The sequence below is a fragment of the Nocardia sp. NPDC127526 genome (assembly GCF_042672265.1).
GTDB lineage: Bacteria > Actinomycetota > Actinomycetes > Mycobacteriales > Mycobacteriaceae > Nocardia.
In genome coordinates, this window is sequence record NZ_JBHXVO010000009.1 from 112,293 (window position 1) to 225,543 (window position 113,251).

Consider the following 113,251-nt stretch of genomic DNA (forward strand, 5'->3'; position numbering starts at 1 on the left):
CCGCGCTGGCGGGTCTGGTCGGCGGGGTATGCGGCAGTTGTGGACGTCCCAGCCTCGGATCGGGGCAGCTGGATGGTCTGATCCAGATCATGGAGAAGCTCGACGCCTGGCTGGATCAGATTCACGAGGACGAGTTTGCCTATAGTGCAATCTATTCCGCGTATCTTGACGCATCCGGCGGATCTCCGTCGGAGAGTGTCGAGTCGTCGTGTCGGCGACGGACCGACGGCGGCTTCGGGATTCGTGCGGGCGGGGAGTCGATCACGCTGGCTGATGACGCTGAGCGGGAGGCATTGGCTGCGCATATGGCGAACCGCTACCGCGGAGCATGCGTGAGTGGGAAGAACAGCAACACCGCTGCGGGCGTGTCGACCGCGCTGCTCACCCGAACCCGCCCCCGCGATCACGGCATAGACTGCGCCGTCCCCTCACCTTGACGGCGGTGACCTCCCGGATTTCGAAGACGAAAGTATCTGGTTCGCAAGGCCATCCACCGTCCTCAGGCTGACCCTCGCCGCCGACTTCCGCTACCCGGCCACCTACCCCGACCCAGTGGAGGACCGCTGTGGGTGAGCACAGGGGATCGGCGGGACCGGGTTCCGGACAATTCTGGCAAGGAATGGCCTGTGCCCGTGCCATCTGAACACACGGCTCACTGTGGTCGGCGTGTCAGGCCCAGTTCGGCATCGAGGTAAGTCAGGGTCGGGTCGTCCGTGAGAGCCTCCGCAGTGAAGGTCAGTTCCCTCGGATCGGCCAAGCCGAAGACATCATGCAAGGTGTCGACCGTGCGCGGGACAAGTCCACGCAACGTGGAGTCCCGCAGAGTGCGTACCGGTGAGGCCCTCCAGATCGGGTATTCGATGCCGTCGCCCTCCAGCGGGTCCCATTCCCATCCGAGTCGGCCCATTTGCTCCCGCAACTGCGTGCGATCGCGGGGTGTGGTGGGTCCCACGAGACACACGCTGTGGATGCTGAACTGGTTGGTGAACTCGACGATGGTGTAGTCGGGATCTTTGCTGGGTGCGAACAGGCGCAGGATTGCGCCGTAGGGCAAGGTATTGATCGCCCATTCCAGTCGTTCAGCGAAATCCTCCCAGCTCGTGCAGGTTTCGGCCACATCGCGGTGGGCTGGGCGATCTGGAGCCAACGCGGTCAGTTTCCGGGTGATCCCGTACAGGGCGTCCTCGGGGCCCTCGTTATTGGCCACCGTGTAGCGAAGTCGCTGCGGCGAGGCGCTCCAGCCATCCCGGAAGATCTCCACGAGTGCGGCAGCCACTTCCTTGCGAAATCTGTCGATGTCGGTCCAAGCTGTCGAGACTTCGCGCACCGTTGCGTCGGCAGGGTTCTCGAACACCGAGAAGGGGCCCCACATCGGTCTGTCCTCGGCGCGTATCACCTCCCCGGTGGTCAGAATCAGCCTCCCGACATTGGTCGTCCGATGCGTCCGGAGGATCTCCACCAAACGTCGCCTCTCCTGAGGTTCCTCGGGGAGTGGAACCTTGACTTCGATCCCGCCATTGTCGCGGAACAGGACTCGATACCCGGTCTCGACATCTCGGATCTGGATCAGTGCACCCTCGTGCTCACCAGGAGGGTATGGATACAGATACTGCGGCAGGTCCTCGAACAGTTGCTCCCAGTGGTGGTCGACCACGTTTCTCCTCAACTCGTCGATCACCCACAACGTAACGACGCACACTGACACAACCGTTCTCCGGCCATCGGCATTTCAGTGCGGTCAGTCGAACTGGGATACCCACTGCTGGTTGATCTTCTGCCGTCCCAGGCTGGGCCAGCCCGGTCGCGCGGCATGCATTTACGGACGTACGAAGCTTAGTGGTGGTCGCCGGTAAGGCTGGATATGGTTCTCGGGATTTGCAGATGAGGGAGAGCGGATGACCGAGGATCGTTGGGCCGAGCTTTGCTCTGCCCTTCCGAAGCTGGTGTTCGTTGAGTTCGATGATGACGCCAACCCCATACAACGGTGGTCGTTCGTTCGGCTACGTGACGCGGATACAGGCCGCGATGTCGTCTTCTACGAGAACGGCAAGAGCGTCGAGATCGCGGTGACCGTCCCCCAGGACCCGAGCGCGGCCGAACGAGCCCTCAATGTGCTGTCGTCCCAGCCGGTTTGGCACCGGAACCAATATCGCCAGGATCTGTGGACGACGGGGTGGAATGCGATGCGCGCCGGGGACAGCTACCTCAGGGAGGTCTCGGCTGCTGTCACCTCGGTTATGCGTGATGGTCTCGGGATGAACTTGCAGCGACTTCGATGCACTGCGGGCGATGAAACCGGATGCGACAGCGAGCCATGGGCGCTGCGTGATCTGCTGACGCCTGAGCGGCCTACCAAGCGCAACGCACCTGAATTCTGCACCGAGTGGACCGATTTCGTAGAGCGACTCGATTGGGTGCTTGCGACTTTGCCGAGCTATGACATCGTGACCCTTGTCGCACCGTCAGTGCAGGATTTCAGCGCGGTCCAGCTCATGCAGGAAGCAGGCAAGCTGGAGGTGATCACGATCGTCGACAACGCCGTCACCGGACCGGAGTTGGTGGATCTGGATTTGCAGTTGCGAGCTATCGGGTGGCAGGAGCAGGACGACATGGGGACCGGCTTTCCGACCTGGCGGTACGGCCCATTCGCCTCAGCCGCGGGATTCGCCGATCGTCGCCTCGCCAGTATCCCGACCCTCATAGCAGCGACATTCCGAGCCGTGTTCGGTGTCGCCTGCCCACAGGAGCTTGCAGTGTACGGTCACCGGGACAGCGTTGTCTCCGGTCGCCAGGCGTACATCAGCCGGGAACTCGGAATCCCGATCAAGATAGGCCAAGGGTAAGCGGTGTAGCCGCAGATTCGTGTTCGGCGCCTACCGTCCTGCGAGCTTTGCGACGAGTGGGGCGAATTGGTCGGCGTGGGCGGCGCCGAAGACGAAGTAGGAGAAGCCGATTTCCTCGCGGCGGCGTTGGATTTCCTCGGCGGCGGCTGCGGGGTCGTCGGGGAGGACGGTCAGGGCGTCGGCGGCGCGGAGGGCTGCCGGGTTGGTGCTCGGGTGCGCCATGTGTGGTGCGACGGTGTCGCCGATAACGGGGACGGCGAGGGCGAGTTCGACATTTCCCTTGATGCGGAAGTCGTGTGTCAGCTGCTCGACTTCGCCTCGGGGCTGATCTCCCAGGGCGAAGGTGACCGTGTCGGCGAGTTCGGCGGCCAAGGCTCGCGCCTTCGGGCCGAAGACGGCCATCGCCACGGGCGTGTGACGGTCGGGGCCGTCGAGTTCGCGCAGCCTCTCGACGGTTTCACGTACCTGCGCCAGCCGCTCGTTCGGCGGTGGTACGCCGGGCACTCCCTTGTCGTGCAACTCGTCTTCGATCCCCGGCCTGCCGACGCCGATGCCCATTTCGAAGCGGCCCTCGGTCACGAGCGACAAGGAGTGGGCTTCCCATGCTGTCAGCCAGGCCGGACGTAGGGGCGAGGCGTATACCCAGGTGCCCACCCGTAGGTCGGTCAGGGCCGCGACGGTGGCCAGCATGGGGCCGGGCGCCGGTTGCGTCTGCGGGAAGTCGGGCATCAACAGTGTCGAATATCCGCTGTCGGCAATGCGGCGCGCACGATCCCGCCATGTCGGCAGGTCGGATCGGAGGGGAGCGACAACCCCGAATCGAAACGGCCTCGTCATACCTGGACTCCTGTCTTTCGGTCTATCCAGAGGTGTCGACGGCCGACTGCCCCGAAATTCATCGGTGCGGCTATCTCATGTGGCTCAGGAGGCCCAGATCCGGAGTGACCGCGCCGTCTTGGGCGAGGGACAGGAAGTCTGCTTCGACCGCGGCGAGGGGGAGTTTTCCGGCGCGGACCGCGCGGTAGCGGACGAAGGACCAGAGGAAGACGTCGAGGTTGTCGAAGCGGGTGCCGCCCTCGAGCACCTCTTCCTCGTGGAACCAGACGGCCACTTGGCCGTTGGTGAGGACCGCGTACAGGTTGCCGCCGCCGTCGGCGCCGATGGTGTAGACATCGTCGTCGGTGAGTTCGGTCGTGTAGTCCGAATCCAGGATGCTGCAATCATTTTCGGCGAAGTCGAAGCCGTAGGACCAATCGAACATGTCCAGGAATTGCGGGAACCGGCCCGAGCGCACACGGCGGTCGAGGGCGCTCAGGGCAGCGGCGTCCGACGGGGTCAGCCGGTCGAGAAACGGTGCTACCGGGCGGGTTTCGGCCGGTAGGTCGACCGGCTCGGCGTCGGGGAACCAGCGGGTGAGATCGGCGTCGAGATCACGATCGATGTAGCCGGCCAAGTCGGCGGTGGTGAGAGGCACGGCCGAATTCTAAGAGTTCGGGATCGCGGTGTCAGCGCGGTGAATTCGGCCGTCGCCGGGGGACCGTCACGCGCTGGTGCGGCCGGGCAGGGCGCCGATGGCCGCCAGGATGCCCTTGCGGTCGTAGCTGCTGGTGGGCAGGGTGGCGCCGTGGGCGTGGCGGATGACTCCGTTCGGGTCGACGAGCACCGTGCCGGACTGCTGCATCGAGCCGAAGACCTTGCGGGTCAGGCCGATCGAGTCGTGCGGGGTTCCGGAGGTGCCGACCAGGACGGGGAAGGGGATGTCGTGGCGGGACTTCCAGGCCGATCCGGTGGCGCGGTCCTCGGGGATCGCGACGAATACTCGGATGTTCTTGTCCTCGAATTCGTTTCGGTGCGCGGCGAGGTCGCGGACGTGGCGGTTGCACATGGGACAGGACGTCGACCGCATGAAATACAGCAGGACGCTGTCCGTGCCGCGATGGTCGGACAGGCGCCACGGGCGGCCGCTGGTGTCTTCGAGTTCCATTTTCGGCGCGCGGGATCCGGATGTGAGCATGACGAAGCTTCCCTTCGGTGGGGGAGTGGGAGTGGATCAGTTGGTCGGGACGAGGCTGTGACGAACCGCGGTGCGGGCACGGTGCAGCTGGGATTTCATTGCCGCGGTGCTCAATCCGAGTGCGTCGGCGGTGGCGCGGCCGGAATAGCCGAGCACATCACGCATGATCAGCACCCGGCGCTGGATGACGGGCAACTCGGCGATGGCCCGGGTGAGCTGGTCCGTATCCAGCCGCCGCAGCACCTCGTCCTCGGCGGAGACGGCGATATCGAAGTCGGCCGGTTCCAGCCGGGGCGCGCTGTCGAGCATGGCCCGCGCGCGCCGCAGGCATTCATTGCGAACGATGCGGAACATCCACGAAGCGATGGCGGAGGTGGCGCGCAGAGTTCCGATCTTCCGATACAGGATGATCAGCGCTTCCTGCGCGGCATCCTCGGCATCGTCGGCGGACGCGCACAGATGGTGCGCGAATCGCCGCACATGCGGGTGCGCGTTGTGCACCACCGCGGCGATCGCCTCCCGGTCACCCCGCTGAGCCGCTTCGACGAGCCGCTCACCGGCCCACCCGCGTTCCATTCCGCCCACCTCCTCGGCGGTCGGATGCCGTGGTCGATTGTCTCGATTGGACTGTCACCACCATAAGAGGCCGCGCGCCCGAGAAAGGATTCGAACTTCGTGAATTGTCCGGGTTCGGCGACGCGGGGGGCGGGTGCGGCGACACGCTGTGGTAGCGCGGGAAATTTGCGCGCAGCCTGCATTGCTGTGCGCTGGTGTTCCGCTATCGTTCATCCCACTATCGGATGCTCCTACTGGCGCGCCAGGGCTGGTTCGTCGATTCCGGAGTGGGTGACCGGGGCGGATCTGCCTGATGCGGGCCACGACCGTTTCGTGAAAGTTCGAGGGAACGTGCCCGTACCCATTACTCTGACCGGCCGCCTGGTGCGGCTGGAACCCCTTGCGCCGCAGCATGCTTCGGGGCTGGCGGAGGCTGCCGAGGGGAATCGGGACGATTACGCGTACACACCCGTCCCGCACGGGGTGGACGAGGCGCTGCAGTATGTGGCGCAGGCGCTGGCGGGACATGCGGCGGGGACCTCGCTGGCCTTCGCGATCGTGGCCGTGGCCAGCGGGCGGGTGCTCGGATCGACGCGGTTCACGCGGTTCGACTACTGGCAGGGGCCGCTGGTGTGGCCGCTCGTGCACGGGCTCCCACCGGGGGATCCGCTGCTCGCCACGCCGGACGCCGCCGAGATCGGCAATACCTGGCTGTCGCCGCAGGCGCGCGGCGCGGGCATCAATCTGGAGTCCAAGCTGCTGCTGTTGCAGCACGCCTTCGACAACTGGCGGGTGCGGCGCATCGCCATGCGGGCCGATGTCCGGAACCTGCGCTCCCGCATGGCAATCGAGCGACTGGGCGCCACCAGCGACGGGGTGCGGCGGGCGCATTCGCGCGGGCTGGACGGCGAGGTGCGCAGCACCGCCTTCTACTCCATCCTGGACGAGGAATGGCCCTCGGTGCGGGCCACCATCGCGGGGCAGCTCGCCCCGCGAGCCACACCGGCGCCGTTCGTCGACGCCATGGGCGCCGGCGGGCTGGTCGACGCCTAGGGCGACGGCCCGGCCGGACGCCCGGGGCGGCATCCGGCAGTGAGTGCCGGATGGTTGCCCGAGCATGTGCCGGGTGGTTGCCGCGCGCGTCGGCCACCCGGAATCTCCTCGGTCCGATTCATGTTCGCGGACTATAATTCCCGATGTCGAACAGGTCGGGCGTCGAGGAGATTGTCCGAGTCGGGTGACTCGGCGGCCGGCATTCCTCGGATCAGAAGCCAGCAACCGGGCGCGGGGCCGCAATCGCGGCCCCACATTCTCGAAGGAGACGGCGTATGCCCGATCCCATGAGCACGAAGGTCTACCTCTCGGACAGAGTGTCCGGATCCCCCGCTCTCAGCCTGTTCCTCGTCCCCGAACCCCGCGTTCCCGGCGGCTGCATGCTGCATCTGCTGGAACAGACGCCCCTCACCGGCCGGTCGGTGCCCCGCCCCAATCCCGTCCTGGTCGATTGGCTGCAGGTGCACACCTCACCCGCCGTGCGCACCCGATTCCGGGCCTTCCGCCCCGGCCTGCCCGATCCGCCCCGGGTGCGCGCCGTCCTGCACGATCACTTCATCGCCGATCCGGCCCCGATGGGCCTGGACGTCGGCGATCCCGAGGAGATCACGCGGCTCGAGCTGCTACCCGAACACCGGCTCGGCGCGCGGCGCATCGACGACTTCCACGATCGGGCCGTGCGCGACGCCATGCTCGCCGTCTACCGGCACTTCGGCGTGGACCGGTGCATACCGCTCATGTACCACGGCTACGCCGAACCCGAGGACGGCTGGTTCGAGGTGCCCGCCGCGGAGGCTTGATGGCGGCCCGCCGCCGGAGCGTGACCCGCGGGATCAGTCGAACGGCACCAGTGTCATGAGCCACCACGGCCGGTCCGGATAGGCGAACCGGAAAGTCTGCACGTACAGCTTCCGTTCCGAATGCGTCTGCGGCGACAGCACCACCGCCGTGCGCTGCCGCGGAATCTCGGCGGTATCGGCCTTGCGCCACAACTGATCCCACTCCGGCGCGCGCCGGCACAGGTTCAGCACCTCCTCGATCCGGCTCGCGGGCACCGACTCCGGGGCGAAGCGCCGGAAGGCGGTCGCCATCAGCTGCGCCTCCGCCTCCCAGTCCCGCAGCACATAGCGGGCCATCGGCTCGAGCATGTGCGAGGTCAGCAGATTCACCCCCGGCGCGGTGCCGGGAAACAGCTCGCGGAACGCGGTATTGGCCTCGAGCACGTCGAACGCGCCGTCGTGCAGGCAGGCCGGATGCGGAAAGCTGTGCAGCACGGCGAGATCGGCGGCAGGCGTTCCGGAGGGGGCGGACATTCTTGGCAGTGTGCGGCACAACTCTTCGTATCCACTTCGTATCGGGTTAAGCCCGATCACAAGACTGGGTACTGCCGCAGAATTTCTGCCATATTGAAGCTCAAAGTTTGGTCTGGTCCGGAATGGGTAACGGGGTTGTTCGGTGCGACAGCGGTGACGCGAATCGGGGTCCTCGGCCCACTGCACATCAGCATCGACGGGCAACGGGTGCCGCCGGGAGCGCCCATGCAGTGCGCTGTACTGGGCCGATTGGTCGCGGCGGGCGGGCGCGTGGTGCCCACCGACCGGCTCATCGACGACCTGTGGAACGGGGACCCGCCCACCAAGGCCGTTGCCGCCCTGCAGGTCTACATCCACAATCTGCGCCGGGTCTTCGAACCCGACCGGCCGCGGCGGGCGCGCTCGCGCGTCATCGTCTCCGAATCGCACGGCTACGCCCTCAACCTGGAACCCGCCCAGGTGGATTCGTGGCATTTCGAACAACTCCTGCACGGGCACGAATCCGCCATGCGCGATCCCGCCGGCCGGCCCGACCCCCTCGAGCAATGCCGGGTACTGGACGAAGCCCTGGCCTGCTGGCACGGCACCGCCTTCGAATCCTTCGCCGGAATGCCCTGGGCCGCACAGGAAACCGCGCGCCTCGCGGCGCTCCGGCTCACCGCGGCCGAATTGCGCGCCCAGGCCGCCCTGGAGATGAACCGCCCCGCCGAGGTGGTGCTGGCCCTGCGCCCCATCCTCGAGGAGCACCCGGGCCGGGAGGAATGCGCCCGCCTGCTCGCCCTCGCCCAATACCGGCTGGGGCAATCCCTGGACGCGCTGGCCACGGTCCGGCGCAGCCGCGAGTTCCTCACCCTGGAGTTCGGGGTCGATCCCGGCCCGGGACTGCGGGACCTGGAGACCGCCATCCTGACGCATTCGGTGAATACCGACCCGCCGACAGCGCCACTGGTGGTGCGCCCGCCCGAACCGGAGCCCGCGCCGGCACCGGATCCCCTGCCGGACAGTGGATATGCCGAACAGCGGGCGGCCGTCCTGGCAGCCGCGGAGCTCGCCGCCGCCGGACACGTACGCCTGGTGTGGCTGTTCGGTGAAGCCGGAGCCGGGAAAACCACACTGGCCAAGGCCATTACGGCCCAGCTGGCCGAACAGTCCTGGACCACGGTGTTCGGTCGGTGTCCCGAGGTCGAGGGCGCACCGCCGGCCTGGGCCTGGGCCGAGGTTCTCACCGGCCTCGACGACGCCGATCCGGAAACCTACACGGCCGCCGATGCTTTCACCCTGGCCCGCCGCGTGGTCCGCTCCTGCCGGGAACGCGCGGCCCGCACGCCCGTCGCCATCGTCCTCGAGGACGTGCACGGTGCGGACACCGCCACCCTGCAAGTGCTGCGCCAGGTCGTGAACTGGCTGCGCGACCGCCCCATCCTCATTGTCGCCACCCTGCGCGGCACCGAAGCCGGTCCCGGCGTCCGCGACACCGCCGCCGCGCTGGCGCTGTTCACCGGCGACCGCATCGAGCTGGACGGCCTCGACCTGGCGGGCACCCGCCAGGCTGCCGTCGCCGCCGGTCTCACCGCCCTCGACGACCGCACGGTGGCGCTGCTCCGCGGCCGCACCGGCGGCAACCCGCTGTTCATCCGCGAACTGGCCAAACTGGTTGCCACCCAGGGCACCACCATCGGCCTCCCCGACACCGTGCGCGCCCTGCTCGGCCGCCGCGTCGCCCAACTGCCCGCCGATGTCACCGAACTCCTCCAGCACATGTCCATCTGGGGCGAGGACTGCGATATCGCCACTCTCTCCGCGGCGGCCGACCGGCCCAGCGACGCCGTGATCGACCTCCTCGCCACGGCTGAATCCGCCCGCCTCCTGCGCACCGACCGCACCGGCCGCCTCGCCTTCGACCACGCCCTCATCCGCGAAACCGTCTACTACGGCATCCCCCTGCTGCGCCGCTCCCGAATGCACTGGGCCGCTTTCGAACTGCTCCGCGCCCAGAGCCTGGCCGACGGTAGCGCGACTCCGCCCGCTGCCGGTACGGCGCCGGGGCAGTCCGCGAGCGGCGCCGCTCTGGCCCTCTCCGCGAGCAGCGCCGCCCTGGGGCTGCCGCAGGGTCGTGACACCCCCGTGTCATCCGCAAGCGCTGCGGCACTGGCCTTCTCGGCGAGCGAGGAGGCATCGGGTTTCGCGGGAGGCCCGTCAGAGCCAGGGGCTGCCGCAGAGGGCAGTCGCACCGTGGATATGCCGCCACCCGCCCGGAATGATGACACCTCGGCGCGGCCCGACGCCGAGGACGTTGTCCACGAGGCGATTTCGCCGCGCGACGCCGGAAGAAGCCGAGATGGGGTGGTGACGCGGCGCGACACCGGGATCGCTCCGCAGGAGATCCGCGTGGCCAGGTGGGGCGGCGAGCTGGAGCTGCGGGTGTTGTCCGCGGGTGTCGAGGCTTCGGCGCGGGGTGAGAAGGGAGCCGGTGCGTGGGAGGCGTCGATTGGCGGGCGGGGACGGGATATCGATGCGCTGGCGCATCATGCCGCGCTCGGGGCGAGTCCGGAAACCGCGGTGCAGGCGCTGGAATTCGTGCGGGCGGCGGCGAGGCGGTGCGTGGAGCGGCGGATGCGGGCCGATGCGGTGCGGCGGTGGCGGTCGGTGCTGGCGCTGCACGAGCTGGCCGGGCATATGGAAGCCGGTGCGGCGCGCGCGGATCGGGAGGCGCTGCTCGAGGCCCGGTGCGAGCTGGTGACGGCGCTGGCCTACGACGGGCAGCACATGGCGGCCCGGGCGGTGCGGGAACAGGCCATCGAACTGGCCGAATCGCTCGGGGGGACAGCGCTGCTCGCGCGGGCGGCCACCTGCTGGCCGACGCCGCTCATCTGGTCGGTGCACGATTGGCACACACCCGACCCGCGGATCAGGGAGCCCTTGCGGATCGCGCTGGCGGATCCGGAGCTGCCGGTGCGCACTCGGATTCGAGCTCAGGTCACCACCGTGTTCGACTGGGCGCTCGACGATCCGGAGGCCGCGCGGGAGACGGCGGAGGCGGCGCTCGCCCTCGCCGCGGAACTCGGTGATCCGGATCTGTTGTGCACCGTGGTGAACGCGCAGGCGTTCGCGGCCTTCGCGGAAAGCGGGTTTCTCCGCGCCCACGAGGTGAAAAACCATGCCGCACAGCTGCTCCGGATCGCGACAGAGGCGCGGCTCACCGAATTCCGGGCGCTGGCGCACTATCTGCTCTTCCGGGCCGACCTCGCCGACGCCGATCTGGTGGCGGCCGACGCGCATGCGCGCAGCGCGGCGGCCTACTCCACCGACGGGCAGCTGCGCCATCTGCTCGACGCCATCACGCCCTTCGACATGGTGCTGGAACTGTTGCGCGGCAATGTCGACGAGGCCCTGCGGATGCTCGAGGACGGCACGTCGGCGGCGGAGGAGATCGTCGCCCATTCCGAGGAGGGGGCGGGCGAGTACACCCGCGATCCCAATGCCCTGCACATCGGCATCGCCATTTCCATCGGATGGCTGACCAACGACCTGTCCGGGCTGGCGGAGGACCTCGGCCGGCGCACGGCCATCAAACCCGAACTGTTCGCCTACGGCCATGCCCTCGCCCTGGTGCACGCCGGTCGCGAGGAGGCCGCCCGCCGGGTGCTCGCCGCCGACCCGCCCATGGCCCGGCAATTCTGGTCCAGTTTCACCGCGACCCGCGCCCGCGTCTGCCTCGCCCTGGGCGATCTGTCCGCGGCCCGGGAGATCTACGACCGATTGCTGCCCTATGCCGGCTCGGTGGGCGGCCTGGAAACCGGCGCCACGGTACTGGGCCCCATGGACCATGTCCTCGCCGATCTCGCCGCCGCCCTCGGCCATCCGGATCGCGCCGCCGCCCACCGGGCCGACGGAGACCGGTTGCAGCAGCGGCTGCGCGCCGACCTGGCCGCGCTGGCGGAGAAGGCCGCCCAGCGCCGGGTGCTGGCCGATCCGGCTCGCCCTCGCCCCGCCCGGTAGCTTCGACGGACACCGGCCGGTTGCGTTTCGCCGCGCCGCGGAGATGAAGATCAAGACGCGGCCGGCGGGCGGCCGCATGCGGGAGGGACGCATGACCATCGAGCGGGAGACGCGGCGGCGGGGCAGAGCGCTCGGCTGGATCGCGGCGGCGCTGGGTATCGCGCTGATCGCGACCGCCGGAATCGCCGGCGTGCGCTGGTGGTCCGATCGCGATTGGCCGGTGCTCGCGGGGGAACGGTTGCGGGAGTTCCCGGCGGTGGATCGGACCGGGCTGGATGAAACCCAGGCGCGGATCGTGGATGTGCTGCGGCAGGAATTCCAGGCGCAGAACTCGGGCACGAAGTATTCCGAAGGCGTGGACGAGCCGTGGTGCGCGGACTTCGTGAGCTGGGTGATGCGGGAGGCCGGGCGGTCGCTGGCCAATCCGAATTCCGGCGCGTGGCGGATTCCGGGCGTGTACACGCTCGAGGAGTACTACCGCGCGGAAGGCCGATTCGAGGCGTGGGACTCGGGATACCGGCCCAGGGTCGGCGATGTGGTGATGTATACCGATGCCAGCCCGTTCAATCAGCACACGAATATCGTGATCGGCTCGGATGCGGGAACGATCATTACCGTGGGCGGCAATGAATTCGGGAAAATCACCATCCACGAGTACCGCCCGGACACGGTTTCCGGCCTGGTCGGCTACGGCAAGATATGAACGCTCGGGTTCCACATTCTGGAAACACCGGAACCGGAGGGTAGGACTCGGCGGGACTTCCGCCTACGATGGTTGGCGGCGGTGCCCGGCAGCATCGCCGATCGATCCCTGTCCTGCTGCCCCCTCATCGGCAGGACAGGGGTCTCCGCCCGACGAAAGTAGCTGGATGACGCCGTCCCCGGAACCTGCTTGGATCGATTACGCCGAATTCGGCGAACGTTTCGTGGCGGCGGCGGTAACGGAATCCCGGATCGAGGCGGCGGTGTCCGGTATGGCCGGACGCGGAATGACCATCGGCCCCTTCTCCATCGGACCGGCCGGATTGGCGCGATTCGTCGCCAAAGGCAGTGTCGGCAAACCTACTGTCATTCGACGCGGCCCGCATGTGCACTTCGATGTCGGGCTGCCGGTCAAACTCCGCGTCGACGTGACATTGGGCGGGCAGCGACTACGCCTGGAAGCGGTCGTGGAAATCGACCTGCAGATGCACGCGCGCACCGCCGATCCACTGCTCGTCGTCATCGATATTCCACCGGTCACCGGGCGTGATGTCAGTTTCGTCATGCGGGCCGCGGCCGTCGGCACGGCATTCGAGCTGCTGCTGGATCCCATTGCCAAGCTGGTGCAGAACGAAGTCGCCAACCGCATCAATGCGATTCTCGCCGATCCGGATGCCCGGCGCGGCCGCATCTTCGATGTGGAAGCCATCCTGAACGGCAGCAAATCGCCGTATCGCGGACCGCTCGACCATGAATGGATCGGCTACGACGAATTCGGCCACCGCTTCTTCGAGCGCATCGTGACCGCCGAACGGGTGCAGGAGGTCGTCGAATCGATGGCCGGCAAGCCCATCGAGGTCGGCCCCATGCGCGTCGGCCCCGGCAACAAGGCGCAGGTCGCGGTGCAGGGCACCGTGCGACTACCCCGGGTAGCCGAATCCGGCAGGGCCGCACGGACATCGGGGGACGGGCCGATGGCGGCGCAGCCCGCCACGGCCCCGCGCATCGCCGAGATCCGGCCCGCCGACCCCGCCGCACCTGCGCCTGCCGCCGCACCGGCAGCGGACAGCGCAGCGGCAGCGGACAGCGCAGCGGCGGCTGCCGCCGCGTCCGCCGGAGACACCGCACCGGCCGCTGCGACCGGGCTCGCCGTCGGTTCGCCCGCGGCCAATGGCGGCTGGCACACCGATGCCCGCACCAAGCTGGTGACCTTCGACCTGACCATTCCGGTGAGCCTGGACATCACCGTGGACGTCTTGCAATCCAACAGGTATCGCGCCGAGGTCCAGGTGCCGGTGGCGCTCACCGCGCGCGCCGCCGATCCGCTGCTCATCGTGATCGAGGCCGCCGCGCCCCGGGCGGAGGACATCGATCTGGAACTCACCGCCGAGGGCTGGCGCGCCGCCGCGCTGGGCAAGGTGGCGGGCATCCGCAAACAGATCGCCGCCCAGGTGGCGCGGGTCGTCCGCGCCGAGGTGGCGGATGTCTCGCGCCGCACCATCGATGTGGCGGCCCGCCTCGAGGGCACGCGGGTCTGAGCCCGGTTCCCCAGAGGTGTCCGTTTGCGCACCTGTGGGACATGTGATGCGTGTGGGTCCCGTGAGCCTGGCGATTCCCAAGTGAATGTGGTGGAATGAAGCCACGTTCAGGGCTCCCGGCGCACAGATGACCTGCTAGTCGTCATCGGGGAAGGTGCGCCGGGCACGCCGCTTCTTGTTCCACCGATCGTCGGCGGATCTCCCTTTCTTCTTCGCCGCGGTCGGCAAGTTCGACCAGCGAGTGTGCGAAGGAGTTCCGCAATGCGTATCAGCCGTGTCAGCCGCCGGTCCTTTCTCACCGGCGCGGCCGCCCTCACCACCGGCCTGGCGGCAGGACTTACTCTTCCCGCCCCCGCCGCGAACGCGCGGCAACAGCTGGGCACCCTCCTCGACTACGCGGGCGGCGTGCCCGCGGCCGAGGTGATCAGCGCCGAAGGGCATATGGGCGTCATCCGCTACGTCTCTGATCGCCGGCCCGGGGCCGAGTGGATGGAGGGAAAGCCCTTGCTGGCGCGTGAAGTCGACGCGCTCGCCGCCGCCGGGCTCACCGTCGTGTCCTGCTACCAGTTCGGCAAGGGCCCCACCGCCGACTGGCGCGGCGGCTACGAGGCCGGGCTGAAGCACGCGGCCCGCGGCCTCATGCTGCACAAGTCGGCCGGCGGCCCGGACCACGCGCCCATCTACGCCTCCATCGACGACAATCCCGGTGCGGCGGAATGGGAGTCGCAGATCGCGCCGTACCTGCGCGGCTGGGAGACCGTGCTCGGCCGCGATCGCGTGGGCGTCTACGCCAACACCCCCACCATCGACTTCATTCGCGACGCGGGCCTGTGTTCCTTCTTCTGGCAACACAATTGGGGCACCCCCAAGGGCTACGTGCACCCCGAAGCCCACCTGCACCAGTTCGAGATCGACAAGCGCGCGGTCGACGGCATCGGCGTGGACGTCAACTCGGTCCTCGCCGCGCAATATGGGCAGTGGTGGTAGTTCCCTAGGTCTGGCAGTGACAGGTCGGGTCCGCGCGTAGGTCCGGTTCGTCGGCGACGACGCGCAGCAGCGGCCGGGGTTCGTGCTCGTCGCCGCCCTCGCTGAAGGCCTGCCGGTCGCCCTTCCACGAGAACATGGACCAGCGCGACAGTCCGGAGAAGGCGGAGCCGAGGCTGCCGAACGAGGCCGAGGAGATGATCGACCCGAAGGAGCCGGCCGAGCCGATGGACAGCACCGAGCCGACGCTGCCGATGGACAGGACCGAATAGGCCGAGCCGATCGACAGGATCGACCCTTCCGAACGGATCGACAGGATCGATCGGCGCGAATGCAGTCCCCGGGCGGAGTTCTTCATTTAGCATCAACCCTGTTCGACAGGGCTGGTTTCAACCCTGCTGGTGCCGATTGCGTAAGACCCGAACACTCGCCGAGTGATCGGGCGGCATGAGCCAGGAATCCCTCATCTTCGGGTGCGGGAGGATTCAAAGCGGCCATATCTAGCGGTCTACCACAGGTATCCGGGTTTGAACATGATTTCGCCCCCGTTCCCTCTCATGGGAACGGGGGCGAAATCGTTGGCTATGCGTGCTTTCGCTAAGCGACGGTGAAGAATCCGACCGTCGGCAGGAACGAGCAGGTGATCGGCTGCGCGGACTCATCGGCCTGGGTGGTCAGCGAGCCCGAGACCAGGGCGACCACGCGGCCGGAGCCGGTGGGGGCGATGGCCGACAGGGTGGCCGGGCCGTCCGGGTTGATCTTGGCCTCATCGGTCAGGTTCATGACGCCGGTGGCGCGGGTGTCCAGGTTCAGCCACTGCACGGTCATCGGCGGGTTCTGCACCTCGGTGGGCCGCTTGGTGCCCAGCGCGGTGAAGACGAAACCGGTCTGGCCGGCGCCCGGTCCGGGCGGGGGCAGGGTGGCCGGGCCGCCCACGGCGAGCGCGGTGCCCACCGAGTCGGCGCTGGCGCTGATGCAGCCCTTGCCGATGGTCGGCCACAGGAACTGGGAGATGACCGGGCCGTCCTGCGGGATGTCCGGACCGCCGCCACCGCTGCCATCGAGGAACTTGATGATGCGGTTCAGCGTGTCCTTGATCGACTGCGGCAGCGGGGCGGACTCCAGGATCCGCTTCGCCTGGTCGAGGATGGCCTGCTGCGGGCCGGGGGAGGCGATATCGGCGGGACCCGCCGCCGCGCCGATGATGGCGGGTACCAGCGAGGCGAGCGCGTCCACCGGGACACCCTCCGGAATTGCCGGAATGCTGACGGTGGCCTGCGTGGGTTCGGGCGCCGCGTGCGCGGCGGTCGGCACGACAACGGTGGCGCAGGCCGCCAGGGCCACTGCGGTCAATGCGAACCGCGATCCTCGGGTGCGAAGCACTGGTGTAGCCGTCCTTACCTCGGGTACATCTGCGGCGATGGAGACATCGCTCCGCGCCACTCTAGGGACCGGGCCGCCGTCTTGTACAGCCACGGTGTGATCTTGCTGTCCTCGATCGACTCAGGCTATCGAACAACCGACCAATATGGGGTGTTACCAGTGTGGTCGTTGATGCATATGTTACTGCCTGGGTTGCGCGTTTCGTTGCATATTTCGGGCTATGACTACTCTTGTTCGTGGTCCGAGCCTGGGCCGGATTGCCCGCAGCCCCATGTCGCCCGAGCTGAAAGTGCCGCGCCGTGAATCGACACTTCCGACTGGCCGTCGCGGCGCTCGGTCTGGCGGTGCTGGCCCGCCTCACCTGGGTGCTGCTGCTACCCAACGGCATGAACTTCGTCGACCTGCACGTCTATGTGGACGGCGCGGCGAATCTGGGCACCGGCCACCTCTACGACTACACCGATGCGAGCAAGACGCCGGACTTCCCGCTGCCGTTCACCTATCCGCCCTTCGCGGCGCTGGTCTTCTATCCACTGCACTTCCTGCCCTTCTCCTTGGTGGCGATCGCCTGGCTGTTGCTGACGGTGGCCGCGCTGTTCGGCGTGGTGTGGCTGAGCCTGGAGCTGATGCTCGGGAAAGACGCACTGCGCGAACCGAAGTGGCGCACGGTGGCGGTCTGGTGGACGGCCGTGGGCACCTGGCTGGAGCCGATGCGGACCACTCTGGACTATGGCCAGGTCAATGTGTTCCTGGTGCTGATCGCCATGCTCGCGGTGCGCAGCGCCAAGTGGTGGATCTCCGGGACGCTGGTGGGCGCGGCCGCCGGGGTGAAGCTGACGCCCGCCATTACCGGCCTGTATTTCGTGGCGCGGCGGCGCTGGGTCACCGCGGCGTGGTCAGCCGTGGTCTTCGCGGCGACCATCGGGCTGACCTATCTGATCACGCCGGACGAGACCCGCAAGTACTTCGGCGAACTCCTGGGTGACGCCACCCGGATCGGGCCGGTGGGCTCGGCGACCAATCAGTCGCTCCGCGGCGCGCTGAGCCGATTACTGGGCCACGATGTCGGAACCGGCGCGCTGTGGGTCGTGGCCGTGCTGGTGACGGCCGTGCTCGCGGTGCTGGCCTGGCGGGCGCTGGCGGCCGATGACCGGCTCGGCACGCTGCTCATCGTGCAGCTGTTCGGCCTGCTGGCCTCGCCGATTTCCTGGTCGCACCATTGGATCTGGCTCATCCCGGTCATGCTGTGGCTGCTCTACGGCCCGCTGCGCGCGGCCGCGGGCGCGCGCCTGCTGGCCGGGTACTGGCTGGTGACCACGGCCGTCGGGGTGCCATGGGTGCTGTTGTACGTGCAGCCCGACATCTGGACCATCTCCCGGCCGGGCATCCTGTCCTGGCTGGGCACGGTCGACGTGCTCGGCGTGCTCATCTTCTATGTGTGGGTGGCCCGGGCCGGTCGCCGGGTCTCAGCTCTGGATGACCAGCCGGTCGATCTCGTGCGCCAGGGCGAAGTCCAGGGCGGTCAGTCCGCCCGCTGAATGCGTCGATAGCGTGAAAGTTACTCGCCGCCAGCGGATGTCGATATCCGGATGATGATTGGCGGCCTCGGCCGCGACGGCCGTGCGGCGCACCAGTTCGATGCCGGCCAAGAACGAGGGCGCCTCCACGGTGCGGGCGATGCTGTCGCCGGTGTGGATCCACTCGGGCAGGTCGAGCAGGGCCTTGCCGATGTCGTCGGCGGAGAGCAGCGCGGGTGTCATGTCTCCGGTGTACTCCGGGATCAGGCGGCGCGGGCGGCTTTGAGGCCCTTCTTCAGTTCCTTCTTGCTGCAGCAGCCGGAAGCCTCCAGCTTCTTCATGCGCATGATCACGACAGGGCACTTGTAGCACCGCGTCTTCTTGCGGCAGCACTTCTTCTTCGGCTTCAGACTGGAAACGTCCTTCGCCTTCACCTTGCCCATGTTGGTTAGCTTAACCTAACTCGTACGCGCTAAACGTGTGAGTTACCTCGAACGGTAGTGTGTAGCTCGCCGCATGCCCGTGGAGTTTCGCATTTTGCTCGAGCATGACCCGGGTCGGCACCAAAACTTTGCACCAGGAGGAATCAATCGTGTCGTCTGTCGAGTTCCGTAACGTCGCCATCGTGGCGCACGTCGACCACGGCAAGACAACACTGGTCGACGCCATGCTGCGTCAGTCCGGGGCGTTCGCCGAACGTGCCGAGCTCGTCGACCGAGTGATGGACTCCGGTGACCTGGAGCGCGAGAAGGGCATCACCATTCTCGCGAAGAATACGGCAGTGCACCGCCACAATGCGGACGGTTCGGTGACAGTCATCAATGTCATCGACACCCCCGGCCACGCCGACTTCGGCGGTGAGGTCGAGCGCGGCCTGTCCATGGTCGACGGCGTCGTGCTGCTGGTCGACGCCTCCGAGGGCCCGCTGCCGCAGACCCGCTTCGTGCTGCGCAAGGCCCTCGCGGCCTCGCTGCCGGTGATCCTGGTGGTCAACAAGACCGACCGCCCCGACGCGCGCATCGAAGAGGTCGTCGAGGAGAGCCACGACCTGCTGCTGGACCTCGCCTCCGATCTGGACGACGAGGCCTCCGAGGCCGCCGAGCTGGCCCTGGACCTGCCGGTGCTCTACGCCTCCGGCCGTGAGGGCAAGGCCTCCACCACCCGCCCCGAGAACGGCAGCGCGCCCGCCGCGGAGAACCTCGACGAGCTGTTCGAGGTGCTCATGAAGTACGTGCCCGGCCCCAAGGGCGATGCCACCAAGCCGCTGCAGGCCCATGTCACCAACCTCGACGCCTCGCCGTTCCTCGGCCGCATCGGCCTGGTGCGCATTCACAACGGCACGCTGAAGAAGGGCCAGAACGTGGCCTGGATGAGCGCCGAGGGCACCAAGACCGTCAAGATCACCGAGCTGCTCAAGACCGTCGGCGTCGAGCGCTCGCCCGGTGAGGAGGCCGTGGCCGGTGACATCGTCGCCGTCGCGGGCATCCCGGAGATCATGATCGGCGACACCCTCGCCGACGTCGAGAACCCGGTCGCCCTGCCGCGCATCACCGTCGACGAGCCGGCCATCTCGGTGACCATCGGCACCAATACCTCGCCGCTGGTCGGCCGGGTGCAGGGCCACAAGCTCACCGCCCGCATGGTGAAGTCGCGGCTGGATCAGGAACTGGTCGGCAATGTGTCGCTGCGCGTGCTCGACATCGGCCGCCCGGACGCCTGGGAGGTCCAGGGCCGCGGTGAGCTCGCCCTCGCCATCCTGGTCGAGCAGATGCGCCGCGAGGGCTTCGAGCTGACCGTGGGCAAGCCGCAGGTGGTCACCCGGACCGTCGACGGCAAGGTGCACGAGCCCTTCGAAGAGCTGACCATCGACTGCCCCGACGAGTACCTGGGCGCGGTCACCCAGCTGCTGGCGGCCCGCAAGGGCAAGATGGTGCAGATGAGCAACCACTCCGCCGGGTGGGTGCGCATGGAGTTCATCGTCCCCTCGCGCGGCCTGATCGGCTTCCGCACCGACTTCCTCACCGAGACCCGCGGCACCGGTATCGCCAACGCCGTGTTCAACGGCTACGCCCCGTGGGCCGGTGAGATCCGCGCCCGCCACACCGGTTCGCTGGTCTCCGACCGCGCGGGTTCGGTCACCCCGTTCGCCATGATCCAGCTGGCCGACCGCGGCCAGTTCTTCGTGGAGCCGGGCGCCGACACCTACGAGGGCCATGTGGTGGGCATCAACCCGCGCGCCGAGGACCTCGACATCAACGTCACCCGCGAGAAGAAGCTGACCAATATGCGGTCCGCCACCGGTGACGTGCTCGAGACCCTGGCCAAGCCGCTGCAGCTGGATCTCGAAGGCGCCATGGAGTTCTGCGCCGCCGACGAGTGCGTCGAGGTCACCCCGGAGATCGTGCGCGTGCGCAAGGTCATCCTGAACGCCAACGAGCGCCAGCGCGAGATCTCCCGCCGCAAGGCCCGCGACAAGGCCGCGCAGTAGAGAATTCGCCCTCCGATCCGCCCACCCAGCGTCCGCGCTGCGGTGGGCGGACGGCTGAATGCCGCCGTCCACCCTCGCGCCACGACGTGCGCGGGCGGACTGCCCAGTAGGATCGGATTTCGGTTCGCTCCACGTGCCGCCGACCAGGTTCGAGAGTCCGCTCCGGAGATCGCTGTTACCGAGGTCAACCTGCTAGTTCGCGGCCCGGCTCGGTCTGGACTGACGGAGCGGGGGAGCGAAGCGGAGGAGCGGAGGAGGGAAGACCGAGCTTGCAGGGCCGCGAACCCGCCGGAGCGAAGCGGAGGCAAATTGGACACGGAACGGGGGTTCGGGTGCGCGCATCGTGGCGTGCGGTGATGGTGATGGTGGCGACGGTCGTAGCGGTCGCCGCCACCGGATGCACCGCGAATCCGCCGCCGCCGATCGAGAGCACCGACAGCCCCAAGACGACGCCCGCCAAGCCGACCAAGAGCTCGGTGGTGGTGGCGGTGGACGATATCGGGATCGGGTTCAATCCGCATCTGCGGTCGCAGCTCTCGCCCGCGACCGCGGCGGTGGCCTCCATGGTGCTGCCCAGCCCGTTCCGGCCGGTGCCGAGTCCGGCGGTGCCGGGCGGGACCGACTGGGTGCTGGATCCGGCGCTCATGGTGTCCGCGGATGTGACCGCGCAGGAGCCGTTCACCATTACCTATCAGCTCAAGAACGAGGCGTCCTGGTCGGATGGCGCGCCCATCGCGGCCGAGGACTTCCGCTACCTGTGGCAGCAGATGATCTCGCAGCCGGGCGCGGTGGATCCCGCCGGGTACCGGCTCATTTCGGATGTGAACTCCTCGGCGGGCGGTAAGACCGTGACCGTCACCATGGCCGCGGAGTACCCGGCGTGGCGGCAGCTGTTCGCCGATCTGCTGCCCTCGCATCTGGTGAAGGACTCCGGATTCGAGCAGGGCCTGGTGGACACCATCCGCATCTCCGGCGGGCAGTTCCGCATCAAGCAGACCGATCGCGGCCGCGAGGAGATCCTGCTCGAGCGCAATGACCGGTACTGGGGCAAACCCGCTGTGCCGGACCAGATTCTGATGCGGCGCGGCGGTACCGCCGCGCAGGTGGCCGAATCGCTGCGGGTCGGCGACGCGCAGATGGCGCTGGTGCGCGGCGGGGTCGCCCTGCAGGCGCAGCTGGCCGCCATCCCGTCGGTGCGCACCGCCGTGCAGGCGCAGTCGCGGGAAATGCAGCTGGTGCTCAATGGCCGCGGCGGCGATCTGGCCGATGTGCGGGTGCGCCGCGCGGTGCTCGGGCTGCTGGATCCGGTGCTGCTGGCCACCGTGGGCGCGCAGACCGGCAGCTGGATGGAGCCGGTGCGCGCGCAGGTGCTCGCGCCCTCGGATCCGGGCTATGTGCCGACCGCGCCGCCGCGGCTGAGCCTGGAGGAGTCCTTCGCGCTGCTGGCCGAGGCCGGATTCGGGCGCGCGCCAGAACAACCGGTCAGCGATTCCCCGACATCGCCCGCGCCGCAACCGCGTCCGATCGCCAAGAACGGCAAGTCGCTGACCGTGCGGATCGGCGCGGTCGACGGCGACGACTCGACGCTGGCGGTGGCCAATTCGGCCGCCGACCAATTGCGCAGCGCCGGAATCGATGTCATCGTCAGCAGCGTCGGCGCCGAACAGCTCTACGGCAAGGATCTGACCGACGCCGGGATCGACGCCATTGTCGGCTGGGAGCGCGCCGGGGACGATCCGGCCACCGTGCTGGCCTCGCGCTACGGCTGCCCGCCGGTGGAACCTCCCGGGGGCAACGGTGATTCGACCGCGGTGGACGATGCCAAGAAGGCGCCCTCGAACCTGTCCGGCGTCTGCGATCCGACGCTGCAGCCGGCCATCGACGCCGCGCTGCGCGGCATCGACGTGCCCAAGGTGATCGCGGAGGCCGAGCCGAAACTGTGGGAGCTGGCCACCGTGCTGCCCATCGTGCAGGACACCCAGGTCGCCGCCGCCGGGCCGAATGTGGACGGGGCGTCGCTGCAGGGCGCCATTCAGGCCGGCATCTACGCCGATGCCTCGAACTGGCGGCGGCTGCCGTGACCGCTGTGACCGCGACGGGCGGGCTGCTGCTGGTGCACGCGCATCCCGACGACGAATCCATCACCACCGGCGGCACCATCGCGCACTATCGCAGGCTGGGCGTCCCGGTGACCGTGGTGACCTGCACCCTCGGCGAGGAGGGCGAGGTCATCGGCGAGGAGTTCGCGCACCTCGTCGCCGATCGGGCCGATCAGCTCGGCGGCTACCGCATTCACGAATTGACCGGGGCCCTGGCCGCATTGGACGCGGCGCCGCCGCGCTTCCTGGGCGGCGCGGGCCGCTGGCGCGACTCCGGGATGGCGGGCACGCCCTCGGCCCGGAATCCGCGCGCCTTCGTCAATTCCGGCGAGGCGGCGGTGGACGCGCTGGTCCAGGTGATCCTGGACCTGCGCCCGCGCGTGGTGGTCGGCTACGACCCGCGCGGCGGCTACGGGCATCCGGATCACATTCGCGCCCACGAGATCACCATGGCGGCGGTGGACGCGGCGGCCGACTGGGGCTGGGCGACGCCGAAGGTCTACTGGACCGTCACCGACGGCGCGGTGCTGGCCATGCACACCGATGCGCTCAAGCGCCGCACCGTCGATCAGCTGCCGGGCGCGCTGCCGCGCGGCTGGCGGCTGCCGCACGACGGCGAATTGGCCTGTGTGCCCACCGAATCCGTCACCACCACGGTGGACGTCTCGGATGCGCTCTCGGCCAAGCGCGCCGCCCTGCGCGCCCACGCCACCCAGGTGACGGTGGCGCCGTCCGGCCGCGAGTTCGCGCTGTCCAATGACATCGCCCAGCCGGTGCTGCCGGAGGAGCACTACATCCTGGTGCGCGGCGAGCGCGGCCCGGTGGGCCCGGACGGCCGTGAGCACGATCTCTTCGCCGGATTGCCCGACACGCTCGGGTCCCGCGCGGCCGACGTGACACACTGACCGGCATGTACAACTGGGATCTGCAGAATGCCATCGCGGCGTTCGTCGAGAGCCAGCGCCCGCACTTCCAGGCGCAGCACGACCTGTACCTGCACGTGCTGTACGGGTTCGTCGACATGCAGAGCCACCTGCTGACCCTCCTCGGCTTCCCGCCGGTGCCGTGATCGCCGCCGTGGGCGCCCGGCCGGGCGATTCCGGGGCAGCCGCCGCGCCGCGGCGCAATTGGCTCAATGGCGTGATCGCCGGACTGCTGGTGCTCGACGCCCTCGTCACGCTCGTGCTCGAGGTGCTGTTCCTGCCCATCTACGCCGGGCACGCGAATGTGCCGCAGGCGCAACCGCTCCTGGCGGAGGCGGCCCCGCTGGCCGCGAACCTCACCGCGGGGGCGATCCCGGTGCCGCTCACCGCCCTGGCCGCGGCCGTGGTGAATGTGCTGCTGGTGGCTGGGATGGCCAGTGTCAGCAATAATCTCGGCCTCATCGTCACGCCGCTGACGGTGTGGACGCTGGGCTATCTCTACCTGGCGATGTTCGCCGGTCCCGGCAATGACGTGGTCCTCATCCAGGACTGGCCCAGCATGCTGCTGCTCGTGTGCGGCCTGTTCCCGGCCGGGTTCTACCTCTATTGGAAGGTCAATTCGAGCTTCCGCGCACCTGTTCGCTGAACCACGGTCACACTTTCGATCCCTGCTTCGTCAACGTAGCGACGAACTGATCACGCTATCGACGAACGAGGGAAAGACAATGGCTTTCGAAGAGCTCCGCAAGACCGTCCAGGGTCGCGTGCTGGTGTCCGGCGACGCCGACTACGAGGCGGCGGCCGCGGCCTGGAACACCGCCGTCACGCAGCGCCCGGCCGCTGTGGTGGAGGCGGCGCACGCCGAGGACGTGGCCGCGGTGGTGCGGTTCGCGCGGGCGAGCGGGCGAGCGGTGGTGACCCAGCCGACCGGGCACGGCGCGACCGGGGCGATCGAGTCCGCGATCCTGCTGCGCACGGGCGCGCTGAACACCGTCGAGGTGGACGCGCCGGCGCGGCTGGCGCGGGTGGGTTCCGGTGCGAACTGGGGTCAGGTGCAGGCGGCGGCCGCCGCGCACGGGCTGACCGGGCTCGCGGGCAGCAATCCGGTGGTCGGCGTGACCGGCTACACCCTCGGCGGCGGTCAGGGCTGGTTCGGGCGCAAGCACGGCTGGGCCTCGGATGCGGTGCGCGCCTTCGAGATCGTGGACGCCGAGGGCCGTGCGGGCCGGGTGACCGCCGAGAGCGATGCCGAGCTGTTCTGGGCGCTGTGCGGCGGCGGCGGTGATTTCGCCGTGGTGACCGCGATCGAATTCGAGCTGTTCCCCGCGCCCGGGCTGTACGGCGGCCGGGTGCTGTGGCCGGCGGTGCAGTCGCAGCGGGTGTGGGAGGCGTTCCGGGAGCTGACCGCGTCCGCGCCCGATGAGCTCTCGGTGTGGTTCCACCGGCTGCAGCCGCCGCAGGCGCCGGAAATGGTGGCCCTGGACGTGGCCTACCTGGGTGATCCGGAGCAGGGGCGGGCGCTGACCGCCGCCATCGACGGGATCGGCGGGGCCATGGCCGATAAGCGCGGCGCGCTGTCGGTGGCCGATCTGGGTGACATCTGCGCCGAGCCGACGACGCCGAGCCCGTCCCTGTCGCGCGCCGAGCTGCTCACCGATCTGGACGACGAGACGGTGAAAGTCCTGCTGGGTGAGCCGATCGCGCCGCTGATCAATATGCAGGTGCGGCATCTCGGCGGCGCGCTGGCGCGCGCCAACTCGGGTGCGGGCGCGCGCGGACCGGTGGCCGAGCCGTACCTGCTGTACCTGCTCGGCCTCGGCCTGCCCCAGTTGCGGGAGGCTGTGTCGCACAAGCGGCGCGAGATCGTAGACGCGCTGGGCTCGCACATCTCCGGTGCGAAGCCCTACACCTTCCTGATTCCGGGCGAGTCCGCCGCGGCGGCCTTCGATGCGGAGACGATCGCGCGACTGCGCGCCGTCAAGCGAGCTCGCGACCCGCAGAACGTGATTCGCGCGAACTACCCGGTCCTCGACTGAGTTGCCGCGAGAACCTCTCGGCTGGAAGATGTGAATCCGTAGTCACTTCGGGATCTTTCCGTTACTCTCACCGCGAGGAAGCGTGACGAATCGCTCAATTCGAGCGGTTCGACGCGCAGGTGGGACGCATCATGCGTTCGGGAGCGGAAGATTTCAGTGGGCAGCTGGCAGAACCTGCGCAAATCGGTTGGCAGGATATCCGATTCGAGTGGGCGCGGAGTCCGCGGCTGGGTGAGCGTCCGGGTGCGCCTGCTGGCCATCGTGCTCATTTCCAGTGTGACATTGCTGGCCATCGGCGGTGGCGCGGCGGTGTACCTGGTGCAGGACGCGCGCGAGGCCAGACAGTGGGCCGAATTGGCCAGCAGCACAACGACGCCCGCGATTCTCATGGTGTCGGCCTTCGAGGAGGAGCGTCGGCTGTCGGTGCTGCGGCTGGCCGGTGACCTCACCGCGGTGAGCGAGCTGACCGGGGCGCGGCAGCGCTCGGACGCGGCGCTGGCGGCGGTCATGGCCAAGGGCGATGCGGCCCGGGAGCTGAATCCGGACGGGTCGGCCGCCGATATCGAGGGCTACAACAAGCTTTTCGCCATGGTGCCGACACTGCGCGCCGGGGTGGATTCGGGGCAGATGCCCGCGGATCAGGTGTTCGGCTTCTTCACCGCGGTGATCGGGACCATCATCTCCGCGTCCATGCTGGCGGCGCGGGTCGCGCCCGATGCCGCGATCGGCATCGAACTGGGGTACGGCGTCGAGCCGCTGCGGGCGGCCGAGGCGCTCTCGCAGGCCGACACCATGGGCGCGGTGGCGCTGACCACGGGGGAGATGTCCACCGCGACCCTGCTCGAATTCGGCCGCCGGGTGGGCGAATTCCGCGGTGAGGTCGCCTATTCGGCCGCGGTGCTGAAGGGCGTGCGGCTCGACCAGCTGAACGCCATTACCGGCAGCACGGCCTGGCAGCAGGTCACCGCCATGCAGGACGCGCTGCTGCTGCGCGGGCCGGTGACGCCCGAGGACGACGAGACGACCGGCGGCGCAACGGGATCCGAGGACGCCGAGGACGCGGCCGCGGAGCTGCCGACCAGCCTGGAAGCCTGGCAGCACGCCTCCCGACAGGTCAATGTCGCCCTGCAGACGCTGTGGGAGGACCAGAGCCGCGACGCGCACGTCATCGCCCGCGAGCAGGGCGAGGCCGCCACCCGCAATTCGCTGCTCGGCGGCGCGGCCGTGCTGCTGGTGGCCACCGTGGCCTTCGTGCTGGCGCTGGTGCTGGCCAACCGGTTCATCGGGCGCATGCGCCGATTGCGGCGCGACACCCTGCAATTGGCCGATGAGCGCATGCCCGAGCTGATCCGGAAGCTGGGCGCGGGCGAGGAGGTCGACGCCTCGGCGGAGGTGTCGCGCCTGGACTTCGGCACCGATGAGCTGGGGCATGTGGCCGATGCCTTCAACCGCGCCCATGTGGTGGCGGTGTCGGCGGCGGCCGGCGAGGCCCGCACGCGCGCCGGCATCAATGCCGTATTCCTCAATATCGCCCATCGCAGCCAGGTCGTGGTGCATCGGCAGCTGTCGCTGCTGGACCGGGCCGAGCGCGAGGAGAAGAACGCCGATCAGCTCGAATTGCTGTTCCAGCTGGACCATCTCGCGACCCGGGCGCGCCGCAATGCCGAGAATCTCATCATTCTGGGCGGCGAGCAGCCGGGCCGGCGCTGGCGGAATCCGGTGGCGCTGCTGGACCTGGTGCGCGGTGCGGTGGCGGAAAGCCTGGACTACACCAGGATTCAGACCGGCCGCATGCCGGAGGTGTGGATCGCCAGCCGGGCCGTCGCCGACGTGATCCACCTGCTGGCCGAGCTGCTGGACAATGCCACCGCCTGTTCGCCGCCGGAGTCGGAGGTGACGGTGTCGGCCGTGGTGGTCGGCCGGGGCGTGGCGGTGGAGATCACCGATCAGGGACTCGGCATGACCGAGACCGAATTCGCCGAACGCAATGCGGTGCTGGCCGATCCGCCGGACTTCAGCGTGGCGACGCTGTCCGGCAATACCCGGCTCGGCCTGTTCGTGGTCGCGAAGCTGGCCGCGCGCCACGGTATTTCGGTGCGCCTGGGCGAGTCCGTGTACAGCGGGGTGCGGGCGGTGGTGCTGATTCCGTCGGCGCTGCTGGAGGATGTCGGCGCGCACGCGCAGTTGCGGGGCGGCCGTGGCGCCGAAACGCTCAGCGGCGGCCCGGATACCCTGCAGAATCTCGCGCCCGCGTGGCCGAGCGCGCTGCGCTCGGATCGGTTCCCGGCCGTGCCGGTGGCGGATGAGCCGGTGCGGCAGTCCTATCCGGCGCCGGTGTCGACCCTGGTGAGCGATGTCCCGGCCGTGGTCGAGCGGGCCGATCCGGTTCCCCGGGTCGCGCCCGCGCTGCCTGCGGCCCCGCAGGCACTGGCTCCCCGTTCGGCGCCGGTGAACGGCGCGCGGCCGGAACTGCCCCGGCGCAGCCGGAAGACGGCCGAACAGCCGGTCGCCGATGCGCCGGTCGCCGCCCCGCCCTCGTCGTCCACCTCGCCGCGGCCGCGCACCGCCGAGGAGGCGCGCAATCTCATGAGCGCGATCTCGAAGGGCACCCGCCAGGGCAGGCAAGTGCGGCCCGAGTCCGACTAGACCAGATCCACCGAATAACTCCATCGACGAGAAGGCGATCATGACCACTTCCCAGCGCATCGACCTCGGCTGGCTGCTCGACGAACTGGTCAACGGCCTGACCGACGCGCAGTCGGCGGTGCTGCTCTCCACCGACGGCCTGCTGCTCGGCGCCTCCGCGGGACAGGACCGTTCGGAGGCCGAGCGCTTCGGCGCCATGGCCTCGGCCCTGCACAGCCTGGCGCGCAGCGCCGGTCACCACTTCAAGGCCGGCGGGGTGGTGCAGACGGTCGTCGAACTGGATCAGGCGGTGCTGTTCATCACCGCGGCGGGGGAGAACGCCTGCCTGGCGCTGCTGGCCGCGGAGACCGCCGATATGGGCCTGGTGGCCTTCGAGATGAATCAGACGGTGCAGCGCGTGGGCACCCATCTGTCGGTCGACCCGCGCAGCAGTGCGGGCGGTTCGCCAGCCGGGTCCTGAACGGCGCGGCCATGAGCGATCCGCGCGAGCACTGGTACGAGGACGAGGCGGGCCCGTTGGTCCGCCTCTACGCCGTGACCCGTGGTCGCGGCCGCACCGAGCGGCCGGAGCTGACCATGTCCACGCTGGTGGTGGTCGCCGACCGCGGGCCCCGGCTGCGGCGGACCGAACCGGAGTACGCCGCCATCGAGAAGCTGTGCCGCGCACCGCTGTCGGTGGCGGAGGTGTCGGCGCACCTGCATCTGCCGCTGACCATGACCAAGGTGCTCATCGGCGATCTCATCGACGACGGCGTGGTCATCTTCCGGGCCCCGCCCACCCCGACGGGCAGCAGCGCCGATATGGGGCTGCTGCACGCCGTGCTGGAAGGCATCCGATCGCTCTGAGGCATTTCCTGTCGGCTCAGCGGGGCGTGTCAGCTCAGTTGGGCCGCAAGACGTTTGGCGTTCATATAGGCGATGGCCTCGATGGACACCATGGGGTTGACACCGGGGGCGGTGGGGAAGCTGGAGCCGTCGGCGACGACGATATTGGCGACATCCCAGGTGACGCCGTCGGGATTGGTGGCCGAGAGTTCCGGGGTGCCACCCATGCGGGCCGAGCCCATGATGTGCAGTGCGCCCATGGCGCATTGGCCCGGGCCGTAACCCGCCGCCTTGCACGCGGCGTCGAACTCGGCGAGCGAGCCGCGGGTACCGGGTTCGAAGGACACCCCGGCCTGATGCCCGGAGAAGATGCGCCGCGCGCCAGCGGCCTCCAGAATCTCTGCCGCGCCGACGATTCCGCGATGCAGGTGGGCGGCGTCGTAGTCCGACAGCTTGTACTTCACGATCGCCTCGCCGGTCTTGTCCACCTCGACGGTGCCCGAATCGCGATCGCGGGTGATGACGCCGACGGCATTCGAGCGCGCGAAATCGAGCATGGTGGAACGGAATGCGGCCGCGCCGCGCCAGCTCATGAAGCCGGTGCCGAGACCCGGATGGGTGGGGCCGGTTTCGTAGATGACGCCGTAGCCGTTGCCGTCCAGATCGGCGTGCTGACGGCTGATGCGGGTCTGCAATCCGCCCTCCCACGGCCGGATCTCCTCGTCGAAGACGCCGAAGACCGCGGCGGCGGGATGCAGGCGCAGGTGCCGGCCGATGTTCTTGTTGCGCAACCCGGAACGCCGCAGCAGGGCGGGCGTCTGGATCGCGCCCGCGGCGACGACCACCGCGCGCGCCGTGACAGTGATCTCGGCCCCGCCGGACGAGCGCCCCGAAACTGCCTCGGCGCGACCGTTCTTCACTTCGATGCGCCGGACATCGGCGTCGACGACCAGTCGCGCGCCGTGCGCGGCGGCATCGGAGAGCCACGTCTTGGCCACCGACTGCTTGGCCCCGAGGCGGCAGCCGTAACCGCAGCGACCGCATTCGACACCGGCGTCACAGGCGTCGGAGACATTGCGGGGCAGGGTGTTCACGTCCCAGCCGAGTTCGCGGGCGCCCCGCTCCAGGACGGCGTCGCGCGCCGACAGCGGCGAGCGCCGCTCGTTCACGCCGATCCGCTTCGACACCACCTCCAGAGCATCGCCGAACTCGGCCTCGGCGAACTGCGGAACGCCCAGCTCGGCCCATTCCTGGCGAACCCGGTCAGGGGTGGGCAGCGAGGTGCTCCAGTTGACGACGGTGCCGCCGCCCAGGCAGCTGCCCGCGACCAGGTTGATCTGACCCTCCGCCGACGCGGCCGGACCCGCCGCGTACATGGTGGTCAGCGCGGCGAGCTCGCCCTTGCCGAAATCCCGGTCGTCGTAATAATTTCCGCGCTCGAGCACGACCACATCCAGCCCGGACTCGGCCAGCACCGCCGCGGCCGCGCCGCCGCCCGCACCGGAGCCGATGACCACGACATCGCAAGTGAGCGTGGTGGATTCGGTGAACCGCAGCGGTTCCAGCGTGGGCTGTGGCGCGCTCACCAGCGCCCCGGCCGGCGCGGGATACCCGATCTGCTCCCACAGCGGATTCACCCCGGTCGGCCCCGGCGTCACGTTGTAGGCGAGCAGCGCCGCGCCCTTGAGCGCCTGGAAGATCGCCCGTACCGGCGCGAGCCCCGAATCGCCCAGCCGCAGCAGCGCCGCCTCCCGCCGCTCCTGCGGCAGCGCCGAGAACCGGCGCGGGCCATTGCCGGTGAGCAGCCCCACGAGCCGCGAATCCCACAGGCCCAGCAACATGGCCAGCTGCTTCTTCTCGGCCTCCCGCGGATTGCGCCCCAGGATGGAGAAGATGGTGTCGACGGTCCCGAGCTCGCTCGCCGCCGGCAGCGTCAGCCCGTCACCCGGCAGGAACGTATCGCAGATCATGCCCAGTGCGGCCCGCTGTTCGGCCGTAGGTTCCATGACGAATCCACCCTTCGTAAAGCTCGGGTGATTTCTACCACACTGTCATGAATGCATGCTCACTTTTAAGCGGGTTCAACTGGTGAAAGTGACTGAATCAGGAGTGAATTCGCAATTACATGGTGATGGCGTCGGGCAGTTCCCGCACCCCGCCGCGGTCGGCGGACTGCGCGAGCAGCGCATAGGCCCGCAGCGCCTTCGACACCGGCCGGTTCCGGTCCTTCGGACGGAACCCGGCGTCGGCTCGGCGGGCGCGGCGCTCGGCGAGCTCGGCGTCGGCCACCTCCAGCCGGAGGGTCCGGGCCGGGATATCGATGCCGATGCGATCGCCGTCCTCGACCAGGGCGATCACCCCGCCCGCCGCCGCCTCCGGGGACACGTGCCCGATGGACAGGCCCGAACTGCCGCCGGAGAAGCGGCCGTCGGTGACCACCGCGACGGAATCGGCCAGACCCCGGCCCTTCAAATACGCGGTGGGATACAGCATTTCCTGCATGCCCGGCCCGCCGCGCGGACCCTCGTAGCGGATTACCAGGACATCCCCGGCCCGCACGCGCCCGGTCAGGATGGCCTCGACCGCGGCCTCCTGCGAGTCGGCCACGACCGCCCGCCCGGCGAAGCGGTGCATGCCCGCGGCCACGCCCGCGGACTTCACCACGGCGCCGTCGATCGCCAGATTGCCGCGCAATACCGCGAGCCCGCCATCGGCCGAGAACGCGTGCGCCACATCGCGAATGACCCCGCCCTCGGCATCGGTGTCGAGGGACTCCCAGCGCTCCGACTGCGAGAACGCGGTCGCCGAGCGCCTGCCGCCGGGGGCGGCGTGGAACAGCTCGATCGCCTCGGGCGCGGGATTCGGTCCGCGCACATCCCAGTCGGCCAGCCACTGCTCCAGCGAATCGGTGTGCACCGAACGGACTTCCGTATTCAGCAGTCCGCCCCGGTGCAGTTCGCCGAGGATGGCCGGTATGCCGCCCGCGCGATGCACGTCCTCCATCAGGGCGCTGCCGTTCGGCGCGACCTTGCACAGGCACGCCACGGTGTGCGAGCGCGCCTCGATCTCGCGCAGCGTGTAGTCGAGCTCGGCCTCGCGCGCGGCGGCCAGCAGATGCAGGACCGTATTGGTGGACCCGCCCATGGCCAGATCCAGCGCCATCGCATTGTCGAACGCCGCCCGCGAGGCGATGGCCCGCGGCAGCACCGCGTCGTCGTCCTTCTCGTAGTAGCGGCGGGTGATGTCCATGACCGTGCGCCCGGCCCGCTCGTACAGGTCGCGGCGCGCGGTGTGGGTGGCCAGCGTCGAGCCATTGCCCGGCAGCGCCAGGCCCAGCGCCTCCACCAGGCAGTTCATCGAGTTGGCGGTGAACATGCCCGCACAGGATCCGCAGGTCGGGCAGGCATTCTCCTCGATGCGGGTCATGTCCTCGTCCGACACGGCGTCATTGACCGCCTCGCTCATGGTGGTGATGAGATCCAGTCGCCGCACCGTGCCGTCGGTGAGCACGGTCCGCCCGCCCTCCATGGGTCCGCCGGAGACGAACACCGTGGGGATGTTCAGCCGCATGGCCGCCATGAGCATGCCCGGAGTGATCTTGTCGCAGTTGGAGATGCACACCAGCGCGTCCGCGCAGTGTGCTTCCACCATGTACTCGATGGAATCGGCGATCAGGTCCCGCGAGGGCAGCGAGTAGAGCATGCCGCCGTGACCCATGGCGATGCCGTCGTCGATGGCGATGGTGTTGAACTCGCGCGGAATGCCGCCCGCCTCCCGGATCGCCTCGCTCACAATGCGCCCCACCGGCTGCAGATGGGTGTGCCCGGGCACGAACTCGGTGAAGCTGTTGGCCACCGCCACAACGGGTTTCACGCCGATATCGGCGCTGGGGACGCCGGAGGCGCGCATGAGCGCGCGGGCTCCCGCCATATTCCGTCCGTGGGTGACCGTCCGCGATCTCAGTTGAGGCATGGTCGAATCCTGCGCCCGCGCCGCGCGCCCGCGAAGGCGCCCTTTGTGCTGGTAGTAGAACTACCAGTAGTTACCCTCGAACCCGTGGACACCACCGCCCAGCGCCGCGCGGAACTCGCGGGCTTCCTGCGGGCCCGCCGCGCCCAGCTGGACCCGACCGCCGTCGGGCTGCCGCCGGCCGGCCCGCGCCGCCGCGGCGGCCTGCGCCGCGAGGAGGTCGCCACCCTCTCCGGCGTGAGCGCCACCTGGTACACCTGGCTCGAACAGGGCCGCGATATTCAGCCCTCCCGCCAGGTGCTCGACGCCCTGGCCCGCACCCTGCGGCTCACCCCCACCGAGCACGGCTACATCCTGTCCCTCGCCGGATACACGCCGCTGCCGGAATCCGCCGACGGCACAACCGATTCCGCGCCCGCGCACGTCCAGCACCTGCTCGACGCCCTCGACTTCCCCGCCTACGCCATCGCCCCGGATTGGCAGATCACCGGCTGGAACCGCGCCTACGCCGACCTGTACCCCAATGTCGCCACCGTCGCCCCCGCCGACCGCAACCTGTTGTGGCTGGTCTTCACCGACCCCTACGTCCGTGACCTCCTCCCGGACTGGGAGGTCACCAGCCGCCGTTTCCTGGCCGAATTCCGTGCCGAAGCCGGGCCGCGCCTGGGCGACCTCGCCCACACCCCGGCCATCCAGCGCCTCCTGGAAACCAGCGAACCCTTCCGCGCGGGCTGGCGCAGCCACGATATCGAGGGCTTCGCCTCCCGCGAGCGGGTGTTCCACCACCCGGTGCGCGGCGAACTCCACTATGAACACCACCGCCTGTCTCCCGCCGACCACCCGGACCTCCACCTCGTCATCTACACCCCGATCGCGGAGTAGCCGGAATCCGGCGCGGCGCCGGAAATGCGGGTGGACAGCCGGCGCGATTGCCGCAATGATCGCCCGGTATCGCTGTTCGAGCTCGGGGTGGATTCATATGTCGTTATTGGGAAAGTGCGCGCTGGCCATGGTGATTCCGGCGGCCGGTGCACTATTGGCCGTCGGGGCCGGGACCGCGCAGGCGGCCGGAAATCTGTACGGCGCCATCGCTGTCGCGCCGGGAACGTTCCAGGTCGGTACGGCCACCGACCATCCGACGCAGGCCGCCGCGGACGCGGCGGCCCTCGCGGCCTGCGGCAACAGTGTGTGCAAGGTCGAACTGCAGATCAAGAACAGCTGCGGGGCCGCGGTCCAGTCCGATACGCGCGGATTGTGGTTCTCCTTCCCGACTTTCAAATACGGAACCGGTGCGACGGCCGCCGAAGCCGAGGAGATGGCGTTTCGGCAGGTTCCCGCCATTACGCCGTGGGCCCAGGCATTGAGCCTGTCCTACGGCAGCTCCATGCGGATGGAGCCCTTCGTCCGCGCCACGGTCTGCACCTCGAACGCCGGATGAGGATCGAAAACATGTCACTGCTCAGCAGATTCGCGCCGGCCATGGTGATTCCGGCGGCCGCGGCCCTCCTGACCGCCGGATCCGGCACCGCCCACGCGGCGGGAGATCTCTACGGCTCGATCGCCGTCTCGACCTTCCGAGTCGGCGCGGCGGCGGACTATCCCACCCAGCACGAAGCCGACCAGGCCGCCCTCGCCGCATGCGGCGAGAGCACCTGCTACATCCCGGTCCGCATCCACAACGAATGCGGCTCGGTGGTCGAGCGCGACGCCCGCAGCCTGGGCAGCCCCATGCCGTTCTACTTCACCGGAACCGGCGCCACCGCAGCCGAAGCGGAGGCAAACGCCATGCGCATCGCCGGCCCGGAGCCCACCGGCATGCTGTTCGTCGAAATCACCAAACCGGCCTTCGTACTGGACACCATCTGCACCGCCAACGCCGGCTGACGCCGGAGCGGGTTCACCCGGGGAACTGGTGGACCCGCGTCTGCGGCACCACCGCCGGCGCCTGGACCGGCGGCGGGGTGTAAGGCTGCGTGTAGACCGGCTGCTGCGGTTGTCCGGCGGGCGTGGTGTACTCCTCCGCCGGTGGGGTGTCGTTTGCGGGCGGGTTGTCCGCCGGCGGCGGCGCCGAGGTCACCGGCGCGATACTCGGACCCGGTGCGGTGGTCGACGTAACCGGTTGTGACACACCCGCGGACGATGCCGTCGTTGTCGATGACACCGTCGTCGGCGAGGTGGTGGCGGGTGATTCGGAGTTGCCGCGCACCGCGAACGTCGCGCCGACCACCACGCCGATTCCGGTCAGGAGCAGACCCGACACCACCGCGACCCGCCGACGGCGGGCCGGAACACCGGCGGCCGCCTTCGATTCCGCGGGTGCGGGCGGGTGGGGGAGTCGCCCGTCGATCCGTTCCGCGACGTCGACCGGCAGGGGCGGTGGGTCGCGCTTCACCAGTGTCGGGTCGCGCTTCACCAGCAGCGGCGGCTCGCGGGGCGGCTCCGGATCTCGAACGACGGTCGGTATCGCGGCCTCATCCCGCGCCGGGGTGCTCGGTACCAATTCTCTCGAATTCGGCACTGGCTCGTTCGAATTCGGCACCGGTTCGCTCGAATCCGGTATCGGCCCACTTGAAACCGGTATCGGCCGTGCTGGTTCCGCGCGCACCGTTACCGCGGCGGCGTGCAGGGTTCGTGCGGCCGCCTCGGCGAGGGCGGTGCAGGTCGGGAAGCGATCCTGCGGCGACTTGGCCAGCGCGGTGGCGATCACGGCGTCCAGTTCGGCGGGTAGGTCCGGTCGCAGGGTGCGGGGTGAGGGCGGGGGCGCGGTCAGGTGGGCGGCGATGACGGCGGCCTGATCCTTGCGGGCGAACGGCTGTTGTCCGGTGAGCAGTTGAAACAGGGTGCAGCCCAAGGAGTAGATGTCGGCGCGGTGGTCGGCGGGGGCGTCGGCGAAGCGTTCCGGGGCGGCGTAGGCGAAGGTGGCGGCGATGCCGGAGAGGGTGACGGTGTCGTCGAGGGTGCGGGCGATGCCGAAATCGGTGAGGACCGCGCGTTCGCCGTCGCGATGGTCATTGGCGATGAGGAGATTCGCCGGTTTCACGTCGCGGTGCAGTACGCCCCGGCCGTGCGCGTAGTCGAGGGCGTGGGCGGCGTCGGCGAGTAGTCGCATGGCGCGCGCCGGTTCCAGACCGGCCGGATTCGCGTGCAGCAAACCGGCCGCGTCACCGCCGTCGATGTAGCGCATGGCCAGCCACAATGCCGGATCGTCGACCGCGCTGCGGTCGTATACCGGAACGATATTCGGGTGATCCAGCCCGGCGGCGAGCGTGGCCTCCCGTTCGAAGGCGGTGCGCGCTTTCGCATCCACGGTGAAGGTATCGGCGAGCACTTTCAGCGCCACCCGGCGCTGTAGTCGCGGGTGTGCGGCCAGGTAGACCGTGCCCATTCCGCCCGCGCCGAGCAGCCGCTCGATGCCGAATCCGGCGAACTCCGTCCCCGGCTGCAAACTCACTCGAATTCCTCCCCGACGCACACAGCGGGCCGCGCACCCGAATCATGCTGTGACCCTGAGAGAATCTAACGCAATCGCCGACCGCGCGGTCGCACTGTTTTTTCCACAGAATCCGCTGTCGCGCCCCCATATCGGTCAGCGGTCATGAAATGGTGGTGGTATGGTCTTTTCGCCGAGGCGGTGCACCGATGACGTCTGATGCTGAATTGGACCCCGCCGCAGTCGAGATCGGCAGCTTCTTCCCCCAGGCGCCGCGCAAGGTCTGGCAAGCCCTGACGAATCCGCCGCTGGTCGAACGCTGGCTGATGCGCTCGGTCGGCTTCACTCCCACGGTCGGAACCCATTTCATCTTCGCCGTCCCCACTCAGCCCACGGGCCCCGCCCAGCCCATCGGCGAGATCGCCTGCGAAGTCCTGGCCGCGCGGCCGGCCGAGCAGTTGACCCTCGCCTGGGTGGACCTGCGCGCCCGGTACCCCGCCCGGTGGATTGTCGACTGGACCCTCGAACCCCAAGGGCGCGGCACCCGGCTCCTCCTAACCCAGACCGGCTTCGATATCGAGGACCGCCGCCAGAAAATGGCCCGCAATGCCATGGAGCGAGCCTGGAAGTCCGCCCTGACCCGCCTGCGCGAGGTCCTGGAGAACTGAAAATCCATCGACCGGGAACTGGTGGCGGTCGCTATTCGCGATTCGCCGCCACCAATTCCCGGTGATCATTCGTCCAGCGGTTCGGCGGGGCGGCCCAGGATGCCGGGGGTTACCGAATCGATCAGGGGCCAGGCTCGGTCGAGGGGGAGGTCGATGAGGTGGTAGCGCTTCTTGCCGGCGGCGGAGGCGGCGATGACGGTGGCCACGCCTGCCCGGCGCTGCCAGAAGGTCTGGCGCACGGTCCAGCCGATAATGCCGGGGGCCTCCAGGCAGTCGCGATCGCGGTCCAGGGAACCGCTGCGGGTGATGAGCCAGGTGGGGTTGCCGTCGGCGGCGGGGATCACGGCGTGGCCCAAGCCGCGGTAGCGATCCCAGGCGAGCGCGATGGCGACGGGCACCGCGATGCACATGAGCGACCAGATCCAAGCCGGAATATGAACTCCCGCAAGGGATAGCGCCAGCAGGATCGCGGCGGCCACGGCGACCGGACCGAGGGCTCGGGTGTAGCGGCGGCGTCTCGCCGCCGGACCGTGGGCGATCAGCCCGGCGGTGACCGGCGGGGGAGCCGACAGCCCGGCGTCGTCGATGCCGGACTGCTCGTCGAGCAGATGCGCGAGCGTGTGATCCACGGCGGCGCGCGGCGCCTGGGGCAGGATCTTCTGCCGTGGATCGGTGCCGGTCATGATGGCTTCCAATTCGGCCGCGCCGGCCAAGCGCAGCAGCAGCGGCTCGTTCACGGTCGCGCCGCGCAGCCGCGCCAGGTCGAGGGTGACCTGGCGGGTGGTGAACAGGCCGTGGCGGATGTGCAGCGTCTTGCCGTCGTCCACCACCTGGAGCCGGTGGTAGGTGGCCAGATAGCGGGCGCAGGCCGCCAGGCTGACGAAGACCACCAGGGCCACGACGAGCCCGGCCACGAACGCGGCGATGGCGACCGCCCCGCGATGGCCCACGGCCTGAACGGCATTGGAGTCGAATACGACCTGGGCGATGCCGTACTGGAAGGCCAGACCGACGATGGGCGCGATAATGGCGAAGCCGGTCAACGAGAGCGGGGCGTAGCGAACCCAATTCGGTTGCCAGTGACCGATTTCCACCGGCGGCCGGGGGGCGGGCTCGGGCAGGCCGTCGGACTTCACCAGGCTCGGACCGCCCTCGCCCGGAGCTCTCTCCTCGCTTCCTGGCTCCGTAAGCCCTTGCACACCAAGTGATTCCGCCTCGCGAGTGTGCGCGAGCAGTGCGGTGCGCAGATCCGGGACAAGCCCGGCGTCGAGCGAATCGAGTTTGAACTGATCGCCGCGGTCGGCCTGCTGCCCGGTGCCGATGGACAGCACCGCCAGCCCCAGCGCCCGATGCAGCAGATCCGCCTCGACATCCACCGAGCGCACCCGGTTGCGGGGGATGGACAGCTTCTTCCGCTGGATCAGGCCGGTCCGGAGCTCGACATTGTCGCCGGTGATGCGGTACGTGGTGGTGAACCAGCGGGTCAGCGCCAGCGCGACGATGACGGCCACCGCTGCGAGGCTCCACAGGTGATTACCGCTCTGGGTGCCGGCGATCACCGAGGCGAGCAGTACCGGAATGAAGCGGATCAGCTCGTTGACGGGGTGCACCAACAGCATTCGGCGATCCAGGCGCTGCCAGGTGCTCGACTCCTCGGCCGGCGGCGGGCCCGCGGCCGGCCGCGGCGGTGCCGGATCGGTGGGATTCGGGTGTAGCGGTTCGGTCACGTCGCGTCACCCCGATGCCGGGCGGCGATCTCGGTGAGCCGGGTGACCGTGCTGCGCGCATCCTTGAGCTCGAGTGCGCTGATGTGCACGGCCCCGGCCGAGGACGCCGTCGTCACGGTGACCGTCGCCAGCCCGAGCAGCCGCTCCAGCGGACCGCGATAGGTGTCGACGGTCTGCACCCGGGTAATGGGAGCCACCCGGGACTCCTGCGTCAACCACCCGGTACGGGTGTACACCGCCTCGTCGGTGATCTCCCACCGATGCACCGCGTACCGCCACAGCGGCACCACCGCAATGCTGAAAACGGCCAGCACCAGCGCGATTCCGAACACCCACGCCTGCACCGCGCGCCGATTCGAGTCCAGCACCGCCCACACCGCCAGCCCCACGAGGGGAAACGCCCAGGACAGCGCGGCGCTGATCGCCCACAGCAGCTTCGCGCGCGGGCTGGGCCGCAGGGCCGGATCCACCATGATGCCGCCGGGTGCGGTTGGCTGGGACATGCCTGCCATGCTTGCACGATTCCGGGCCGGTGCGCGGCACATACGGAGCGCAGCGTACGGACCGGCCGGTGGGACCGGCCACATCTCGCGTCCCGCGCGCATGACCCGGCGTCGGCGCCCGCGCCCGGGCGGCGTCCGGCCGCGCATCTCCGCCCCGTGTGCGGGACCATTATTCGGGCGGCCGTGGCGGAATACTCCTCCGGTGTGCCCGGTTGCCTGCTCTTATGGCACCCGAGTCGGATCAGTCGGATGGATGGCGCATGATCGAGGACGTGACGGATCTACCGAACCCGAAGCTGCCCCCGGCCGCACGCGGTGCGTCTGCGGGAACAGAGCACGCACCCAGCCCCGCCGGTATGCGCCGGGCGCTGCGCCGGGCGCGCGACGGGGCCACGCTCAATCTCGACGAGGCGGTGGCGCTGCTGCAGGCGCGCGGCGCCGATCTGGAGGATCTGAGCGCGTCGGCGGCGCGGGTGCGCGACGCCGGGCTGCGGGAGGCCGGCTACGCGGGGGAGACGCTGCCGATCACCTACTCGCGCAAGGTTTTCATTCCGCTCACGCATCTGTGCCGGGACAAGTGTCACTACTGCACGTTCGTGACGGTGCCGGGCAAGCTGCGCGCCCAGGGCAAGGGCATGTACCTGGAGCCCGACGAGGTGCTCGACATTGCCCGCAAGGGCGCCGAACTGGGTTGCAAGGAAGCGCTTTTCACCCTCGGAGACCGGCCCGAGGAACGCTGGCCCGAGGCTCGGCAGTGGCTGGACGAGCGCGGCTACGACTCCACCCTCGACTACGTGCGCGCCATGTCCATCCGGGTGCTGGAGGAGACGGGCCTGCTGCCGCACCTGAATCCGGGCGTGATGACCTGGGAGGAGCTGTCCCGGCTCAAGCCGGTGGCCCCGTCCATGGGCATGATGCTGGAGACCACCTCCACCCGCCTGTTCACCGAACCGGGCCAGGCGCACTACGGCAGCCCGGACAAGGATCCGGCGGTGCGGCTGCGCGCGCTCACCGACGCGGGCCGGCTCTCGGTCCCGTTCACCACCGGCATTCTGGTCGGCATCGGCGAGAACCTCACCGAGCGCGCCGAATCCATTATGGCGATCCGCAAGGCGCACAAGGCCTTCGGTCACGTGCAGGAGGTGATCGTGCAGAACTTCCTGGCCAAGCACGACACCGCCATGCGCCATACCCCCGACGCCGATCTCGAGGAGTTCCGCGCCACCATCGCCGTGGCCCGGCTGCTGCTCGGCCCGAAGATGCGCATCCAGGCCCCGCCCAATCTGGTCTCGCTCGAGGAATGCCGCGCGCTCATCGCCGCCGGAATCGACGACTGGGGCGGGGTTTCGCCGCTCACCCCCGATCATGTGAATCCGGAGCGCCCCTGGCCGAATCTGGAGGTGCTGGCGCAGGTCACCGCCGACGCCGGCTACGTGCTCACCGAGCGCCTCACCGCGCATCCGAAATACGTTCTGGCGGGCCATCCTTGGATCGACCCGCGGGTCTCCAAACATGTGGCCGCGCTGGCCGATCCGCAGACCGGCCTGGCCCGCGAGGTGAACCCGACCGGCCTGCCCTGGCAGGAGCCCGACCACGACTGGGAGTCGGTCGGCCGCATCGACCTCAATACCGCCATCGACAGCGAGGGCCGGAACACCGAGTCCCGCAGCGATTCCGCGCTCGAGACCGATGGCCTGGGCGCCTTCGGCGACTGGGAGAGCATTCGCGAGCAGGTGCACGAACTGGCCGCCGCCGCCCCCGAACGCTTCGACGCCGATGTCATGTCCGCGCTGCGCGCCGCCGAGCGCGATCCGGCCGGGCTCACCGATGACCAGTACCTGGCCCTGGCCACCGCCGACGGCCCGGCCCTGGAGGCCGTGGCCGCGCTGGCCGATCAACTGCGCCGCGACACCGTCGGCGACGACGTCACCTACATCGTCAACCGGAATATCAACTTCACCAATATCTGCTACACCGGCTGCCGCTTCTGCGCCTTCGCTCAGCGCAAGGGCGATGCCGACGCCTTCAGCCTGAGCGCGCAGGAGGTCGCCGACCGCGCCTGGGAGGCGCACGTCGAGGGCGCGACCGAGATCTGCATGCAGGGCGGCATCGATCCGGAGCTGCCGGTCACCGGCTATGCCGACCTGGTGCGCGCCATCAAGGCGCGCGTCCCGGACATGCACGTGCACGCCTTCAGCCCGATGGAGGTCGTCAATGGCGCTTCCCGCGGCGGCCAATCCGTGCACGACTGGCTCGCGGCGCTGAAAGAGGCCGGGCTCGACACCATTCCGGGCACCGCCGCCGAGATCCTCGACGACGAGGTCCGCTGGGTGCTGACCAAGGGCAAACTGCCCACCTCGGCCTGGATCGATGTCATCACCACCGCGCACAAGCTGGGCATTCGCTCCAGCTCGACCATGATGTACGGCCACGTGGACAATCCCAAGCACTGGGTCGGGCACCTGCGGGTGCTGCGCGGAATCCAAGACGAGACAGGTGGTTTCACCGAGTTCGTGCTGCTGCCCTTCGTGCACCAGAGCGCACCGCTGTATCTGGCGGGAGCCTCGCGCCCGGGGCCCACCATCCGTGATAATCGAGCGGCGCACGCGCTCGCGCGGATCATGCTGCACGGGCGCATCGAGAACATTCAGACCAGCTGGGTGAAACTCGGAATCAAGGGAACCCAGTTGATGCTCAATGGCGGCGCCAACGATCTGGGCGGCACCTTGATGGAGGAAACCATCTCCCGCATGGCCGGCTCCGAACACGGATCAGCGAAGACCGTCGAGGAACTGACCGAGATCGCCACCGGAATCGGCCGTCCGGTCCGGCAGCGCACCACCACCTATGGTGTGCCGCCGCATCGCCCGCCGGTTTCGCTGGTGGTTGGATAGACCGAATCCACCCAAGTTAGGGCAGGCTGACCAGTAGTAATGTTGGGGCGTCGGGATACTGTTTCGCCGGGCCGGGAGACTTGTTCCGCCACGCGGAGCGACCCCACATGTGAGGACAGACTAGGAGAGCGGCAGTGCCGTACATCATCGCTGAACCGTGCGTTGACGTGAAGGACAAGGCGTGCATCGAGGAATGCCCCGTGGACTGCATCTACGAGGGCGGCCGCATGCTGTACATCCAACCGGACGAGTGCGTGGACTGTGGTGCATGTGAACCGGTCTGCCCGGTGGAGGCGATCTTCTACGAGGACGACACCCCGGATCAGTGGAGCGGTTACGTCAACGCCAATGTCGAGTTCTTCGACGACCTCGGCTCGCCCGGCGGCGCCACCAAGGTCGGCAAGGTCGACTACGACCCGCCGTTCATCGCCGCGCTACCGCCGATGGCCTCGGAGTAAGCGGACTTGAGCGCGCGTGGCCGGGTCAGTTCGCTGCTGCCCGATTTCCCCTGGGACACCATTGCTTCGGTGAAGGCGAAGGCCGCTTCGCATCCCGGCGGCCTGGTGGATCTGTCCGTCGGTACCCCGGTCGATCCGGTGGACCCGCTGATCCGCGCGGCCCTGGCCTCGGTGGCGGAGGTGCCCGGCTACCCGACCACGCACGGTACGCCCGAATTGCGTGCCGCCGTGGTGGAATCGCTGAAGCGGCGCTTCGGCATCACCGGCATCGACCCGGCCGCCGTGCTGCCGGCCATCGGCACCAAGGAACTCATCGCCGGACTGCCGCGGCTGCTCGGCCTGGGCCCGGACGATCTGGTCGTGATCCCGGAAGTGGCGTACCCCACCTACGAGGTGGGCGCCCTGCTGTCCGGCTCCCGCTATGTGCGCGCCGACGGCGTGACCCAGCTCGGCCCGGAGAAGCCGGCGCTCATCTTCCTGAACTCGCCGTCCAATCCCACCGGCAAGGTGCTGGGCGTCGAACATCTGCGCAAGGTGGTGGAATTCGCCCGCGAGCGCGGCGCGGTCCTGGCCTCCGACGAGTGCTACCTGGGCCTGCCCTGGGAGGGCCGCGCGGTGTCCATCCTCGATCCCGAGGTCTCCGACGGCGACCACACCGGCCTGCTGGCCATTCACTCGCTGTCCAAGACCTCGAATCTGGCCAGCTACCGCGCGGGCTTCGTGACCGGCGACCCGGCGCTCATCGCCGAACTGCTCGAGGTGCGCAAGCACTCCGGCATGATGCTGCCCTTCCCCATCCAGGCCGCCATGACCGCGGCCCTGGGCGACGACACCCACGAGGCCCAGCAGCGCGAGCGCTACCGCGCCCGCCGCGAGGTGCTGCGGAAGGCCTTGCTGGCGGCGGGTTTCCGCATCGACGACTCCGAGGCCGGCCTGTACCTGTGGTCCACCCGCGGCGAGCCCTGCCGCACCACGCTGGACTGGCTGGCCGAGCGCGGCATTCTCGCGGCCCCCGGCGAGTTCTACGGGCCCCGGGGCGCGGAGCACGTGCGCATTGCGCTGACAGCCACCGATGAGCGCATCGCGACCGCTGCTGAGCGTCTGACCAGCTGATTTTCAGTAGCCATCGGGTCCGTGCTACTGTCTTCGACGTTGCAAGGCCCGGTGGCCTGAATACTTCAAGGCCCTGTGGCGCAGTTGGTTAGCGCGCCGCCCTGTCACGGCGGAGGTCGCGGGTTCGAGTCCCGTCAGGGTCGCACATCAGAAGAAAACGAAGTCCGGTCGCTGCTGCGGCCGGACTTTTTTCATTGTTCCGCAAAACTGACGCACGCGCGCTTCACAACATCTATAACAGGTTCTCATTGCACACTCGATGAGGAGCCTTTCAGTGCGTGGATTCGTTTACGAAAACTCTGGTAAGAGCCATTATGGCCATAGCGTCAGCCGCCGGGGGTTCCTAGCTGCAACGAGTGTCATTTTTGGGGCTGCCGTGCTGGGTCGCGGGACGCCCGCGCGGGCGCTGCCGACCAAACAGCTCGCCGACGGCGATCGGGTGCCCGCCCTCGTCATCGGCAGTGGCTACGGCGGCGCGGTGGCCGCGCTGCGGCTGGCCCAGGCCGGAGTCGACGTCGCCGTCGTCGAGATGGGCATGTCGTGGACCGCGCCCGGCTCCGACGGAAAGATCTTCTGCGGCATGCTCAAACCGGATGGCCGCTCCTTCTGGCTGCGCAACCGGACCGACCAGCCCATCTCCAATTTCGCGGGCGGCGACTACAACAAGGACATCCAGAAGTACACGGGCGTACTGGATTCCGAGAAGTTCAGCGGCATCCGCGTCTACCAGGGCCGCGGCGTGGGCGGCGGATCGCTGGTGAACGGCGGTATGGCCGTCACGCCGAAGCAGGAGTACTTCGCGGGCATCCTGCCCTCGGTCGACGCCGGCGAGATGTACTCCACCTACTATCCGCGCGCCAATGCCGCCCTCGGGGTCAATAACCTCGACCAGAGCTGGTTCGAGACCGCCGAGTGCTACAACTACGCGCGCGTCGGCCGCAAACATGCCGAGCGCTCCGGCTTCGCCTGGACCTTCGTGCCGAATGTGTACGACTTCGGGTACATGAAGCTGGAGCAGGCGAATCAGGCCACCCGATCGGCGCTGGCCTCAGAGGTCATCTACGGCAACAACTACGGCAAGAACTCCGTCGACAAGACCTACCTCGCCGACGCGGCGGCCACCGGCAAGGTGGGCATCACGCCCATGCACCAGGTCACGGCCGTCTCGCCGACCGAGGGTGGGTACAAGGTCGAGATGAAGCAGCTCGACACCAGCGGCGCGACCGTGGCCACCAAAGCGGTTGTGGCGCAGCGCGTCTTCTTCGCCGCGGGCAGCGTGGGCACCAGCAAGCTGCTGGTGTCGATGAAGGCGCAGGGCAAACTGCCCGACCTGCCGGACACGGTCGGGTCCAACTGGGGCAACAACGGCAATGTGATGGTCGCGCGCGCCAATCACATGTGGGACGACACCGGCAGCCTGCAATCCTGCATCCCCTGCCTGGGCATCGACAACTGGGCCGATACCGCTGGTCCGGTTTTCGCGGAGGTCTCGCCGATTCCGGCCGGGCTGGAGACCTTCATCAGCCTGTACCTGGCCATTACCAAGAATCCCAACCGCGGCAAGTTCACCTTCAACTCCGGGACCGGCGGCGTGGACCTGAACTGGCAGACCGGCTGGGCGCAGCCCAGTATCGATGCCGCCAAACGCGTCTTCGACAAGATCAACAAGAAGGAGGGGACCATCTACCGGACCGATCTCTTCGGTCTCTACAAGACCTGGGGCGACGACTTCACCTATCACCCGCTCGGCGGTTGCGTGCTCAACCAATCCACCGACAATTACGGGCGGCTGACCTCCTATCCGGGGCTGTACGTCATCGACGGGTCCCTGATCCCGGGCAGCACCACGGTGAACCCGTTTGTCACCATCACCGCGCTGGCCGAACGCAATATCGAGCACATCGTCGCTACGGATTTACGGTAGCCGCCCGGAAGCGCCGGAAGGAGCTGGCGCGTTCGTCCCTCCTGGGCGGCAAAGTTCGCGATAGCCTGGGTTATGGACGCTGTCACGGTTGTCCCCGCCCCGACCAATGAACCGGTGCACACCTACGCGCTCGACAGCCGGGAACGAGAGCTGCTGTCGGCCAAGCTCGCTGAACTCTCCGCCGCCTCGGTGGACGTGCCGCTGGTGATCGGCGGCAAACATCAGCCCGGCACCGGCGAGCGGTTCGACATCACCATGCCGCACCGGCATCGGCAGGTGCTGGGGACGTATACGAACACCACACACGACGAGGGCCGGGCGGCCATCGAGGCCGCCACGGCCGCCGCGCCCGGCTGGCGCGCGCTGCCCTTCGAGGAGCGCGCCGCCGTCCTGCTCCGGGCGGCGGATCTGCTGGCCGGGCCGTGGCGGGAAACCATTGCCGCCGCAACCATGCTCGGCCAGTCCAAGACCGCGCAGCAGGCCGAGATCGACGCACCCTGCGAACTGGTGGACTTCTGGCGCTTCAATGTGGCCTTCGCCCGGGAGATCCTGGCGCAGCAGCCGGAATCCACGGCGGGCGTGTGGAATCGGATGGACTACCGGCCCCTGGAGGGGTTCGTGTACGCCATTACGCCGTTCAACTTCACCGCCATCGCCGGGAACCTGCCCACCGCACCGGCCCTGATGGGCAATACGGTGGTGTGGAAACCCTCACCTACGCAGACGCTTTCGGCGTACTACACCATGCGGCTGCTGGAGGCGGCGGGCCTGCCGCCCGGCGTGATCAATATGGTGACCGGTGACGGGGCCCAGTTGTCGGAGATCGCGCTGACCGATCCGCGGCTGGCGGGCATCCACTTCACCGGATCCACCCGCACCTTCCAGTTCCTCTGGCAGACGGTCGGCGCGAATATCGGCCGCTACCACGGCTATCCGCGGCTGGTCGGCGAGACCGGCGGCAAGGATTTCATTGTCGCCCACCCCTCGGCCGACCCGGATGCCCTGCGCACGGCCCTGATTCGCGGAGCCTACGAGTATCAGGGCCAGAAGTGCTCGGCCGCCTCCCGCGCGTATATCGCCAAGTCCGTGTGGCGCAGTATGGGGGAGGAGTTCCTGGCGCAGGTCGAGGAGCTCACCTACGGCGATATCGCCGATCTGTCGAACTTCGGCGGGGCGGTGATCGACAAGCGCGCCTACGACAAGAATGTGGCGGCCATCGCCAATGCCCGCAGCCGCGGCCTGACCATTCCGGCGGGCGGCGTCTACGACGATGCGGAGGGCTGGTTCATCCGGCCCACCGTGCTGCTCAGCGACGATCCCGGCGACGAATCCTTCGCCACCGAGTACTTCGGCCCGGTGCTGTCGGTGCACGTCTACGACGACAGCAGTCCCGACAGCTTCGCCGCCATGCTCGCCACCGTGGAGGCCACCTCCCCGTACGGGCTCACCGGCGCGATCTTCGCCCGCGACCGGCACGCCGTCGAACACGCAACCACCGCACTGCGTTTCGCGGCCGGCAACTTCTACATCAATGACAAGCCCACGGGCGCGGTGGTCGGGCAGCAGCCCTTCGGCGGGGCGCGCGCCTCCGGCACCGACGACAAGGCGGGCTCGCCGCTCAACCTGCTGCGTTGGGTGGCCCCGCGCACCCTCAAGGAAACCTTCGTCCCGCCAACCGATTACCGCTATCCGCACATGGAGACGCGATGAATCCGCTGCGGCCGGTCATTCTGGCCGCGGCGAACTCGCCGCGACTGAAGCGGGCGGTCACGCGCACTCCGCTCACCGCCGCGGTGGTGCGCCGTTTCGTGGCGGGGGAGACGCGCGCCGACCTGGCGCCGGTGGCGCGGGAACTGCTGGCGAGCGGCCGCATGATCAGCGTGGACTTCCTCGGCGAGTACACCACCGAGCGGTCCATGGCCGATGCCGCTGTGGCGGAATACGTTTCGCTCATCGACGAGCTGGCCGCCCTGGAAGCGCCCGATACCGCGGTGCCGTGCGTCGAGGTCTCGGTGAAGCTCTCCGCGCTGGGGCAATCCCTCGGCCAGGACGGCCCGGCCATTGCCGTGGAGAACCTGCACAAGCTGTGCTCCAAGGCCGACGAGTCGCGCGTCTGGGTGACCGTCGACGCCGAGGACCACACCACCACCGAGGAAACCCTCGAGGCGGTGCGTCAGCTGCGCACCGAATTCCCCTGGCTGGCCGTGGCCGTGCAGACCTATCTGCGCGCCGCCGAGGATCGCCTGCGCGAGCTCGCGGCGGCGGGCACCCGAATCCGCTTGTGCAAGGGCGCGTATCAGGAACCGGAGACCGTCGCCTTCCAGCGCGCCGCCGAGGTCGACGCCTCCTACCTGCGCTGCCTGGACGTCCTCATGCGCGGCAAGGGCTATCCGATGATCGCCTCGCACGATCCGGCCATGATCGACGCCGCGCTCACCCTCGCGGCCGAACAGCACCGCACCCCGGCTGATTTCGAGTTCCAGATGCTGTACGGCATCCGCGACGCCGAACAGCGCCGCCTGGTGAGCGAGGGCCACGGCCTGCGCGTCTACGTCCCCTACGGCGGCCAGTGGTACGGCTACCTCATGCGCCGCCTCGCCGAACGCCCGGCCAACCTGGGCTTTTTCCTGCGCGCCCTGGCCGACCGGAGCTGACGGCTCAGACCAGCGGGCGGCCCAGGCGGCGGCGCAGTCGCATATCGGCCAGATAGAAGTTGAAGGGGAACAGGCGGATTGTCGTGGGCATGCGGGTCCAGACCGCGGAGATCAGGCGCAGCAGGAAAGTGAAGGCGCGTTCGTCGCGGGCGGACCAGGACATGTTCATCTGATCCCGGAGATGCTGGGGCAGTAGCGCGGTGACGATGAAACGGTGCAGGCCGCCGAGTAGGAGTTGCAGCGGCAGCGGCAGCATCTTCAGATCCGCCAGATCGTTGAAGTACTGACGGGTCGCGGCGTCGATCTCGCGGGTGGCAAGGTGCTCCTCCCAGTACGCGTAGAACGCGTCGCGGCTGACCGGCCACATCTCCTCGCGCATCTGCAAGGTGGTGCCGAGCCGGGAGCTGTACTGGTAGAAGGCTTCCGCCGCCTCCGGATCCATGGGTCCGCGCATGCGCAGCAGCAGGTCGTCCACGCCCCAGTACAGGCAGGCCGCCACCCACAGCTGCAGGTTGGGGTCGAAGGCGTTGTACTTGACCGGGCTGCCGGGCTTGGTCCGGATGCTCCGATGCGAGGTGTTGACGGCCTCGCGGTAGTCCTTGCGGTCGTTCTCGTCGCCGAGCCAGGCGACGGCCAGATAGGTGAGGGTGGTGCGCAGCCGCTTGATCGGGTGCAGCGTGACCTTGCCGCTGTCGACATCGCTCTCCATGACACCGTAGCCGACCGGCTTGTGCGAGAGCTGCATGATCACATTGGCGGCGCCGCCCAGGAAGGCGGCAATGCCGTCGAGGTATTCGCGGGCGCTCTCCGGGGTAATGGGCTCATAAGTGCCAACCGGACGGTATTCATCAGAGTTACGCAGGGCGGCGGTCATCGTTGACTCGACTCCTCGTCGTCACTCCTCGCCAGTGAGGAGAGTGTGAGAATATTCGCCTCTCACCCTCTCATCGCGGTGGGTGCGTGTCAATGTGCGATGATTGGTGCCTCATCGTATCTTCGCGACCGGAAAGGGCTCGGACCATGGCCAAACTGGCCAAACTGCTCCCGCTCGTGCGCGGATCCGGCCCCGAGGACCGCAATCAGGCGAAGGTGCTCGATGCCGCGCTCATGGCCTTTCTCGACTTCGGCATCAAGCGCACCAGCATGGTCGAGGTGGCCCGGCGCGGCGGACTCTCGCTGGCCACGCTGTACCGGCGCTACGCCGGCAAGAACGATCTGATCCAGGCCGTCGGGCTGCGCCAGGCGCGGCAGTTCATCGCCGAGGCCGATGCCGCCATCCGGGCCGAGGTCGAGCGCGATGCCAGCGCCGAGGACCAGATCGTCGCCCTGTTCATCGCCTTCGCCGAGGGCTTGCGCGGCAATGCGCTGCTGGATCGCCTGCTGAAGACCGAACCGGAGATCGTGCTGCCCTACCTCACGGTGCAGGGCGCGCCCGTCATCGAACTGGGGCGCGACTACCTCGCCGAGTTCATCGCCCGCTTGCAGGCGGAAGACAAACTGCCCGAATACGATCCGCTGCCGCTGGCCGAGATGATCGCCCGCGCGGCGCTGTCGCTGGCGCTCACGCCGCAGACCGTGATCCCGCTCGACGATCCGGCGGCATTGCGCCGGTTCGCCCGCGACCACGTGGTGCCCGGTTTCCGGATCGGCTGAGCCGGAACCGGTTTCGCTTCAGACCAGGCGCAGGCCGAGACGGCGGCGCACGCGCATGTCCAGCAGATAGAAGTTGAGCGGGAAGCTGCGCACCGGTGTGGGCAGGACCGATTCGGCCGCCCCGAGGGCTTTCAGAGTCGTCGCGAGCAGCCGATCCTGCCGCGGCGACCAGGTCGCGCCCATCTCATCGCGCAGATGCGGTGGCAGCAGCCCGATCACGAAGAAGCGGTGCACGCCGCCGAAGGCCAGCTGGAAGGGCCGGGGCAGCATCTTCAGGTCGATGAGATCGTCGAAGTAGGCGCGGATCTTGGGATCGATGACGGTCTTGGCGAGGTTTTCCTCCCAATACCGGTCGAAGGCAACGCGATTCGCGGGCCACATCTCCGGGCGCATCTGCAGGGTGGTGCCCAGCCGGGCGGCGTAGTGGTAGAAGGCGTCGGCATCGGAGTCGGTCATGGGCCCGTGCATGCGCTCGTACAGATCGCGCGCGCCCCAGTACAGGCAGGCCGCCACCCACAACTGAAGGTTCGGGTCGAAAGCGTTGTACTTCACCGTACTTCCGGCGCGGGAGCGCACCTGCTTGTGTGAGGTGTCGACGGCCTCGCGGTAGGCCTCGCGCTCCTCGTCGCTGCCGAGCATGGCGACCGCCAGATAGGTGACGGTGGTGCGCAGCCGCTTGATCGGATGGATCATCACATTGCCGCTCTCCACCGGCGATTCCACCACGCCATAGCCGACCGGCCGATTGGAGAGCTGCATGATGACATTCGCGGCGCCGCCGAGCAGGCCGACCGCGCCATCGAGGAACTGCCGGATATCGATGGGCGGCGTATTGCCTGCTGCGTATTCGGGTGTTGCGCGAAGCGGCCTGGTCATCGTTGACCACATCCTCGAGTGAGAAGGTTATATACAAACTTTCTTACCCACTCGGCTCGCCTGTCAACCGACTTGGCCGCTTCGTGCTCGCTTCGTGCCTTACTCGCCGGTACCGGCTAGTGCGCGGGCTGCAAGGCGGGCTGCTCGGCCGAGGTGGCGGCGCTCCCGCGCTGCCAGGCCATGGACCAGACAATGGTGCCCAGGGCGAGCACGCCCAGCACCGCGCCGATCCACGCCACCGACGGATAGCCGAACCCGGCGCCGATCGCGATCCCGCCCAGCCACGGGCCGACGGTGATGCCGATATTGAACGAGGAGAAGTTCACCGCCGTGGCCAGGGTCGGCGCCGCGCCCGCCAGCGCGAACACTCGTGTGTTGAGGGCCGGATTGGTGGCGAATCCGAAGGCCCCCAGCAGGAATGCCAGCACAACGACCGAGACGGCGGAGGTCGCGGTGAGCGCCAGCGCCGCGGCGATGAGCGCGATGCCGAGCACGCCGGCGATCAACGTCCGATAGGGATGCGCGTCCGAGGTGCGCCCGCCGATCGTGATGCCGATCAGCGCGCCGATGCCGTAGATGGCCAGCACGATCGGAATCCAGCCCTCGGCCAGCCCCGTCGTCTCGATGAGCAGGGTGCCCAGGTAGGCGAAGATGACCAGTTGCGCGCCCGTGCTGAGCGCGGTCGTGCCGTAGGACAACCACAGTCGCGGGTTGCGCATGGTGCGCATCTCGCTGCGCAGGTCGGGCACCGTCGCGGGCCGCCCGCCCGGAATATTGGCCGCCACGCCCACCATGGACAGCGCCGAGAGGATGGCCACCGCCCAGAACGCGGCCCGCCAGCCCAGGTGCTGGCCGATCGCGGTGCCCGCGGGCAGGCCGATGATATTGGCGATGGTGAGCCCGCCCGCGACGATGCTCATGGCCTTGCCGCGCGCGTTCTCCGCCACCAGACTCAGCGCCGTGGTCGCGGCGACCGCCCAGAATCCGGCGTAGACGAAGGCGCCGATCACCCTGGTGCCGAACAGCACCCAGTAGCCGGGCGTCAGTGCGGCCACCACCTGCGCGGCGATGAACACGGCGAGGAAGGCCAGCAGCGCGGTGCGGCGCGGCCAGCGCAGCGTGATCACCGCCAGCACCGGCGCGCCGATCAGCATGCCGACCGCGAAGGCCGAAATCAGCAGTCCCGCTTGCGGAATGGAGACGCCCAGGTCGGCGGACAGCTCGGGAAGCAGGCCGGAAAGCATGATTTCCGACGTGCCCTGGGCGAAGATCGATAAGCCCAGGATGTAGACGGCGAACGGCATCGGTACCTCTCAGGTTTTGGACTGATCTGTTCAAAATAAGGGCGGCGGAAACGGCCCCGGGTCGGAAAGTCGTTGGGTTACAGGGCGTTCAGTGCCGTCTTCGCGATCGCGGCCAAGGTGTCGCGGGTGGCTCCACCGCGCGCCGACACCCGCATGCCGCCGATAATGGCGGTGACGAACTGCGCGAGTTCCCGTGCGTCCCTGGTCTTGTCGAAATCGCCGTCGCGCTGGCCGCTGCGAATGACCTCGGCGATGGCGTCCAAGCGGCGATCCTCGTCCGCGCTCAGTATCGCGGCGACCTCCGGATCGCGCGGCGCGAGCTCGACGAGGGAATTGACCACCAGGCAGCCCAGTGGATCGTCCTCGGGCGCGTCCACCGGCTGCCGGAGCAGGGCGCGAATCCGCTCGCGGGCCGGTGCGTCACCGTCCAGCAGCGCGAAGATGCTGTCGTTCTTGGTCGTCATGTAGTGCCGCAGTGCCCGCTCGAACAGCTCGTGCTTGCCGGCGAAGGTGTTGTAGATGCTGCTGCGGCCCAAACCGGTGGCCTCGCACAGCGCCTGGGTCGAGGTGCCCTCGTAACCGGTGGCCCAGAACGCGCGCATGGCGGCGTCCACCGCCCGGTCCTCGTCGAATCGCCTCGGTCGTGCCATGGGCTCACGCTAACACATTTTGGATAGATCAGTGCAAAACTGGTCTCGGCGGGCGAGCCGGTAGCGTGAACGCGTGTCGTACGGGTCGCCGCTGTTGTTGAGTTCGCTGAATCCGGCCGCTGTCGCCGCCGGGCTCGATATTCCGGACGCCGTCACCATCGAGGGCGTCACGCTGTCGCGCAGCGATCTGCTGGGCGCCGCCACCTCGGTCGCCGAGCGCGTGGCGCGGGCGCAGCGGGTGGCGGTGCTGGCCGAGCCGACCGTCACCACCGTGCTGGCGGTGGTCGGCTGCCTCATCGCGGGCGTCACCGTGGTGCCGGTGCCGCCGGACGCCGGGAGCGCGGAACTCGCGCACATCCTGAACGATTCGGGCGCGCAGGCCTGGCTGGGCAAGGCCCCGGAGGGCTCGACGCTGCCGGTGGTGCCGGTGCGCAAGCACGCGCGCTCCTGGCACGTCTATGCCGAACCCGATCCGGGCGCAACGGCTTTCATCCTCTACACCTCCGGCACCACGGGTGCGCCCAAGGGCGTGATGCTCAGCCGCCGCGCCATCGCCGCGGGGCTGGACGCCCTCGCCGGCGCCTGGCACTGGACGGCGAAAGACACGCTGGTGCACGGGCTTCCGCTGTTCCACGTCCACGGCCTCATCCTCGGCGTGCTGGGCCCGCTGCGCGTCGGCAGCCCGCTCGTCCACACCGGCAAGCCCACTCCGCAGGCGTATGCCGAGGCCCACGGCACCATGTACTTCGGCGTGCCCACCGTCTGGTCCCGCGTGGCCGAAGAACCGGATGCGGCACGGGAATTGGCCAAGGCGCGCATCCTCGTCTCCGGAAGCGCGCCGCTGCCGGTGCCGGTCTTCGAGCGGCTGCGCGAACTCACCGGCCAGGCCCCGCTCGAGCGCTACGGCATGAGCGAAACCATGATCACCATCTCGACCCGGCCCGATGGCGAACGCCGCCCCGGCTGGGTCGGCACCCCGGTCGCCGGTGTCGAGACCCGGCTGCGCGACGAGGCGGGCAATCCCGTTGCGCACGACGGGGAAAGCGTCGGCGGACTGCAGGTGCGCGGCCCCATGCTGTTCGACGGCTACCTGAACAAGCCCGAGGTCACCGCCGAGAACTTCACCGATGACGGCTGGTTCAAGACCGGCGACGTGGCGGTCATCGATGCCGAGGGCTTCCATCGCATCGTGGGCCGGGAATCGGTGGACCTCATCAAGTCCGGCGGCTACCGCATCGGCGCGGGCGAGATCGAGACCTCGCTGCTGGGTCATCCCGAGGTGGCCGAGACCGCGGTCATCGGTGTGCCCGACGCGGATCTGGGCCAGCGCATCGTCGCCTTCGTCGTATTGCGCGACGGCGCGGGCGATTCCATCGAACAGCGCCTGATCGATCATGTGGCGGGCGAGCTCTCGGTGCACAAGCGCCCGCGCGAGGTGCGCGTGGTGGCTGCCCTGCCGCGTAATGCCATGGGCAAGGTGCAGAAGAAACTGCTGCTCTGACCGGTGCGACTTGACCTCGAGTGCACTCGAGGTCCTACCGTCGCAGGCATGATCGCACGACTGACGCCCGCCCAGATCGACTACCTCGAGAGCCAGCTGCTCGGCCGCCTGGCCACCGTCCGCCCGGACGGCTCGCCGCAGAACAACCCGGTCGGCTTCCGGTACAACGCCCCGCTCGGCACCATCGACATCGGCGGCTACCGCATGGGCACCACCCAGAAGTTCCGCAATCTGGCCAAGGAGGAGCGGGTCTCCCTCGTCGTCGACGATGTGGTCTCGACCAGCCCGTGGACCGTGCGCTGCCTCGAAATCCGCGGCACCGCACAGGCCTTGAAGGACGTGGACCCCTACGCCGAGGGCATGTCCCGCGAACTCATCCGCCTCACCCCCGAGCGCGTCCTCGCCTTCGGCATTGAATAGCAAACCGCCCTCACCGAAGGGCGAGGGCGGTTTCCAGTGGGTCTCGATCAGTCGTTGGCGTGCAGGTCGGCGTTGAGCTCGATGCCGGTGCCCTTGTGCGCCACCACTTCCACCGCACCCGAGACCGAGTTGCGGCGGAACAGCAGGTTGGACTTGCCGCTCAGCTCGCCCGCCTTGATCACCGCGCCGTCCGGCAGGGTGACCTTGGTGCCCGCGGTGACATACAGGCCCGCCTCCACCACGCAGTCGTCGCCGAGCGAGATGCCGATGCCGGCATTGGCGCCCAGCAGGCAGCGCTCACCGAGCGAGATGACCTGCTTGCCGCCGCCGGACAGGGTGCCCATGATGGACGCGCCGCCGCCGATATCGGAGCCGTCGCCGACCACCACACCGGCCGAGATGCGGCCCTCCACCATGGAGTTGCCGAGCGTGCCGGCATTGAAGTTCACGAAGCCCTCGTGCATGACCGTGGTGCCCGAGGCCAGGTGCGCGCCCAGGCGCACGCGATCGGCGTCGGCGATGCGCACACCGGAGGGGACCACGTAGTCGACCATGCGCGGGAACTTGTCCACGCCGTACACGGTGACCGGGCCGCGGGCGCGCAGCCGCAGGCGGGTCAGCTCGAACTCCTCCAGCGAGCACGGGCCGAAGTTGGTCCACGCCACATTGGCCAGCAGCCCGAACACGCCGTCCAGGTTGGCGCCGTGCGGGCGGACCAGGCGGTGTGAGAGCAGCTGCAGGCGCAGATAGGCGTCATGGGTGTCGACCGGCGCGGCCGACAGATCCGCGATGGTGGTGCGCACCACGACCAGTTCGACGCGGCGCTCCTTGTCGGTGCCGGCCAGCTCGGCGAACTTGGCGTACTCGACATCCGAGGCATCCAGCCGCTGCGTGCCGGTCTCGGCGAAATCGCCCAGCTCCGGATACGGGTACCAGGTGTCGAGCACCGTCCCGTTCTCGGTGATGGTGGCGAGACCGACTGCTACTGCTCCCTGAGTGCTCACGTTCTCAGAGGTTACCGGGCGGCGGAATCCGAGTGGGTTCCTCCCTCGGCCGTCCACCCGATGCGCCCGCGAGGGGACTGACACCCTGCGCAAACGGCCACAGTTTTGTGCCATCGCAGGTGGGACGCTGAGAACGGAGATGGTTCCTCAATTAGGGTGGAATAGGTGACCATCGATCTGAGCGCCGATCCCATCGACCTTGCCGCCGCTCTGGTGGACATTCCCAGCGTGTCCAAGGACGAGGCGCTCATCGCCGACGTCGTGGAGCTGGCACTGCGCGAGCAGACCAGCGGGTTCGAGATCGCGCGGCACGGCAATACCGTGCTGGCCCGCACCAACCGCGGGCTGCCGACCCGGGTCATCCTGGCCGGGCATCTGGACACCGTGCCCATTGCCGACAACGTCCCCAGCCGCTTCGAGGTCGGGGCCGACGGCGAGCGCGAGCTGTGGGGCTGCGGCACCGTGGACATGAAATCCGGTGACGCGGTCTTCCTGCACCTGGCCGCCACGGTCGCCGATCCGGTGCACGATCTGACGCTCATCTTCTACGACTGCGAGGAGATCGCCTCGGAGTTCAACGGCCTCGGGCGCATCGAACGCGAACTGCCCGAATGGCTGGACGGCGATCTGGCCGTGCTCGGCGAGCCCTCCGGTGGTTGGGTCGAGGCCGGCTGCCAGGGCACCCTGCGGGTGCGCCTCACCACGTCCGGCGTGCGCGCGCACAGTGCGCGAGCCTGGCTGGGCGACAATGCCATTCACCGGCTCGCGCCCATTCTGGAGCGGCTCGCCAATTACCGGGTGCGCGAGGTGGACATCGACGGCTGCGTGTACCGCGAGGGCCTGTCCGCGGTCCGCGTCTCCGGCGGCGTGGCGGGCAATGTGGTCCCGGATGCCGCCGAGGTGGACGTGAACTTCCGCTTCGCCCCCGACCGCACCCTCGAGCAGGCCACCGAGCATGTCCGCGAGGTCTTCGCCGGGCTGGAGCTGGGCTTCGAGCGCACCGACGGCGCACCGGGCGCGCTGCCCGGCCTGTCGGCTCCGGCCGCCAAGGATCTGATCGAGATCGTGCACGCGCACGGCAGCGGCGGCGTGCGCGCCAAGTACGGCTGGACCGATGTCTCCCGGTTCGCCGCGCGCGGCATTCCGGCCATCAACTTCGGCCCGGGCGACCCCAATCTCGCCCACAAGCGCGACGAGCACCTGCCGGTCCGGCAGATCACCCAGGTCACGTCCATGCTGCGCAGCTATCTGACGGGCGACAAGAACTGATCGATTCGGCACGTTCTCCTGGACGCAACCGGGCACGGGTAGGTTGTCTGCATGTCTGCTGAGGCTGAATTTCCCAGCGCGGGTACCTCGAAATCGCCACGCTTCCGCGGCCCGATAATGCTGCGGCGGGATCGGAAGAAGAACATCGGGACCACCGATCAGCATCTGCTCGATTCGCGGGACACCGCCGACTGGGTGCACACCGATCCGTGGCGGGTGCTGCGCATTCAGGCCGAATTCGTCGAGGGCTTCGGCGCTTTGGCGGAGGTGCCGCGCGCGGTGGCGGTCTTCGGCTCGGCGCGCACCACGCCGGAGCATCCGGAGTACCAGGCGGGCATGGCCATCGGCGGCGCACTGGCGCGCGCCGGATTCGCTGTCATCACCGGCGGCGGCCCGGGCGCCATGGAGGCCGCCAATCGCGGCGCCTCGGAGGCGGGCGGCTATTCGATCGGCCTGGGCATCGAGCTGCCGTTCGAACAGCACCTCAACGAATGGGTCGACCTGGGCATCAACTTCCGGTACTTCTTCGCCCGCAAGACCATGTTCGTCAAGTACTCCGAGGCATTCATCTGCCTCCCGGGCGGATTCGGCACCCTCGACGAGCTGTTCGAGGCGCTGACGCTGGTGCAGACGCGCAAGATCACCCGCTTCCCGATCATCCTGTTCGGCACCAAATACTGGGCGGGCCTGGTGGATTGGCTGCGCGATTCGCTGCTCGGCTCCGCCAAGATCGCACCCGGTGACATGAGCCTGCTGCATGTCACCGACAGCGTGGACGAAGTCGTGCAGATCGTGCTGCAGGCCGCGCAGGCGCGCGCCGAGATGCAGGACGCCCAAGCGGTGGAGGACGAGTGGTGAGCGATCCCTATTCGGTGTGCGTGTACTGCTCGGCCAGCACCGCCGATCCGGCGGCGCTGGCGCTGGCCGAGCAGGTCGGTACCGAAATCGGCCGTCGCGGTTGGCAATTGGTCTCCGGCGGCGGCTGCGTGTCCATGATGGGCGCGGTGGCCACGGCGGCGCGGGCGGCGGGCGCGGCCACCGTCGGCGTCATCCCGAAGAAGCTGGTGCATCTGGAGGTCGCCGACACCGACGCCGACGAGCTGATCGTCACCGACACCATGCGCGAGCGCAAGCAGGTCATGGACGATCGCGCCGATGCCTTCCTCACCCTGCCCGGCGGGGTCGGCACCCTCGAGGAATTCTTCGAAACCTGGACCGGGGCCTATCTGGGCGTGCACGACAAGCCGGTGGTGGTGCTCGATCCCGAGGGGCACTATCGCGGCCTGTTCGACTGGATCGACGGCTTGCGCACCACCGGCTATCTGGGGCGCGAGGCGCGCGCCAAGGTCATCGTGACCGCCGAGTTCGACGAGGCGTTCGCCGCGCTCTATCCGGAGCCCTGAACCGCGCCGCTTGACCGATCGCGCCATCCCGTGACGGCGCGTGCCGATTTCAAGCGAAACTAACTAGTTTCACTCGACAATCCGGACATCATCGACAAGTGTGGCGAACAAGCACGACCCGGTGAGGAGCACGACGCAGTGAATACCGAAGCCCATACGACAGTGAGCCTGGCGCATCTGGCCCGCAGCCTGCCCGGCATGGCCGCAGAGCTGCCGGGCATGCTCCGCAATGCGGTGCACATGCTGGTGAAATCCGGCGACAAGGCTTCCATCGGGCTGTACTTCCAGCGTGCCGCCGCCAAGCATCCGGACCGGCCCTTCCTGCGCTTCGAAGGCCGCGAATACTCCTGGGGCGAAGCCAATTCCATGGTCAACCGGTACGCGAACGTGCTCGCCGAGCACGGGGTGAAACGCGGCGACGTGGTCGGCATCCTCATGGTCAACCGGCCCGAGGCGCTGCTGACCGTGCTGGCCGCGGTGAAACTCGGCGCCACCGCCGGGCTGCTCAACCACAATCAGCGGGATACCGTGCTGCAGCACAGTTTCGGGCTGCTGGACTCGGTGGTCGACGTGATCGGCGAAGAATGCGCCGACGCCCTGGAAACCCTCACCGAACCCCGCCCCAACCTGCTGTGGTCGGCCGATATGGAAGCGGCGGCCCGGACCGCCGATGCGGGCAATCCCGCTGTGACCGAACAGATCACCGCCGGCGAGCGCGCGTATCTGATCTTCACCTCCGGCACCACCGGCCTGCCGAAGGCCAGCGTCATGACCCACCTGCGCTGGATCAAGGCCATGGCCGGTCTGGGCGGCCTCGGCGTGCGGTTGCGCGGCGACGACACCCTCTACTGCTGCCTGCCGCTCTATCACAACAACGCGCTCACCATCGCGCTGGCCTCGGTGGTCGCCGGCGGCTCGACTTTCGCACTGGGAGCCAAGTTCTCGGCCTCCCGCTTCTGGGACGACGCCATCGCCAACCGCGCCACCGCCTTCGTCTACATCGGCGAACTGTGCCGCTATCTGATCAACCAGCCGCCCAAGCGCACCGACCGGCTGCACACCGTGCGCCTGGCGGTCGGCAACGGCCTGCGCCCGGAACTGTGGGATGAATTCCGGAAGCGCTTCGGAATCAAGCGGATTGTCGAGTTCTACGGCGCCAGTGAGGGAAACGTGGCCTTCATCAATGCCTTCAGCATCGACAAGACCGCCGGCTTCACCGTGCTGCCGTACGCCGTCGTCGAATACGACGACGCCACCGGCAAGGCCCAGCGCGGCCCCGACGGCAAACTCCACCGGGTCCGCCCCGGCGGCGTCGGCCTGCTGCTGTCCAAGGTCACCACCCGCTCGCCCTTCGACGGCTACACCGACAAGTCCGCCACCGAGGCCAAACTCGTCCGCGACGGCTTCGAACAGGGCGACTGCTGGTTCGACACCGGCGATCTGGTCCGCAATCAGGGCTGGGGCCACATCGCCTTCGTGGACCGCCTCGGCGACACCTTCCGCTGGAAGGGCGAGAACGTCGCCACCACCGAGGTGGAAGGCGCCTTCGACGGCGTCGACGCCATCACCCAGGCCGTCGTCTACGGCGTGGACATCCCCGGCGCCGACGGCAAGGCCGGCATGGCGGCCGTAACCCTGCGCGAGGACACCACTTTCGACGGCCAAGCCACCGCGAAGGCCCTCTACGACCGCCTCCCCGCCTACGCCGTCCCCCTCTTCATCCGCGTCGTCGCCGAACTCGAGCAGACCTCGACCTTCAAGAGCCGCAAGGTGGAACTCCGCAAACAAGGCTTCGCTCCTGACAGCGAGAGCGCCCTCTACGCCTTGTCCGGCCGCGCCGAAGGCTACGTCCCGTTCTATGACGACTTTCCGGCCGAGGTAGCGGCGGGCCGAGCACCTCGCCCCTGAGCGCACACCCCCTTTGTCATTCCGGCATGCTTTTGGCCGGAATCCAGCTGCGCCGTCGGGGCGGATCCCGGCCAAGAGCACGCCGGGATGACGAGGGGCTTGACTCTCCCGTGAGGGGAGAGCCGAGGCTCTTCCCATGACGACCATCCGCAAGGAATTCACCCTCGACGCCGATCCGGACAAGGTCTGGGAGGTGGTGCGCGATATCGGCGAGGTCCATCGCCGCCTCGTCCCGGGTGTGCTGACCGATGCCTACCTGGACGGTGATGGCCGGGTGGTGACCTTCGCCAATGGCATGGTCGCCCGGGAACGGGTGGTCAGCCTGGACGAGGAGACCCGGCGCTTCGCCTACTCGGTCTACGACGGCTTGCCCGGAGCCATCCACCACAACGCGTCCATGGAGGTTCTGCCCGACGGCGCGGGCGGCACCCGGTTCGTCTGGATCACCGATGTTCTCCCTGATGAGCTGGGCCCGCGCGTGGCCGAGCTGATGGAATTGGGCGCGCAGACCATGCGCCGGACGCTCGGCCCGGCCACTGCGGACCAGTGAGTCGGATATGAGAAGGTGACGACTGGTTTCGTGAGGGCCGGGTAACTCACCGGGTACGTCCAAAATCGGGTCGGCTCTCAACCGCCGGCACGCGTACTGGACGGTCGGTGGTTCTCAGCTGGGCGCTAGAGTCCCGGGGAGGCGGGGGAGCTACAGTCGAGATCATGTGTGCGCCGTTGCCGACATTGTGCGGGAAGCCGGTGGCGACGGATCGGGCGCTGGTGATGGCGATCGTGAACCGGACGCCGGACTCGTTCTATGACAAAGGTGCGACCTTCACCGATGCGGCCGCCATGGCCGCCGTCGCCCGGGCCGTGGCCGAGGGTGCGGATCTGGTCGATATCGGCGGGGTGAAGGCGGGGCCGGGCAGTGATGTGGACGCCGCCGAGGAGGCGCGGCGGGTGGTGCCGTTCGTGGCGGCCATCCGGGAGCGGTTTCCCGAGCTACTGATCAGCATCGACACCTGGCGGGCCGGGGTGGCCCGCGCGGCGGTGGCCGAGGGCGCGGATCTGATCAATGACACCTGGGCGGGCGCGGACCCGGAGCTGGTCGGGGTGGCGGCCGAATTGGGCGTGGGCATCGTGTGCAGCCACACCGGCGGCGCGGTTCCGCGCACCCGTCCGCATCGGGTGCGCTATGTCGATGTGGTCGCCGAGGTGACCGAGACGGTGGTGGCGGCGGCGGAGAGCGCGGCGGCGGCCGGGGTGGCAAAAGATTCGATCCTGATCGATCCGACGCACGATTTTGGCAAGAACACCTACCACGGGCTCGAATTGTTGCGTGCGATAGACGTTCTTGTGAAAACCGGATGGCCCGTCTTGATGGCGCTGAGCAATAAGGATTTCATCGGAGAGACTCTTGGTGTCGAGCTGTCCGAGCGATTGGAGGGCACATTGGCAGCGACCGCTTGGTCTGCCGCTGCGGGCGCCCGCGTTTTCCGAGTGCACGAGGTAGCCGCCACGCGTCGGGTGGTCGACATGATCGCCGCCATCCAGGGCTTGCGCCCTCCCGCACGAACATTGCGAGGTCTGGCATGACCGATTGGGTGAATTCCAATAGCTGGGACCGTCCGGACTGGACGGTCGAAGAACTCGTTTCCGCCAAGGGCGACCGCACGGTCTCCGTCGTCCTGCCCGCCCTGAACGAAGAGGCCACCGTGGCCGCCGTGGTGGCGAGCATCCGCCCGCTGCTCGGCACCCTGGTCGACGAACTGGTGGTGCTGGATTCCGGCTCCACCGACGCCACCGCCGAGCGCGCCCACGCCGCCGGAGCCCGCGTGGTGACCCGCGAACAGGCCGTGCCCGAACTCGAGCCCGTCCCGGGCAAGGGCGAGGTGCTGTGGCGGTCGCTGGCCGTCACCAGCGGCGATCTGGTGGCCTTCGTCGATTCCGATCTCATCGATCCCGATCCGATGTTCGTCCCCAAACTGCTCGGCCCGCTGCTCACGGTCGACGGCATGCACCTGGTGAAGGCGTACTACCGCCGCCCGCTGCGCCAGGGCGCGACCATCGACGACAATGGCGGCGGCCGCGTCACCGAACTGGTGGCCCGCCCGCTGCTGGCGGCGCTGCGCCCGGAACTGTCGAAGGTGTTGCAGCCCTTGGGCGGCGAGTACGCGGGCACCCGCGAACTGCTCACCTCGGTGCCCTTCGCACCGGGTTACGGCGTCGAGATCGGCCTGCTCCTGGACACCCACGACATGCTGGGCCTGTCCGCCATCGGCCAGGTGAATCTCGGTGTGCGCCAGCACCGCAACCGCCCGCTGTCCGAACTGGGCGTCATGAGCCGCCAGATCCTGGGCACCGTGCTGGGCCGCGCGGGCGTCGCCGACTCCGGCGCCGCCCTGACCCAGTTCCCGCTCGTCGGGGGCGAATTCACCGCCCAGGCCACCGAGGTCTCGCTGGCCGACCGCCCGCCCATGAACACGTTGCGCCCCGAAGAGGCGGCCGCCTGACCCCTACCGGTCGTGCCGGTAGATGGGGGTGAGCAGATCGGCCTCGATGGGCTCACCGGTGGACCGGTCGTAGCGCACGCCCACCACCGCCGAGAACGGATGCGTGCTCGCCCGCTCGTGCAGGGTCGCCAGACGGGTGGCCAGCAGCCGGATGGCGCCCAGGGAGGCCGGCGGGTGCAGCCCGTCGATGACGAGCACCGTGCCCTTGCCGTCCGGCCGGGGCAGGCGCGCCAGATACGCGATGTCATAGGGTTCGGTGCCGCCGGGCCGGTAGACCCGGCGCGCGGCCCGGTCCTCGATACCGCGGCGCACCCGCCCGGCGCGGGCCACCGTGCGGCGCAGCCGGGGATCGGCGGCCACCAGATAGCGCAGGCTGGGGGACAGCTCCGGGCCGCCGAGCACGATGAGACCGTCGCGGTCCAGATCCAGCGGCCGCCCCGGCAGGAAGCGCTGCACGGTCGCGGTAAAGCCCAGTTCCCGTAGCAGTTCGACCAGCCGGTGCGGCGCCGCGGCATCCGGGGCGCCCACCAGCGCGATGGAGCGCGTGGTGCTGCGCACGTCCGGGGTGAGGATGGTCAGCGGGCCGTGCCCGAAGAACAAGCCCTCCGGCACCGGCCCCTGGGTGCTCACCTGATGGATCCGGGCCCGCGAAAGTCCAGCCGCCGCACCGATTCTGGCAAATGTCCAGCCCTCGGCGTGCAGTTCGCGAATGACGGCGCGGCGGATGCGCGTGAGTTCGTTGATGGTCTGCTGCGCTGCCGCCACGCCTTCGGTGGCGGCTTTCAGGCGTTCGACCTTGTCCTCGATCGCGAATACCCGGGCCACCTCATCGGCCGACATGTCCGCAGTCTAGATACCTGAACAGCCCGGGGTGTCTAGTCCGCTTGACGAAATACGGCTCAGGTGGCGTCCGGATCGACCGGCGGACGTTCGTTGCGTTCCAGCGGTTTCTGCTGTTTGGGCCTGCCATAGTCCTCGAAAGCGCTGCTCCCGGCGGTAATCGGTTTGTCGAAATTACCAGTCAGAAGTGAATCGTCGCCGTCCAGAAGATGTTTGGTCAGCATGGATTTTGGATTCATACTGCGCAGTTCGTTCAGCTGCTCGAGCGGTTTGCGGATCTCGTCGAATTCCGGACCCAGCTCCTGCTTCAGCTGCGAGGTGGCCCCCGTCGCGTAATCGCGGACCTGCTTGAGCGATTGCGTGGTCCAGCGCACGGCGCCGGGCAGCCGCTCCGGACCGAGAATGACGAGGGCGGCGACCAACAGGATCAACAGCTCGCCCCAGCTGATATTGCTGAACACGGAACCAGGCTACCTGTGCCCGGTTCCGGAGGTTTGCCCACCGTGCGTGCGCTGAACCACTTCTCGGGGACCTACTCTTCGTCGGATTGCAGCGTTACCGGCACGTCGACCTCACGGCCGTCGCGAATCAACCGGACGTTCACCGTCTGGCCGATCTCGTGCGCCTGCACGGCCACCGTCAGCTCCTCCGGGCCGGAGACATCGCGATCGCCGACCTTCACGATCACATCGCCCTCCACGATGCCCGCCCGGGCGGCCGCGGATTCGGGCTGCACATCGGCGACGGCCGCACCGCTCATCACATCATTGGCGACGATCTTGGTCTTGGCGCTCACGCCCAGCTTCGGATGCGCCACCTTGCCGTCGCGAATGAGCGCCTGCGAAATCTTCTTCACGTGATCGACCGGAATGGCGAAGCCCAGGCCCACCGAACCGCCGCTCTCGGTCTTGATGGCGGTATTGATGCCGACCAGCCGGCCTTCCATATCCACCAGTGCGCCACCGGAGTTGCCGTGATTGATGGCGGCATCGGTCTGCACGGCGTCGAGCACCGCATTGGTGTCGGTGCCCTCGCCGCCCACCTTCACCGGCCGGTGCAGCGCCGACACGATGCCGGAGGTGACGGTCTTCTCCAGGCCCAGCGGCGAGCCGATGGCCAGCACGTCATCGCCGACCTGCACGTCCTGTGAGCTGCCCAGCTGGATGACCGACAGGTTCTTCACGTCCACCTTGAGCACGGCCAGATCGGATTTGGTGTCGCGGCCGACGATCCGGGTCGGCACCCGGGTGCCGTCGGAGAACACCACCTGCAGCTGCGCCTTGCCGCTCTTGTCATTGGCGGCCAGCGAGATCACGTGATTATTGGTGACGATGTAGCCCGCCCCGTCGATCACCACGCCCGAGCCCGAGGAGCCGGTATCGCCGACCCAGGCCCGCACGGTCACCATGGCCGGCATGACCGCGTCGACCACCTTGGTGATCTGGCCGTGCGGCTCATCCGACCCGCCCGCGGTCTGCAACTCCACCTTGCGGGAGGTGAGCGCGGAGGCGTTCTCCCCGGTGAACGTGCCCACCAGGCCGCCCACCAGGCCGATGACCAAGGCGATGGCGGCCAGGATGGCGAGCGCCTTCGGCGACACCTTGCCGCCGAAGAGCACCTCGCGTGCGGTCAGCTGCCGGCCCGGGGCCAGCGGCTCCGGCCGCGGCGCCGCGACGGCGGGGGAGCCCAGCCGGGCGGCGGAATCGGGATCGCGCCACGGATCGGCGGGCGCGGCGGGCGCGGCGTCCTCGGACTTGGCATCCGGATCGCGCTGCAGAATCTCGGTGGAACCCGCGGGCCGCCCGAACGCCTCGGCCAAAACCGCGTCGGGAGGCCGATTCTGGACCTCGGGGGCGTCCTCGGGCTTGCTGAGTGTGGCGCCGGCGGCGCGTGGCGCGAATGAGCCGTTCTGGCCATTCGGGCGGCGGAAGGCGCGCGCGGTATGCGTGTCGACATGCGGCCGATAAACCGGCCGCGGCCCCAGTACCGGTGCGTCCGACGGCCGCAGGTTCCCCCGATCGGCCGCCGAATCGGAGGCCTGCGCGGTGCGCGGCAGGTTGTTGTCCGCGGGCCCCTCACCCGGAACCGGGCCCGTGTGCTGCGATTCGGTGGTCACGCGTTGAACTCTACTTGCGCCACCACGAGGTCCACCGCCTGCTGTCGAACGAATCTTGGCGCAGCCCGAAGGAACTCGCGCCGCGCGCGGGCATGCCCTCGCGCTCGGCGGGCAGCGAATGCCCGGCGCCCGGCAGCTCGGACAGCGGGATCCGGCTCAGGGTGTCGTGCAGCCGCAGCGGCGCGGTGATCTGATCATTGGACTGCCGCAGCGCGATGCGGGCCTGCTGCTGGGCTTCGACCTCCGCCGCGCATTCCAGGCAGACGGAGAGATGATCGGCGGCGCGCAGATACGCGTTCATCCGCAATTCGCCGTCCACATAGGCGGCGATGGCCTCGCTGGCCAGATGCTCGGTCGGGGCGAAACGAGGTGGACGACGCGGCGTTCTGTCCTCGCCACTCATACGGTGCACACCCTTCCGGACGATTCGAGCTGCATCGGGTGGGACCGATGCGCGGGCTCACGCCCGCGCCGTCACCCGACCTTTTCGGCGGCGGCAGAGCGCCGCTCCACCCCATTATGCTCGAGGTGCTCGCGCAGTGCCTGACGTCCACGGTGGATGCGGCTGCGCACGGTGCCCAGTTTCACGCCGAGGGTGGCGCCGATCTCCTCGTAGGACAGACCCTCGATGTCACAGAGCACCACCGCGGCGCGGAATTCCGGCGCCAGCGAATCCAGGGCAGCCTGCAGATCGGGGTCCAGATTGGCGTCGTGGTAGGCCTGCTCCGGATTCGGGCCCTCCGAGGGCACCCGGTCGTAGTCCTCCGGCAGCGCCTCCATGCGAATGCGGTTGCGGCGGCGCACCATATCCAGGAACAGATTCGTGGTGATGCGGTGCAGCCAGCCCTCGAAGGTGCCGGGCTGATAGTTCGACAGCGACCGGAACACCCGGATGAAGGTCTCCTGCGTCAGATCCTCGGCGTCCTGCGGATCGCCGGTCAGACGGTAGGCCAGCCGGTACACGCGGTCGGCGTGCTCCCGGACCAGTTCGTCCCAGGTGGGCATGACCGTACGGTCACCGGTGGCATCGAAAGCCGCGGTCCCGGTCAGGGGACCAGCGTCGAGATCGCCGTCCAGCGTGGTGTCGCTGTCGAGCGAAAGATCCTGCGTGGGCAGGATGGCGGGTTCACGCGCCGCGTCGACCATGTGGATGGTGTTACCTCCTACTCGGGACCGTGGTCCCAGTTGCCCGATACAACCGACCTGGTGGGTCTCGTTGTTCCCGGTAACCGGACCGCCGGTCGCTGGCCTGGCGTAGCGCTTACTCTTCCCGGTCCTGATGTGGCCGCCGTATGTGGAGGCTGAGCGACACCTGAGAAAAATCGCCACACCGGCCGGTCGCCGCCGCCCCTTACCGCCTTATCGCCATTAGCCTCTAATCCGTGAGTCAAACCCCTGCGGCATCGAACCTGCAGCGCAACCTCGCTTATGTGGAGGAATCCGTCGCCGAGGACGAGATCCTCGTCGCCGCGCGTGAGCGCGCTCTCGAACTCGGCGCCGCGCCCGTCCCGCCCGCGGTCGGGGCCCTGCTGAGCATGTACGCGCAGCTGCTGGGCGCGCGGGCGGTGGTGGAGGTGGGCACCGGGGCCGGCGTGAGCGGGCTGTGGCTGCTGGACGGCATGCGCGAGGACGGCACCCTCACCACCATCGACTCCGAACCCGAGCACCAGCGGGCGGCGCGGGAGGCGTTCCGGTCCGCGGAGATCGCGCCGGCGCGGACCCGGCTCATCAATGGGCGGGCCCTGGATGTGTTGCCGCGCTTGGCCGATGGGGCCTACGACCTGGTCTTCATCGATGCCGCGCCGCTGGAGCATCCGCAGTATGTCGCACAGGCCGTGCGGCTGCTGCGCGAGGGCGGGGCCATCCTGCTGCACAATGCCCTGCTCGGCGGGCGGGTGCCCGATCCGGCGCAGCGCGATCCGCAGACCCAGGCGGTGCGGGCGGCGACCCGGGCCATTGCGGAGGACCCGCAATTGACCAGCGTGCTGATTCCGGTGGGTGACGGGCTGCTCTGCGCGTCGCGCGGCTGAGTCCCGTTCTGTTCGGCTGACCTGGGCTAACGCCCGGTTTCGCGCATTTACGGAACATTTACGCCCCGAGGTCTTGCCCGTCGATTGAACGAGTGTTTAATGTACTGAACATGCGTTCAGCCGACGATCTGACGACCCGGGCACGCATCCGCGACGCGGCCATCACCGTCTTCGGGGAGCAGGGCTTCGGGGTGGGCGTCCGCGCCATCGCCGCCGCGGCGGGAGTCTCGCCCGGGCTGGTCATCCATCACTTCGGATCCAAGGACGGGCTGCGCGAGGCTTGTGACGACCACGTCCGGGAGGTGGTGCGGACCGCGAAGATGCAGGCGATGGAGAAGTCGTCATCGACCAGTTCGATCATGCAGCAACTGGCCGAGATCGAGGACTTCGCGCCGTATATCGCCTATCTGGTGCGCAGCTTTCAGCACGGCGGCGGTCTGATGCTGAGCTTTTTCGAGCACATGGTCGAAGACGCCGAGTCCTATCTCAGCGCCGGGATCGCCGCCGGAACCGTGCGCAGACCCAAGGACCTGCAGGCCACGGTGCGCTACCTGGCCACCCAGAACGGCGGCGGCATGATGCTGTTCCTGCAGCTCTACCAGGCCCGGCACGAAGGGCCGGTGGATTTCCGGAAAGCATTGCGCGAGTACGCCGATCAGATGATGCTGCCGGCGCTCGAGCTTTTCACGCACGGTCTGTGGACCGATGCGTCCCTACTCGAAGCCCTCGAACGACAACAGCGGCAATAGCGCGCTGTTTCCACAAAATATCGTTTCCCACAAGGAGATTCGATGAACGTTCCTGCCAACCCCGCGATCACCGTCCGTGATCTGCACAAGCATTTCGGGCAGGTGCGAGCTCTGGACGGCCTGGATCTCCAGGTCGCCGAGGGCGAGGTGCACGGCTTTCTGGGCCCCAACGGGGCCGGGAAGTCCACCACCATCCGCATCCTGCTCGGCATTCTCGCCCGCACTTCCGGGGAAGCCGAGGTGTTCGGGCGGGATCCGTGGACCGATGCGGTCGCGCTCCATCACGACATCGCTTATGTCCCGGGCGATGTCACCCTGTGGCCCTCGCTGTCCGGCGGCGAGACCATCGACCTGCTCGGGCGCATGCGCGGCGGCATCGACTCCGGGCGCCGGGCCGAGCTGATCGAGCGCTTCGAACTCGATCCGAAGAAGAAGGCCCGCACCTACTCCAAGGGCAACCGGCAGAAAGTCGCTCTGGTTTCGGCCTTCTCGTCCAATGCCCGGCTGCTCATGCTGGACGAGCCCACCTCCGGGCTGGATCCGCTCATGGAGCAGGTGTTCAACGAATGCGTGGCCGAGGCGGCGGCGCGCGGCTGCACCGTGCTGCTGTCCAGCCACATCCTCTCCGAGGTCGAGAAGCTGTGCCAGCGGGTGACCATCATCCGGGCCGGCAAGACCGTGGAATCGGGCACGCTGAAGCAGCTGCGGCATCTGAGCCGCACCTCCATTACCGCCGAATTGACCGGGGACCCGGGCGATCTCACCCGAATTCCCGGCGTGGCGGACCTCAGCATCGAAGACCACACGCTGCACTGCCAGGTGGACAGCGAGCACCTCGGGGAGCTCATCCGGGTACTCGGCGATGCCGGCGTGCGCAGCCTGATCAGCCAGCCGCCGACGCTGGAAGAGCTGTTCCTGCGGCACTACTCGCTCAATGGCGACGATGACGTGCGGTCCGAGCCCGCGCCGGAGCGGGCGGCGGCCGAAACGCGGAAGGTCGCGAAATGACCACCATCGCCGCACCCCGTCCACTCGAAACATCGTTACGCTCAACCGATTTCACCGGCACCGGGCAGCTGCTGCGGCTGTATCTGCGGCGGGACCGGATCGTCATGCCGCTGTGGGTGCTGCTGCTGTCGCTGCCGCTGGGCAGCGTGTACGTCGGCAGCATCGAATCGGTCTACCCGAACGAGGCCGACCGGGCGAGCTTCGCGGAATCCATTCTCGCCAGCCCGGCCCAGCTGGCCATGTACGGCCCGCTCTACAACACCAGTATCGGCGCGACCGGTATCTGGAAGGCGGGCATGTTCTACACGCTCATCGCCGTCGCCACCATCCTGACGGTCATCCGGCACACCCGGGCCGAAGAGGAGACCGGGCGCGGGGAACTGGTGGCGGCCACCCGGATCGGGCGCTTCGCCGGGCTCACCGCGGCGCTCGTCATGGGCCTGGGCGGGGCGCTGGCCACCGGGCTGCTCGGCACCCTGAGCCTGTTCGCCACCGATGTGCCCAAGTCCGGCTCGCTGGCCTTCGGGCTGGCGCTGGCCGGATCCGGCGCGGTCTTCGCCGCCGTGGCGGCCGTCGCCGCGCAGGTGTCGACCAGCGCCCGCACGGCGCGCGGCATTGCCTTCGCGGTGCTGGCCGCCACCTACACGCTGCGGGCCATCGGCGACGCCAAATCCGGCGCCGGACCGACCAGCGCGCTCACCTGGCTGTCGCCGCAGGGCTGGTCGCTGCAGGTAAGGCCCTATGCCGGTGATCATTTCGCGGTACTGCTGCTGCACCTGATCGCCGTGCTGGTGCTGATCGCCGTCGCCTACGCGCTGCTGGCCAATCGCGATCTGGGCGGCGGGCTGATCGCCGAGCGCCCCGGCGCGCCCACCGCCGGACCCGCGCTGTCGGGCCCGTTCGGGCTGGCGTGGCGATTGCAGCGCGGCACGCTGGCGGCGTGGACCGTCGGACTCGGGCTCTACGGCCTGGTCTTCGGCAGTGTCGTGCACGGCATCAGCGACGAACTCGGCAACAGCGACACCATGCGCGATCTCATCACCCGCATGGGCGGCTCGCAGTCGCTGGAGAATTCGATGATCACCTACGGCTTCACCATGCTGGGCGTGGCCGCCACCGCCTACGCCGTCTCGGCGGCGCTGCGCCTGTTCGGCGAGGAGAGCACCCAGCACGCCGAATCGGTGCTCACCGTCGCGGTATCCAGAATCCGCTGGGCCGCATCGCATCTGGTGTTCGCGCTGCTGGGCCCGGTGGTGGCGCTGACCGTCGCCGCGACCATCGGCGGGCTGGTGTACGGCCGGGCCGCCGGGGACGTGGGCGGCAAGCTCGGCGACGTGCTGGGCGCGGCCCTGGTGCAGGTGCCGGCCATCTGGTTCTTCGTGGGCATCACGGTGCTGCTGTTCGGCCTCCTCCCGCGCTGGACGCCGGTCGCCTGGGGCGTGTACGTGACGGCCATCGCGATCTTCCTGCTCGGAGCCATCTCCGGAGCGCCGCAGTGGTTCCGCGATCTGGATCCGTTCGAGCACGCACCGAAGCTGCCGGGCGCCGAGTTCACCGCCACGCCGCTGGTGATCCTGCTGCTCATCGACGCGGCGCTGATCATGGTGGGCCTCATCGGCTTCCGCCGCCGCGACCTGCGTTGATTCATTCGGCACGCAGGCTGGGCCGTGATCCGGGCAACCGAGTCACGGCCCCTTCACTTTTCGGGTGACGACTGTGGCGGGGGAACGGTCGTGGGGCGGCTGATGACCAAGGGGCGCAATTGGTTTCGATCCGGCGCCAGGGCAGCGCAAAGGCAGGGCCGAGGGCTGGATTCGGATGGGGGAGGGGTGGTAGACGAATGAGAGAGGTTCGATTCGGAGGAGGTGGGGGATGCATTACGAGGGTCTGGTACTGGGCGCGCATCTGCCGGCGGGATGGCTGTGGCCGGCGTTGATCTTGATGGGCCTCATACTCTTCGGGGCGCTCGCGGTCCTGCTGCTGGTCAGCGGTGCGCGGTTCGACGATATGTCGCACGTCGTACCGGCCACGCCCGGTCCGTGTGCGCCGTTCTGCTACACCGACACCACGCCCGCGCCCGGCTATCGCTGAACGACCCTCCGGTGCGGGAGGTTTCCACCCCGGCGGGACGGATACTCCAAGGGAACGGTTCGGCGATCGAGGTTTTCATGAGTCAGCGTGTTCCCGCCGTGGTGGGTCTGTACTTCCACGAATCCGGGCAGTGGCGGCGGATCGCCGAATTCCGGCTGGCCGCAGACGGTCACGTCACCTTCCGGGCGGTGGATCCGGTGGAAGGCTTGGTCGCGCGGGTCTGGTATCACCAGGGCGTCGGCATAATCGGCGAGGAGCGCACGGTTCTGCCCGCCGACGGCGCGGAATTCCTGCGGGCGCTGTTGCAGCCGTTCGGATTCCGCGACTACCGCTTCCGGGACGACAGCACACCCGGCGGCGCCGGACGGCGATTCGCGCACGGCAGCGCCGGGCATGCGGGAAATACGCTGACGCACAACGGTCACGAGCGGTCACATCACGACCGGGTGCACCGCGACCACGACGGGGCGCACCGCGACGGTGACAACGCCCGGCCCGCCGCCTGGCGGTATCTGGACGGCGACACCGTCCACTTCTGATCTGTAGGCGTCTGACCTACAGGCTGTTGGCCAGCAGGGCGTACTGCGCCGCCGCCATGGTGCGGACCTCCGATTCGGTCTCGGCGTTCACCACGCCCACATAGCGCTTGTAGACGACGTAGCAGCGATAGTCCCCGGACTTGCGCTTCACACATTTGGCGCCCGGCACCTTGTCGGGAGCGGCGCCATTGTCGGTGGTCTCGCCCAGGCTGGCGATGAGCCCCGACGCCAGCTCCGCGCTCGCTGCGGCATCCCGGGCGCGGAACAGGAAGTTGTCGTCCACGCTCGCCATGGCGTCCATGCCGGTGTCCTGCACCAGCCGGGTGCGCAGATTCTGATCACCGGCGGGATGGATGAGCATGTTCGCGCCGAACACCGCGAACACATCCGGATCGGGCGTGTGCTTGTCGCGATCGGAGGTCAGCACCCGGGCCAGCATGCCGCCCGGATCCACCGGCAGCGCGTCGATGGCGTTCTCGGGCGTGGCCTGGAAGGCGTCCACGGCGGCCACCTCGGCATCGAGGGTCTTCTTCACCCACGCCAGCAGATCGGCCTCCTGCGCCTGCGGGCGCATGAGGAATACCGAGATCACGAATTCCTTGCGCGCCATGGACACTCCGATATTGGCCACGCCCGGCCGCCAGTGGATGAAGGCGTCCGGATACTCCGGCAGCGTCAGCTTGCGGTTCTGCTCGAGCGCCACATTGAAGTCGGCGTCGGCGATCTCGCGGGCGGCCAGCTTGGCATTGTCCGTGGACGGGAAGCGCAGCAGCCGCAGCGTGACCGCGGTGCTGGTCGGGTCCACGGTGTCGTCGGCCTTGTCCGGCTTGTCCGAGCCACTGGCGGCGAAACCGGCGAGGAATCCGCGGTTCTCCAGAATCGGCCGGGCCGAGGAGGACAGATTGCTGACGCCGATCACATCCTGCACGTCCTTCAGCACCAGGCCGCCGCGGCCGTGGCTCAGGCTCTGATCGATGCGCGCCGTCGGCACCACGGCCTCGGCCATGCGCATGCCCTCCAGCAGCGCGGCCTTGTCGCCGGCGGGCTGGTCGTAGCTGTAGCGGTTGACCGGATAACTGCCCGCATCCAGTGTGCGGACATCGATCTCACCGGCGACCGGCGTGCCCTCGGTCCCGCAACCGGCCAGTACGGCGGTCAGGGCGAGGCAGGTCGCGGTGGTGATCAGGCGTACGGCGCGGTTCATGGTGTTCCCTCCCGCACTGCTCAGCAGCGGCGCTCCATCCCGATTTTCGCCAGCGGGACGGGGAACTGTCCACCGTTCAGACCCAGATGCCCTTGCCGACGGTGACCACGCCGCCATTGCTGACCGCGAAACGATCCCGGTCGCGGTCCAGATCGACGCCGATGATCTCGCCCTCGGTGATCACCACGTTCTTGTCCAGGATCGCGTGCCGCACCACCGCGCCGCGGCCGATGCGCACCCCGGGCATGAGCACACTGCCCTCGACGGTCGCGCCATCGTCGACCAGCACATTCGAGAACAGCACCGAATTGCGCACGGTCGCCGCCGACAGAATGCTGCCCGCGCCCACGATCGATTCCTGCGCCAGGCCGCCGCGGCCGAACTTGGCGGGCGGGAGGTTCTCCGCCGCACCGCGAATCGGCCAGTGCTTGTTGTACAGATCGAAGACCGGGTCCACCGACACCAGATCCATGTGCGCCTCGTAGAAGGCGTCCAGGGTGCCGACATCGCGCCAGTAGCCGCGGCTGCGGTCGGTGGTGCCGGGCACCTCGTTGGCGCCGAAGTCGTAGACGGCCGCCTTGCCCTCGCGCACCAGGCTCGGAATGATGTCCCCGCCCATATCGTGGTCGGAGTCATTGTCCTCGGCATCGGCGCGAATGGCGTCCACCAGCACCTTGGTGGTGAACACGTAATTGCCCATGGAGGCGAAGGTGACATTCGGATCGTCGGGGGTGCCGGGCGGATGCACCGGCTTCTCCAGAAAGCTGACGATGCGGCCGGATTCATCGGAATCGATACAGCCGAAGGCGCTGGCCTCGCTGCGCGGCACCCGGATGCCCGCCACCGTCACGCCCGCACCGGAATCGATGTGCGCGGTGACCATCTGCTCCGGATCCATCCGGTACACGTGGTCCGCGCCGAAGACCACGATGTACTCCGGGTCCTCGTCGTAGATCAGGTTCAGCGACTGCATGATGGCGTCCGCGCTGCCGGTGTACCAGCGCGGGCCCAGCCGCTGCTGCGCCGGCACCGGGGTGATGTACTCGCCGCCGAACCCGGACAGCCGCCAGGTCTGGGAGATGTGCCGGTCCAGGGAATGCGACTTGTACTGGGTCAGCACGCAGATCTTGAGATAGCCGGCGTTCACGAGATTCGAGAGCACGAAATCGATGAGCCGGTACGCACCGCCGAACGGAACCGCCGGCTTGGCGCGATCCTTCGTGAGCGGAAAGAGTCGCTTGCCCTCGCCGCCGGCGAGCACGATCCCGAGTACGTGCGGCTGGCTCCTCACAGTGCCAAACTACCGGGTGAGTTCGAACACGGAATGGCGACCGTGTTCCGTGTTGATCGCGGGTTGACGTCCGGTATGCCGGGAACCGCCCCGAGATTGTCCCCACCTCGCATATTTCGCAGCCGGGGCGATTGGTTAGGTCCCGCTCGAGCGTCTACTTTGGACCGGTGAGTTACGGCGCGGAGGGCGCCCGCGAACTGCGGGTCGCGATGATGACCCGCGAGTACCCGCCCGAGGTGTACGGCGGGGCGGGAGTGCATGTCACCGAATTGGTTCCGCGATTGCGAAGCCTGTGTGACGTGACGGTGCACTGCATGGGCGTGCAGCGCGCCGATGCCGTGGTGCACCAACCGGATCCGATGCTCTACGCCGCCAACTCCGCGCTGCAGATGATGTCCGCGCAGCTGCGCATGGCCGATGCCGCGGGCGGCGCCGATGTGGTGCACTCGCACACCTGGTACACCGGGCTGGCCGGGCACCTGGCCGCCACGCTGTACGGGATTCCGCATGTGCTGACCGCGCATTCGCTGGAACCGCGGCGGCCGTGGAAGGCCGAACAACTGGGCGGCGGCTACCGGCTGTCCTCGTGGTCGGAGCACAATGCCATGATCTGCGCCGACGCGGTCATCGCGGTCAGCGACGCCATGCGCGCCGATGTGCTGGCCGCCTACCCGGATATCGATCCCGCGAAAGTGCATGTGGTGCACAACGGAATCGACGCCGAGGTGTGGCATCCGGGCGGGCCCGCCGTGGGCAGCCGCGACATTCTGGGCGAGCTAGGGGTGTCGCGGGAACGGCCGATTGCGGCCTTCGTCGGGCGCATCACCCGGCAGAAGGGGGTCGCGCATCTGCTGGCCGCCGCGCGGCATCTGGACCCGGATATCCAGCTGGTGCTGTGCGCCGGGGCCGCCGACACACCGGCCATGGAGGCCGAGGTCGCGGCGGCGGTGCGGGAACTCACCGCCACACGCGACGGCGTGTACTGGATCAAGCAGATGCTGCCCACCGAGCTGGTGCGCCAAATCCTCGCGGCCGCCACCGTTTTCGTCTGTCCCTCGGTGTACGAACCGCTCGGCATCGTGAATCTGGAGGCCATGGCCTGCGGGACCGCCGTGGTCGCCTCGGATGTGGGCGGGATTCCGGAGGTCGTCACGGACGGGGAGACCGGCCGCCTGGTGCGCTACGACGAGGCCGCGCCCGCCGACTACGAGCGGGCGCTGGCGCACGCGGTGAATCTGGTGGCGGCAGACCCGGACTCGGCCGCGGCCATGGGCGCGGCCGGACGCGCCCGGGCCGTCGGCGAATTCGACTGGAACAACATCGCCGCGCACACCGCGCGGATCTACGACCTCGCGCGCAAGAGCTAAGCCCACCCGTCGCCCGGCCACCACCCCTCATGGAGTCGCTACGCGACGCTGTCGTTCAATCGGTATTTCATGAAGACGTTCGCCCGGTCGTAAGGGCTGGGCGGCAGTTCCGAGGGCGGCACGTGCACGAAACCCTCGGACTCGTACAGGTGCACGGCATTGGCCAGCACGCTGTTGCTGGCCAGGATCACCTCGGTCGCGCCCTGGGCGCGAGCCCAGTCGACCGCCGCGCGCAGCACGATGCGGCCGATGCCGCGGCCCCGATGCTGCGGCGGCACGGCCATTTTCGACAGCTCGTATACGCCGTGGCCCTCGGCCACCATGGCGCCGCAGCCGATGATCTCCGCGCCGTCGCGGGCGATGAACACCTGGCCGCCATCGGCGACGATCTTGCCGGGATGGTCGAGGGTGGCGAGATCGGCGGCCTCGACGCTGAAGAACTTCTCGATCCACTCCAGATTGAGATCGCGGAAGGCGCGGGCATCGGCCGCGGAGGACATGGGCTCGACCACGATCGAGCCGATTTCTTGGGTGCGGGCATCGGTCTGAGTCACCGCCTCAGCATGGCGTGCCAGCAACCATAACGTCCAATACTTGATAGCTCGCATCGATATGATCAGCTTATGGATGGGGTCGAGCTGCGGCATCTGCGCTACTTCCTGGCAGTCGCCGAGGAATTGCACTTCGGGCGGGCCGCCGCGCGGCTGCACATCGCCCAGCCCGCCCTCACCCAGCAGATCCAGCGCCTGGAAACCCTGCTCGGGACGAAGCTCTTCGACCGCACCTCCCGGACCGTGGCGCTCACCCCCGCCGGTGTCGTGCTGAAGGATCGGGCCATCGCCCTGCTCGGCCACGCCGAACGCGATCTGGCCGAGATCACCCGCATCGGCCAGGGCAGCCAGGGCACGCTCTACCTCGGCTTCGTGCCCTCGGTGCTGCCCCTGGACCCGCTGCGCGGCGTGCGCGAATTCCGCGAACTGTTCCCGCTCGTGGAAGTCGAACTGGTGGAAGGCTTCACCAGCCACCTCATGGAGCGCCTCGCCACCGGTGCCCTGGACCTCGCGATCGTTCGCGACCCGGACCCGCAGCCCGGCACCGTCACCGTGCCCCTGATCACCGAGCCCTACGTCGCCATCCTGCCCGCCGACCACCCCCTCGCCGACCGCTCCGCGATCACCGGTGCCGACCTCGCGGACAACCCCCTGGTCTTCTTCCCCCGCGCCGCCGGCGGCCTGGCCCACGAGAAGAACCTCGCACCCCTGCGCACCTCCGGCCGCCACCCCCGCATCGTCCAGGAGGCCACCAACTGGACCATCATCCTCTACCTGGTAGCCGCCGGCTTCGGCGTCACCGTGGCGCCCCGCAGCGCCGCCTTCACCGCCCCCGCCTCCGCCCGCATCATCCCCCTGGCCGAAACCGACGCCACCACAACCATCTACATCGCCCACCGCGAAGACGACCCCCGGCCCCTGGTCCGCAACCTCCTCGACCTGCTCCCGAACCATCCCCGCGGTACCGGCTGAGTGCGGCGGCGCGACCGTCGCGCGGACGCCTCAGCTCGCGCGCCGGACGCGGTAGGTCGCGATAGTGACGGAAGCCGTGACCGCCAGCGGATCCGGCAGCGCGGCAATGCGCCCGGCGCGCTCGACCGCCGCATGATGAGCCGACGGGCCCATGCCCGCCACATTGGCGATATCCGCATGCGTGAGCGCCATCGTGTACTCGACCGCCTGCCGATCGAGCAGTTCGAAACGCTCGCCCAGCGAGTCGGCCAGCCGTTCGTCCTTGCCCGAGTCGACGCGCACCATCCCGAGCGGCTCGATGAGTTCACCGAGATGCCGCGAGGTCGGCGTGACCACGATGAACCGGCCGTCCGCATTCAGTACGCGCGCCACCTCGTCGGCGTTTCGCGGTGCGAAGACGCACAGCGCCGCACTCATCACGCCATCGCGGATCGGCAGCCCGCGCCAAGCGTCAGCGAGTACCGCACCCGCCCGCGGATGCGCCCGGGCACTGCGCTTCGCAGCGGGTTTCGAGACATCCAGCGCGATACCGCGCGCAGCGGGCAGGGCATCCAGCACCGCCGCCAGGTAGTAGCCGGTCCCGGCCCCGATCTCGAGTACGGCTGCCCCGGCATTCGGCAGCATTGCCTTACCGCCCGGCCCGGGCGCACCGCCGTCAGCCTCGTTGTGCGCAATCTCCGCCGCCGGTCCGGGATCGTCCTCCGTCATTCCGGCGTGCTTGTGGCCGGAATCCACCGCACGCGTGGGCGGCCTCTGTGGATCCCGGCCAAGAAGCGCGCCGGGATGACGGGGAGATTCTCTCGCGGAATGCGAAGTTCGGCCGGGGCCTGCGAGCAGTGTCGCTGAGAGTCGTGCGGCCGCCGCGGCCGCCGCCGTCGAGCCCGGACGCGTGATCCGGCTGCCACTGGGGGAAGGCACGGCAGTATTCGCCGGCCGCGAGGTCGGTTCTGGCGCGGCGGTGCGGAGTGCCGGTGCGGGAAGGGCTGCCACTGTCTGTGAGAGGGCTGTGGCGATGGGGGTGAAGTGGCCGGCGGCCTGGAAGGCGGCGCGGGCGTCGAGCATGGCCGGGGTGTCACCGGTCATTTTGGTGGAGGCGCCCGTGAGGAGGCTGACGTAGCCCTGTTTGGCGATATCGAAACTGTGGCCGCGGGGGCAGCGCAGGGTGCGGTCGGTGACCGAAATGTCGTTTCCGCATTCCGGGCAGGACAGTAGATCGGCGCAAGCGATCAGGCGCTCGGCCGGGGGTGATTCGGTTTTCACCGTGGTGCCGGTGAGCCGGTCAAACGGTGGGGTGTGGCTCACCGGCACTGGCAAGTCTGGCTATTAGCTGGTGACACTCTTGAGTTCGTCACCGAGCGCCGCGGCTTCCTCCGGCGTGAGCTCGACGACCAGTCGCCCGCCACCCTCGAGTGGAACCCGCATGACGATTCCACGCCCTTCCTTGGTTGCCTCGAGGGGACCGTCCCCGGTGCGGGGCTTCATGGCCGCCATCCTCTGCTCCCTCCAGATCTGCGCGGTCTGCTGCGCACTTTCATGGAACTCCAGTTGTCACCAACCAGGCAGCCCGCCGGTATGTGGCGGGCCGCACCAAGCCCATTCTTCCCTATCGCGGATCGGGGCGGGTACCTGAGTTCCAAAAACCGACCGTCGTGGCGTCTAGCGAGTACTCACATTCACCCAGCAATCGGCGATGTGATCGTCTACCATTCCGGTCGCTTGCATGAGCGCATAGGCGGTCGTGGGTCCCACGAACTTGAATCCGAGCCGCTTCAGTTCTTTTGCGAGAGCTGTTGATTCGGGCGTGACGGCGGGCACATCCGCGAGCGTGCGCGGGCGCGGTTTCGCGGCCGGTGCGAAGGACCAGAGCAGCTCGTCCAGGCTTTTCCCGAGGTCCCGGGCAACCCGCGCATTATGGATGCTCGCGTCGATTTTGGCGCGGTTGCGAACAATGCCGGCATCCGCCATGAGCCGCGCCACATCCTCGTCCCCGAACGCCGCGACTCGCTCGATGGAGAACCCCGCGAACGCCGCCCGGAAGGCCGGCCGCTTCCGCAAAATCGTGATCCACGCCAGCCCCGACTGAAACGCCTCGAGACATACCCGCTCGAACAACGCGTCGTCCCCGTGCAGCGGCCGCCCCCACTCCTGATCGTGGTAATCCCGATACAGCTGCGACCCCTCCGACCATCCGCACCGCACATATCCGTCGGCGCTGATATCCACCTCGCTCACCGCGCGCCCGGCTCCCCGCTCCGGGGCGCGGGCCCCGCACCGGGCGCACCCGGCTCGGGACGCCGGGTGATCGGCTCGGTACCGCGCTCACCGGACTCCTCGCCCGGCCCCGCCACCGTGGCGTCCGGCGTCGAACTCCGCCCACCCGGGGCGCCCCCGGCCGCGACCGCGCTCGGCGCGCCCTCGCCCGAGTTCACGCCCGGCAAAACCTGAGGGACAGGTGCAGCCTCGCCGCCCGCCGATGGTGCGGGCGGTTCGCCCGGTGTAACCCGGCGTGGCGCAGGTACGTCCACGGCTGCCTGCGGCGCGCCGTTCGATGCAGGCTGCTTGCTCAGCGCGACGGCGGAGCGATCGCCGCGGGCGGCCGCCAGCTGGTGCTCGAGTTCGTCGATGCGGGCGGCCAGCCGGGTGAGCGCCCAGTCGACCTCGCCGGCCTTGTAGCCGCGGAACACCTGCTGGAACCGCAGCGCCCGCACATCGCTGCCGCTGATGCCCCCGGCGGGAAGCACGGTGACCGTCGTGCCCTCCGGCAGCGGCCCCAGCTCCTCCGACCGCCCGAAGATCGCGCTGGCAACGAGGAACAGCAGCGCGGCGACGAGGCCGACGATCAGCACGTACAGCAGCAGCGTGAGCATGCTCCCGAGCTTAGGTGCCCACCGCGCCCCGGACACACCTCGGCCCGGCGGAAATCAGCCGCCGAGTTGTGAACAGCGCCGATCGTTTTCGCGCTGAGCTAGAGGTGCCGCGTCGTGTCGATGCTCAGCGACATGCCCGCCAGGCCGCGGCGGCGGACGGCGAGTTTGTCGGCGATGGACAGCAGGGCCTTGGCGGAGGGGCTCTCGGGATCGCGCAGGACGATGGGCTCGCCTTCGTCGCCGGCCTCGCGCAGCGCCTGCTCGATCGGAATCTGGCCCAGCAGCGGCACATTCGCGCCGACCGCGCGGGTCAGGTTCTCGGCCACGGACTGGCCGCCGCCGGAGCCGTAGAGCTCCATGCGGGTGCCGTCGGGCAGATCCAGCCAGGACATGTTCTCGACCACGCCCGCGATGCGCTGCCGCGTCTGCAGGGCGATGGATCCGGCGCGCTCGGCCACCTCGGCGGCGGCCAGTTGCGGGGTGGTGACGACCAGGATCTCGGCATTGGGGATGAGCTGCGCCAGCGAGATGGCCACATCGCCGGTCCCGGGCGGCAGGTCCAGCAGCAGGATGTCCAGATCGCCCCAGAACACGTCGGCCAGGAACTGCTGCAGCGCCCGGTGCAGCATCGGCCCGCGCCACACCACGGGCGTATTGCCCTGGGTGAACATGGAGATGGAGATGACCTTCACATCGTGCGCCTGCGGCGGCATGATCATCCGCTCCACCTGGGTGGGCCGCTGATCGGTGCCGAGCATGCGGGGCACGGAGTGGCCGTAGATGTCCGCGTCCAGCACGCCCACCGAGAGCCCGCGCGCGGCCAGCGCGGCAGCGAGATTCACGGTGACACTGGACTTTCCGACGCCGCCCTTACCGGAGGCGACGGCGTACACGCGGGTGAGCGAGCCGGGCTGGGCGAACGGGATGACCGGTTCGGCCGCATCGCCGCGCAGCTTGCGGCGCAGTTCGGTGCGCTGCTCGTCGTTCATGACGTCCAGGCCGACGGTGATGCCGCCGACTCCGGGCACGTCGGCCACGGCTTTGGTGACCCGCTCGGAGAGCTGGGTTTTCATCGGGCAGGCCGCTGTCGTCAGGTAGATCACGACGTGGACACTGCTGTCGGCGCCGATCTCGACGCTTTTCACCATGCCCAGTTCGGTGATCGGCTTCCGGATCTCCGGGTCGTCCACCTTCGCGAGCGCGCCCCGCACATCCGATTCCGTTACCACTGGCATACCCCGAGTCTAGGAGCGCCGATGCGGACCGCCGCTACGGGGATGGGCGCGGAGTCTAGATGCGCGGGAGCTGGGCGGCCACCGGCTGGATGCCGGTGGTGTAGGCGGCCTCCCAGGCCATCACATTGGCGACGTAGGCCATGGAGTTGTTGTAGCGCAGGATGGCGCGGGTCTGCTGGCCCGCATCACGCATATCGAGGCCGCCGGAGCACAGGTACTTGCCCGCGGTGAGGGCGGCGTCGAAGAGGTTCTGCGGATCGGCGATGCCGTCGCCATTGCCGTCGGCGGCGAAGCGGGTCCAGGTCTCCGGCAGGAACTGCATGGGACCGACCGCGCGGTCGTAACCGTCCAGACCGTCGAGGGCCCCGTTGTCGGAATCGTGAATCACGTTGTTGCCGGCCAGACTTCCGTCGAGCACCGGTCCGTAGACCGGGTCGATGGTGTTGCCGGCCTCATCGGCCTTGCCGCCGAAGGCGTGAATGGATTCTACGCGGCCGATGCCGGCCAGCATGGACCACGGCATATTGCAGACCGGATTGTCCGCCGCCAGAATGCGTTCCGCGTTCTGATAGGCGTTCACGGCGACGCCGGGCACGCCCAGCGGTCCGGCCGGCAGCGCCGCGGGCACGCGCCCGTCGGGCTGCGCCACGGTCTTCACGACCGGCGGCGGCGGGGGAGCGAGCTGCTTGGCTTCGCGGAGCAGTTTGTCCTCGGCGGCCGGGGCCGCCTCGGCTAGCGGTACGTGATCGTCCGGATCCACCGAAAGTCGTTGTTCGATACCGACATTCAGCTTCTCGGCGAGCGATCCGTCGGCTGCTCCGGTGACGGTGGCGAGTCCTGCGGGCATGAGCCCCGTCAATGCGATGACCGATCCGCGACGAACTTTGGGGACCGGCGGTTTACGGTGACGACCCACTGTGTGGTGACCCTCCATTGCCATCGGTTGTGAAACCGGGGTGCTGCAACGAAGAACCACGCTACATCATTCGAGACCTGTTCGTTACTGCTTCGTGACCAATTCTCAGGTTTGGCCAAGAAGCAGCTACGGGGCCGACGCCCCCGAACCCCGAAAAGACGCGCGCGACGAGGGTTTTCGGGGCCGAAGCCCCCAAACCGCGCGAACTACCTAAATGTTACGGAACGGGCGCGGGCGCCGGGGCCGGAAGCGGAATAGTGATGCCGAACGGGAGCGTGATGCCCGGCGCCGGAGTGGTTTCCGGGGCCGCCGGTTCGGCGGGCGCCATCGGGGCGGGTTCCTCGGTCACGGCCGGAACCTCGGGGGCCGCCTCCGGCTGCTCGGCGGGCTGCGGCTGCTGCGCCTGCTCGGCGGGCTGCTGTTGCGGCTGTGGCTGGGTGCACAGGACCTGCTGGAACACCTCCGGCTGACCCGGCTGCTGACCCGCCTCCGGTGCGGCGGCTTCCTCGTTCGGGTCGCGCGCCGGATCGACCGGGTTGGGTTTGGGCGCCGAATCCTGCGCCTGCTCACAGGCATTCAGGTCCGGGATCGGGGCCGGGCAGAACACGCCGCAGGGGATGGCCGGCAGGCCCGGGATGGTGATCATCACCTGGGTCTGCGTCTCCGGGGCGACGGTGGTGGCCGGCGCCTCGGTGGTCGTGACGGTGGGAATCTCGGTGACGGCCGCGGTCATGTCCGGTCCGGCCTGCGGCAGCGAGCCGGGCGCGATGAGCGCGTCCGAGATGTCCACCGCGGCCGGGGCGCCGCCGGTCTTGTAGGCCTGCGCCCAGCTCAGCACCTGGGCCGCGTAGGACATCGAATTGTTGTAGCGCAGCACGGCTTTCAGCTGCTGCTGGGAATCGCGCAGATCCAGCCCGCCGGAGCACAGGTACTTGCCCGCGGCCAGCGCGGAGTCGAAGACATTGTGCGGATCGGCCACGCCGTCGCCATTGCCGTCCGCGGCGTAGAGCGACCAGGTGCCGGGCAGGAACTGCATGGGGCCGATGGCCCGCACGAAACCGCCGCCGGAGGCCGGGATGACCTCGTTGCCGGGCAGCGTGCCATCCAGCGCCGGACCGTAGATGGGTGAGACGGTGGTGCCCGCGGCATCGGTGCGGCCGCTGCCGGCATGGAACGACTCGATGCGGCCGATACCGGCCAGCAGGCTCCAGGACAGCCCGCAGCCGGGCGTGGAGGATTCCAGCGCCAGTTCGGCATTGCGGTAGGCGGCCAGCACGATCTCCGGAATGCCGAGCGCGCCGGTGCCGCCGGGCAGGGCGATGTTCTGCAGCGACACCGAGCCGAGCAGCGGCGAGCCGTCGCTGGGCGGGGTGAGTGCGCTGAGTTTGCGGGGCGCTTCCGGAGCCGCCGGAACCAGGCCCACGGTCAGGTCCGAGGCGGGCTCGACGACGCTCTCGCCGGCGCCGTCGGTGGCCCGGGCGGCCAGCAGCGCTTCCGGCGCGGCCTGCGGGGCCGGTTGGGGATTCACCGTGGTGTTGGTGGTCGAACCGGCGGTGACCAGGCCCGCGATCAACAGCGCCGACGCTGTCACCGGTGCAGATATTCTCTTCGCCACCACACAAATCCCCTCAGTCGTGCGGCCTGACCCTTGAAACCGACACCGCACTGCACTGGTGTCTGGGTCGGTCGCTCGGAACAACGTGATCCAGGTTACCCATCAGTCAGGTCTTTGTGTACAACTTGCGGTGCTACTCGGAATCTTTCTGGCGTGAAATCGCAACCTCGTGACTCTTTCGGTCGGTACTCTTCTTTGCCTTCTTCGGCTTGACGACCTCACCGTCGGATGCCAGTTTCTCCAGCCTGATCAGGGTTTCCTTGACATCTTCCAGCTCGCGGCGCAGATAGTCACGTGTTGCCACCTCACCGACGGCGAGTCGCAGTGCGGCGAGTTCGCGCGCCAGGAATTCCGTATCGGCTTTTGTCTGGGCAGCTCGGGCCCGATCCTCCTCCAAGGACACCCGGTCGCGATTGTCCTGCCGGTTCTGCGCCAGCAGGATGAGCGGCGCGGCATAGGCCGCCTGGGTGGAGAAAGCCAGGTTCAGGAGGATGAACGGATACGGGTCCCAGCGCAGCCGGACCGCGAAGACGTTCAACAGGATCCAGGCGATCACGATGATGGTCTGAATCGCCAGATACCGGCCGGTGCCCAGGAACCGGGCCACCTTCTCGCTGCTGCGGGCCAGCGCCTCGGCATCCCAGTCCAGACCGCGGAAACGGCTCTCTACCGGCGTCTCCATGCGCTGGCGGGCGCTGAGTTTGTCGGCGCGCTCACTCATGCGCGTCCTCCTGTGCCCTCGATCAGCGGCAAGCCCTTGGCGTCGTGATTGTCCTCGTCCTGCTCGCGCCAGTCCTCCGGCAGCAGATGGTCGAGCACGTCGTCGACGGTGACCGCGCCGAGCAGGTGGTTCTCATCGTCCACCACCGGACCGCACACCAGGTTGTAGGTGGCGAAATAGCGGGTGACCGCGCTCAGCGGGGCGTCGGGCCGCAGCCGCACCAGATCGGCGTCCACGATGCCGCCGACCAGGTTCGCGGGCGGCTCGCGCAATAGTTGCTGGAAGTGCACGCACCCCAGATAGCGGCCGGTGGGCGTGGCGGTGGGCGGGCGGGCCACGAAGACCATGCTGGCCAGCGCCGGGGTCAGCTCCGGGTCGCGCACGCGGGCAAGGGCTTCCGCGACGGTGGTGGCCGGGGTCAGCACCACCGGCTTGGAGGTCATGAGGCCGCCCGCGGTGTAGGGGGCGTGCTCGAGCAGCCGGCGCACCGGTTCGGAATCCTCCGGATCCATCAGCGCCAGCAGCGATTCGGCCTCGCCCTCGGGCAGTTCGCCCAGCAGGTCGGCGGCGTCGTCGGGATCCATGGCCTCGAGCAGGTCGGCGGCGCGCTCGGTGCCGAGGGATTCCAGCAGCTCCACCTGATCGCTCTCGGGCAGCTCCTGCACCACGTCCGCGAGCCGGTCGTCGTCCATCGCGTCCGCGACCTCGATGCGGCGCTTGTTCGGCAGATCGCGCAGCAGGTGCGCGACATCGGCGGCGCGCATGCCCTCGAACTGGGCGAGCAGCTGGGTGACGTCCTGGCCGGGCATGTTCAGTTCGGTCTGGGTGAGACCGCGCACGAACGACCAGTCCACCACGTGCACCGCGCCGCGCCGCCCGAAGCCGAGCCGGCGGCGCTCGCGCACCGCCACCCGCGAGACCAGCCAATCGCGGGTGCGGGACTGCTCGATGCCGAGATCGACCACCACCACCTCGGTATTGCCCAGCTCCGGCAGCCCCGGATCGTCCACCCGCACCGTGGAGTCGAGAATCTGCGCGATGGCCAGCATTTCGCCCGGCCGCTGCTCGAAACGCCGCACGCTGATGGTGCCGGTGGTGAGCGTGACCGACCCCGGTTCGACGGAGGTCACCCGCAGCATGGGCACGAAAATCCGCTTGCGGGTGGGCAGTTCGACGAGGATGCCGAGGACGCGCGGCTGCTGGCGGTCGTAGCGGACGGAGATCACGAGGTCGCGAATGCGGCCGATAGACTCCCCGTCCGGTCCCAGCACCACCAAGCCCGCGAGCCGGGCGGCGAAAACTCTCGTCGCTGCCATAGCAATCAAGGCTAGTGGGTCTGGACTGCCCGAAATGTCGCGCCACGAGCGCGGACACCCCAAGGAGTGATCGATGACATCCCGCCGTTCGGTGCTCGCCGTACCCGGCAGCAACCCGCGCATGATCGAGAAGGCCAAGGGGCTCGCCGCCGACGAGGTGTTCCTGGATCTGGAGGACGCCGTCGCGCCCGCGGCGAAGGCGGCCGCGCGGGCCAATATCGTGACCGCGCTCAATGCCGGCGGCTGGAACGGCCAGATCCGGGTGGTGCGGGTCAACGACTGGAGCACCGAGCACACCTACGCCGATGTCATCACCGTGGTCGAGGGCGCGGGCTCCGAACTCGACGCCATCCTGCTGCCCAAGGTCACCGATGCCGGGCAGGTGCAGGCCCTGGATCTGCTGCTGACCCAGCTGGAGAAGGCCAACGGCCTGCCGGTCGGGCGGATCGGCATCGAACCGCAGATCGAGAACGCCCAGGGCCTGCGCGCTATCGACGCCATCGCCACCGCGAGCCCGCGCGTGCAGACGCTGGTGTTCGGCCCGGCCGACTTCATGGCCTCGATCAATATGCGCACCCTCGTGGTGGGCGAGCAGCCCGAGGGGTACGACACCGGCGACGCCTACCACCACATTCTGATGACCATCCTGCTCACCGCGCGGGCGCACGGCCTGCAGGCCATCGACGGTCCCTACCTGGCGGTCCGCGATATCGACGGCTTCCGCCGGGCCGCCGGGCGCACCGCCGCCCTCGGCTTCGACGGCAAATGGGTGCTGCACCCGGATCAGATCACCGCCTGCAACGAGATCTTCAGCCCGCGCCAGGCCGACTACGACCGCGCGGAGGAGATTCTGGACGCGTACGCTTTCCATACGTCGGCGGCGGGCGGCGCCCGGGGCGCGGTCATGCTGGGCGATGAGATGATCGATGAGGCCAGTGCGAAAATGGCGCAGGTCATCGCTGATAAAGGACGAGCGGCAGGAATGACGCGCAACACGCAATTCGTACCGCCGTCGGACGATCCGAACTAGGCATGATGGAGTCATGACGAATCCCATGGGGAACGCCGGCCGCAACCGGGGACCCGGTCTGCCGACGCCGCCTTCGGGCTGGCCGGTCGGCTCGTACCCGACCTATGCGGAGGCGCAGCGGGCGGTCGACTATCTGGCCGACAATCAATTCCCGGTGGAGAACGTGACCATCGTCGGCGTCGACCTCATGCAGGTCGAGCGCGTGCTGTACCGCCTGACCTGGGGCAAGGTCATCGGCGGCGGCATGGTGTCGGGCGCCTGGCTGGGCCTGTTCATCGGCCTGCTGCTGAGCCTGTTCAGCACCAGCGGCAGCCAGTACTGGCCGCTGCTGGTGGGCCTGATCGGCGGCATCATCTTCGGTGTCATCTCCACCGCCATCCCGTATGCCGCCACCCGCGGGCAGCGCGATTTCGCCTCCACCATGCAGCTGGTGGCCGGCCGCTACGACGTGCTGTGCGATCCCAAGGCCGCCGAGCAGGCGCGGGACATGCTGGCGAGGCTGGCCATCTAGTTCATGGATGTGATGAAGCAGGTCCGGGCGCGCACGCTCGGGCATTTCGGTGTGGAGTCCGCGGATGCGGCATCGGTGACGTTCCTGGGGTTGGAGCCCATCGATATCCTGCGCATCCCGGACGGTGAGTTCGTTCATTACGTGACGCTGGGCGGATCCCGGCATCCCATGACGGATCCGGCTGCGGCGCTTGCCGATCCGGTGCGCGGCCCGCGCGCGGAACTGGTGCTGACGCTGCGCGGCGGGGCCGGCGCCGGATCGGGCCTGACCCGGGCGCTGGGTGTGCTGGTCGCCGCGCCCGCCGTGGAAGGCGTTGTGCTGCAACCCGATGCGCTGCTGGATCTCGGGGAACCGTTGTGGGCCAATGCTTCGTTCACCGCGGTGCTGCTGGGTGAGAGCGATATCCCGGAGGTCGTCCTGCCGGAACCCGCTGAGCCCGTGCGCTTTTTGAGCGTCACGCCGATCACCGCGACCGAAGCCGCGTGGGTTCGGATCCGCGGGGCGGCCGCGCTCCGAGACGCGTGGAAAGAGGCGCGGATCGACGTGCGCGATCCGGGCCGCTCGGCGGCGAGTCTGTAAGTCTCACAACCACTTGTTGCGGCGGAAGTTCGCATAGAGCAGTGCGCAGGCGAGCACCATGAGCGCGAGTACGCCGAAATATCCGTAGGTCCACTTCAGCTCCGGCATGTGCTCGAAGTTCATGCCGTAGACGCCCGCGATCATGGTCGGCACCGCCGCCATGGCCGCGTAGGCGGAGATCTTGCGCATGTCGGTGTTCTGCTGCACCCCCACCTTGGCGAGCGCGGCATTGATGAGCGCGCTGAGGGATTCGTCGAAATCGGTGACCTGCTCGGTGACCGCGGTGTGGTGGTCGGTGACATCGCGCATGTAGGAGCGGATCTCGGTGGGCAGCGGCAGCGACATGTCGTGGGTGAGCAGCTGCAGCGGGATGGTGAGCGGCTTCACGGCTCGGCGTAGTTCCACCACTTCGCGTTTGAGCTGATAGATGGCTTCGATCTTGATCTTGTTGGCCGGGGTGAAGACCTCTTCCTCCATGGCGTCCACATCGTCCTCGATATCCGCGACCACCTCCACGTAGGAGTCCACGATGTGGTCGGCGACCGCGTGCAGGACCGAACTGGGGCCCAGCGCCAGTTGCGCGGGATCGGCCTCCAGATCCCGGCGAACCCCGGCCAGTCCGGTGTGGTCGCCGTGCCGGACGGTTATGACGAAGTCGTGGCCCAGGAACACCATCATCTGGCCGGTGTCGACGATCTCGCTGACGGTGTTCAACTCGTGCTCGTGATACCGCACCGTGCGCAGCGCCAGGACGAGCACCTTGTCGAAGCGTTCCAGTTTGGGGCGCTGATGGCCCTTGATGGCGTCCTCGGCCGCCAGCGGATGCAGCCCGAAAGTCTCCGCCACATCGGTCATCAGCGCCGCGCCGGGCTCGTGCAGGCCGAGCCAGACGAAGCCGGAATTGCGTTCCCGGACCTCGTCCAGGGCGTTCTTGTAGGTGCACCGCTCCCACAGCCGGGTGCCGTCGACGTAGACCGCGCAGTCGACGATGCCGCCGGCGGCCGCGGTCACGGGCTGCCCGGCGGATGCGCGCTCGCCTGCCCGTCCGGTCCAGCGGATGGACGGCAGCGGTGGAATCGACGGCACTCGGCGAGTCTAATTGCCCGGCCGCCCGGGACAGCCGCTGCGCCGCAGGCAAGATGGACGGCGTGCGCATCGATCTCCACACTCATTCCACCGCCTCGGACGGCACGGACACCCCGGCCGAACTGATCGGCAAGGCCGCGGCCGCCGGACTCGACGTGGTCGCCCTGACCGATCACGACACCACCTCCGGCTGGGCCGAGGCCGTCGACGCCCTGCCGCAGGGCCTGACGCTGGTGCGGGGCATGGAGATGTCGTGTGTGGGGCTGGGGGAGGACGGGTATCCGGTGCCGGTGCATCTGCTGGCCTACCTGTTCGATCCGGCCGACGAGTCCTTCGCGCAGGAGCGGGAACGGTTGCGGGCCGAGCGGATCGTGCGGCTGCGGTCCATGGCCGAGCGGATGGCGGCCGACGGCCTGCCCATCGATCCGGACGCGGTGATGGCCGCGGTGGGCCCGTCGGCGGGCCGGCCGCATCTGGCGCGGGCGCTGGTGACCGCGGGCGTGGTGCCGACGGTGGACGCGGCCTTCCAGGATCTGCTCGCGCCGCATGGGCGGTACTACGTCGAGAAGGCCGACACGCCGCTGCGACGGGCGGTCGAGATGGTGGCCTCGGCGGGCGGGGTGAGTGTGGTGGCGCATGCGCGGGCCCGCAAGCGCGGCCGGCTGCTGGCGCTCGATCACATTCGCGAGCTGGCCGAGATCGGCCTGGGCGGGCTGGAGCTGGACCATCCCGATCACAATGCCGCCGACCGCGAGGTGCTGGCGGCGCTGGCGGGCGAGCTGGGGCTGGTGACCACCGGCTCCTCGGACTACCACGGCAGCAACAAGACCATTCGTCTCGGTGAATTCACCACCGACCCAACACAATTCGAGGAAATCGTGGGCAAAGCGAGCGGGGTGCCGGTGATTGCCGGATGACGGGGATCCACCGGGCGGTTCGCGGCGCCGGGCAGGGTGGCCGCGTGGAGCCGGTATGAGGCTGGTGCGAGGGGTGAGCGGGGTGGTCGCCGGCGGCGTGGTGGTGCTGGCGGCGACCGTCATCGGTGCGGAGATCATCGGTATCCGGCGCGGATTTCCCGGTCCCGGCTGGGACACCGTGGCCTGGCATACCGGTGCGGCACTCGCGGTTTCGGCAGCACAGATATTCGCGGACCGGCGTCGTGGATTCGCGTCTTTTTCCGGATCGATGGTCGTTTTTCTGATAGCCGGATATCTGCTGTGGGCGCAGTGGTGGAATTGAAATACGCATAACGGTTGCGGGGCGTTGAACTGTGGCCGAACATTTGTCGTTATGGGCGAATTCGACGCCGATGTACTGATCCTGGGTGGTGGTCCGGCCGGCGCCTGGGCCGCACTCGCCGCCGCTGCCGCGGGTGCTCGGGTGCTGGTCGTCGACAAAGCCCGCTGCGGAACCAGCGGACCGACCGCGCGGGGCGGGGTGACGCTGTGGAACATTCCGGCCGGGCGAGGGCGCGAGCAGGCGGTGGCGCAGAACTTCGCCCACGCCGGCGGCATCGGCGACCCGGAGTGGATGCGGCGCGTGCTGGAGGAGACCCACCGGCGGGTCGGGCAATTGGTGCAGGGCGGGTTCCGATTCCAGGGCGAGCATCCCGGCCGGCCCGCGCGGGTGTACCTGGACGGCGGCAAATATCTCGGCCGGATGCGGCGCAGCATGCTCGTCGCCGGGGTGCGGATTCTCGATCACCATCCGGCCCTGCAGCTGATCACCGATGGCGACGGGGTGGTATCCGGGGCGGCCGGGGTGGCGCTGTCCGGTGAACCGCGGGCCTGGACCGCGCGGGCCCGGGCGGTGGTCCTGGCGACCGGTGGCTGCGCCTTCCTCTCCGGCGGCGCGGGCACCGATGTGGACACCGGCGACGGGCTGCTCATGGGCGTCGAGGCGGGGGCCGAACTGTCCGGCATGGAATTCTCCAACGCGTATTCGCTGGTGCCCGCCGCAGCGCCGCTGCGCATCGCCGGCGCCGCCGTCTTCGCGCCCGACCAGGTCATGCACTTCGCCACCCTCTACGACGAATCCCGCTCGGTGCTGTGCGGCAATGGATGCGGTTCGCGGGCGCAGGTTTTCGCCGCCCTCGCCGACGGCCGCCGCGTCTACGCCACCCTCGACCAGCTGCCCGCCGACCTGCGCGGGGAGCTGCTGCGGCACGGCGGACCGGACTGGTCGGGGCGGGTGCCGCTGCGCGCGGTGCTGGAGGGCACCGTGCGCGGCACCGGCGGCCTGCGCCTGTCCGGACCCGATTGCGCCACCACGGTTCCCGGCCTCTACGGCGCGGGCGATGTGACCACCCGCGAACCCATTACCGGCGCGGTCTCCGGCTTCGGCGGGCAGAACGGCGCGTGGGCCATCTCCACCGGCGTCTGGGCGGGCGCGGCGGCCGCCCAATTCGCGGGCGCCCGGCGCAAGATCGGCAAGACCCGGCCCGTCCCCGGCGCCGGCCTCGGCGCCAAGGCCCGCATCGATCCGCGCGCGGTGATCGGCCTGGTGCAGGAGCACACCCTGCCGCTGCGCCGCAGCTACTGGCGCAGCGACGGCAGCCTGCGCGACAGCATCGGCGAACTCGACGGCATGTGGCCGGGCGCGGAATTCGATCTCGGCGGGTCCGGCGCCGCCCGGGTGCACGCCCGCCAGGCCGCGGCGCTGCTGGCCGTCGCGCGCTGGACCAAGTACACGGCCCTGGCCCGCACCGAGACCCGCGGCATGCACCGGCGCACCGACCATCCGGGCGCCACGAACGACTGGCGGGTGCGGCTGCTGTCCGGCGGTCTGGAGACGGTGTGGGTGCGGCCCGAGCGTTCGCTGCCCGAGCTCACCTCCACCGTGACAAGCCCGCGAGACACTTCGCCGCAGGACGGTGCGGACCTGCGAGTTTCCTGAAACCCAGGGGTGATTCGCATCCCCTACGCTTCGGGGATGACGTACCAGCGGGACGGCCCCCGGGGCGATTTGGCGCGTCGTAGCAGGTACTGGCAGAATGGCTGGACCCTGGCCGAAGCCACCGCCCGGCTCGAGGGACTCGGTGATCACGATCCGCGACTCGCGGGTTCTCCCTCGGTCACCCCGGCGATATCGCCCGGACCCACCCGTCCGGTTTTCGCTCGATGATCTGTGTCGCGACACGCTTTCCGCGATCCCGTAATACTTTGTGTCTGTTGCCACGATGTGCTGGCAAGGTTTCACTGGCGGGCTCGCGATGAGGCGGCCGGCGCGCCGATATAAGAGCACCGAAACCCTATTACCTATTACCGAACGGTAACCGTCAAACGGTTGAGTCCGCACCGAGCAGGAGTGAAATCGTGTCACCTGTGACTGAAGCTGTGAACGCCACCCAGACCAGCCCCGCGTCCAATGCCAACCTGTCCGATATCACCACGGAAGAGATTTTCGCGGGCCACCTCGGCGGCAAGCTCTCGGTCGAACTCACCGCACCCCTCGAGACGCAGCGCGATCTGTCCATCGCCTACACCCCCGGTGTGGCGCAGGTCTGCCGCGGCATTCACAAGGACGAGTCCCTCGCCAAGACCTACACCTGGGCCGAGCGTCTGGTCGTGGTGGTCTCCGACGGCACCGCCGTGCTGGGCCTGGGCGATATCGGCCCGCGCGCCTCGCTGCCGGTGATGGAGGGCAAGGCGGCGCTGTTCAAGAAGTTCGCCGGCCTGGACTCCATCCCGATCGTGCTCGACACCACCGATCCCGACGAGATCGTCGAGACGCTCATCCGCCTGCGCCCCAGCTTCGGCGCGGTCAACCTGGAGGACATCTCCGCGCCGCGCTGCTTCGAGATCGAGAAGCGCGTCATCGAGGCCCTGGACTGCCCGGTCATGCACGACGACCAGCACGGCACCGCCATTGTGGTGCTGGCCGCCCTCAAGGGCGCGGCCGCGGTGCAGGGTCGCGACATGTCCGGCCTGAAGGTCGTGGTGTCCGGCGCCGGCGCGGCCGGTGTGGCGTGCACCAATATCCTGCTGGCGGCCGGTGTTTCGGACATCATCGTGCTCGACTCCAAGGGCATCGTGAGCCGCGATCGCGCCGACCTCAATGCGGTGAAGGCCGAGCTGGCGCAGCGCACCAACCCGCGCGACATCACCGGCGGCGCGGCCGAGGCCCTCGCCGGCGCGGATGTGTTCCTGGGTCTGTCGGCGGGCACCATCGCCGAGGAGCTCATCGCCGCCATGGCGCCGGAGTCCATCGTGTTCGCCATGTCGAACCCGGATCCGGAGATCCACCCCGAGGTGGCGAGCAAGTACGCCGCCATCGTGGCCACGGGGCGCAGCGACTTCCCGAACCAGATCAACAATGTGCTCGCGTTCCCGGGTGTGTTCAAGGGCGCGCTGGATGCGGGCGCCCGCCGGATCACCGAGGGCATGAAGGTCGCCGCGGCCGAGGCCATCTTCGGCGTGGTCGCCGATGAGCTGTCCGCCGACAAGATCATCCCCAGCCCGCTGGACCCGCGCGTGGCCCCGGCCGTCGCCGAGGCCGTCGGCAACGCCGCCCGCGCCGAGGGCGTGGCCTGACCCAACTCTTAGTGATCTCGGCCCCCTTGCAGTTCCTGCAAGGGGGCCGAATTGCGGATGGGGTGCGGTGAAGTTCCTGCAAGGGGCCGAACTGTAGGTGGGGATGGAGTCGAATTGCATTCGGGGAACACGTGGTCCGGGAATGCGCCGGGCATCGCGGAGTCTGGGTTACGTTGAGGCCGCGAGGTCCGAGCGGTATTCAGCGACGATCAGGAGGCAGCTCCATGCGCGAAACCGATTACTCGGCACCGTTGGCCGGCACGGCCACGGGCGTACTGCGATTCGGGCGGGGAGTCGTGCATTTGGCGGTGCTCGCCGATGCGAATCTATCGGGGCTGTTCCGAGCGCGTTTCGACGGTCCGCCGCCGGTGGTCGCGGCCACGGGCAATGCGATCGCGATCGATTACAAGGGTTTTCAGCTCTTCCCCTGGCGGAAGCGCGCGGCGGACATCGCCTTGAATCCGGCCATACCGTGGCGGATCGAGATCGGTCACGGCGTCAGCAGCATGACCGCCGATCTGCGGCCGCTGCGCGTCACCGAGATCAATGTCAATGGCGGGGCCAGCAATGTCGATCTGCTGCTGGGCCGCCCGCAGGGCACGGTGCCGGTGCGGTTCGGGGCGGGAGTCAGCAAGGTGGGGATCACCCGGCCCCGGGACGTGGGCGTACTGGCCGTGGTGCGCGGCGGCGCGAGCCGGTTCCGCCTCGACGATCAGAAGTTCGGGGCGCTGGGCGGGGAGACGCGGCTGGAGTCGCCGGATTACACGACGGCCGCGGACCGCTACGACATCGAGATCGGGGGCGGGGCCAGCCGGCTCACCATCGACCGGAACTGACCCCGTCGCATCGGATGGGGATCAGTGCGGAACCGAGACGGCCGAGACGAATTCGGCCAGCTGGGCGTCGGTGACATTCTTGGCGAGATCGGATTCGCAGATCATGCCGACCAGCTGCTTGCCGCCCTTGACGTCGATGACCGGCAGCCGCTTGATCTGATTCTGCTCCATGATGTCGAGGACGTCGGTGACCGAGGTGTCCACGTCGACCCAGCGCGGGGTGCCCTGTGCCAGATCGCCCGCGCGGACCCGGCTGGGGTCGTGGCCCTCGGCAATGCAGCGGACCACGATGTCACGGTCGGTGAGCATGCCGATCAAGCGGTCGTTATTGCAGATCGGCAGGGCGCCGACATCCATATTGCGCATCATTTGCGCCGCCCGGTCCAGGGTTTCGTCCGCGGGAATGCATTCCGCGGTGCGGTGCATGATGTCGCGAGCCTTCATAGCTTTCACAACAGCCTCCTGATTCGGTGGGTGATCCAGCACTTCTTCGGGCCACCCCACATCGTGACCCCGATCACACCCGAAGGTCAAACCGCAGGCGGCCGGTGCCGGGCACGCTCAGCCACACCGCGAACGCGAGCAGGCCGTCCAGGGCCAGCGCGAGCACGGCCACCAGAATGGCCCCGACCAGGACGCGGTCGTATTTGTAGAGGCCGATGCCGTCGAAGATATAGCGGCCCAGCCCACCCAGATTGACGTAGGCGGCAATGGTCGCGGTGGCCACGACCTGCAGGGTGGCCGCGCGCAGGCCGGTCAGCAGAATGGGCAGGGCATTGGGCAGCTCCACCCGCAGCAGCACCTGGTATTCGCGCATGCCCATGGCCCGGGAGGCGTCGACCACATCCGGATCCACATTGGCGATGCCCGCGTACGCGCCCGCCAGCAGCGGCGGAATGCCGACGGTGAGCAGCGCCAGCAGCGGCGGGATGAGGCCCAGGCCCATGAGCAGCACCAGGAAGGTGAGCAGGCCCAGGGTGGGCAGGGCGCGCATGGCATTGGCGAAGCCGACAATGAGCGCCGAGCCGCGGCGGGTGTGGCCGATGAGCAGCCCCAGCGGGACCGCGAGCAGCACCGATCCGGCGACGGTGAGGAAGCTGTACCAGAGGTGTTCGCCCAGGCGGGCGCCGATGCCGGTGGGACCGGACCAATTCGCGCCGGAGCTCAGGAAATCCCAGGCGTCGATGAAAAGGTTCATGCGCCCGCGCCTTTCCCCGGATCCATGGACGGATCGACCGCGGTGCGCAGCAATTGCATGCCGCCGCGCTTCTTGGTGGTGCGCACCCACGGGGTGGCCCAGCGGCCGATCAGGAACAGGGCGCGGTCGATGACCAGCGCCAGCGCCAGGACGACAATGATGCCGGCGACGATCTCGTCCGGATAGTCGCGCTGATAGCCCTGGGTGAACAGCTTGCCCAGCCCGCCCACGCCGATGAGCGCGCCGACGGTGACCATGGAGATATTGGTGACCGCCACGACCCGCAGGTTGGCCAGGAAAACCGGTAGGGCGAGCGGGAAGTCGACGGTCAGCGTGCGGCGCAGGCGGGTGTAGCCGATGGCGTCGGCCGCGTCGAGAACGGTGGCGGGCACCGAATCCAGGGCCGCGGGCACCGCCACCACCAGCAGCGCCACCGAGTAGATGGTCAGCGCGATGACCACATTGAGCGGATCGATGGTGGAGATGCCGACCAGCGGCGGGATGATGACGAACAGCGCCAGCGAGGGAATCGTGTAGGCGATGCCGGCGGCGGTGACGGTCACCCGGCGCAGCCACGGCACCCGATGCACCAGTGCGCCAAGGGGTATGGCGATCAGCAGGCCGATCAGCAGCGGCGCCAGCGCGAGGCCCAGATGGGTGCGCGTGAAGCCGGCGATCTCACCGAAGTTGTCGATCAGGTAGTTCATCGCGACCCCGGCATCAGCGGGACTCCTCGGAAAGGCCGTCGGAGAAGCCGTTCTCGAAGAAGTCGCGATTGCGTTCGCTGTCCTCCTCGCCGCGCTGGCGCGCCAGCTGCTCGAGCACATCGCCGGCCAATACGCCGCCGATGACAGCGCCGGAATCATCCACGGCCACACCGATTCCGGAGGGCGAGGAGACGGCGGCGTCGAGGGCCAGGCGTAGATCTCCGCCGGGCGGGAACAGCGATCCGCCCGCGGACATGCAGTCGTGCAGCGGTTTTCCGGCGCGGAAGCCCTCCACGCCGGTCACGTCGACCCAGCCCAGTGGATGCCGGCGTTCATCCACCGCGAGCACCCATTCGCCGAGTTCCAGTCGCAGCGCTCGGATTTCGTCGACGGTGGCGGTGCGGATGTCGTGCAGTCGCACACCCTCGGCGCTGCGGAACGACAGCGCCCGGTAGCCACGATCGCGCCCGACGAATTCGGCCACGAAATCGCTGGCGGGCTGGGCGAGAACGTATTGCGGGCGGTCGTACTGCTGCAGCCGCCCGCCCGGTCCGAAGACGGCGATGCGGTCGCCGAGGGTGACGGCCTCGTCGATATCGTGGGTGACGAAGACGATGGTCTTGCGCAATTCCGCTTGCAGCCGCAGCATTTCGGTCTGCAATTCGGCGCGCACCACCGGGTCGACGGCGCTGAACGGCTCGTCCATGAGCAGGATGGGCGGGTCGGCGGCCAACGCCCGCGCCACGCCGACGCGCTGCTGCTGGCCGCCGGACAGCTGCGCCGGATAGCGTTGCGCCAGACCGCGATCCAGGCCGACCCGGTCGAGCACCTCCAGCGCGGCCCGCCGCGCCTCGCCGCGCCGCTTGCCCTGCAGCATGGGCACGGTCGCGACATTGTCGACGACCGTGCGGTGCGGCAGCAGCCCGGCGCTCTGGATGACGTAGCCGATACCGAGTCGCAGCTGCACCGGATCGGTCGCCGAGATGTCCCGTCCGGCAACGGTGATCGTCCCCGAGCTGGGGGTGATCATGCGGTTGATCATCCGCATGGACGTGGTCTTACCGCAGCCGGAGGGACCGACGAATACCGTGAACGATCCGGACTCGATGCGCAGATCGAGATGCTGCACCGCGGTGGTGCCGTCCGGATAGGTCTTGGTGACGCCGCTGAACTCGATATCGGACACGCGGACCCTCCTATCCGACCGGCTTGTCGAGTCCCTGCGCCGCCACCCAGGTCTTCGCGGCGGCCGCGGGCTCGGTCTTGGCCGATCCCGACACCGCGGTATTGAGCGAGATCAGTTCTGCGGTGCTGAGTTTCGCCGAGACGGCATTGAGCACCGCCACCAGCTTGTCGCTCTTCTTGGCGGTATTGAACAGCGGCACCACGTTCTGCGCCGGGAAGTTGTTCTTCGGATCCTCCAGCACGACGAGGTTGTTCTCGGCGATGGCCTGGGAGGTGGTGAAGATATTGGCGGCGGTGACCTGTCCGTCGACCAGGGCGCGCACGGTGGCCGGGCCGCCGCCGTCGGCGATCGGCACGAAGTTGCTCGCCGAGATGTCGAGGTTGTAGTTCTTCTTCAGGCCGGGCAAGCCGACCGGGCGCTCCTGGAATTCGGCGGGCGCGGCGAACTTCACCTCGGCCGAATGCGCGGCCAGATCGCCGATGGTCTTCAGATTCCAGCGATCGGCGGTGGCGCGGGTGACCACCACCGCGTCGGAGTCCTCGCCCGGGGCCGGGGTGCCGATGCCGAGCTGCTCGCCGACCGCGGTCGCGAGCGCCTTGTCGACATCCGCGGCGGAGGTGGCGGTGGCGTTCTTGTCCAGGTACTGCAGCAGATTGCCGGTGTAGTCCGGGATCAGGCTGATGGCGCACTCGCGCAGTGCGGGCACGTATGCCTCGCGGCTGCCGATATTGAGCTTGGTGTCGACCTGGAAGCCATTGGCGCGCAGCGCTTCCGCATAGATATTGGCCACCGTCTCCGATTCCGGGAAGTTGGCCGAGCCGACGGTGATCTGATTGGCGTCGGTGGAGCAGCTGCCCCCGCCGGAGAGCGGATCGGAGTCGCCGCCACAGGCCGAGGACGCCATGGCCGCGGCCAGCGCCACCGCGGCGGCGAGAATACGGAGCACGGTCCGGGTGGTGCGCCTGCCATCGGCGCGCGTGGTGAGCGTGTGCACTGTCGTCCTTCCGAGCGGGATGCGTGCGGCCCGCCGGTACCTCCGTGGCGAACCTGAGTGTTCATACTGCCCGTTGTGCGCCGCGCCCGGGGCCTACTGTGGGTCGGTTTCGCGTTTCGGCGGTGTGAGACGGCAGACTATGGCGGGTGTTCGGCAGAACAGACTCTTTCGCGCAGCCTGATCGCAATGCCCGGCGGGCGCGCCGGGCGCTGGCGCGTTTCGCGCTGGCCGGCGCGGTGGCGGCGCTGGCCGTCGCCTGCGGCGATGACGATCCCGGCCCGGTGCTCACCATCGGCGCCGGCGATTCCGCGCAATCGCGGGTTCTCGCCGAAATCTACGCGGGCGCACTGTCGCGCACCGGCGCGCACACCGCCACCAGATCCGGGATAGAACAGCGCGGTTATCTCTCCGCCCTGGACTCCGACACCGTGAGCGTCCTGCCCGAGGTGAGCGGCGACCTGCTCACCGCCCTCGACTCGACGGCCACGGCCCGCAAACCCGACGACGTGATCACCGCCCTGAACCGCGCGCTCCCCGAAGGGCTGATCGTCTCCGATCCCGCCGACGGCACGGACCTGCGCCCCGCGGTCGTGGTCCCGGAATCCGCCGCAGCGCAATTCCCGTCCTCACTGCAGGACCTCGCACCCCGCTGCGCCGAACTCACCGTCGGCATCGCCACCGGCCCGGCGCTCGAACCGCTGCACGCCCCCCTCGATCCCGAGCGTGACGTGCTCGCCCCGCTGCGCACCGTCTACAACTGCGCTCTCCCGGCCCCGCGCACGTATTCCACCGCTGCGGACCTGCGAAACGCCCTGTCCACCGGTGAAGTTCAGCTGGCGGTCCTGTCCGGTCCGCCGGCCTACCTCCCCGAGGGCGGCCTCGCCGTGACCCCTCTCGCGGATCCGGACTACGCCTTCCGCGCCGCCAATGTGCTCCCCCTGCTGCGCAAGGCCGCCCTGACCGACCAGCAACTCCGCAAGCTCAACTACGTGGCGGGCGAACTCACCACCACCGAACTGGCGGACATGATCCGCCAGGTCCGCGACAACAATGTCGATCCGGCCGGCCTGGCCCGCAACTGGCTCGACGCCCACGCTCTGTAACTGCGCCCCAACAAAATTCACGCGTACCCTTGGCACCATCGGCGACACGGGGGCGGATCGTGAGCCTGGAGGACTGGCCGTGGCCGGAGGGCACCTTCCTGGCTCGGCTGTGCCCGGAATCCCGGCGGGACCTGCTCAAACTCGGCGCCCAGCAGTACTACGCCCCGGGCCGGACGCTGGTGCGCCACGGCGCCGACGCGACGAGCGTCTACCTGCTGCGTTCGCGCGACCAGACGGCCTCGGCCTGTGTGAAGATCTCCAATGCCGATGAGCAGCTGCTCGCCATCCGGGTCAGCGGCGATGTGATCGGTGAACTGGGCGCCCTGGATCCGGGATCGGCGCGGTCCGCCACCGCCACCGTCTGCACCGCCGCCATCGCCCACTGCATTCCGGGTGAGGTATTCCTGGCATTCCTGGACGCGCACGCCGATGGTTGGCAGGTGCTGTGCCGCACCATCGCCGACCGCCTCGCCTGGTCCGATCAGCGCCGCCTGGACTTCGGGGAATGCCCGGTCCATGTGCGGCTGGCGCGGCTGCTGGTGGAGTTCGCCGAATCCCACGGCCGGGCAATCACGCTCGTGCGCGCGCCCGGTGATCCGGAAATCGCGGCGCGGGAAGTCACCGTGCGACTTTCTTACAAGGAACTCGGAAATCTCATCGGCTCCCGGGTGGATGCCATCGGCCGCGCCATGACGACCATGCGGAAGGCGGAGCTGGCCTGCCTGCACAACGGGCACCTGGTGGTGCTCGACCTCGACGGATTGCGCGAGTTCGGCGGCCTGGTCTGAGGGCCGGAGTCCGGCCTTGCGCGCGAAATTTCACCCCTGCCGGACCGGATTTTTCAGGCGCTCTTGTGCTTTCACCGTGTCACTCTCGAGGTTCACCCATATCTCGGCGGCGGGAGGGCGTGGCGCAACGAATTTCAATCGGCAATGTCTCGGATTGATACCGGACCGGACCGGGCAGGCCGAAAGTTCGCTTACCGTGGAAGGTCCGGGGACAACTTCCGAATCGTGTGAAAGTCCGCCTGGTTTTTGGATTTTCAGGGACTTCTCAGTTTATTGCTGGAAGTTCCCGAGGTTGTTGCCCAGTTATTACTTCAGGAGGGGTTCATGTCGGAAAACGAATCGATGGCCGGGGGCGCGGAGGCCGATCGGTTGTACCGGAGTCTGGCCGATACGCACAGCCCGCTGGCGGCGGCGCTGATCGCGGCGGCCGTCACGGGGGAGTGGCCGCTGGACAGTTCGGCGCCGGTCAGTCGCGCAGGGCTGCGGATAGTGTCTGGTTCAGGGCCAGGGCGGGGAGGGAGTCGACGAGCATATCGATCAGTTCCGCGCGGGTGATGGGTTCGGAGCGCAGCCAGGTGAGGGTGGTCTCTTCGACGAAGGCGATCCAGCCGCGCACCGCCAGGGCGAGGCGGGGGCGGTCGGCGTCGGCGGCGGGGATGGGGGATTCGGTGAGGATGCGGTCGACCTGGGCCTGGCGATGGGCGTCGACCATGGCGACCAGGTCGGGGCTGGCGGAGGCCGGGCCGCGCAGCAGGGCCAGATACGAGGTGCGGTTCTCCGAGACGTAGTCCACGTAGCGCTGGATGGCGTCGCGGAGCATGTCGGGGAGGGCGAGATCGCGATTGGGGGTGGTGCGTTCCAGCAGCTGGGCATTGGCGTGCTGGACGATCGCGAGGTGGAAGTCCTGTTTGGTGGGGAAGTAGTGGAAGAGCAGGCCGCGGGAGATGCCTGCCTGTTCGGCGATCTCGCCGACCGAGATATCCTCGAGCGCGCGTTCGCGCAGCATGCGGGCACCGAGGGCGATCAGCTGGCTGCGCCGCTCGTCGGGGCTGAGGCGCACGCGTTTGGCTCCGGTCTCCGGTCTGGTCACGGTGCGTTCCTTGGTCACGGGTTCAGCTTACTGAACATGAGTCAATACTGTTGACTCGGGCTCAATAAGACCTTACGCTCGGGTACATGAGTCGCAAGGTTACAGACAAAGCTGTCGGCAACCGGCCTGTCCGGCATTCCCGCATCATCATCGTCGGCAGCGGGTTCTCGGGCCTGGGCATGGCGATCCGGCTGAGCCAGCAGGGTCGTGACGACTACCTGGTGCTCGAGCGCGGCCATGATGTCGGCGGCACCTGGCGCGACAACACCTACCCGGGTGCGGCCTGCGATGTGCCCTCGCAGCTGTACTCGTACTCCTTCGCACTCAATCCGGACTGGTCGCGCTCGTTCTCCAAGCAGCCGGAGATCCAGCGCTACATCCAGGGCGTCGCCGACAAATACGGCGTGCGCGACCGCCACGTCTTCGGCTGCGATATGACCGGCGCACAGTGGAACTCCGAGACCTCGCGCTGGGACATCCAGACCTCGCAGGGTCCGTTCACCGCCGACATCCTGATCTCCGCCGTGGGCGCGCTGTGCGAGCCGAACCTGCCGGATATCAAGGGCATCAACAGCTTCGAGGGCGAGATCTTCCACTCCGCGCGCTGGGATCACGACGCCGACCTGACCGGCAAGCGGGTCGCGGTGATCGGCACCGGCGCCTCGGCCATTCAGATCGTGCCGAATATCGCGAAGCAGGTCGCGCACCTGGACGTCTACCAGCGCACCGCGCCCTGGCTGCTGCCGCGCGCGGACCGGCCCTACACGCTGCCGGAAAAGCTGGCGTTCAAGCACATTCCGGGATTCCAGGCGCTCTCGCGCGCCGCCATCTACGCCGTGCGCGAGACCCAGGTGGTGGGCCTGGCCAAGTTCCCGCCCGCCATGCTGACCCTCGAGGCCGTCGCGCGCGCAAAGCTTTTCGCCGAGATCCGGGATCCGGAACTGCGCGCCAAGGCGACCCCGGACTTCCGCATCGGCTGCAAGCGCATGCTGATCTCCAACGACTACTACCCGGCGCTCTCGCGCGACAATGTCGACCTGGTCACCGACGGCATCAAGGAGATCAACGCCAACTCCATCGTCACCACCGACGGCACCGAGCGCGTGGTGGACGCCATCGTGGTGGCCACCGGCTTCCACGTCACCGACTCACCGGTGTTCGAGACCATTGCCGGGCGCGACGGCCGCACGCTCGCAGAGGTTTTCGACGAGGGCGGGCAGCAGGGCTACAAGGGCTCGGCGATCCACAATTACCCGAATATGTTCTTCCTGCTGGGCCCGAATGTCGGCCTGGGACACACCTCGATGGTGTACATGATCGAATCGCAGATCAACTACATTGCCGACGCGGTGGCGCAGATCGACGGCCTCGGGCTGCGGACCGTCGAGGTGCGCAAGGATGTGCAGGACGAGTTCAATGCCGGACTGCAGCAGAAGCTGGTCGGTTCGGTGTGGAGCACGGGCGGCTGCGCCTCCTGGTATCTCGACAAGCACGGCAACAACACCACACTGTGGCCGGATTTCACCTTCCGTTTCCGCAGTCTGCTCGAGAAATTCGATGTGTCCGCCTACGCGGTCAGCAAATAGGCCGAGCGGTCAGCAAACAACCCCCACCGGACGAAAGTAGTGAATCCGTGAGCAACGATGCTTACTTCAAGGACAAGGTCTGCGTGATCACCGGCGCCGGCTCCGGCATCGGCCGCGCCCTGGCGGAGAACCTGGCCCGTCGCGGCGCCAAGCTCGCGCTGTCGGACATCGACACCGAGGGCCTCGCCGAAACCGTCCGCCGCTGCGAGAAGTACGGCGTGCAGATCAAGTCCGATCGGCTCAATGTGGCCGAGCGCGAGGCCGTGCTGGTCTACGCCGACGAGGTGAAGAAGCACTTCGGCACGGTCCACCAGATCTACAACAATGCCGGCATCGCCCACCACGGCGACGTGATCTCCACGTCCTTCAAGGACATCGACCGGATCATGGACGTCGACTTCTACGGAGTCGTCAACGGCACCAAGGCCTTCCTGCCGCACCTGGTCGAATCCGGCGCGGGCCACGTGGTGAACATCTCCAGCCTGTTCGGCCTCATTGCCGTCCCCGGCCAGAGCGCCTACAACGCGGCCAAATTCGCGGTGCGCGGCTTCACCGAGGCGCTGCGCCAGGAAATGCTCATGTCCGGCCACAAGGTCAAGGTGACCTGCGTGCATCCCGGCGGCATCAAGACCGCGGTGGCCCGCAATGCCACCGTCGCCGAGGGGCTCGATCAGAAGAACCTGGCCGCGCTGTTCGACGCGAAGCTGGCCATGCACACCCCGGAGATGGCCGCGCAGACCATTACCGAGGGCGTCGCCCGCGGCCACGGTCGTGTGCTGATCGGCTGGGAGGCAAAGCTTCTCGACCTGTTCGTGCGCGGCACCGGCTCGTACTATCAGCGCATTGCCGCCATCGTGCAAAAGCGCGTCCTGCCGTAAGGAATCCGGTCATGCCCGACTTGTCGCTCCCGCTCCCCGTGGCCCGCGCGGTCTTCCATCCGATCTTCCGCGTCATCCTCAACGCCCGCCTGCCCTTCGCGGTGCAGCGGGCGCTCATGAACGCGGGCGCCCCGCTGCAGGGTGCGCCGCGCGGCACCCACGTGGAGCGGGTCCGGCTCGGCGGCCGCCCGGCCGAACGGGTGACGGTGGGCCCGAGCTCCGATATCGCCACCGTGCTGTACCTGCACGGCGGCGGTTACACCGTCGGATCCCCGGCCAGCCATCGCCCGCTGACGGCCTTCCTGGCGCGCGAAACCGGTTGCCCGGTGCAGGTTCTGGACTATCGCCTGGCGCCCGAGCATCCGTTCCCGGCCGCCCTGGACGATGCCGAGGCGGCGTTCCTGGAGCTGATCGCCTTCGGCTACCGTCCCGAACGCATTGCCATCGCCGGTGATTCGGCCGGCGGCGGGCTGTCGCTGGCGCTGGCCCTGCGGCTGCGGGATAAGCACGGTTTCGTCCCGGCCGCGCTGGGGCTCATCGCCCCGTGGGCCGATCCGAACGAAATCCCGGACCGGGCACGGGATCTGGTGATCAACAAGCCGTGGTCGCGCGCCTGCGCCGCCGCCTACCTGGGTGGCGGCGACGGCCGCGACACCGGCTACGCGCCGCTGCTCGGCGATCTGCACGGCCTGCCGCCGACCTATGTGCACGCCGATGTGGACGAGCTGCTGTACGACCAGTGCACCCGGCTGGTGGCGAAATTGCGCGAGTCGGGTGTGGACACCCGGTTCACCGAAACCGAGGGGCTCTGGCACGTCGCCCAGCTCCAGGCCGGTCTGGTGGCCCCCGCCGCCGCCATCACCACCGAGCTCGGCGGCTTCCTGCGCCGCGCGCTGCGGCCCGCGCCGACCCGCTCGGCCGGATAGCCGGAAATACCCCGGCCGGTGCCCGCGACCTGCGTGGGAACCGGTCAGTAGACGGCTCATTCTCCGTAGGATGGGTGCCGTATTCGCCGCGACGGCCCGGTACCGCGCGCCGGGACAAGACTGTGCGGTCGGTCCGACGCGGCCGTTGAACGTGGCGTACATTACTTGCCAGTAACGCACTGTGGAAGGGCAACGATGCGAGAGTTCGAAGTCCCGGCTTCTTACACCATCCCGGAAAGCGCCAATATGTCGGACGGAGCATTCCGGCATGCGGAGAAGACGCCGAACCTGGTGGTTTTCAATACTCCGGACGGCAACGGCGGCTGGAACGATGTCACCGCGGCGGAGTTCGCGAAGACCGTGACCAGCGTGGCCAAGGGGCTCGTCGCCTCCGGTGTCGAACTCGGTGATCGCGTCGCCATCATGGCCGCCACCAGCTACGACTGGGTCGTCCTCGACTTCGCCATCTGGGCCGCCGGCGGTTGCACCGTCGCCATCTTCGACAGCTCCTCGGCCGAGCAGTGCCGGTGGATCCTGTCCGACTCCGCCACCAAGCTCACCGTGGTCGAGAACGACAAGCATCGCGCCACCATCGCCGAAATCGAAGGCGGGCTGAGCGAGATGAAGGAGGTGCTGCAACTCGACAAGAGCGCCATCGCCGATCTCGTCGCGCGCGGCGCCGATCTCGACGATGCCGTGGTGCACGAGCGCCGCGCCCAGGTGCAGGCGGCTTCCCCGGCCACCCTGATCTACACCTCCGGCACCACCGGGCGGCCGAAGGGCGTCATGCTCTCGCACGCCAACCTGTACGCCGAATCCGCCGCCGACCGCGCGGCCATGAGCGAATTCCTGCGGCCGGGCCGCAAGTCGCTGCTGTTCCTGCCGCTGGCCCACGTGTTCGCGCGGGCCGTCGCGCTGGCCGCCTTCGACGCCGGCGTCACCGTCGCGCACACCTCCGACTGGACCACGCTGGTGGAGCAGTTCGGCCAGTACAAGCCGGATTTCATCCTCTCGGTGCCGCGCGTGTTCGAGAAGGTCTTCAATGGCGCCAAGCAGAAGGCGCACGACGGCGGCAAGGGCAAGATCTTCGACTATGCCGCCGAGGTCGCCATTCAGTACAGCCGGGCGCTGCAGGACGGCAAGCCCGGTCTGGTGCTGAAGTTGCAGCACAGCCTGTTCGACAAGCTGGTGTACAGCAAGCTGCGCGAGGCCATGGGCGGCCGCTGCCTGTCCGCGGTCTCCGGCGGCGGTCCGCTGGGCGCGCGCCTGGGCCACTACTTCCGCGGCGCCGGCGTCACCATCTACGAGGGCTACGGCCTGACCGAGTCCACCGCGGCCGTCAGCGTGAACACCCCCCAGCACATCAAGGTCGGCTCGGTGGGCCGCCCGCTGCCGGGGCACGCCGCCAAGGTCGCCGAGGACGGCGAGCTGCTCATCAAGGGCCCGGTCGTGTTCGGCGGTTACTGGAACAACCCGGAGGCCTCCGCCGACGCCTTCGCGGACGGCTGGTTCAAGACCGGCGACCTGGGCGCCATCGACGAGAACGGCTTCATCTCCATCGTCGGCCGCAAGAAGGAAATCATCGTCACCGCCGGCGGCAAGAACGTCTCCCCGGCCATGCTCGAGGACTCCCTGCGCCAGCACCCGCTGATCAGCCAGGTCATGGTGGTCGGCGACGGCCAGCCCTTCATCGGCGCGCTCATCACCCTGGATCAGGAGGCGCTGCCGGGCTGGAAGGAGCGCAACGGCATCTCCGCCGACACCACCATGGCGCACCTGATCGAGAATCCGGCGCTGGTGGCCGAGATCAACGAGGCGGTGGCCAATACCAACAAGCTGGTCTCGCACGCCGAGGCCATCAAGAAGATCCGCATCCTCCCGGTCGACTGGACCCAGGAGGGCGGCGAGCTCACCCCGAAGATGTCGCTCAAGCGCAATGTCGTGATGAAGCAGTACGCCGCGGATGTGGACGCGATCTACGGCTGATTCACCGATGAATCCCGGCAGCGGCCGTCGTCCCCATTACGGGGGCGGCGGCCGCCGCCGTTTCCCGGAAATCCCGTCGAGCGAGGAGGCACCGTGAACCTGAACCCCTACCTGTTCTTCAACGGCAACGCCGAGGAGGCATTCACCTTCTACCAGAACGTTTTCGGTGGTGAACCGCAGCTCACCCGCTTCGGCGAGATGGGCGACGGCGCACGCCTTCCGGAGGAAGCCAAGAACCTGGTCGCCCACGTAGCCCTCCCGCTGCGCGGCACCTCCCACCTGCTGATGGGCTCCGATTGCCCGCCCGGCCAGACGGTCGACACCGCCAACCCGGCCTACGCCGTCTCGGTCGATATGGACGACCGCGAGGAAGCCGAACGCGTCTTCACCGAACTGTCGGCGGGCGGCGAAGTCTCCCTCCCCTTCGGCAAAACCGAATGGGCCGAGGGCTTCGGCATGCTCACCGACAAGTTCTCGGTGCCGTGGATGGTCGGTTACACCCCGGCCTCCTAGCCCGTCTCAACCGAGGAACCCGGCGAGCACGGGAATGGCGGCCGCCGGGCAGTCCTCGTGCACCGTGTGACCGCAGCCCGGCAACACCCGTGCGGTCGCATCGGGAATGCGGGCGGCCAGCCGCTCCGCCTGCGAGGACGGCAGCCAGCTGTCCTGTCCGCCCCACAAGACCAGGGTGGGCGCGCCGACCCGCGCCAATCCGGCATCGGTGAGCCCGAAATCCAGATTGCGCCACAGCGCCAGGAATCCGTCCCGGTTCTCCGGGCGGGAGAACGGCGCATAGCCCTCGTCGATCATCTCGTCGGTGACGAGTTCCTGGTGGACGAAGGTGCCGCGGATACTCTCGGCGTAGAAGGAGCGGTCGGTCAGCTTCGTGGCCAGCTCACCGAGTACCGGTGTCGTGAAAAGCGGTGTGACCGGAGCCTTTTCCGCGTCCAGACCCGGCGAGTCGAGCAATGCCAGCCGCTCGACCCGGTCCGGGTGCCGCTCGGCGAAGTACAGACTCCACGCACCGCCCCAGGAGTGGCCGACCAGCGCGACGCGCGGGAGTTCGACGGCATCGAGGAAGGCGCCGATCGCCTCCGACATCGCCGGCAGATCGTAGGCGAAATCGCGGCGGTGCAGCTCGGTGTATCCCTGGCTGGGCAGATCGACCGCGTAGACGGTGTGCCGTTGCGCCAGCTCGGGAATCACGTCACGCCAGGAGTAGCCCCACAACGCGCCGCCCGCGACCAGGACCACGGGGGACCCGCTGCCGGTGACGGTGTAGTGGAATCGGGCGAGATCGGTATCGGCATAACGGGATTCGACCCGCGACAGGTACTGCGAGCGATAGTCCGACTCCGGTGGTTCCCACGCGTAGGCGAGCGGGATCGCGACTGCCGACAGCACGGACAGCGTGGCGGTCAGCGCGATCGCGAGCCGCCGGAACCAGGTTGTGTATTGCATCGTGCACTCCGCTCCGGGGTAATGGCCTTACACCTGGAGGACGAGGCGGCCCGCCCGAACGTGACGGTGGGTGAGCGGCGTCACCGCGCGGGCAGGCGGTCCAGGAAATCGGCGATGAGACCGGCGATTTCGCGCAGGTGGGTTTCCAGTGCGAAATGGCCGGTGTCGAAGAGATGGAGGTCGGCGTCGGGGACGTCGGCCAGGTAGGCGTGTGCGCCGGGGGCGGGGAAGAAGGGGTCGTCGGCGCCCCAGGTGATGAGGGTGGGCGGGCGGTGTTCGCGGAGCCAGGACTGCCATTCGGGGTAGCGGGCGACGTTCGAGTGGTAGTCGAAGGCGAGGGCTACCTGGGCTTCCTTGCGGCCGGGGAGATCGAGGTAGTGCTGGTCCAGGGTCCAGCTGTCGGGGGAGAGCAGGGACGGGTCGGCGACGCCGTGTTCGTATTGGCCGCGGGTGCCCTCGAGGGTGAGCAGGCCGCGGATGCTGTCCTCCGCGCCGTCCTGATCGGGGCGCAAGGCGATGAAATCCTTTGCGCCGTCGGAGAGTCCGGATTCGTAGGCATTGCCGTTCTGGACGATGAGGCCGGTGATCCACTCCGGGTGGCGGGTGGCCAGGCGGAAGCCGACGGGGGCGCCGAAGTCGAAGACGTAGAGGGCGAATCGGGTCAGGCCGAGCTGGTGGACGAAGCCCTCGGTGATGTCGGCCAGGCGGTCGAAGGAGTAGGCGAAATCGGCTGGGGCGACGGTGTTTCCGAAGCCGGGGTAGTCGGGGGCGATGAGGCGGTAGTGGTCGCCCAGGGTGTCGATGAGACGGCGGAACTGGTGTGAGCCGGAGGGGAAACCGTGCAGTAGCAACAGGATCGGTGCGTCGGGGCGGGTGGGAACGGATTCGCGGTAGAAGACCTCGACGCCTTCGACGTCGACGCTTCGGTGCCGGACGAGGGGGAGCTCGCTCATGACTCACATGCTTTCTTGCGGAGATGTTGCATTAGTTTCTAGCTCGGCCGCTTCTAATGTGTCAAGCCGGTGAGTTAGCATTAGTGGCGTGAGCGCTCTCGAACCGCTGATCGGTGAACCGCTGGCCCTGGATCTGGTCAACACACGGCCGGTCGGTGCCGACCTGCTCGCAACTCCCGAACAGCTGGCCGCCTGGGTGAGGCGGCAATCCGACCGCCTGACCGAGCCGATGCCGGACGTACTCGATCATGTTGATCTCGCCGCCGTCCACGCGGTCCGCGACCACACCGCCGCCGCCCTCGCCGCCCTCCTGCAGGACCGCCGCCCACCTGACGCCGCTGTCGACGGGCTGGCGGCGGCCCAGTCGGCCGCCCCCGCCATCCGGGTACTGAATTGGGACGAAACAACATTCGTCGCCACGTCGACGAGGGTTGGTCCCGCTGGTGTGCGACTATCCGCGGCCCTCGCCGAAGCCGCCGTCGACCTCCTGATCGACCCGGCCCTCACCAAGCTGAAGCGCTGCGCCGCCGACGACTGCGTCATGCTCTTCCTTCCCGCCCACCCTCGCCGCCAGTGGTGCTCGCCCGACCGCTGCGGCAACCGCGCACGCGTGGCCCGCTATTACCAGCGCCACAAATCCGGCACCGCCTAGCGGCACGCGACGCACGCGCACCGAACCAGCGCGGGTCCGCGCGTGCAGGCGCCATGGCTCAGGGGCTGGTGGGTGTGGGTTCGCCGCCGCTGGGTCGGGTGGGCGTGGTTCGTCACCGTTCTGTCACACCTTTGCTCGGGTGTATCCGGCGAATCCGGCAGTAGGGTCGCGTTCATGACCGGTCGCGGGCTGCGGATAGCGAGTGGAATAGTGGCCGCCGGGGTGATCCTCGGCGTCGCCGAACTAGTGTCCGTGCTGATCAGCCCGGACAGTACGCCCTTGCAGGCGGTGGGCGACTGGGTCGTGGACAACACCCCGGATGGGGTGCGGGAGTGGGCGATCGACCTCTTCGGCACCAATGACAAACTGGTGCTGTTCGTTTCGATGGGCGCGGTGGCCGTGGGCGTCGCGGCGCTGGCGGGGCTGCTGGAACGGGTGCGGCGGCCGATCGGGTCGGCGCTGTTCGTCGCCTTCGGGATCCTGTCGGTGCTCGCCGCCCTCACTCGTCCGCCCGCCGCGTGGACGTGGGCCATACCGTCGGTGCTCGGCGTCTGGGCGGGAATCGCGGTGCTGCGCATGTTCACTCGGCGCATCGCCGCCTATGAGGACGTTGCCGCCGAATCCCGGGACGGCGCCGCGGGTGCGGCGAAAGTCGCCGCGGATGACGCGAAAGTCGCAGGGGGCGACGCGAGAATCGCTGGTGGCGATGCGGAAGTCGCTGGGGTGCAGTCGACTACGTCGTCGGATGTGGAGCTGGAGCGGCGGCAGGTCATGCGCGCCATTGCCATTGCCGCGGCCGCGGGCGTCGGCGCCGGACTCGCCGGGCGGTTGTTCGGATTGCGGTCCCGGGATGTGTCGGGTGAGCGGGCCGGGGTGCAGCTGCCGTCGCCGTCCGGGCCGATGACGGGCGTGGATCCCGCGGCGGATCTGCGGATTCCGGGGCTGGCCTCCTATGTCACGCCGAATTCGGATTTCTACCGGATCGATACCGCGCTGACGGTCCCGCAGGTCAGCAAGGAGAACTGGTCGCTGCGGATTCACGGCATGGTGGATCGCGAAATCACGCTCACCTATGCCGATCTCGCCGCGCGCACTCCCATCGAACGGCTGGTCACCCTGGCCTGCGTCTCCAATCCGATCGGCGGGGATCTGGTCGGCAATGCGAAATGGCTGGGCTACCGGCTCGATGAACTGCTCGCCGAGGCCGGACCGCATCCCGACGCCGATATGGTGCTCTCCCGCAGCATCGACGGCTGGACGGCGGGCAGCCCGCTCGCGGTCATGACCGACGGCCGCGACGCCATGCTCGCGGTCGGCATGAACGGCGAACCGCTCCCGGTCGCGCACGGCTATCCGGCCCGGCTGGTGGTGCCCGGCCTCTACGGCTACGTCTCCGCCACCAAATGGGTGACCGAACTGGAGATCACCAGATTCGATCGCGCCGAAGCGTATTGGACCAAACGCGGCTGGTCGGAACGCGGCCCGATCAAGACCGCGTCCCGCATCGACACGCCCGGCGCGCGCAGCCGCCTCGAGCCCGGCCGCATCACCATTGCCGGGGTCGCCTGGGCCCAGCATCGCGGCATCAGCGCGGTGGAGGTGCGCATCGACGACGGCGAATGGCAGCCCGCCCGCCTCGCCGCCGAACCGACCATCGACTCCTGGCGGCAGTGGGTCTACGACTGGGACGCCACCTCCGGCCAGCACACCATCTGGGCCCGCGCCACCGACGGCACCGGGGCGGTGCAGACCGACCAACGCCGGGATGTGGTGCCGGACGGGGCAACCGGCTACCCGTCGATCACCGTGCGAATCGGCTGAATCGTGCCCGGCACCCGGTATGTTTATGTCAAGGTGACACCTGATTTCGTGAGGCCCGGGTAACTCGCCGGGTACATCCAGAATGGTTTTGGCAATCAACCGCCGGCACGCGTGCCCAACGATCTACGGCACCCATGCCGTGCGCCAAAGTCGCGGAGAGGCGGAACAGCGCGCGTGTCTGGAGTACTCGAATGGGCGCGGGCAGAAAACCTGCAGCCCGAACCGATCACGCTCGATGTCTGGAAGAAGTTGCCCCGCGACTTCTGTCGGCTGGTCGAAGTGGTGAACGGCGATGTGGTGCGAGCCGAAGCGCCCGCACAGCCACATCGCAATGCGGCCACGCGCATTGCGTCCATGCTGGAGGCCGCCGCAGAAAAACATATGAGCCGCTACAACGATGGCTGGCTGTACGTCGGTCTCGATCAAGACGTGCTGCTGTGGGAGCTACCGCGAATCACGGTGCGGCGCCCGGATATCGCGCTGTTCTCCTGCTCGCCCAATGACTCCGGGCTGCTGTCCGCCGCCCGGGTCAAGATCGCGATCGAAGTGGTGTCGCCGGTGACCGAACGCGTCGACACCGCCGACAAGCAGGCCGAGTACGCACTGGCCGGAATCCCCTGGTACTGGCTGGTGTACATGGATCGCGACCGGGTCAGCGCCATTCAGACCCATGTGCTGGTGCTCGGCCACTACCGCCCGCACCGGCGGCTCGTGCACATCGCGGGGGAGACCGTCGTGGACATGCCGATCGAGATCCGCATCGACTGGACGAGGTTGTTCGGGCTCGTCTACTGACCCGGATCAGTTCGCGATATCCGCCCTGGCGGGTGCGGGCGGCTGCTTGCGGTCGCCCTCGGGATGGCCGATGAACAGCGCGGCCGCCGCCACGCCGACCAGCAGGATCGCCGCCGGCAGATACATGGACTGACTCAGCGCGGTGCTGACCTTGTCGAGAATCTGCTCGGGCATTGCCGCCGCACCCGCGCCGCCCTCGCCGATGGGACCGCTCGCCAGCCCCTGCGCCGCGAACCTGGACGACATGAGCGCGGCCACCGCGGCCGAGCCGAGCACCGAGCCGACCTGGCGGGTGGTGTTGTAGATGCCCGCGCCCGCACCGGCCTGCTGCACCGGCAGATTGTGCGTCGCGGTGGTGGCCAGCGGCGCCCAGAT

At 68.5% G+C, this 113,251-nt stretch carries 110 protein-coding genes, 1 tRNA gene and 1 pseudogene (1 of these 112 running past the window's edge); 65 read left to right on the forward strand and 47 right to left on the reverse strand.

Annotated features, from left to right (window positions below; translation table 11 throughout):
* Positions 1-89 precede the first annotated feature (89 nt).
* Positions 90-437, forward strand: a complete 348-nt coding sequence (locus ACFVIV_RS18235) for a hypothetical protein (protein ID WP_379197654.1) — start codon at positions 90-92, stop codon at positions 435-437.
* 215 nt (positions 438-652) lie between these two features.
* On the opposite strand, the gene ACFVIV_RS18240 is transcribed toward ACFVIV_RS18235, so the two are convergent.
* The gene (locus tag ACFVIV_RS18240) at positions 653-1,678 is read right to left on the reverse strand and encodes a hypothetical protein (RefSeq protein ID WP_379197656.1); all 1,026 of its coding nucleotides are present in this window, start codon (positions 1,676-1,678) and stop codon (positions 653-655) included.
* Between the two features lie 217 nt (positions 1,679-1,895).
* Here ACFVIV_RS18240 and ACFVIV_RS18245 point away from each other — a divergent pair, with 217 nt between their 5' ends.
* The gene (locus tag ACFVIV_RS18245; protein WP_379197658.1) at positions 1,896-2,843 is read left to right on the forward strand and encodes a hypothetical protein; all 948 of its coding nucleotides are present in this window, start codon (positions 1,896-1,898) and stop codon (positions 2,841-2,843) included.
* 30 nt (positions 2,844-2,873) lie between these two features.
* On the opposite strand, the gene ACFVIV_RS18250 is transcribed toward ACFVIV_RS18245, so the two are convergent.
* From ACFVIV_RS18250 to ACFVIV_RS18265, 4 genes are all read right to left on the reverse strand, one after another.
* Positions 2,874-3,680 carry an LLM class flavin-dependent oxidoreductase gene (locus ACFVIV_RS18250; RefSeq protein ID WP_379197660.1) on the reverse strand — a complete coding sequence of 269 codons (807 nt, stop codon included), beginning with the start codon at positions 3,678-3,680 and terminating at the stop codon, positions 2,874-2,876.
* Between the two features lie 70 nt (positions 3,681-3,750).
* Positions 3,751-4,317 carry a hypothetical protein gene (locus ACFVIV_RS18255; RefSeq protein ID WP_379197662.1) on the reverse strand — a complete coding sequence of 189 codons (567 nt, stop codon included), beginning with the start codon at positions 4,315-4,317 and terminating at the stop codon, positions 3,751-3,753.
* Between the two features lie 66 nt (positions 4,318-4,383).
* Positions 4,384-4,857 (reverse strand): peroxiredoxin family protein, encoded by a 474-nt coding sequence (locus tag ACFVIV_RS18260; protein WP_379197664.1) that lies wholly within the window; start codon positions 4,855-4,857, stop codon positions 4,384-4,386.
* A 36-nt stretch (positions 4,858-4,893) separates the two neighbouring features.
* Complete coding sequence (locus tag ACFVIV_RS18265; protein WP_379197666.1) at positions 4,894-5,433, reverse strand: RNA polymerase sigma factor; 540 nt, start codon at positions 5,431-5,433, stop codon at positions 4,894-4,896.
* Between the two features lie 330 nt (positions 5,434-5,763).
* Here ACFVIV_RS18265 and ACFVIV_RS18270 point away from each other — a divergent pair, with 330 nt between their 5' ends.
* Complete coding sequence (locus ACFVIV_RS18270; RefSeq protein ID WP_379197668.1) at positions 5,764-6,465, forward strand: GNAT family N-acetyltransferase; 702 nt, start codon at positions 5,764-5,766, stop codon at positions 6,463-6,465.
* A gap of 275 nt (positions 6,466-6,740) precedes the next feature.
* Positions 6,741-7,265, forward strand: a complete 525-nt coding sequence (locus ACFVIV_RS18275; protein WP_379197670.1) for a hypothetical protein — start codon at positions 6,741-6,743, stop codon at positions 7,263-7,265.
* A 33-nt stretch (positions 7,266-7,298) separates the two neighbouring features.
* Here ACFVIV_RS18275 and ACFVIV_RS18280 read toward each other — a convergent pair whose 3' ends face one another.
* Positions 7,299-7,778, reverse strand: coding sequence for a hypothetical protein (locus ACFVIV_RS18280; RefSeq protein WP_379197672.1), 480 nt, complete (start codon positions 7,776-7,778; stop codon positions 7,299-7,301).
* A 153-nt stretch (positions 7,779-7,931) separates the two neighbouring features.
* On the opposite strand from ACFVIV_RS18280, the gene ACFVIV_RS18285 reads away from it, so the two are divergent.
* The 4 genes from ACFVIV_RS18285 (at position 7,932) to ACFVIV_RS18300 (ending at position 15,004) form a co-directional block, all read left to right on the forward strand.
* Positions 7,932-11,777: a BTAD domain-containing putative transcriptional regulator gene (locus ACFVIV_RS18285; RefSeq protein WP_379197674.1), complete on the forward strand. Its 3,846-nt coding sequence runs from the start codon at positions 7,932-7,934 to the stop codon at positions 11,775-11,777.
* Between the two features lie 91 nt (positions 11,778-11,868).
* Positions 11,869-12,480: a CHAP domain-containing protein gene (locus tag ACFVIV_RS18290; protein ID WP_379197870.1), complete on the forward strand. Its 612-nt coding sequence runs from the start codon at positions 11,869-11,871 to the stop codon at positions 12,478-12,480.
* A gap of 166 nt (positions 12,481-12,646) precedes the next feature.
* A complete protein-coding gene (locus ACFVIV_RS18295) occupies positions 12,647-14,017 on the forward strand; it encodes a hypothetical protein (RefSeq protein ID WP_379197676.1) in 1,371 nt (456 codons plus the stop codon).
* A gap of 261 nt (positions 14,018-14,278) precedes the next feature.
* Positions 14,279-15,004 (forward strand): DUF1906 domain-containing protein, encoded by a 726-nt coding sequence (locus ACFVIV_RS18300; RefSeq protein ID WP_379197678.1) that lies wholly within the window; start codon positions 14,279-14,281, stop codon positions 15,002-15,004.
* Positions 15,005-15,008: 4 nt separating this feature from the next.
* Here the strand turns inward: ACFVIV_RS18300 and ACFVIV_RS18305 are convergent, their stop codons facing one another.
* Entirely contained in the window at positions 15,009-15,359 is a 351-nt protein-coding gene (locus ACFVIV_RS18305; protein ID WP_379197680.1) for a hypothetical protein, read from the reverse strand.
* 239 nt (positions 15,360-15,598) lie between these two features.
* Positions 15,599-16,384 carry a hypothetical protein gene (locus tag ACFVIV_RS18310; protein ID WP_379197682.1) on the reverse strand — a complete coding sequence of 262 codons (786 nt, stop codon included), beginning with the start codon at positions 16,382-16,384 and terminating at the stop codon, positions 15,599-15,601.
* Between the two features lie 299 nt (positions 16,385-16,683).
* Between ACFVIV_RS18310 and ACFVIV_RS18315 the strand changes: the two genes are divergently transcribed.
* Positions 16,684-17,922, forward strand: coding sequence for a mannosyltransferase (locus ACFVIV_RS18315; protein WP_379197684.1), 1,239 nt, complete (start codon positions 16,684-16,686; stop codon positions 17,920-17,922).
* On the opposite strand, the gene ACFVIV_RS18320 is transcribed toward ACFVIV_RS18315, so the two are convergent.
* Positions 17,851-18,144, reverse strand: a complete 294-nt coding sequence (locus tag ACFVIV_RS18320) for a 4a-hydroxytetrahydrobiopterin dehydratase (RefSeq protein WP_379197686.1) — start codon at positions 18,142-18,144, stop codon at positions 17,851-17,853. The genes ACFVIV_RS18315 and ACFVIV_RS18320 overlap by 72 nt on opposite strands.
* 20 nt (positions 18,145-18,164) lie before the next feature.
* Positions 18,165-18,344 carry a hypothetical protein gene (locus ACFVIV_RS18325; RefSeq protein ID WP_067534471.1) on the reverse strand — a complete coding sequence of 60 codons (180 nt, stop codon included), beginning with the start codon at positions 18,342-18,344 and terminating at the stop codon, positions 18,165-18,167.
* Positions 18,345-18,448: 104 nt separating this feature from the next.
* On the opposite strand from ACFVIV_RS18325, the gene typA reads away from it, so the two are divergent.
* The 9 genes from typA to ACFVIV_RS18370 all read left to right on the forward strand — a co-directional run bounded on the left by typA (position 18,449) and on the right by ACFVIV_RS18370 (position 28,939).
* Positions 18,449-20,389, forward strand: coding sequence for a translational GTPase TypA (typA, locus tag ACFVIV_RS18330; RefSeq protein ID WP_379197688.1), 1,941 nt, complete (start codon positions 18,449-18,451; stop codon positions 20,387-20,389).
* Positions 20,390-20,745: 356 nt separating this feature from the next.
* Positions 20,746-22,470 (forward strand): ABC transporter family substrate-binding protein, encoded by a 1,725-nt coding sequence (locus ACFVIV_RS18335; RefSeq protein ID WP_379197872.1) that lies wholly within the window; start codon positions 20,746-20,748, stop codon positions 22,468-22,470.
* A complete protein-coding gene (gene mshB, locus ACFVIV_RS18340) occupies positions 22,467-23,393 on the forward strand; it encodes an N-acetyl-1-D-myo-inositol-2-amino-2-deoxy-alpha-D-glucopyranoside deacetylase (RefSeq protein ID WP_379197690.1) in 927 nt (308 codons plus the stop codon). The genes ACFVIV_RS18335 and mshB overlap by 4 nt, the downstream gene beginning before the upstream one ends.
* Before the next feature lie 5 nt (positions 23,394-23,398).
* Complete coding sequence (locus ACFVIV_RS18345) at positions 23,399-23,557, forward strand: hypothetical protein (RefSeq protein WP_169814747.1); 159 nt, start codon at positions 23,399-23,401, stop codon at positions 23,555-23,557.
* Positions 23,554-24,057 (forward strand): hypothetical protein, encoded by a 504-nt coding sequence (locus tag ACFVIV_RS18350; protein WP_379197693.1) that lies wholly within the window; start codon positions 23,554-23,556, stop codon positions 24,055-24,057. Before ACFVIV_RS18345 ends, ACFVIV_RS18350 begins: the two co-directional genes overlap by 4 nt.
* Positions 24,058-24,136: 79 nt before the next feature.
* The gene (locus ACFVIV_RS18355; protein WP_379197694.1) at positions 24,137-25,447 is read left to right on the forward strand and encodes an FAD-binding oxidoreductase; all 1,311 of its coding nucleotides are present in this window, start codon (positions 24,137-24,139) and stop codon (positions 25,445-25,447) included.
* A 231-nt stretch (positions 25,448-25,678) separates the two neighbouring features.
* Positions 25,679-28,093 carry a nitrate- and nitrite sensing domain-containing protein gene (locus tag ACFVIV_RS18360; protein ID WP_379197698.1) on the forward strand — a complete coding sequence of 805 codons (2,415 nt, stop codon included), beginning with the start codon at positions 25,679-25,681 and terminating at the stop codon, positions 28,091-28,093.
* Positions 28,094-28,133: 40 nt separating this feature from the next.
* Positions 28,134-28,553, forward strand: a complete 420-nt coding sequence (locus tag ACFVIV_RS18365) for a roadblock/LC7 domain-containing protein (RefSeq protein WP_379197700.1) — start codon at positions 28,134-28,136, stop codon at positions 28,551-28,553.
* An 11-nt stretch (positions 28,554-28,564) separates the two neighbouring features.
* Positions 28,565-28,939 (forward strand): DUF742 domain-containing protein, encoded by a 375-nt coding sequence (locus ACFVIV_RS18370; RefSeq protein ID WP_379197702.1) that lies wholly within the window; start codon positions 28,565-28,567, stop codon positions 28,937-28,939.
* Positions 28,940-28,968: 29 nt separating this feature from the next.
* On the opposite strand, the gene ACFVIV_RS18375 is transcribed toward ACFVIV_RS18370, so the two are convergent.
* Both ACFVIV_RS18375 and ilvD read right to left on the reverse strand, forming a co-directional pair.
* A complete protein-coding gene (locus ACFVIV_RS18375) occupies positions 28,969-30,924 on the reverse strand; it encodes a GMC family oxidoreductase N-terminal domain-containing protein (protein ID WP_379197703.1) in 1,956 nt (651 codons plus the stop codon).
* A 115-nt stretch (positions 30,925-31,039) separates the two neighbouring features.
* On the reverse strand, positions 31,040-32,890 hold the full coding sequence (gene ilvD / locus ACFVIV_RS18380; protein ID WP_379197705.1) for a dihydroxy-acid dehydratase: 1,851 nt from the start codon (positions 32,888-32,890) through the stop codon (positions 31,040-31,042).
* Between the two features lie 84 nt (positions 32,891-32,974).
* Between ilvD and ACFVIV_RS18385 the strand changes: the two genes are divergently transcribed.
* The 3 genes from ACFVIV_RS18385 to ACFVIV_RS18395 all read left to right on the forward strand — a co-directional run bounded on the left by ACFVIV_RS18385 (position 32,975) and on the right by ACFVIV_RS18395 (position 34,771).
* Positions 32,975-33,769: a helix-turn-helix transcriptional regulator gene (locus tag ACFVIV_RS18385; RefSeq protein WP_379197707.1), complete on the forward strand. Its 795-nt coding sequence runs from the start codon at positions 32,975-32,977 to the stop codon at positions 33,767-33,769.
* Positions 33,770-33,866: 97 nt separating this feature from the next.
* Positions 33,867-34,325: a DUF4189 domain-containing protein gene (locus ACFVIV_RS18390; protein ID WP_379197709.1), complete on the forward strand. Its 459-nt coding sequence runs from the start codon at positions 33,867-33,869 to the stop codon at positions 34,323-34,325.
* Between the two features lie 11 nt (positions 34,326-34,336).
* Positions 34,337-34,771 carry a DUF4189 domain-containing protein gene (locus ACFVIV_RS18395; RefSeq protein ID WP_379197711.1) on the forward strand — a complete coding sequence of 145 codons (435 nt, stop codon included), beginning with the start codon at positions 34,337-34,339 and terminating at the stop codon, positions 34,769-34,771.
* Between the two features lie 13 nt (positions 34,772-34,784).
* Here the strand turns inward: ACFVIV_RS18395 and ACFVIV_RS18400 are convergent, their stop codons facing one another.
* Positions 34,785-36,338: a protein kinase gene (locus tag ACFVIV_RS18400; RefSeq protein ID WP_379197713.1), complete on the reverse strand. Its 1,554-nt coding sequence runs from the start codon at positions 36,336-36,338 to the stop codon at positions 34,785-34,787.
* A gap of 188 nt (positions 36,339-36,526) precedes the next feature.
* Between ACFVIV_RS18400 and ACFVIV_RS18405 the strand changes: the two genes are divergently transcribed.
* On the forward strand, positions 36,527-36,985 hold the full coding sequence (locus tag ACFVIV_RS18405) for an SRPBCC domain-containing protein (RefSeq protein ID WP_379197715.1): 459 nt from the start codon (positions 36,527-36,529) through the stop codon (positions 36,983-36,985).
* Positions 36,986-37,050: 65 nt separating this feature from the next.
* Here the strand turns inward: ACFVIV_RS18405 and ACFVIV_RS18410 are convergent, their stop codons facing one another.
* Entirely contained in the window at positions 37,051-38,604 is a 1,554-nt protein-coding gene (locus ACFVIV_RS18410) for a PH domain-containing protein (RefSeq protein ID WP_379197874.1), read from the reverse strand.
* Positions 38,605-38,708: 104 nt separating this feature from the next.
* On the reverse strand, positions 38,709-39,215 hold the full coding sequence (locus ACFVIV_RS18415) for a PH domain-containing protein (RefSeq protein WP_379197717.1): 507 nt from the start codon (positions 39,213-39,215) through the stop codon (positions 38,709-38,711).
* A 260-nt stretch (positions 39,216-39,475) separates the two neighbouring features.
* On the opposite strand from ACFVIV_RS18415, the gene ACFVIV_RS18420 reads away from it, so the two are divergent.
* The 7 genes from ACFVIV_RS18420 to ACFVIV_RS18450 all read left to right on the forward strand — a co-directional run bounded on the left by ACFVIV_RS18420 (position 39,476) and on the right by ACFVIV_RS18450 (position 48,258).
* Complete coding sequence (locus ACFVIV_RS18420) at positions 39,476-42,109, forward strand: bifunctional FO biosynthesis protein CofGH (RefSeq protein WP_379197719.1); 2,634 nt, start codon at positions 39,476-39,478, stop codon at positions 42,107-42,109.
* 134 nt (positions 42,110-42,243) lie between these two features.
* Complete coding sequence (gene fdxA / locus ACFVIV_RS18425; protein WP_029931437.1) at positions 42,244-42,567, forward strand: ferredoxin; 324 nt, start codon at positions 42,244-42,246, stop codon at positions 42,565-42,567.
* Positions 42,568-42,573: 6 nt separating this feature from the next.
* Positions 42,574-43,680: a succinyldiaminopimelate transaminase gene (gene dapC / locus ACFVIV_RS18430; protein ID WP_379197721.1), complete on the forward strand. Its 1,107-nt coding sequence runs from the start codon at positions 42,574-42,576 to the stop codon at positions 43,678-43,680.
* A 69-nt stretch (positions 43,681-43,749) separates the two neighbouring features.
* Positions 43,750-43,823 (forward strand) — tRNA-Asp (locus ACFVIV_RS18435).
* Between the two features lie 116 nt (positions 43,824-43,939).
* Positions 43,940-45,604 carry a GMC oxidoreductase gene (locus ACFVIV_RS18440; RefSeq protein WP_379197723.1) on the forward strand — a complete coding sequence of 555 codons (1,665 nt, stop codon included), beginning with the start codon at positions 43,940-43,942 and terminating at the stop codon, positions 45,602-45,604.
* Positions 45,605-45,676: 72 nt separating this feature from the next.
* The gene (gene pruA, locus ACFVIV_RS18445) at positions 45,677-47,314 is read left to right on the forward strand and encodes an L-glutamate gamma-semialdehyde dehydrogenase (protein WP_379197725.1); all 1,638 of its coding nucleotides are present in this window, start codon (positions 45,677-45,679) and stop codon (positions 47,312-47,314) included.
* Positions 47,311-48,258 (forward strand): proline dehydrogenase family protein, encoded by a 948-nt coding sequence (locus ACFVIV_RS18450; RefSeq protein ID WP_379197727.1) that lies wholly within the window; start codon positions 47,311-47,313, stop codon positions 48,256-48,258. Before pruA ends, ACFVIV_RS18450 begins: the two co-directional genes overlap by 4 nt.
* A 4-nt stretch (positions 48,259-48,262) precedes the next feature.
* Here the strand turns inward: ACFVIV_RS18450 and ACFVIV_RS18455 are convergent, their stop codons facing one another.
* On the reverse strand, positions 48,263-49,132 hold the full coding sequence (locus tag ACFVIV_RS18455; protein ID WP_379197729.1) for an oxygenase MpaB family protein: 870 nt from the start codon (positions 49,130-49,132) through the stop codon (positions 48,263-48,265).
* A gap of 146 nt (positions 49,133-49,278) precedes the next feature.
* Here ACFVIV_RS18455 and ACFVIV_RS18460 point away from each other — a divergent pair, with 146 nt between their 5' ends.
* Positions 49,279-49,911 (forward strand): TetR/AcrR family transcriptional regulator, encoded by a 633-nt coding sequence (locus tag ACFVIV_RS18460; protein ID WP_379197731.1) that lies wholly within the window; start codon positions 49,279-49,281, stop codon positions 49,909-49,911.
* Between the two features lie 18 nt (positions 49,912-49,929).
* Here ACFVIV_RS18460 and ACFVIV_RS18465 read toward each other — a convergent pair whose 3' ends face one another.
* The 3 genes from ACFVIV_RS18465 to ACFVIV_RS18475 form a co-directional block, all read right to left on the reverse strand.
* A complete protein-coding gene (locus tag ACFVIV_RS18465) occupies positions 49,930-50,787 on the reverse strand; it encodes an oxygenase MpaB family protein (RefSeq protein ID WP_379197733.1) in 858 nt (285 codons plus the stop codon).
* A gap of 116 nt (positions 50,788-50,903) precedes the next feature.
* The gene (locus ACFVIV_RS18470; RefSeq protein WP_379197735.1) at positions 50,904-52,091 is read right to left on the reverse strand and encodes a Cmx/CmrA family chloramphenicol efflux MFS transporter; all 1,188 of its coding nucleotides are present in this window, start codon (positions 52,089-52,091) and stop codon (positions 50,904-50,906) included.
* A 77-nt stretch (positions 52,092-52,168) separates the two neighbouring features.
* Positions 52,169-52,741, reverse strand: coding sequence for a TetR/AcrR family transcriptional regulator (locus ACFVIV_RS18475; RefSeq protein ID WP_379197737.1), 573 nt, complete (start codon positions 52,739-52,741; stop codon positions 52,169-52,171).
* 91 nt (positions 52,742-52,832) lie between these two features.
* On the opposite strand from ACFVIV_RS18475, the gene ACFVIV_RS18480 reads away from it, so the two are divergent.
* Entirely contained in the window at positions 52,833-54,242 is a 1,410-nt protein-coding gene (locus ACFVIV_RS18480) for an acyl-CoA synthetase (RefSeq protein ID WP_379197876.1), read from the forward strand.
* A gap of 48 nt (positions 54,243-54,290) precedes the next feature.
* Positions 54,291-54,662, forward strand: coding sequence for a PPOX class F420-dependent oxidoreductase (locus tag ACFVIV_RS18485; protein ID WP_379197739.1), 372 nt, complete (start codon positions 54,291-54,293; stop codon positions 54,660-54,662).
* A 47-nt stretch (positions 54,663-54,709) separates the two neighbouring features.
* Here the strand turns inward: ACFVIV_RS18485 and dapD are convergent, their stop codons facing one another.
* The gene (dapD, locus tag ACFVIV_RS18490; protein ID WP_379197741.1) at positions 54,710-55,666 is read right to left on the reverse strand and encodes a 2,3,4,5-tetrahydropyridine-2,6-dicarboxylate N-succinyltransferase; all 957 of its coding nucleotides are present in this window, start codon (positions 55,664-55,666) and stop codon (positions 54,710-54,712) included.
* Between the two features lie 165 nt (positions 55,667-55,831).
* Here dapD and dapE point away from each other — a divergent pair, with 165 nt between their 5' ends.
* From dapE to ACFVIV_RS18525, 7 genes are all read left to right on the forward strand, one after another.
* Positions 55,832-56,935, forward strand: coding sequence for a succinyl-diaminopimelate desuccinylase (gene dapE / locus ACFVIV_RS18495; protein WP_379197743.1), 1,104 nt, complete (start codon positions 55,832-55,834; stop codon positions 56,933-56,935).
* A 51-nt stretch (positions 56,936-56,986) separates the two neighbouring features.
* Positions 56,987-57,793, forward strand: a complete 807-nt coding sequence (locus ACFVIV_RS18500; RefSeq protein WP_379197745.1) for a TIGR00730 family Rossman fold protein — start codon at positions 56,987-56,989, stop codon at positions 57,791-57,793.
* Entirely contained in the window at positions 57,787-58,338 is a 552-nt protein-coding gene (locus ACFVIV_RS18505; protein WP_379197747.1) for a TIGR00730 family Rossman fold protein, read from the forward strand. The genes ACFVIV_RS18500 and ACFVIV_RS18505 overlap by 7 nt, the downstream gene beginning before the upstream one ends.
* Positions 58,339-58,476: 138 nt before the next feature.
* Positions 58,477-60,246: a long-chain-acyl-CoA synthetase gene (locus tag ACFVIV_RS18510; protein WP_379197749.1), complete on the forward strand. Its 1,770-nt coding sequence runs from the start codon at positions 58,477-58,479 to the stop codon at positions 60,244-60,246.
* Between the two features lie 136 nt (positions 60,247-60,382).
* Positions 60,383-60,796, forward strand: a complete 414-nt coding sequence (locus tag ACFVIV_RS18515; RefSeq protein ID WP_379197751.1) for an SRPBCC family protein — start codon at positions 60,383-60,385, stop codon at positions 60,794-60,796.
* 164 nt (positions 60,797-60,960) lie between these two features.
* Positions 60,961-61,833 (forward strand): dihydropteroate synthase, encoded by an 873-nt coding sequence (folP, locus tag ACFVIV_RS18520; RefSeq protein ID WP_379197753.1) that lies wholly within the window; start codon positions 60,961-60,963, stop codon positions 61,831-61,833.
* Positions 61,830-62,750: a glucosyl-3-phosphoglycerate synthase gene (locus ACFVIV_RS18525; protein ID WP_379197755.1), complete on the forward strand. Its 921-nt coding sequence runs from the start codon at positions 61,830-61,832 to the stop codon at positions 62,748-62,750. The genes folP and ACFVIV_RS18525 overlap by 4 nt, the downstream gene beginning before the upstream one ends.
* Positions 62,751-62,753: 3 nt before the next feature.
* On the opposite strand, the gene ACFVIV_RS18530 is transcribed toward ACFVIV_RS18525, so the two are convergent.
* The 5 genes from ACFVIV_RS18530 to sigE all read right to left on the reverse strand — a co-directional run bounded on the left by ACFVIV_RS18530 (position 62,754) and on the right by sigE (position 66,852).
* On the reverse strand, positions 62,754-63,590 hold the full coding sequence (locus tag ACFVIV_RS18530) for a hypothetical protein (protein ID WP_379197757.1): 837 nt from the start codon (positions 63,588-63,590) through the stop codon (positions 62,754-62,756).
* A gap of 59 nt (positions 63,591-63,649) precedes the next feature.
* Complete coding sequence (gene tatB, locus ACFVIV_RS18535) at positions 63,650-64,051, reverse strand: Sec-independent protein translocase protein TatB (RefSeq protein WP_379197759.1); 402 nt, start codon at positions 64,049-64,051, stop codon at positions 63,650-63,652.
* Between the two features lie 71 nt (positions 64,052-64,122).
* The gene (locus tag ACFVIV_RS18540) at positions 64,123-65,706 is read right to left on the reverse strand and encodes a S1C family serine protease (protein WP_379197761.1); all 1,584 of its coding nucleotides are present in this window, start codon (positions 65,704-65,706) and stop codon (positions 64,123-64,125) included.
* A 10-nt stretch (positions 65,707-65,716) separates the two neighbouring features.
* A complete protein-coding gene (locus ACFVIV_RS18545) occupies positions 65,717-66,109 on the reverse strand; it encodes a hypothetical protein (RefSeq protein ID WP_379197763.1) in 393 nt (130 codons plus the stop codon).
* Between the two features lie 71 nt (positions 66,110-66,180).
* Complete coding sequence (gene sigE, locus ACFVIV_RS18550; RefSeq protein WP_379197765.1) at positions 66,181-66,852, reverse strand: RNA polymerase sigma factor SigE; 672 nt, start codon at positions 66,850-66,852, stop codon at positions 66,181-66,183.
* A 236-nt stretch (positions 66,853-67,088) separates the two neighbouring features.
* On the opposite strand from sigE, the gene ACFVIV_RS18555 reads away from it, so the two are divergent.
* From ACFVIV_RS18555 to ACFVIV_RS18580, 6 genes are all read left to right on the forward strand, one after another.
* Entirely contained in the window at positions 67,089-67,736 is a 648-nt protein-coding gene (locus ACFVIV_RS18555; protein WP_379197767.1) for an O-methyltransferase, read from the forward strand.
* 110 nt (positions 67,737-67,846) lie between these two features.
* Complete coding sequence (locus ACFVIV_RS18560) at positions 67,847-68,485, forward strand: TetR family transcriptional regulator (protein ID WP_379197769.1); 639 nt, start codon at positions 67,847-67,849, stop codon at positions 68,483-68,485.
* A 42-nt stretch (positions 68,486-68,527) separates the two neighbouring features.
* Positions 68,528-69,493 (forward strand): ATP-binding cassette domain-containing protein, encoded by a 966-nt coding sequence (locus ACFVIV_RS18565; RefSeq protein WP_379197771.1) that lies wholly within the window; start codon positions 68,528-68,530, stop codon positions 69,491-69,493.
* The gene (locus ACFVIV_RS18570; protein WP_379197773.1) at positions 69,490-71,136 is read left to right on the forward strand and encodes an ABC transporter permease; all 1,647 of its coding nucleotides are present in this window, start codon (positions 69,490-69,492) and stop codon (positions 71,134-71,136) included. Before ACFVIV_RS18565 ends, ACFVIV_RS18570 begins: the two co-directional genes overlap by 4 nt.
* A 229-nt stretch (positions 71,137-71,365) precedes the next feature.
* The gene (locus ACFVIV_RS18575; protein WP_379197775.1) at positions 71,366-71,584 is read left to right on the forward strand and encodes a hypothetical protein; all 219 of its coding nucleotides are present in this window, start codon (positions 71,366-71,368) and stop codon (positions 71,582-71,584) included.
* Positions 71,585-71,661: 77 nt separating this feature from the next.
* Positions 71,662-72,123 carry a hypothetical protein gene (locus ACFVIV_RS18580; RefSeq protein ID WP_379197777.1) on the forward strand — a complete coding sequence of 154 codons (462 nt, stop codon included), beginning with the start codon at positions 71,662-71,664 and terminating at the stop codon, positions 72,121-72,123.
* 16 nt (positions 72,124-72,139) lie between these two features.
* Here the strand turns inward: ACFVIV_RS18580 and ACFVIV_RS18585 are convergent, their stop codons facing one another.
* Both ACFVIV_RS18585 and glgC read right to left on the reverse strand, forming a co-directional pair.
* Entirely contained in the window at positions 72,140-73,327 is a 1,188-nt protein-coding gene (locus ACFVIV_RS18585) for a hypothetical protein (protein ID WP_379197779.1), read from the reverse strand.
* Positions 73,328-73,403: 76 nt separating this feature from the next.
* Positions 73,404-74,618 carry a glucose-1-phosphate adenylyltransferase gene (glgC, locus tag ACFVIV_RS18590; RefSeq protein ID WP_379197781.1) on the reverse strand — a complete coding sequence of 405 codons (1,215 nt, stop codon included), beginning with the start codon at positions 74,616-74,618 and terminating at the stop codon, positions 73,404-73,406.
* Positions 74,619-74,815: 197 nt separating this feature from the next.
* Between glgC and glgA the strand changes: the two genes are divergently transcribed.
* A complete protein-coding gene (gene glgA, locus ACFVIV_RS18595; protein WP_379197878.1) occupies positions 74,816-75,985 on the forward strand; it encodes a glycogen synthase in 1,170 nt (389 codons plus the stop codon).
* Positions 75,986-76,023: 38 nt separating this feature from the next.
* On the opposite strand, the gene ACFVIV_RS18600 is transcribed toward glgA, so the two are convergent.
* Positions 76,024-76,539 (reverse strand): GNAT family N-acetyltransferase, encoded by a 516-nt coding sequence (locus ACFVIV_RS18600; protein ID WP_379197783.1) that lies wholly within the window; start codon positions 76,537-76,539, stop codon positions 76,024-76,026.
* 69 nt (positions 76,540-76,608) lie between these two features.
* Between ACFVIV_RS18600 and ACFVIV_RS18605 the strand changes: the two genes are divergently transcribed.
* Entirely contained in the window at positions 76,609-77,508 is a 900-nt protein-coding gene (locus ACFVIV_RS18605) for a LysR family transcriptional regulator (RefSeq protein WP_379197785.1), read from the forward strand.
* Between the two features lie 30 nt (positions 77,509-77,538).
* On the opposite strand, the gene ACFVIV_RS18610 is transcribed toward ACFVIV_RS18605, so the two are convergent.
* The 9 genes and pseudogenes from ACFVIV_RS18610 to ACFVIV_RS18650 all read right to left on the reverse strand — a co-directional run bounded on the left by ACFVIV_RS18610 (position 77,539) and on the right by ACFVIV_RS18650 (position 86,178).
* Positions 77,539-78,810, reverse strand: coding sequence for a putative RNA methyltransferase (locus tag ACFVIV_RS18610; RefSeq protein ID WP_379197787.1), 1,272 nt, complete (start codon positions 78,808-78,810; stop codon positions 77,539-77,541).
* A 21-nt stretch (positions 78,811-78,831) separates the two neighbouring features.
* Positions 78,832-78,999, reverse strand: a complete 168-nt coding sequence (locus tag ACFVIV_RS18615) for a DUF3117 domain-containing protein (protein ID WP_006554284.1) — start codon at positions 78,997-78,999, stop codon at positions 78,832-78,834.
* A gap of 165 nt (positions 79,000-79,164) precedes the next feature.
* The gene (locus ACFVIV_RS18620) at positions 79,165-79,725 is read right to left on the reverse strand and encodes a DNA-3-methyladenine glycosylase I (protein WP_379197880.1); all 561 of its coding nucleotides are present in this window, start codon (positions 79,723-79,725) and stop codon (positions 79,165-79,167) included.
* A gap of 377 nt (positions 79,726-80,102) precedes the next feature.
* A pseudogene (locus tag ACFVIV_RS18625) lies at positions 80,103-80,375 on the reverse strand (DivIVA domain-containing protein); the annotation flags it as partial.
* A gap of 98 nt (positions 80,376-80,473) precedes the next feature.
* Positions 80,474-81,610, reverse strand: a complete 1,137-nt coding sequence (locus tag ACFVIV_RS18630; RefSeq protein ID WP_379197789.1) for an Mrp/NBP35 family ATP-binding protein — start codon at positions 81,608-81,610, stop codon at positions 80,474-80,476.
* A 55-nt stretch (positions 81,611-81,665) separates the two neighbouring features.
* Positions 81,666-82,526 carry a lytic transglycosylase domain-containing protein gene (locus tag ACFVIV_RS18635; protein ID WP_379197791.1) on the reverse strand — a complete coding sequence of 287 codons (861 nt, stop codon included), beginning with the start codon at positions 82,524-82,526 and terminating at the stop codon, positions 81,666-81,668.
* A 217-nt stretch (positions 82,527-82,743) separates the two neighbouring features.
* Positions 82,744-84,117 carry a lytic transglycosylase domain-containing protein gene (locus tag ACFVIV_RS18640; protein WP_379197793.1) on the reverse strand — a complete coding sequence of 458 codons (1,374 nt, stop codon included), beginning with the start codon at positions 84,115-84,117 and terminating at the stop codon, positions 82,744-82,746.
* 157 nt (positions 84,118-84,274) lie between these two features.
* The gene (locus ACFVIV_RS18645; RefSeq protein WP_379197795.1) at positions 84,275-84,862 is read right to left on the reverse strand and encodes a DUF1003 domain-containing protein; all 588 of its coding nucleotides are present in this window, start codon (positions 84,860-84,862) and stop codon (positions 84,275-84,277) included.
* Positions 84,859-86,178 (reverse strand): magnesium transporter MgtE N-terminal domain-containing protein, encoded by a 1,320-nt coding sequence (locus ACFVIV_RS18650; RefSeq protein ID WP_379197797.1) that lies wholly within the window; start codon positions 86,176-86,178, stop codon positions 84,859-84,861. The genes ACFVIV_RS18645 and ACFVIV_RS18650 overlap by 4 nt, the downstream gene beginning before the upstream one ends.
* 73 nt (positions 86,179-86,251) lie before the next feature.
* Here ACFVIV_RS18650 and ACFVIV_RS18655 point away from each other — a divergent pair, with 73 nt between their 5' ends.
* From ACFVIV_RS18655 to ACFVIV_RS18665, 3 genes are read left to right on the forward strand one after another with little or no spacing between them, the layout of a single operon-like run.
* Positions 86,252-87,208, forward strand: coding sequence for an HpcH/HpaI aldolase/citrate lyase family protein (locus tag ACFVIV_RS18655; RefSeq protein ID WP_379197799.1), 957 nt, complete (start codon positions 86,252-86,254; stop codon positions 87,206-87,208).
* Positions 87,209-87,221: 13 nt separating this feature from the next.
* Positions 87,222-87,719 carry a general stress protein gene (locus tag ACFVIV_RS18660; RefSeq protein WP_379197801.1) on the forward strand — a complete coding sequence of 166 codons (498 nt, stop codon included), beginning with the start codon at positions 87,222-87,224 and terminating at the stop codon, positions 87,717-87,719.
* A gap of 3 nt (positions 87,720-87,722) precedes the next feature.
* Positions 87,723-88,298 (forward strand): suppressor of fused domain protein, encoded by a 576-nt coding sequence (locus ACFVIV_RS18665; protein ID WP_379197803.1) that lies wholly within the window; start codon positions 87,723-87,725, stop codon positions 88,296-88,298.
* A gap of 3 nt (positions 88,299-88,301) precedes the next feature.
* Here ACFVIV_RS18665 and ACFVIV_RS18670 read toward each other — a convergent pair whose 3' ends face one another.
* Positions 88,302-89,384: a magnesium and cobalt transport protein CorA gene (locus ACFVIV_RS18670; RefSeq protein WP_379197805.1), complete on the reverse strand. Its 1,083-nt coding sequence runs from the start codon at positions 89,382-89,384 to the stop codon at positions 88,302-88,304.
* Positions 89,385-89,446: 62 nt separating this feature from the next.
* On the opposite strand from ACFVIV_RS18670, the gene ACFVIV_RS18675 reads away from it, so the two are divergent.
* From ACFVIV_RS18675 to ACFVIV_RS18695, 5 genes are all read left to right on the forward strand, one after another.
* Entirely contained in the window at positions 89,447-90,301 is an 855-nt protein-coding gene (locus ACFVIV_RS18675; protein ID WP_379197807.1) for a PHP domain-containing protein, read from the forward strand.
* Positions 90,302-90,356: 55 nt separating this feature from the next.
* The gene (locus ACFVIV_RS18680; RefSeq protein ID WP_379197809.1) at positions 90,357-90,623 is read left to right on the forward strand and encodes a hypothetical protein; all 267 of its coding nucleotides are present in this window, start codon (positions 90,357-90,359) and stop codon (positions 90,621-90,623) included.
* A 51-nt stretch (positions 90,624-90,674) separates the two neighbouring features.
* Entirely contained in the window at positions 90,675-92,279 is a 1,605-nt protein-coding gene (locus ACFVIV_RS18685; RefSeq protein WP_379197811.1) for an FAD-binding protein, read from the forward strand.
* Between the two features lie 419 nt (positions 92,280-92,698).
* Positions 92,699-93,916, forward strand: coding sequence for an NADP-dependent malic enzyme (locus tag ACFVIV_RS18690; protein WP_379197813.1), 1,218 nt, complete (start codon positions 92,699-92,701; stop codon positions 93,914-93,916).
* Positions 93,917-94,140: 224 nt separating this feature from the next.
* Positions 94,141-94,752 carry a hypothetical protein gene (locus ACFVIV_RS18695; RefSeq protein WP_379197814.1) on the forward strand — a complete coding sequence of 204 codons (612 nt, stop codon included), beginning with the start codon at positions 94,141-94,143 and terminating at the stop codon, positions 94,750-94,752.
* A gap of 21 nt (positions 94,753-94,773) precedes the next feature.
* Here the strand turns inward: ACFVIV_RS18695 and ACFVIV_RS18700 are convergent, their stop codons facing one another.
* From ACFVIV_RS18700 to ACFVIV_RS18720, 5 genes are all read right to left on the reverse strand, one after another.
* Positions 94,774-95,196, reverse strand: a complete 423-nt coding sequence (locus tag ACFVIV_RS18700) for a CBS domain-containing protein (protein WP_379197882.1) — start codon at positions 95,194-95,196, stop codon at positions 94,774-94,776.
* 73 nt (positions 95,197-95,269) lie between these two features.
* The gene (locus tag ACFVIV_RS18705; RefSeq protein WP_379197816.1) at positions 95,270-95,950 is read right to left on the reverse strand and encodes an ABC transporter permease; all 681 of its coding nucleotides are present in this window, start codon (positions 95,948-95,950) and stop codon (positions 95,270-95,272) included.
* A complete protein-coding gene (locus tag ACFVIV_RS18710; protein WP_379197818.1) occupies positions 95,947-96,657 on the reverse strand; it encodes an ABC transporter permease in 711 nt (236 codons plus the stop codon). The genes ACFVIV_RS18705 and ACFVIV_RS18710 overlap by 4 nt, the downstream gene beginning before the upstream one ends.
* Positions 96,658-96,670: 13 nt before the next feature.
* The gene (locus ACFVIV_RS18715) at positions 96,671-97,843 is read right to left on the reverse strand and encodes an ABC transporter ATP-binding protein (protein WP_379197820.1); all 1,173 of its coding nucleotides are present in this window, start codon (positions 97,841-97,843) and stop codon (positions 96,671-96,673) included.
* A gap of 10 nt (positions 97,844-97,853) precedes the next feature.
* Positions 97,854-98,747 (reverse strand): ABC transporter substrate-binding protein, encoded by an 894-nt coding sequence (locus ACFVIV_RS18720; protein ID WP_379197884.1) that lies wholly within the window; start codon positions 98,745-98,747, stop codon positions 97,854-97,856.
* Between the two features lie 236 nt (positions 98,748-98,983).
* Between ACFVIV_RS18720 and ACFVIV_RS18725 the strand changes: the two genes are divergently transcribed.
* Together ACFVIV_RS18725 and ACFVIV_RS18730 are read left to right on the forward strand one after the other, a co-directional pair.
* Entirely contained in the window at positions 98,984-99,940 is a 957-nt protein-coding gene (locus ACFVIV_RS18725) for a glycine betaine ABC transporter substrate-binding protein (protein ID WP_379197822.1), read from the forward strand.
* Between the two features lie 59 nt (positions 99,941-99,999).
* A complete protein-coding gene (locus ACFVIV_RS18730) occupies positions 100,000-100,728 on the forward strand; it encodes a Crp/Fnr family transcriptional regulator (protein WP_379197824.1) in 729 nt (242 codons plus the stop codon).
* 466 nt (positions 100,729-101,194) lie between these two features.
* Here ACFVIV_RS18730 and ACFVIV_RS18735 read toward each other — a convergent pair whose 3' ends face one another.
* Complete coding sequence (locus tag ACFVIV_RS18735; RefSeq protein WP_379197826.1) at positions 101,195-101,836, reverse strand: TetR/AcrR family transcriptional regulator; 642 nt, start codon at positions 101,834-101,836, stop codon at positions 101,195-101,197.
* Positions 101,837-101,904: 68 nt separating this feature from the next.
* Between ACFVIV_RS18735 and ACFVIV_RS18740 the strand changes: the two genes are divergently transcribed.
* From ACFVIV_RS18740 to ACFVIV_RS18760, 5 genes are all read left to right on the forward strand, one after another.
* The gene (locus ACFVIV_RS18740; RefSeq protein ID WP_379197828.1) at positions 101,905-103,404 is read left to right on the forward strand and encodes a flavin-containing monooxygenase; all 1,500 of its coding nucleotides are present in this window, start codon (positions 101,905-101,907) and stop codon (positions 103,402-103,404) included.
* Positions 103,405-103,451: 47 nt separating this feature from the next.
* Entirely contained in the window at positions 103,452-104,282 is an 831-nt protein-coding gene (locus tag ACFVIV_RS18745) for an SDR family NAD(P)-dependent oxidoreductase (protein WP_379197830.1), read from the forward strand.
* Between the two features lie 11 nt (positions 104,283-104,293).
* A complete protein-coding gene (locus ACFVIV_RS18750) occupies positions 104,294-105,208 on the forward strand; it encodes an alpha/beta hydrolase (RefSeq protein ID WP_379197832.1) in 915 nt (304 codons plus the stop codon).
* A 195-nt stretch (positions 105,209-105,403) separates the two neighbouring features.
* The gene (locus tag ACFVIV_RS18755) at positions 105,404-107,194 is read left to right on the forward strand and encodes an AMP-dependent synthetase/ligase (RefSeq protein WP_379197834.1); all 1,791 of its coding nucleotides are present in this window, start codon (positions 105,404-105,406) and stop codon (positions 107,192-107,194) included.
* Positions 107,195-107,287: 93 nt separating this feature from the next.
* Entirely contained in the window at positions 107,288-107,707 is a 420-nt protein-coding gene (locus ACFVIV_RS18760) for a VOC family protein (protein WP_379197836.1), read from the forward strand.
* 6 nt (positions 107,708-107,713) lie between these two features.
* Here the strand turns inward: ACFVIV_RS18760 and ACFVIV_RS18765 are convergent, their stop codons facing one another.
* Positions 107,714-108,655, reverse strand: coding sequence for an alpha/beta fold hydrolase (locus ACFVIV_RS18765; RefSeq protein ID WP_379197838.1), 942 nt, complete (start codon positions 108,653-108,655; stop codon positions 107,714-107,716).
* An 80-nt stretch (positions 108,656-108,735) separates the two neighbouring features.
* Positions 108,736-109,608 (reverse strand): alpha/beta fold hydrolase, encoded by an 873-nt coding sequence (locus ACFVIV_RS18770; RefSeq protein WP_379197840.1) that lies wholly within the window; start codon positions 109,606-109,608, stop codon positions 108,736-108,738.
* Between the two features lie 88 nt (positions 109,609-109,696).
* On the opposite strand from ACFVIV_RS18770, the gene ACFVIV_RS18775 reads away from it, so the two are divergent.
* From ACFVIV_RS18775 to ACFVIV_RS18785, 3 genes are all read left to right on the forward strand, one after another.
* Positions 109,697-110,260, forward strand: coding sequence for a CGNR zinc finger domain-containing protein (locus ACFVIV_RS18775; RefSeq protein ID WP_379197842.1), 564 nt, complete (start codon positions 109,697-109,699; stop codon positions 110,258-110,260).
* Between the two features lie 174 nt (positions 110,261-110,434).
* The gene (locus ACFVIV_RS18780; protein WP_379197844.1) at positions 110,435-112,081 is read left to right on the forward strand and encodes a molybdopterin-dependent oxidoreductase; all 1,647 of its coding nucleotides are present in this window, start codon (positions 110,435-110,437) and stop codon (positions 112,079-112,081) included.
* A 174-nt stretch (positions 112,082-112,255) separates the two neighbouring features.
* Positions 112,256-112,876, forward strand: a complete 621-nt coding sequence (locus ACFVIV_RS18785; protein ID WP_379197846.1) for a Uma2 family endonuclease — start codon at positions 112,256-112,258, stop codon at positions 112,874-112,876.
* 6 nt (positions 112,877-112,882) lie between these two features.
* Here ACFVIV_RS18785 and ACFVIV_RS18790 read toward each other — a convergent pair whose 3' ends face one another.
* Positions 112,883-113,251, reverse strand: the 3' portion of a protein-coding gene (locus ACFVIV_RS18790) for a DHA2 family efflux MFS transporter permease subunit (protein WP_379197848.1). 1,107 nt of this gene lie beyond the right edge of the window; only the last 369 of its 1,476 coding nucleotides appear in the window; the start codon falls outside the window, past its right edge — the gene reads right to left on this strand; its stop codon occupies positions 112,883-112,885.

Excerpts from the sequence above, each read along its gene's own strand:
- ACFVIV_RS18235 (WP_379197654.1), top strand. The coding sequence starts at position 90 with ATGGAGAAGCTCGACGCCTGGCTGGATCAGATTCACGAGGACGAGTTT.
- ACFVIV_RS18245 (WP_379197658.1), top strand. The coding sequence starts at position 1,896 with ATGACCGAGGATCGTTGGGCCGAGCTTTGCTCTGCCCTTCCGAAGCTG.
- ACFVIV_RS18250 (WP_379197660.1), bottom strand. The coding sequence starts at position 3,680 with ATGACGAGGCCGTTTCGATTCGGGGTTGTCGCTCCCCTCCGATCCGAC.
- ACFVIV_RS18260 (WP_379197664.1), bottom strand. The coding sequence starts at position 4,857 with ATGCTCACATCCGGATCCCGCGCGCCGAAAATGGAACTCGAAGACACC.
- ACFVIV_RS18265 (WP_379197666.1), bottom strand. The coding sequence starts at position 5,433 with ATGGAACGCGGGTGGGCCGGTGAGCGGCTCGTCGAAGCGGCTCAGCGG.
- ACFVIV_RS18275 (WP_379197670.1), top strand. The coding sequence starts at position 6,741 with ATGCCCGATCCCATGAGCACGAAGGTCTACCTCTCGGACAGAGTGTCC.
- ACFVIV_RS18280 (WP_379197672.1), bottom strand. The coding sequence starts at position 7,778 with ATGTCCGCCCCCTCCGGAACGCCTGCCGCCGATCTCGCCGTGCTGCAC.
- ACFVIV_RS18290 (WP_379197870.1), top strand. The coding sequence starts at position 11,869 with ATGACCATCGAGCGGGAGACGCGGCGGCGGGGCAGAGCGCTCGGCTGG.
- ACFVIV_RS18295 (WP_379197676.1), top strand. The coding sequence starts at position 12,647 with ATGACGCCGTCCCCGGAACCTGCTTGGATCGATTACGCCGAATTCGGC.
- ACFVIV_RS18300 (WP_379197678.1), top strand. The coding sequence starts at position 14,279 with ATGCGTATCAGCCGTGTCAGCCGCCGGTCCTTTCTCACCGGCGCGGCC.
- ACFVIV_RS18305 (WP_379197680.1), bottom strand. The coding sequence starts at position 15,359 with ATGAAGAACTCCGCCCGGGGACTGCATTCGCGCCGATCGATCCTGTCG.
- ACFVIV_RS18320 (WP_379197686.1), bottom strand. The coding sequence starts at position 18,144 with ATGACACCCGCGCTGCTCTCCGCCGACGACATCGGCAAGGCCCTGCTC.
- ACFVIV_RS18325 (WP_067534471.1), bottom strand. The coding sequence starts at position 18,344 with ATGGGCAAGGTGAAGGCGAAGGACGTTTCCAGTCTGAAGCCGAAGAAG.
- typA (WP_379197688.1), top strand. The coding sequence starts at position 18,449 with ATGACCCGGGTCGGCACCAAAACTTTGCACCAGGAGGAATCAATCGTG.
- ACFVIV_RS18335 (WP_379197872.1), top strand. The coding sequence starts at position 20,746 with ATGGTGATGGTGGCGACGGTCGTAGCGGTCGCCGCCACCGGATGCACC.
- ACFVIV_RS18345 (WP_169814747.1), top strand. The coding sequence starts at position 23,399 with ATGTACAACTGGGATCTGCAGAATGCCATCGCGGCGTTCGTCGAGAGC.
- ACFVIV_RS18355 (WP_379197694.1), top strand. The coding sequence starts at position 24,137 with ATGGCTTTCGAAGAGCTCCGCAAGACCGTCCAGGGTCGCGTGCTGGTG.
- ACFVIV_RS18365 (WP_379197700.1), top strand. The coding sequence starts at position 28,134 with ATGACCACTTCCCAGCGCATCGACCTCGGCTGGCTGCTCGACGAACTG.
- ACFVIV_RS18370 (WP_379197702.1), top strand. The coding sequence starts at position 28,565 with ATGAGCGATCCGCGCGAGCACTGGTACGAGGACGAGGCGGGCCCGTTG.
- ACFVIV_RS18375 (WP_379197703.1), bottom strand. The coding sequence starts at position 30,924 with ATGGAACCTACGGCCGAACAGCGGGCCGCACTGGGCATGATCTGCGAT.
- ilvD (WP_379197705.1), bottom strand. The coding sequence starts at position 32,890 with ATGCCTCAACTGAGATCGCGGACGGTCACCCACGGACGGAATATGGCG.
- ACFVIV_RS18390 (WP_379197709.1), top strand. The coding sequence starts at position 33,867 with ATGTCGTTATTGGGAAAGTGCGCGCTGGCCATGGTGATTCCGGCGGCC.
- ACFVIV_RS18395 (WP_379197711.1), top strand. The coding sequence starts at position 34,337 with ATGTCACTGCTCAGCAGATTCGCGCCGGCCATGGTGATTCCGGCGGCC.
- ACFVIV_RS18405 (WP_379197715.1), top strand. The coding sequence starts at position 36,527 with ATGACGTCTGATGCTGAATTGGACCCCGCCGCAGTCGAGATCGGCAGC.
- ACFVIV_RS18410 (WP_379197874.1), bottom strand. The coding sequence starts at position 38,604 with ATGCTGTTGGTGCACCCCGTCAACGAGCTGATCCGCTTCATTCCGGTA.
- ACFVIV_RS18415 (WP_379197717.1), bottom strand. The coding sequence starts at position 39,215 with ATGTCCCAGCCAACCGCACCCGGCGGCATCATGGTGGATCCGGCCCTG.
- ACFVIV_RS18420 (WP_379197719.1), top strand. The coding sequence starts at position 39,476 with ATGATCGAGGACGTGACGGATCTACCGAACCCGAAGCTGCCCCCGGCC.
- ACFVIV_RS18440 (WP_379197723.1), top strand. The coding sequence starts at position 43,940 with ATGAGGAGCCTTTCAGTGCGTGGATTCGTTTACGAAAACTCTGGTAAG.
- pruA (WP_379197725.1), top strand. The coding sequence starts at position 45,677 with ATGGACGCTGTCACGGTTGTCCCCGCCCCGACCAATGAACCGGTGCAC.
- ACFVIV_RS18450 (WP_379197727.1), top strand. The coding sequence starts at position 47,311 with ATGAATCCGCTGCGGCCGGTCATTCTGGCCGCGGCGAACTCGCCGCGA.
- ACFVIV_RS18455 (WP_379197729.1), bottom strand. The coding sequence starts at position 49,132 with ATGACCGCCGCCCTGCGTAACTCTGATGAATACCGTCCGGTTGGCACT.
- ACFVIV_RS18460 (WP_379197731.1), top strand. The coding sequence starts at position 49,279 with ATGGCCAAACTGGCCAAACTGCTCCCGCTCGTGCGCGGATCCGGCCCC.
- ACFVIV_RS18465 (WP_379197733.1), bottom strand. The coding sequence starts at position 50,787 with ATGACCAGGCCGCTTCGCGCAACACCCGAATACGCAGCAGGCAATACG.
- ACFVIV_RS18470 (WP_379197735.1), bottom strand. The coding sequence starts at position 52,091 with ATGCCGTTCGCCGTCTACATCCTGGGCTTATCGATCTTCGCCCAGGGC.
- ACFVIV_RS18475 (WP_379197737.1), bottom strand. The coding sequence starts at position 52,741 with ATGGCACGACCGAGGCGATTCGACGAGGACCGGGCGGTGGACGCCGCC.
- ACFVIV_RS18485 (WP_379197739.1), top strand. The coding sequence starts at position 54,291 with ATGATCGCACGACTGACGCCCGCCCAGATCGACTACCTCGAGAGCCAG.
- ACFVIV_RS18500 (WP_379197745.1), top strand. The coding sequence starts at position 56,987 with ATGTCTGCTGAGGCTGAATTTCCCAGCGCGGGTACCTCGAAATCGCCA.
- ACFVIV_RS18515 (WP_379197751.1), top strand. The coding sequence starts at position 60,383 with ATGACGACCATCCGCAAGGAATTCACCCTCGACGCCGATCCGGACAAG.
- folP (WP_379197753.1), top strand. The coding sequence starts at position 60,961 with ATGTGTGCGCCGTTGCCGACATTGTGCGGGAAGCCGGTGGCGACGGAT.
- ACFVIV_RS18525 (WP_379197755.1), top strand. The coding sequence starts at position 61,830 with ATGACCGATTGGGTGAATTCCAATAGCTGGGACCGTCCGGACTGGACG.
- ACFVIV_RS18530 (WP_379197757.1), bottom strand. The coding sequence starts at position 63,590 with ATGTCGGCCGATGAGGTGGCCCGGGTATTCGCGATCGAGGACAAGGTC.
- ACFVIV_RS18545 (WP_379197763.1), bottom strand. The coding sequence starts at position 66,109 with ATGAGTGGCGAGGACAGAACGCCGCGTCGTCCACCTCGTTTCGCCCCG.
- sigE (WP_379197765.1), bottom strand. The coding sequence starts at position 66,852 with ATGGTCGACGCGGCGCGTGAACCCGCCATCCTGCCCACGCAGGATCTT.
- ACFVIV_RS18560 (WP_379197769.1), top strand. The coding sequence starts at position 67,847 with ATGCGTTCAGCCGACGATCTGACGACCCGGGCACGCATCCGCGACGCG.
- ACFVIV_RS18565 (WP_379197771.1), top strand. The coding sequence starts at position 68,528 with ATGAACGTTCCTGCCAACCCCGCGATCACCGTCCGTGATCTGCACAAG.
- ACFVIV_RS18570 (WP_379197773.1), top strand. The coding sequence starts at position 69,490 with ATGACCACCATCGCCGCACCCCGTCCACTCGAAACATCGTTACGCTCA.
- ACFVIV_RS18575 (WP_379197775.1), top strand. The coding sequence starts at position 71,366 with ATGCATTACGAGGGTCTGGTACTGGGCGCGCATCTGCCGGCGGGATGG.
- ACFVIV_RS18580 (WP_379197777.1), top strand. The coding sequence starts at position 71,662 with ATGAGTCAGCGTGTTCCCGCCGTGGTGGGTCTGTACTTCCACGAATCC.
- ACFVIV_RS18585 (WP_379197779.1), bottom strand. The coding sequence starts at position 73,327 with ATGAACCGCGCCGTACGCCTGATCACCACCGCGACCTGCCTCGCCCTG.
- ACFVIV_RS18605 (WP_379197785.1), top strand. The coding sequence starts at position 76,609 with ATGGATGGGGTCGAGCTGCGGCATCTGCGCTACTTCCTGGCAGTCGCC.
- ACFVIV_RS18615 (WP_006554284.1), bottom strand. The coding sequence starts at position 78,999 with ATGGCGGCCATGAAGCCCCGCACCGGGGACGGTCCCCTCGAGGCAACC.
- ACFVIV_RS18630 (WP_379197789.1), bottom strand. The coding sequence starts at position 81,610 with ATGCCAGTGGTAACGGAATCGGATGTGCGGGGCGCGCTCGCGAAGGTG.
- ACFVIV_RS18645 (WP_379197795.1), bottom strand. The coding sequence starts at position 84,862 with ATGAGTGAGCGCGCCGACAAACTCAGCGCCCGCCAGCGCATGGAGACG.
- ACFVIV_RS18650 (WP_379197797.1), bottom strand. The coding sequence starts at position 86,178 with ATGGCAGCGACGAGAGTTTTCGCCGCCCGGCTCGCGGGCTTGGTGGTG.
- ACFVIV_RS18655 (WP_379197799.1), top strand. The coding sequence starts at position 86,252 with ATGACATCCCGCCGTTCGGTGCTCGCCGTACCCGGCAGCAACCCGCGC.
- ACFVIV_RS18660 (WP_379197801.1), top strand. The coding sequence starts at position 87,222 with ATGACGAATCCCATGGGGAACGCCGGCCGCAACCGGGGACCCGGTCTG.
- ACFVIV_RS18665 (WP_379197803.1), top strand. The coding sequence starts at position 87,723 with ATGGATGTGATGAAGCAGGTCCGGGCGCGCACGCTCGGGCATTTCGGT.
- ACFVIV_RS18680 (WP_379197809.1), top strand. The coding sequence starts at position 90,357 with ATGAGGCTGGTGCGAGGGGTGAGCGGGGTGGTCGCCGGCGGCGTGGTG.
- ACFVIV_RS18685 (WP_379197811.1), top strand. The coding sequence starts at position 90,675 with ATGGGCGAATTCGACGCCGATGTACTGATCCTGGGTGGTGGTCCGGCC.
- ACFVIV_RS18695 (WP_379197814.1), top strand. The coding sequence starts at position 94,141 with ATGCGCGAAACCGATTACTCGGCACCGTTGGCCGGCACGGCCACGGGC.
- ACFVIV_RS18700 (WP_379197882.1), bottom strand. The coding sequence starts at position 95,196 with ATGAAGGCTCGCGACATCATGCACCGCACCGCGGAATGCATTCCCGCG.
- ACFVIV_RS18705 (WP_379197816.1), bottom strand. The coding sequence starts at position 95,950 with ATGAACCTTTTCATCGACGCCTGGGATTTCCTGAGCTCCGGCGCGAAT.
- ACFVIV_RS18710 (WP_379197818.1), bottom strand. The coding sequence starts at position 96,657 with ATGAACTACCTGATCGACAACTTCGGTGAGATCGCCGGCTTCACGCGC.
- ACFVIV_RS18720 (WP_379197884.1), bottom strand. The coding sequence starts at position 98,747 with ATGGCGTCCTCGGCCTGTGGCGGCGACTCCGATCCGCTCTCCGGCGGG.
- ACFVIV_RS18740 (WP_379197828.1), top strand. The coding sequence starts at position 101,905 with ATGAGTCGCAAGGTTACAGACAAAGCTGTCGGCAACCGGCCTGTCCGG.
- ACFVIV_RS18750 (WP_379197832.1), top strand. The coding sequence starts at position 104,294 with ATGCCCGACTTGTCGCTCCCGCTCCCCGTGGCCCGCGCGGTCTTCCAT.
- ACFVIV_RS18755 (WP_379197834.1), top strand. The coding sequence starts at position 105,404 with ATGCGAGAGTTCGAAGTCCCGGCTTCTTACACCATCCCGGAAAGCGCC.
- ACFVIV_RS18765 (WP_379197838.1), bottom strand. The coding sequence starts at position 108,655 with ATGCAATACACAACCTGGTTCCGGCGGCTCGCGATCGCGCTGACCGCC.
- ACFVIV_RS18770 (WP_379197840.1), bottom strand. The coding sequence starts at position 109,608 with ATGAGCGAGCTCCCCCTCGTCCGGCACCGAAGCGTCGACGTCGAAGGC.
- ACFVIV_RS18780 (WP_379197844.1), top strand. The coding sequence starts at position 110,435 with ATGACCGGTCGCGGGCTGCGGATAGCGAGTGGAATAGTGGCCGCCGGG.